At 69.7% G+C, this 112,993-nt stretch carries 112 protein-coding genes and 8 pseudogenes; 72 read left to right on the top strand and 48 right to left on the bottom strand.

The genetic code is table 11. From position 1 onward, the window contains the following. Nucleotides 1-108: 108 nt before the first annotated feature. The gene (locus DMP15_RS29750; RefSeq protein WP_337826950.1) at nt 109-786 is read left to right on the top strand and encodes a hypothetical protein; all 678 of its coding nucleotides are present in this window, start codon (nt 109-111) and stop codon (nt 784-786) included. Between the two features lie 25 nt (nt 787-811). Here the strand turns inward: DMP15_RS29750 and DMP15_RS29745 are convergent, their stop codons facing one another. Continuing rightward, nucleotides 812-1,807: a hypothetical protein gene (locus DMP15_RS29745; protein ID WP_337826949.1), complete on the bottom strand. Its 996-nt coding sequence runs from the start codon at nt 1,805-1,807 to the stop codon at nt 812-814. Nucleotides 1,808-1,976: 169 nt separating this feature from the next. Between DMP15_RS29745 and istA the strand changes: the two genes are divergently transcribed. Both istA and istB read left to right on the top strand, forming a co-directional pair. Continuing rightward, on the top strand, nt 1,977-3,248 hold the full coding sequence (gene istA, locus DMP15_RS29740; RefSeq protein ID WP_210026967.1) for an IS21 family transposase: 1,272 nt from the start codon (nt 1,977-1,979) through the stop codon (nt 3,246-3,248). Next, nucleotides 3,249-4,085 (top strand): IS21-like element helper ATPase IstB, encoded by an 837-nt coding sequence (istB, locus tag DMP15_RS29735; protein ID WP_245350810.1) that lies wholly within the window; start codon nt 3,249-3,251, stop codon nt 4,083-4,085. 236 nt (nt 4,086-4,321) lie between these two features. Here istB and DMP15_RS30490 read toward each other — a convergent pair whose 3' ends face one another. From DMP15_RS30490 to DMP15_RS29705, 7 genes are all read right to left on the bottom strand, one after another. Continuing rightward, nucleotides 4,322-4,537 carry an FDXHR family putative zinc-binding protein gene (locus tag DMP15_RS30490; protein ID WP_443217721.1) on the bottom strand — a complete coding sequence of 72 codons (216 nt, stop codon included), beginning with the start codon at nt 4,535-4,537 and terminating at the stop codon, nt 4,322-4,324. 128 nt (nt 4,538-4,665) lie between these two features. Continuing rightward, nucleotides 4,666-4,884, bottom strand: a complete 219-nt coding sequence (locus DMP15_RS29730; RefSeq protein ID WP_337826948.1) for a hypothetical protein — start codon at nt 4,882-4,884, stop codon at nt 4,666-4,668. Nucleotides 4,885-5,044: 160 nt separating this feature from the next. Further along, entirely contained in the window at nt 5,045-5,380 is a 336-nt protein-coding gene (locus DMP15_RS29725; protein WP_337826947.1) for a hypothetical protein, read from the bottom strand. 104 nt (nt 5,381-5,484) lie between these two features. Further along, on the bottom strand, nt 5,485-6,765 hold the full coding sequence (locus DMP15_RS29720; protein WP_337826946.1) for a glucuronyl esterase domain-containing protein: 1,281 nt from the start codon (nt 6,763-6,765) through the stop codon (nt 5,485-5,487). A gap of 4 nt (nt 6,766-6,769) precedes the next feature. Beyond that, the gene (locus DMP15_RS29715) at nt 6,770-8,284 is read right to left on the bottom strand and encodes an alkaline phosphatase PhoX (RefSeq protein ID WP_337826945.1); all 1,515 of its coding nucleotides are present in this window, start codon (nt 8,282-8,284) and stop codon (nt 6,770-6,772) included. Continuing rightward, nucleotides 8,274-8,642: a hypothetical protein gene (locus DMP15_RS29710; protein ID WP_337826944.1), complete on the bottom strand. Its 369-nt coding sequence runs from the start codon at nt 8,640-8,642 to the stop codon at nt 8,274-8,276. The genes DMP15_RS29715 and DMP15_RS29710 overlap by 11 nt, the downstream gene beginning before the upstream one ends. A gap of 301 nt (nt 8,643-8,943) precedes the next feature. After that, nucleotides 8,944-10,230, bottom strand: coding sequence for a glycoside hydrolase family 140 protein (locus DMP15_RS29705; protein WP_337826943.1), 1,287 nt, complete (start codon nt 10,228-10,230; stop codon nt 8,944-8,946). 1,011 nt (nt 10,231-11,241) lie between these two features. Between DMP15_RS29705 and DMP15_RS29700 the strand changes: the two genes are divergently transcribed. From DMP15_RS29700 to DMP15_RS29675, 6 genes and pseudogenes are all read left to right on the top strand, one after another. Next, the gene (locus DMP15_RS29700) at nt 11,242-11,562 is read left to right on the top strand and encodes a hypothetical protein (protein ID WP_337826895.1); all 321 of its coding nucleotides are present in this window, start codon (nt 11,242-11,244) and stop codon (nt 11,560-11,562) included. 543 nt (nt 11,563-12,105) lie between these two features. Then, nucleotides 12,106-12,246: a hypothetical protein gene (locus DMP15_RS29695; RefSeq protein WP_337826942.1), complete on the top strand. Its 141-nt coding sequence runs from the start codon at nt 12,106-12,108 to the stop codon at nt 12,244-12,246. Between the two features lie 135 nt (nt 12,247-12,381). Next, nucleotides 12,382-12,951 carry a hypothetical protein gene (locus DMP15_RS29690; protein WP_337826941.1) on the top strand — a complete coding sequence of 190 codons (570 nt, stop codon included), beginning with the start codon at nt 12,382-12,384 and terminating at the stop codon, nt 12,949-12,951. Nucleotides 12,952-13,087: 136 nt separating this feature from the next. Further along, nucleotides 13,088-13,351, top strand: a pseudogene (locus DMP15_RS29685) (transposase); the annotation flags it as partial. Between the two features lie 12 nt (nt 13,352-13,363). Then, nucleotides 13,364-14,470 (top strand): transposase, encoded by a 1,107-nt coding sequence (locus DMP15_RS29680; RefSeq protein ID WP_337827002.1) that lies wholly within the window; start codon nt 13,364-13,366, stop codon nt 14,468-14,470. Between the two features lie 337 nt (nt 14,471-14,807). Next, a complete protein-coding gene (locus tag DMP15_RS29675) occupies nt 14,808-15,527 on the top strand; it encodes an SDR family NAD(P)-dependent oxidoreductase (RefSeq protein WP_337826940.1) in 720 nt (239 codons plus the stop codon). A gap of 14 nt (nt 15,528-15,541) precedes the next feature. Here DMP15_RS29675 and DMP15_RS29670 read toward each other — a convergent pair whose 3' ends face one another. The 9 genes from DMP15_RS29670 to DMP15_RS29630 all read right to left on the bottom strand — a co-directional run bounded on the left by DMP15_RS29670 (nt 15,542) and on the right by DMP15_RS29630 (nt 26,030). Continuing rightward, complete coding sequence (locus DMP15_RS29670; RefSeq protein ID WP_337826939.1) at nt 15,542-17,131, bottom strand: HAL/PAL/TAL family ammonia-lyase; 1,590 nt, start codon at nt 17,129-17,131, stop codon at nt 15,542-15,544. Continuing rightward, nucleotides 17,128-18,621 (bottom strand): MFS transporter, encoded by a 1,494-nt coding sequence (locus DMP15_RS29665; RefSeq protein ID WP_337826938.1) that lies wholly within the window; start codon nt 18,619-18,621, stop codon nt 17,128-17,130. The genes DMP15_RS29670 and DMP15_RS29665 overlap by 4 nt, the downstream gene beginning before the upstream one ends. A gap of 33 nt (nt 18,622-18,654) precedes the next feature. Then, nucleotides 18,655-19,845 (bottom strand): 3-deoxy-7-phosphoheptulonate synthase, encoded by a 1,191-nt coding sequence (locus DMP15_RS29660; protein ID WP_337826937.1) that lies wholly within the window; start codon nt 19,843-19,845, stop codon nt 18,655-18,657. Between the two features lie 40 nt (nt 19,846-19,885). Next, on the bottom strand, nt 19,886-21,283 hold the full coding sequence (locus tag DMP15_RS29655; protein WP_337826936.1) for an amidase: 1,398 nt from the start codon (nt 21,281-21,283) through the stop codon (nt 19,886-19,888). After that, complete coding sequence (locus tag DMP15_RS29650) at nt 21,280-22,149, bottom strand: hypothetical protein (protein WP_337826935.1); 870 nt, start codon at nt 22,147-22,149, stop codon at nt 21,280-21,282. Before DMP15_RS29650 ends, DMP15_RS29655 begins: the two co-directional genes overlap by 4 nt. 92 nt (nt 22,150-22,241) lie before the next feature. Continuing rightward, complete coding sequence (locus DMP15_RS29645) at nt 22,242-22,535, bottom strand: acyl carrier protein (RefSeq protein ID WP_337826934.1); 294 nt, start codon at nt 22,533-22,535, stop codon at nt 22,242-22,244. Next, nucleotides 22,532-22,942: a hypothetical protein gene (locus DMP15_RS29640; protein ID WP_337826933.1), complete on the bottom strand. Its 411-nt coding sequence runs from the start codon at nt 22,940-22,942 to the stop codon at nt 22,532-22,534. Before DMP15_RS29640 ends, DMP15_RS29645 begins: the two co-directional genes overlap by 4 nt. 26 nt (nt 22,943-22,968) lie before the next feature. Continuing rightward, the gene (locus DMP15_RS29635) at nt 22,969-24,720 is read right to left on the bottom strand and encodes a prenyltransferase/squalene oxidase repeat-containing protein (protein WP_337826932.1); all 1,752 of its coding nucleotides are present in this window, start codon (nt 24,718-24,720) and stop codon (nt 22,969-22,971) included. After that, nucleotides 24,717-26,030: a phenylacetate--CoA ligase family protein gene (locus DMP15_RS29630; protein ID WP_337826931.1), complete on the bottom strand. Its 1,314-nt coding sequence runs from the start codon at nt 26,028-26,030 to the stop codon at nt 24,717-24,719. The genes DMP15_RS29635 and DMP15_RS29630 overlap by 4 nt, the downstream gene beginning before the upstream one ends. 229 nt (nt 26,031-26,259) lie before the next feature. Between DMP15_RS29630 and asnB the strand changes: the two genes are divergently transcribed. Next, nucleotides 26,260-28,077 carry an asparagine synthase (glutamine-hydrolyzing) gene (gene asnB, locus DMP15_RS29625; RefSeq protein WP_337826930.1) on the top strand — a complete coding sequence of 606 codons (1,818 nt, stop codon included), beginning with the start codon at nt 26,260-26,262 and terminating at the stop codon, nt 28,075-28,077. Nucleotides 28,078-28,087: 10 nt separating this feature from the next. Here asnB and DMP15_RS29620 read toward each other — a convergent pair whose 3' ends face one another. From DMP15_RS29620 to DMP15_RS29590, 7 genes and pseudogenes are all read right to left on the bottom strand, one after another. Continuing rightward, nucleotides 28,088-28,639, bottom strand: coding sequence for a MarR family winged helix-turn-helix transcriptional regulator (locus DMP15_RS29620; protein WP_337826929.1), 552 nt, complete (start codon nt 28,637-28,639; stop codon nt 28,088-28,090). Nucleotides 28,640-28,780: 141 nt separating this feature from the next. Next, nucleotides 28,781-29,098, bottom strand: a pseudogene (locus DMP15_RS29615) (integrase core domain-containing protein); the annotation flags it as partial. Nucleotides 29,099-29,105: 7 nt separating this feature from the next. Continuing rightward, nucleotides 29,106-30,455 carry an IS30 family transposase gene (locus DMP15_RS29610; protein ID WP_443217716.1) on the bottom strand — a complete coding sequence of 450 codons (1,350 nt, stop codon included), beginning with the start codon at nt 30,453-30,455 and terminating at the stop codon, nt 29,106-29,108. Next, nucleotides 30,395-31,228: pseudogene (locus DMP15_RS29605) on the bottom strand (IS3 family transposase); the annotation flags it as partial. The gene DMP15_RS29610 and the pseudogene DMP15_RS29605, both read right to left, overlap by 61 nt. Nucleotides 31,229-31,242: 14 nt before the next feature. Next, nucleotides 31,243-32,313, bottom strand: coding sequence for an IS110 family transposase (locus DMP15_RS29600; RefSeq protein WP_337826782.1), 1,071 nt, complete (start codon nt 32,311-32,313; stop codon nt 31,243-31,245). Between the two features lie 512 nt (nt 32,314-32,825). Continuing rightward, nucleotides 32,826-33,137 (bottom strand): annotated as a pseudogene (locus DMP15_RS29595) (transposase); the annotation flags it as partial. Between the two features lie 60 nt (nt 33,138-33,197). Continuing rightward, the gene (locus DMP15_RS29590; RefSeq protein WP_337826928.1) at nt 33,198-34,511 is read right to left on the bottom strand and encodes a hypothetical protein; all 1,314 of its coding nucleotides are present in this window, start codon (nt 34,509-34,511) and stop codon (nt 33,198-33,200) included. Between the two features lie 942 nt (nt 34,512-35,453). On the opposite strand from DMP15_RS29590, the gene DMP15_RS29585 reads away from it, so the two are divergent. The 5 genes from DMP15_RS29585 (at nt 35,454) to dnaB (DMP15_RS29565) (ending at nt 42,202) form a co-directional block, all read left to right on the top strand. Continuing rightward, nucleotides 35,454-36,653: a nucleoside hydrolase gene (locus DMP15_RS29585; RefSeq protein WP_337826927.1), complete on the top strand. Its 1,200-nt coding sequence runs from the start codon at nt 35,454-35,456 to the stop codon at nt 36,651-36,653. A 38-nt stretch (nt 36,654-36,691) separates the two neighbouring features. Then, complete coding sequence (locus tag DMP15_RS29580; protein ID WP_337826926.1) at nt 36,692-38,107, top strand: hypothetical protein; 1,416 nt, start codon at nt 36,692-36,694, stop codon at nt 38,105-38,107. Nucleotides 38,108-38,320: 213 nt separating this feature from the next. Further along, nucleotides 38,321-38,545 carry a hypothetical protein gene (locus tag DMP15_RS29575; protein ID WP_337826925.1) on the top strand — a complete coding sequence of 75 codons (225 nt, stop codon included), beginning with the start codon at nt 38,321-38,323 and terminating at the stop codon, nt 38,543-38,545. A 1,531-nt stretch (nt 38,546-40,076) separates the two neighbouring features. Continuing rightward, nucleotides 40,077-40,823, top strand: a complete 747-nt coding sequence (locus tag DMP15_RS29570; protein WP_337826924.1) for a hypothetical protein — start codon at nt 40,077-40,079, stop codon at nt 40,821-40,823. Nucleotides 40,824-40,828: 5 nt separating this feature from the next. Further along, a complete protein-coding gene (dnaB, locus tag DMP15_RS29565; protein WP_337827001.1) occupies nt 40,829-42,202 on the top strand; it encodes a replicative DNA helicase in 1,374 nt (457 codons plus the stop codon). 70 nt (nt 42,203-42,272) lie between these two features. On the opposite strand, the gene DMP15_RS29560 is transcribed toward dnaB (DMP15_RS29565), so the two are convergent. From DMP15_RS29560 to DMP15_RS29550, 3 genes are all read right to left on the bottom strand, one after another. Beyond that, the gene (locus DMP15_RS29560) at nt 42,273-43,208 is read right to left on the bottom strand and encodes a ParB/RepB/Spo0J family partition protein (RefSeq protein ID WP_337826923.1); all 936 of its coding nucleotides are present in this window, start codon (nt 43,206-43,208) and stop codon (nt 42,273-42,275) included. Continuing rightward, nucleotides 43,205-43,867: a ParA family protein gene (locus DMP15_RS29555; protein ID WP_208622866.1), complete on the bottom strand. Its 663-nt coding sequence runs from the start codon at nt 43,865-43,867 to the stop codon at nt 43,205-43,207. The genes DMP15_RS29560 and DMP15_RS29555 overlap by 4 nt, the downstream gene beginning before the upstream one ends. A gap of 350 nt (nt 43,868-44,217) precedes the next feature. Continuing rightward, a complete protein-coding gene (locus tag DMP15_RS29550; protein WP_337826922.1) occupies nt 44,218-44,511 on the bottom strand; it encodes a hypothetical protein in 294 nt (97 codons plus the stop codon). 1,725 nt (nt 44,512-46,236) lie between these two features. On the opposite strand from DMP15_RS29550, the gene DMP15_RS29545 reads away from it, so the two are divergent. From DMP15_RS29545 to DMP15_RS29430, 24 genes and pseudogenes are all read left to right on the top strand, one after another. Beyond that, nucleotides 46,237-46,581, top strand: a complete 345-nt coding sequence (locus DMP15_RS29545; RefSeq protein ID WP_337826921.1) for a hypothetical protein — start codon at nt 46,237-46,239, stop codon at nt 46,579-46,581. Continuing rightward, on the top strand, nt 46,578-47,138 hold the full coding sequence (locus DMP15_RS29540) for a DUF6879 family protein (RefSeq protein ID WP_337826920.1): 561 nt from the start codon (nt 46,578-46,580) through the stop codon (nt 47,136-47,138). The genes DMP15_RS29545 and DMP15_RS29540 overlap by 4 nt, the downstream gene beginning before the upstream one ends. A gap of 5 nt (nt 47,139-47,143) precedes the next feature. Continuing rightward, the gene (locus tag DMP15_RS29535; RefSeq protein WP_337826919.1) at nt 47,144-48,013 is read left to right on the top strand and encodes a helix-turn-helix domain-containing protein; all 870 of its coding nucleotides are present in this window, start codon (nt 47,144-47,146) and stop codon (nt 48,011-48,013) included. 206 nt (nt 48,014-48,219) lie between these two features. After that, on the top strand, nt 48,220-48,510 hold the full coding sequence (locus DMP15_RS29530; protein ID WP_337826918.1) for a WhiB family transcriptional regulator: 291 nt from the start codon (nt 48,220-48,222) through the stop codon (nt 48,508-48,510). Further along, complete coding sequence (locus tag DMP15_RS29525; RefSeq protein WP_337826917.1) at nt 48,507-49,538, top strand: hypothetical protein; 1,032 nt, start codon at nt 48,507-48,509, stop codon at nt 49,536-49,538. Before DMP15_RS29530 ends, DMP15_RS29525 begins: the two co-directional genes overlap by 4 nt. A gap of 121 nt (nt 49,539-49,659) precedes the next feature. Next, nucleotides 49,660-49,875, top strand: coding sequence for a hypothetical protein (locus DMP15_RS29520; protein ID WP_337826916.1), 216 nt, complete (start codon nt 49,660-49,662; stop codon nt 49,873-49,875). After that, nucleotides 49,872-50,177, top strand: coding sequence for a hypothetical protein (locus DMP15_RS29515; RefSeq protein ID WP_308820211.1), 306 nt, complete (start codon nt 49,872-49,874; stop codon nt 50,175-50,177). The genes DMP15_RS29520 and DMP15_RS29515 overlap by 4 nt, the downstream gene beginning before the upstream one ends. Then, on the top strand, nt 50,174-50,701 hold the full coding sequence (locus DMP15_RS29510) for a hypothetical protein (protein WP_337826915.1): 528 nt from the start codon (nt 50,174-50,176) through the stop codon (nt 50,699-50,701). Before DMP15_RS29515 ends, DMP15_RS29510 begins: the two co-directional genes overlap by 4 nt. Nucleotides 50,702-50,711: 10 nt before the next feature. Beyond that, nucleotides 50,712-51,158: a hypothetical protein gene (locus DMP15_RS29505; RefSeq protein WP_337826914.1), complete on the top strand. Its 447-nt coding sequence runs from the start codon at nt 50,712-50,714 to the stop codon at nt 51,156-51,158. A gap of 6 nt (nt 51,159-51,164) precedes the next feature. Further along, nucleotides 51,165-52,193 (top strand): hypothetical protein, encoded by a 1,029-nt coding sequence (locus DMP15_RS29500; protein WP_337826913.1) that lies wholly within the window; start codon nt 51,165-51,167, stop codon nt 52,191-52,193. A 111-nt stretch (nt 52,194-52,304) separates the two neighbouring features. Next, nucleotides 52,305-54,521, top strand: a complete 2,217-nt coding sequence (locus tag DMP15_RS29495; RefSeq protein ID WP_337826912.1) for a hypothetical protein — start codon at nt 52,305-52,307, stop codon at nt 54,519-54,521. 236 nt (nt 54,522-54,757) lie between these two features. After that, complete coding sequence (locus DMP15_RS29490) at nt 54,758-55,024, top strand: WhiB family transcriptional regulator (RefSeq protein WP_337827000.1); 267 nt, start codon at nt 54,758-54,760, stop codon at nt 55,022-55,024. Beyond that, nucleotides 55,021-55,521: an SsgA family sporulation/cell division regulator gene (locus DMP15_RS29485; protein ID WP_337826911.1), complete on the top strand. Its 501-nt coding sequence runs from the start codon at nt 55,021-55,023 to the stop codon at nt 55,519-55,521. Before DMP15_RS29490 ends, DMP15_RS29485 begins: the two co-directional genes overlap by 4 nt. A 23-nt stretch (nt 55,522-55,544) precedes the next feature. Continuing rightward, nucleotides 55,545-55,922: an RRQRL motif-containing zinc-binding protein gene (locus tag DMP15_RS29480; protein WP_337826999.1), complete on the top strand. Its 378-nt coding sequence runs from the start codon at nt 55,545-55,547 to the stop codon at nt 55,920-55,922. A 225-nt stretch (nt 55,923-56,147) separates the two neighbouring features. Further along, nucleotides 56,148-56,813 carry a hypothetical protein gene (locus tag DMP15_RS29475; protein ID WP_337826910.1) on the top strand — a complete coding sequence of 222 codons (666 nt, stop codon included), beginning with the start codon at nt 56,148-56,150 and terminating at the stop codon, nt 56,811-56,813. A 125-nt stretch (nt 56,814-56,938) separates the two neighbouring features. Beyond that, the gene (locus DMP15_RS29470; RefSeq protein WP_337826909.1) at nt 56,939-57,097 is read left to right on the top strand and encodes a hypothetical protein; all 159 of its coding nucleotides are present in this window, start codon (nt 56,939-56,941) and stop codon (nt 57,095-57,097) included. Beyond that, nucleotides 57,094-57,237 carry a hypothetical protein gene (locus tag DMP15_RS29465; RefSeq protein WP_337826908.1) on the top strand — a complete coding sequence of 48 codons (144 nt, stop codon included), beginning with the start codon at nt 57,094-57,096 and terminating at the stop codon, nt 57,235-57,237. The genes DMP15_RS29470 and DMP15_RS29465 overlap by 4 nt, the downstream gene beginning before the upstream one ends. 144 nt (nt 57,238-57,381) lie before the next feature. Continuing rightward, nucleotides 57,382-58,020, top strand: a pseudogene (locus DMP15_RS29460) (IS256 family transposase); the annotation flags it as partial. 104 nt (nt 58,021-58,124) lie between these two features. Further along, nucleotides 58,125-59,405: an IS256 family transposase gene (locus DMP15_RS29455; RefSeq protein WP_337826907.1), complete on the top strand. Its 1,281-nt coding sequence runs from the start codon at nt 58,125-58,127 to the stop codon at nt 59,403-59,405. Between the two features lie 30 nt (nt 59,406-59,435). Continuing rightward, a pseudogene (locus DMP15_RS29450) lies at nt 59,436-60,056 on the top strand (IS256 family transposase); the annotation flags it as partial. Between the two features lie 203 nt (nt 60,057-60,259). Next, nucleotides 60,260-61,531, top strand: a complete 1,272-nt coding sequence (locus DMP15_RS29445; RefSeq protein WP_337826906.1) for an ISL3 family transposase — start codon at nt 60,260-60,262, stop codon at nt 61,529-61,531. A 48-nt stretch (nt 61,532-61,579) separates the two neighbouring features. Continuing rightward, nucleotides 61,580-61,813: a hypothetical protein gene (locus tag DMP15_RS29440; RefSeq protein ID WP_337826905.1), complete on the top strand. Its 234-nt coding sequence runs from the start codon at nt 61,580-61,582 to the stop codon at nt 61,811-61,813. After that, nucleotides 61,776-62,171 carry a hypothetical protein gene (locus DMP15_RS29435; protein ID WP_337826904.1) on the top strand — a complete coding sequence of 132 codons (396 nt, stop codon included), beginning with the start codon at nt 61,776-61,778 and terminating at the stop codon, nt 62,169-62,171. Before DMP15_RS29440 ends, DMP15_RS29435 begins: the two co-directional genes overlap by 38 nt. 210 nt (nt 62,172-62,381) lie before the next feature. Then, nucleotides 62,382-62,525, top strand: a complete 144-nt coding sequence (locus DMP15_RS29430) for a hypothetical protein (protein ID WP_337826903.1) — start codon at nt 62,382-62,384, stop codon at nt 62,523-62,525. Nucleotides 62,526-62,589: 64 nt separating this feature from the next. On the opposite strand, the gene DMP15_RS29425 is transcribed toward DMP15_RS29430, so the two are convergent. The 3 genes and pseudogenes from DMP15_RS29425 to DMP15_RS29415 all read right to left on the bottom strand — a co-directional run. Continuing rightward, complete coding sequence (locus DMP15_RS29425) at nt 62,590-63,528, bottom strand: recombinase family protein (protein ID WP_337826902.1); 939 nt, start codon at nt 63,526-63,528, stop codon at nt 62,590-62,592. 197 nt (nt 63,529-63,725) lie between these two features. Beyond that, on the bottom strand, nt 63,726-64,487 hold the full coding sequence (locus DMP15_RS29420; RefSeq protein WP_337826901.1) for a biotin/lipoyl-containing protein: 762 nt from the start codon (nt 64,485-64,487) through the stop codon (nt 63,726-63,728). Further along, a pseudogene (locus DMP15_RS29415) lies at nt 64,484-64,816 on the bottom strand (transketolase C-terminal domain-containing protein); the annotation flags it as partial. The gene DMP15_RS29420 and the pseudogene DMP15_RS29415, both read right to left, overlap by 4 nt. 3 nt (nt 64,817-64,819) lie before the next feature. Here DMP15_RS29415 and fdxA point away from each other — a divergent pair. Together fdxA and DMP15_RS29405 are read left to right on the top strand one after the other, a co-directional pair. Beyond that, nucleotides 64,820-65,134, top strand: coding sequence for a ferredoxin (fdxA, locus tag DMP15_RS29410; RefSeq protein ID WP_337826900.1), 315 nt, complete (start codon nt 64,820-64,822; stop codon nt 65,132-65,134). A 113-nt stretch (nt 65,135-65,247) separates the two neighbouring features. Continuing rightward, nucleotides 65,248-66,066, top strand: a complete 819-nt coding sequence (locus DMP15_RS29405; RefSeq protein WP_253066997.1) for an MBL fold metallo-hydrolase — start codon at nt 65,248-65,250, stop codon at nt 66,064-66,066. A gap of 59 nt (nt 66,067-66,125) precedes the next feature. Here DMP15_RS29405 and DMP15_RS29400 read toward each other — a convergent pair whose 3' ends face one another. The 8 genes from DMP15_RS29400 to DMP15_RS29365 all read right to left on the bottom strand — a co-directional run bounded on the left by DMP15_RS29400 (nt 66,126) and on the right by DMP15_RS29365 (nt 73,833). Further along, nucleotides 66,126-67,214: an ABC transporter ATP-binding protein gene (locus DMP15_RS29400; protein WP_253066996.1), complete on the bottom strand. Its 1,089-nt coding sequence runs from the start codon at nt 67,212-67,214 to the stop codon at nt 66,126-66,128. A 1-nt stretch (nt 67,215) separates the two neighbouring features. After that, nucleotides 67,216-68,013, bottom strand: a complete 798-nt coding sequence (locus DMP15_RS29395) for a carbohydrate ABC transporter permease (protein WP_253066995.1) — start codon at nt 68,011-68,013, stop codon at nt 67,216-67,218. Beyond that, the gene (locus DMP15_RS29390) at nt 68,006-68,923 is read right to left on the bottom strand and encodes a carbohydrate ABC transporter permease (RefSeq protein ID WP_337826899.1); all 918 of its coding nucleotides are present in this window, start codon (nt 68,921-68,923) and stop codon (nt 68,006-68,008) included. Before DMP15_RS29390 ends, DMP15_RS29395 begins: the two co-directional genes overlap by 8 nt. After that, the gene (locus DMP15_RS29385; RefSeq protein ID WP_337826898.1) at nt 68,920-70,239 is read right to left on the bottom strand and encodes an ABC transporter substrate-binding protein; all 1,320 of its coding nucleotides are present in this window, start codon (nt 70,237-70,239) and stop codon (nt 68,920-68,922) included. The genes DMP15_RS29390 and DMP15_RS29385 overlap by 4 nt, the downstream gene beginning before the upstream one ends. 137 nt (nt 70,240-70,376) lie before the next feature. Further along, entirely contained in the window at nt 70,377-70,943 is a 567-nt protein-coding gene (locus tag DMP15_RS29380) for a thioesterase II family protein (protein WP_337826998.1), read from the bottom strand. Between the two features lie 91 nt (nt 70,944-71,034). Then, the gene (locus tag DMP15_RS29375; RefSeq protein ID WP_253066974.1) at nt 71,035-71,982 is read right to left on the bottom strand and encodes a LysR substrate-binding domain-containing protein; all 948 of its coding nucleotides are present in this window, start codon (nt 71,980-71,982) and stop codon (nt 71,035-71,037) included. A gap of 132 nt (nt 71,983-72,114) precedes the next feature. Next, complete coding sequence (locus DMP15_RS29370; protein WP_253066973.1) at nt 72,115-72,579, bottom strand: PaaI family thioesterase; 465 nt, start codon at nt 72,577-72,579, stop codon at nt 72,115-72,117. Between the two features lie 338 nt (nt 72,580-72,917). After that, a protein-coding gene (locus DMP15_RS29365; RefSeq protein WP_376772685.1) for an IS5 family transposase occupies nt 72,918-73,833 on the bottom strand; the annotation gives its coding sequence in 2 pieces (ribosomal slippage) (nt 72,918-73,422 and nt 73,421-73,833; 918 coding nt in all). A gap of 1,002 nt (nt 73,834-74,835) precedes the next feature. On the opposite strand from DMP15_RS29365, the gene DMP15_RS29360 reads away from it, so the two are divergent. After that, entirely contained in the window at nt 74,836-75,366 is a 531-nt protein-coding gene (locus DMP15_RS29360; protein WP_337826897.1) for a hypothetical protein, read from the top strand. Nucleotides 75,367-75,455: 89 nt separating this feature from the next. Here DMP15_RS29360 and DMP15_RS29355 read toward each other — a convergent pair. Next, nucleotides 75,456-75,611 (bottom strand): annotated as a pseudogene (locus DMP15_RS29355) (DUF4158 domain-containing protein); the annotation flags it as partial. Between the two features lie 158 nt (nt 75,612-75,769). Between DMP15_RS29355 and DMP15_RS29350 the strand changes: the two are divergent. Further along, on the top strand, nt 75,770-76,090 hold the full coding sequence (locus DMP15_RS29350; RefSeq protein ID WP_337826895.1) for a hypothetical protein: 321 nt from the start codon (nt 75,770-75,772) through the stop codon (nt 76,088-76,090). A 387-nt stretch (nt 76,091-76,477) separates the two neighbouring features. Continuing rightward, nucleotides 76,478-77,248 carry a hypothetical protein gene (locus DMP15_RS29345; protein WP_337826894.1) on the top strand — a complete coding sequence of 257 codons (771 nt, stop codon included), beginning with the start codon at nt 76,478-76,480 and terminating at the stop codon, nt 77,246-77,248. A gap of 87 nt (nt 77,249-77,335) precedes the next feature. Here the strand turns inward: DMP15_RS29345 and DMP15_RS29340 are convergent, their stop codons facing one another. The 4 genes from DMP15_RS29340 to DMP15_RS29325 all read right to left on the bottom strand — a co-directional run bounded on the left by DMP15_RS29340 (nt 77,336) and on the right by DMP15_RS29325 (nt 81,210). Further along, entirely contained in the window at nt 77,336-78,526 is a 1,191-nt protein-coding gene (locus DMP15_RS29340) for an amidohydrolase family protein (RefSeq protein ID WP_337826893.1), read from the bottom strand. Nucleotides 78,527-78,542: 16 nt separating this feature from the next. Then, nucleotides 78,543-79,541, bottom strand: coding sequence for a hypothetical protein (locus DMP15_RS29335; RefSeq protein ID WP_337826892.1), 999 nt, complete (start codon nt 79,539-79,541; stop codon nt 78,543-78,545). A gap of 129 nt (nt 79,542-79,670) precedes the next feature. Beyond that, nucleotides 79,671-80,180, bottom strand: a complete 510-nt coding sequence (locus DMP15_RS29330) for an ImmA/IrrE family metallo-endopeptidase (protein ID WP_337826891.1) — start codon at nt 80,178-80,180, stop codon at nt 79,671-79,673. 556 nt (nt 80,181-80,736) lie between these two features. After that, nucleotides 80,737-81,210, bottom strand: coding sequence for a hypothetical protein (locus tag DMP15_RS29325; RefSeq protein WP_337826890.1), 474 nt, complete (start codon nt 81,208-81,210; stop codon nt 80,737-80,739). A gap of 754 nt (nt 81,211-81,964) precedes the next feature. On the opposite strand from DMP15_RS29325, the gene DMP15_RS29320 reads away from it, so the two are divergent. The 4 genes from DMP15_RS29320 (at nt 81,965) to dnaB (DMP15_RS29305) (ending at nt 85,906) form a co-directional block, all read left to right on the top strand. After that, a complete protein-coding gene (locus tag DMP15_RS29320; protein ID WP_337826889.1) occupies nt 81,965-82,216 on the top strand; it encodes a hypothetical protein in 252 nt (83 codons plus the stop codon). Between the two features lie 149 nt (nt 82,217-82,365). Beyond that, nucleotides 82,366-82,674 (top strand): hypothetical protein, encoded by a 309-nt coding sequence (locus DMP15_RS29315; protein ID WP_337826888.1) that lies wholly within the window; start codon nt 82,366-82,368, stop codon nt 82,672-82,674. 350 nt (nt 82,675-83,024) lie between these two features. Beyond that, nucleotides 83,025-84,539: a hypothetical protein gene (locus DMP15_RS29310; protein WP_337826887.1), complete on the top strand. Its 1,515-nt coding sequence runs from the start codon at nt 83,025-83,027 to the stop codon at nt 84,537-84,539. Further along, nucleotides 84,536-85,906, top strand: a complete 1,371-nt coding sequence (gene dnaB, locus DMP15_RS29305) for a replicative DNA helicase (protein WP_337826886.1) — start codon at nt 84,536-84,538, stop codon at nt 85,904-85,906. Before DMP15_RS29310 ends, dnaB (DMP15_RS29305) begins: the two co-directional genes overlap by 4 nt. Nucleotides 85,907-86,327: 421 nt before the next feature. On the opposite strand, the gene DMP15_RS29300 is transcribed toward dnaB (DMP15_RS29305), so the two are convergent. From DMP15_RS29300 to DMP15_RS29290, 3 genes are read right to left on the bottom strand one after another with little or no spacing between them, the layout of a single operon-like run. Then, nucleotides 86,328-87,413, bottom strand: coding sequence for a ParB/RepB/Spo0J family partition protein (locus DMP15_RS29300; RefSeq protein ID WP_337826885.1), 1,086 nt, complete (start codon nt 87,411-87,413; stop codon nt 86,328-86,330). Nucleotides 87,414-87,415: 2 nt separating this feature from the next. Further along, on the bottom strand, nt 87,416-88,354 hold the full coding sequence (locus DMP15_RS29295) for a ParA family protein (RefSeq protein WP_337826884.1): 939 nt from the start codon (nt 88,352-88,354) through the stop codon (nt 87,416-87,418). Nucleotides 88,355-88,367: 13 nt separating this feature from the next. Further along, nucleotides 88,368-88,664: a hypothetical protein gene (locus tag DMP15_RS29290; RefSeq protein ID WP_337826883.1), complete on the bottom strand. Its 297-nt coding sequence runs from the start codon at nt 88,662-88,664 to the stop codon at nt 88,368-88,370. A gap of 2,397 nt (nt 88,665-91,061) precedes the next feature. On the opposite strand from DMP15_RS29290, the gene DMP15_RS29285 reads away from it, so the two are divergent. The 16 genes from DMP15_RS29285 to DMP15_RS29210 all read left to right on the top strand — a co-directional run bounded on the left by DMP15_RS29285 (nt 91,062) and on the right by DMP15_RS29210 (nt 102,476). Continuing rightward, nucleotides 91,062-91,409 carry a hypothetical protein gene (locus DMP15_RS29285; protein ID WP_337826882.1) on the top strand — a complete coding sequence of 116 codons (348 nt, stop codon included), beginning with the start codon at nt 91,062-91,064 and terminating at the stop codon, nt 91,407-91,409. After that, a complete protein-coding gene (locus DMP15_RS29280; protein ID WP_337826881.1) occupies nt 91,406-91,966 on the top strand; it encodes a DUF6879 family protein in 561 nt (186 codons plus the stop codon). Before DMP15_RS29285 ends, DMP15_RS29280 begins: the two co-directional genes overlap by 4 nt. Nucleotides 91,967-91,971: 5 nt before the next feature. Beyond that, the gene (locus tag DMP15_RS29275) at nt 91,972-92,844 is read left to right on the top strand and encodes a helix-turn-helix domain-containing protein (RefSeq protein ID WP_337826880.1); all 873 of its coding nucleotides are present in this window, start codon (nt 91,972-91,974) and stop codon (nt 92,842-92,844) included. A gap of 210 nt (nt 92,845-93,054) precedes the next feature. Further along, complete coding sequence (locus tag DMP15_RS29270; protein WP_337826879.1) at nt 93,055-93,351, top strand: WhiB family transcriptional regulator; 297 nt, start codon at nt 93,055-93,057, stop codon at nt 93,349-93,351. Beyond that, a complete protein-coding gene (locus tag DMP15_RS29265) occupies nt 93,348-94,370 on the top strand; it encodes a hypothetical protein (protein ID WP_337826878.1) in 1,023 nt (340 codons plus the stop codon). Before DMP15_RS29270 ends, DMP15_RS29265 begins: the two co-directional genes overlap by 4 nt. Before the next feature lie 116 nt (nt 94,371-94,486). After that, the gene (locus DMP15_RS29260; protein WP_093356753.1) at nt 94,487-94,696 is read left to right on the top strand and encodes a hypothetical protein; all 210 of its coding nucleotides are present in this window, start codon (nt 94,487-94,489) and stop codon (nt 94,694-94,696) included. Then, on the top strand, nt 94,696-95,004 hold the full coding sequence (locus DMP15_RS29255) for a hypothetical protein (protein ID WP_337826877.1): 309 nt from the start codon (nt 94,696-94,698) through the stop codon (nt 95,002-95,004). The genes DMP15_RS29260 and DMP15_RS29255 overlap by 1 nt, the downstream gene beginning before the upstream one ends. After that, nucleotides 95,001-95,525, top strand: coding sequence for a hypothetical protein (locus DMP15_RS29250; protein ID WP_337826876.1), 525 nt, complete (start codon nt 95,001-95,003; stop codon nt 95,523-95,525). Before DMP15_RS29255 ends, DMP15_RS29250 begins: the two co-directional genes overlap by 4 nt. Beyond that, entirely contained in the window at nt 95,522-95,965 is a 444-nt protein-coding gene (locus tag DMP15_RS29245) for a hypothetical protein (protein WP_337826875.1), read from the top strand. The genes DMP15_RS29250 and DMP15_RS29245 overlap by 4 nt, the downstream gene beginning before the upstream one ends. 6 nt (nt 95,966-95,971) lie before the next feature. Beyond that, nucleotides 95,972-97,006, top strand: a complete 1,035-nt coding sequence (locus DMP15_RS29240; protein WP_337826874.1) for a hypothetical protein — start codon at nt 95,972-95,974, stop codon at nt 97,004-97,006. Nucleotides 97,007-97,117: 111 nt separating this feature from the next. Next, entirely contained in the window at nt 97,118-99,334 is a 2,217-nt protein-coding gene (locus DMP15_RS29235; RefSeq protein WP_337826873.1) for a hypothetical protein, read from the top strand. Nucleotides 99,335-99,586: 252 nt separating this feature from the next. Further along, on the top strand, nt 99,587-99,859 hold the full coding sequence (locus DMP15_RS29230) for a WhiB family transcriptional regulator (RefSeq protein ID WP_435827816.1): 273 nt from the start codon (nt 99,587-99,589) through the stop codon (nt 99,857-99,859). Continuing rightward, a complete protein-coding gene (locus tag DMP15_RS29225) occupies nt 99,856-100,374 on the top strand; it encodes an SsgA family sporulation/cell division regulator (RefSeq protein ID WP_337826872.1) in 519 nt (172 codons plus the stop codon). The genes DMP15_RS29230 and DMP15_RS29225 overlap by 4 nt, the downstream gene beginning before the upstream one ends. Next, nucleotides 100,371-100,889, top strand: coding sequence for a hypothetical protein (locus DMP15_RS29220; protein ID WP_337826871.1), 519 nt, complete (start codon nt 100,371-100,373; stop codon nt 100,887-100,889). Before DMP15_RS29225 ends, DMP15_RS29220 begins: the two co-directional genes overlap by 4 nt. Nucleotides 100,890-100,996: 107 nt before the next feature. Then, nucleotides 100,997-101,800, top strand: a complete 804-nt coding sequence (locus tag DMP15_RS29215) for a hypothetical protein (protein ID WP_337826870.1) — start codon at nt 100,997-100,999, stop codon at nt 101,798-101,800. A 283-nt stretch (nt 101,801-102,083) separates the two neighbouring features. Then, a complete protein-coding gene (locus tag DMP15_RS29210) occupies nt 102,084-102,476 on the top strand; it encodes a hypothetical protein (RefSeq protein WP_337826869.1) in 393 nt (130 codons plus the stop codon). A gap of 1 nt (nt 102,477) precedes the next feature. Here the strand turns inward: DMP15_RS29210 and DMP15_RS29205 are convergent, their stop codons facing one another. Next, the gene (locus tag DMP15_RS29205) at nt 102,478-103,800 is read right to left on the bottom strand and encodes an IS256 family transposase (RefSeq protein WP_374225885.1); all 1,323 of its coding nucleotides are present in this window, start codon (nt 103,798-103,800) and stop codon (nt 102,478-102,480) included. A gap of 190 nt (nt 103,801-103,990) precedes the next feature. Next, complete coding sequence (locus tag DMP15_RS29200) at nt 103,991-106,960, bottom strand: N-6 DNA methylase (protein ID WP_337826868.1); 2,970 nt, start codon at nt 106,958-106,960, stop codon at nt 103,991-103,993. Between the two features lie 292 nt (nt 106,961-107,252). Here DMP15_RS29200 and DMP15_RS29195 point away from each other — a divergent pair, with 292 nt between their 5' ends. From DMP15_RS29195 to DMP15_RS29160, 8 genes are all read left to right on the top strand, one after another. Further along, nucleotides 107,253-108,434, top strand: coding sequence for a DNA sulfur modification protein DndB (locus DMP15_RS29195; RefSeq protein WP_179763204.1), 1,182 nt, complete (start codon nt 107,253-107,255; stop codon nt 108,432-108,434). Between the two features lie 64 nt (nt 108,435-108,498). Further along, nucleotides 108,499-108,894, top strand: a complete 396-nt coding sequence (locus DMP15_RS29190; protein WP_337826867.1) for a hypothetical protein — start codon at nt 108,499-108,501, stop codon at nt 108,892-108,894. 469 nt (nt 108,895-109,363) lie between these two features. Further along, nucleotides 109,364-109,783: a hypothetical protein gene (locus DMP15_RS29185; RefSeq protein WP_337826866.1), complete on the top strand. Its 420-nt coding sequence runs from the start codon at nt 109,364-109,366 to the stop codon at nt 109,781-109,783. Between the two features lie 247 nt (nt 109,784-110,030). Continuing rightward, nucleotides 110,031-110,801, top strand: coding sequence for a hypothetical protein (locus DMP15_RS29180; RefSeq protein WP_337826865.1), 771 nt, complete (start codon nt 110,031-110,033; stop codon nt 110,799-110,801). Then, nucleotides 110,710-111,147: a DNA cytosine methyltransferase gene (locus tag DMP15_RS29175; protein WP_337826864.1), complete on the top strand. Its 438-nt coding sequence runs from the start codon at nt 110,710-110,712 to the stop codon at nt 111,145-111,147. The genes DMP15_RS29180 and DMP15_RS29175 overlap by 92 nt, the downstream gene beginning before the upstream one ends. Continuing rightward, nucleotides 111,123-112,223 (top strand): hypothetical protein, encoded by a 1,101-nt coding sequence (locus tag DMP15_RS29170; protein ID WP_337826863.1) that lies wholly within the window; start codon nt 111,123-111,125, stop codon nt 112,221-112,223. Before DMP15_RS29175 ends, DMP15_RS29170 begins: the two co-directional genes overlap by 25 nt. Before the next feature lie 8 nt (nt 112,224-112,231). Continuing rightward, nucleotides 112,232-112,585: a hypothetical protein gene (locus DMP15_RS29165; RefSeq protein ID WP_337826862.1), complete on the top strand. Its 354-nt coding sequence runs from the start codon at nt 112,232-112,234 to the stop codon at nt 112,583-112,585. A gap of 179 nt (nt 112,586-112,764) precedes the next feature. Further along, nucleotides 112,765-112,992 (top strand): hypothetical protein, encoded by a 228-nt coding sequence (locus DMP15_RS29160; RefSeq protein ID WP_337826861.1) that lies wholly within the window; start codon nt 112,765-112,767, stop codon nt 112,990-112,992. Nucleotide 112,993 lies beyond the last annotated feature (1 nt).

The following is a 112,993-nucleotide window of genomic DNA, read 5'->3' as shown; positions in this document are numbered from 1 at the left end:
TGGCGAGCGTGGTAACCGCCACCGGTGCGAGCCAAGAGCTGCCTGATGAGCAGGGGGGCGGAGCTCCATCGCGCGGACTCGTCGGTGCGGGCTGGCACACTCCCCGCCATGCCAGACGAGCAGCTGCCCTCCCGCGTCGTGGATGCTGAGCACCGCGGCTGGATGCTCACCAACGACGGCGGCCTGGGCGGGCCCCTGGTGTATCGGGACGCCAGCGACTACCGGGCGCAGCGGTTCCTGACACCAGGGGAGCTCGCCGAGCAGTGCGGACCGCTGCGGCCGGTGGTGCCCCCAACAGAGACGGACGTGACCGAGCTGCGTCGAGCGTGGACGGCCGCCGGACGGAAAGCCGCGTACACGACGGCAGTCGCCGTGCAGATCGCCTTCGGGCGCCTGCGTGACGGGCACGGAGGCCTCGCGGCCCCACACAGCTACGAGGTGACCCGGCGGCAGCTCGTCGCAGGCCGCCCCGGGTCCTGGGAAGCTGTCCGGCTCTTCGAGCTGCAGCTGTGGGCGAACAAGAACAAGGTGAGCCGCTACGACGCCGCGGCCGCGGACACGATCGCGACAGTGCTCCAGCGCTGGGTGTCCAGCCCGGACCGCTACACCGAGGTCGCCGAGACACTGGCCGCGCTGTTCGCGACCTTCGCCGACGAGCAGGGCGGGTGGCCGGCAGTAGCCGACCAATGGCTCCAGCAAGGCGCCCTGGACCACGAGGGCGTGCTTCTGACCTACAGCCTGCTGTACTCCACCGGCGCCGAGTTCGACCCCGCCATGCTGAGCTGAGCCACTACCTCGAGCCTGTTGACCATCACTGGCCTCCGTCCGTGCTCGCGGGCGAGGAATCCCCGGTGGTCTCGGCGAGCAGCCGGAGTTGCCGCACGGTCTCGACGGACTCCTGGATGTGATCGGCGATCTCGTAGAGCTTCGCCGCGAGGTCGTCCGGTGCGGTGGTGTCGCCGGCCGTACTTTCCGTGGGCTTTTGCGGAACCAACACAGTGGCAGCGTCACGAAAGCCGCCCGGGGTGGTGTCGAGCTCCTCGATGGCGATGACGGCGAGCCGCGCCAGTGAGCCACCCTCGCGGTAGCCGTACTCCTCGAACAGGGCCACGATCGCTGCTTCGAGCCGGGCGCGGGTCGCCCAGTCGTAGTCGTCGCAGTCGTCGCTGCCGCACTCCGGGCAGCCAGCCTCAAGTGCGGGCGGGAGGAGGGCGTACAGGCGGGCCGTGACGATGTCGATGTGCGGCTGGGCTCCGGGGAGAACCCGGAGCGCGTTAATGGGGTCGGGTCCGTCGACGGGCCACGACAGGTCGACGGCCGGGGCCGGGTCGCGTCGGACCACGGTCACCGGCTCGACGTTCGTCACGGCCGAGTCCGGCACCAGTTCGCCGCCGACCCGCCACCCGGTCGTCCCGTTCGTGTTCCGCTCCGCGACCGGATACCCGATGCCGTCTCCGCGGTTCGTTTCGATGATTGCGTACTCCGGGCCGCTGGTCGGGGCCGCCAACGCGATCACGTCCCGGAGCGCGTCCCCGTACTGATGAGAGTTGGCCGGGGTGGCGTCAAGCCATTCCCTGAGCGTGGCGAGCACATCGTGCACGGTCAGATCAGGCCTGGCCGGGTCGGCACTCGCCGCGACGGGGGCGTACCGGACCAGCGCGGCAGCATCGCAGTCGTGCAGCGCGACCGCACCGGTCGGGGTGTCCACATCGAGCGGATACCAGGAGTCGTCGTCCATCTGCCGGTACACCATGCCGGTTTCCGGGAGCACTGCGACGGGGATCGGCTGAGTGGCGTGGCCGGTCATCGGGTCGCTCCACAGGGGTGCGCGTCGCTCTCGTAGCGGCCGCTGTCGCTGTACTGGCCGTGAAAGTCGTGCACGGCCTCGGGGTGGTGCGGGTTCACCTGTCGACGACGCGCTGAGACTGACCCTCTAGCGACGGGTTGGGACTGACCCCTCCATCGAGGCTGGAGGGGTGATCACGTTGGAAGAGTGGGCTGAGGTCCGTCGTCTGCACCGCGCCGAGGGCGTGCCGATCAAGGAGATCGTCCGCCGGCTGGGACTGGCGCGAAATACGGTGCGGGCGGCGTTGCGGGCCGACGCGCCGCCCTCGCGGGAGCGTGGACCGCGCGGGTCGTTGGTGGACAAGGTGGAGCCGCAGGTCCGGGCCCTGCTGGCCGAGTATCCGAGGATGCCGGCGACGGTGATCGCCGAGCGGATCGGCTGGACACACTCGTTGACCATCCTCAAGGACCGGGTGCGTGAGCTGCGGCCGTTGTTCGCCCCTCCCGACCCGGCGGACCGGATCGAGTACGCCCCCGGTGAGCTCGCGCAGTGCGACCTGTGGTTCCCGCCGGTCCCGATCCCGGTCGGTGCCAGCGGGGCGCGGGTCCTGCCGGTGTTGGCGATGACCTGCGGCTTCTCCCGGGTGACGGACGCTGTGATGATCCCGTCCCGCAAGGCCGGCGACATCCTGGCCGGGATGTGGGAGATCATCGCAGGGTGGGGCCGCTGTCCCCGCACGCTGGTCTGGGACCGCGAGGCCGCGATCGGCGGCACCGGGCGACCCGGCGTCGAGGCAGCTGCGTTCGCCGGGACGCTCGGGGTGCGGATCAAGCTCACCCCGGCACGGGACCCGGAGTCGAAGGGACTGGTGGAGCGGCGCAACGGCTACTTCGAGACCTCCTTTCTGCCCGGACGCAGCTTCGTCTCGCCGTTCGACTTCAACGCCCAGATCGAGACTTGGTTGACCGAGGTGGCGGGCGCCCGGCACCTGCGCTCGATTGGGACCACCCCCGCCACGCGGTGGCCGATCGACCGGGCCGCGATGGTCGCCCTGCCGCCGGTGGCGCCGCAGGTCGGGCTGACCGGGCGGGTTCGGCTGGCGCGTGACTACTACGTGCGCGTCGACGGCAACGACTACTCGGTCAACCCGGCCGCGATCGGCCGGTTCGTCGACTGGATCGCCACTCCCGCCCTGGTCGCGGTCACCTGCGCCGGGCAGATCGCGGCCACCCACGAGCGGGTCTGGGCCAGCGGCGCCACGGTGACCGATCCCGAGCACCGGGCCACCGCCCGCGCCCTGCGCACTGCGTTCACCGCCGCCCGTGACCGCGCCCGCCATGACACGCGCTCCCACACCGATGGGCACGTCGTGGCCCTGCGCGCGCTGCCGGATTACGACGCGCTCTACGGCGTGAACTTCGACCCCGCACCCGACCCGACCGCCACCGCTGAAGGGCAGTAGATGACCACCCCGAAGACGACCGCGACGACCAGCACGACAGCAGCCACGGAAGCCACGAAGACCGGTGGCGTGAGCACCGAGCTCGGCTCGAAGCTGGCCTACCTGACTCGCGTGTTGAAGACGCCCACGATCGCCCGCGTCTGGGACGACCTCGCCGCCCAGGCCCGCGACCTGAACTGGTCGCACGAGGAGTACCTGACCGCGGTCCTGGAGCGCCAGGTCGCCGACCGTGAGTCCGCCGGCACCACCATGCGCATCCGCACCGCCCACTTCCCGGCCGTGAAAACGCTGGAGGAGTTCAACCTCGACCATCTGCCCTCTCTGCGCCGAGACCTGCTCGCCCATCTGGCGACCGGCACGTTCGTGGCCAAGGCCGAGAACGTGATCCTGCTCGGACCGCCCGGGATCGGGAAGACCCACCTCGCGATCGGGATCGGGGTCAAAGCCACCCAGTCCGGGCACTCGGTGCTCTTCAACACCGCCGGCAACTGGATCACCCGCCTCGCTGCCGCGCACCAGGCCGGGCAGCTGGAGGCCGAGCTACGCAAGATCCGCCGCTACAAGCTGATCATCATCGACGAGGTCGGCTACATCCCCTTCGACCACGACGCGGCGAACCTGTTCTTCCAGCTCATCGCCTCTCGCTACGAACAGGGCTCGGTCATGGTCACCAGCAACCTGCCCTTCGGACGCTGGGGCGAGGTCTTCGGCGACGAGATCGTCGCCGCCGCGATGATCGACCGCCTCGTCCACCACGCCGAGGTCCTCACCCTCTCCGGCGACTCCTACCGCACACGCGCCCGCCGCGAACTCCTCGCCAAAGACCGCGACAACTAGCACGAACCGGGCACACAGGGGTCAATCCCAAACCGTCGCCAGGGGGTCACTTCTAACCCGCCGTTGACATCACCCGCGGGTCAGAGCTTGTCGCGGTCATGACTGGGTGCCTCCTGGGTGGGGGTGTGTCAGACACGTGGGTCAGCGCCAGCGGTAGCCGGTGGCTTCGTCCAGGCCAGAGCATCCCGACACGTGTTCGGGCGACGCCGGGAGATGCCGCGCCGGGGATTACCGGTTCAGGGGCTAGGGCTGAGAAGGACCCGAACCCATACGTTCTCGCTGGTCAAGACCAGTCCTAGCTCGTCCGGCGGGAGGCAGTGACCTCGAGGGCGGTGGGCGTCCCACAGGTCAGCGTCGTCGAACACGTGCCCGCAGCCGCGGTGTCGTCGACAGCAGTGGGCGCGGTCGGGGCCGGCCCATCGACGGCCGCAGCACGCGATCGGCGTAGCCATGCCTCGTCCGGATCGGTAGGGAGGACCGGTGTCGGTGCAGACAGGCGCAGGGCTCGGGCGGATACTGCTCATGAGGGTCTCCTCGCGCGGTCAGACGGGTCCCTGTGGGCCAGCTCGCGGCGGTGCCCTCATTTGCCCAGCGCCTTCCGCACGGTCGAGCGGTGCACCCCGGCGCGCGTCGCCAGGCGGTACTCCGACCCCTCGGTGGTCGCCAGCATGGCGCCAGTGAGTCGGTACATCGCCGCCCGCTCCGCGTCTCGGGCTTGCTTCCATGCCGTGCCGATCTGCTCCAGCGACTGCTCGCGCAGGGCGCCGCGAGCTTCGAGCCACGGGCCCACCGTCTCCACGACGGGACGGGCCCAGGGGATTGTGCTTGGCCCGGTGCCAGGTGTCCGGATCGACGGCGATGGGTGGTTCGTCGACGGGCATGTGCTCGACCTCCTGAGCCGGCGTTCTACGTCGTGGTTGCAGCGGGGGCGACCGTTTCTGTCCTCTGCTCATGCCTAGTCAGAAGTAGGCGAGCGGGTTGCGCGAGCGGTGTGGGTGCGGTGTCGGCTGCCCGACGCGAGCGTCGTCGACGAGCAGCTCGCCGTCGACGATGAACCGGCCATCGGCGGCCTTGCTGATGCCGGTGATGCGAGCGACGGCCAGCACAGTGCCGGACGAGTCGATGACCTGCGCTTCGTCCTGAGCCAGCGCGGCGCTCGGGTTCAGCTTCCACGCGCCCCGCCCAGCCAGCCAGGCCTCCTGCGGCGACATCCCCTCGAAGGCGCCAACGCGCGATCGACCGAGAGCGTCCCCGACGAACGCGGGCCCCTGCGGGCCCAGCTTGATCTGCAGCATGTCGCACACCTCCAAGGATTCTCCTAACTTCGGTAGAGTATATCGAACTATGAGAAAGTCTAGTCCCGCGGTGGAGTGTCGCGTCCCGCGAGAGCGTCGGGGTGCTACCGCTTGAACAGGTCGCCGGTCAGATAGGTGTCCCAGGCGGCGTCGTCGAGGCCGTGGCCGCCGGAACGCAGGTGATAGCTCATGGCCGGGCCGCGGAAGCCCTCGTCGGTGGTGGGCGGCCAGCTGGAAGAGGGCAATCCGGTGTCGCCGAGGCCGTAAAGCTCGTAGACCGGTGCGGCGCCGAGGTAGGACAGGAACTCGCCCTGGGGATCGGCGTTGCCGTCCTCGGTGGCGCTGCCGACGACGACCCGGCCGGGCGCGATCAAGGCCAGGAGTTCGTGCTGGTCGACCGGCAGCGAGTCCGCGTTGCCCGCGTAGTCGCTGTAGGTGGGTGGGAACCAGTGCGGGAAGGCGTCGGTGATGGCGGCAATGGATTCGCCCGCGTCGTCGCGGCGGGCGAGTTTGGCGCCGGTGGAGCCGGAGTTGTTCGAGACGACCACGGGAAAGCGGGTGTCCTGGGCTCCGGCCCACAGTGCGGCCTTCCCGCCGCGGGAGTGGCCGATGACCGCGATCTTGTCCGGGTCGATGTCGGGATCGTCGTGGAGGTAGTCCATGGCGCGGCTGGCGCCCCAGGCCCACGCGCTGATGGCCCGTCCGGCATCGTCGGGCAGCTCGTCGCCGGAGGGGTAGAAGGCGTCGATGACCCCGGAGCGGTAGCTGCCGGGGTCGTCGGGGGCGACCTCGCCGGCGTCGAGCGCGGCGAAGGCGTAGCCGGCGTCGAGGATCGTGGGGATCGGGGCGTAGCCCGACGAGCCGGGCTGGTCGCCGACCGAGCCGCGGTGGTCGATCAGCAGGAACGTGCCCTTCGGCGTCCCGTTGTCGGGGACGAACAGGCGCAGGGTGAAGCTCGCCGAGCCCTCCGGCCCGGTGACCTCGATGCTGACCTTCTTCCCGCCCTCGGACAGGGGCTGGTCGTCGAAGGTGACCTCGTCGGGCTCCGGTGTGGGCAGGGTGTGGCCGTAGACGTGGTCGGCGAAGGCCTCCAGCAGTTCGGGGCGCCGCTGGCTTTCCCAGTCGTCGACGCTGTCGACGGTGTCGCCGTTGTCGAGCACCAGCGGGTCCGGGACCCGGGTGCCGTCGAGACTCATCGTGGCGCCGCCGCCCCTGGCGCTGCCGTCCTCATCGAGCGGCTTGTCGTCGGCGCGCAGCGCGACCGCTGCCGTCCGCTGCGGCGAGGGATGCTCCGCGGCCGCCGGCACCCCGGCAGCTGCGGCAAGGGTGAGCGCCGCACCCGCGGCCGCCAGCCCGGTCACCGCGGCCCGAATCCGTCGGTGCACGTCGCTACCCACCGTCGGTCGAGGCCCCCGACGACCGACCCGACCCCGAGCGTGGGGCCGAGCTGCGCCGACTCGACTCGGAGCTGCGCGACGAGGACGTCTCGGAGCGGCTGGACGAACCCCGCTTCCGCTTCTCGCCCGTGGCGGTGTCGCCATCGGTGGCGGGCCGGGAACCACTGCCCGATGAGGAAGGGGCGGGGGCGGACTCCTGCCAGGGGCCGGTGATGGCGAACAGGATCCCGGGTTTCTGGATGCCGGCGAAGAGCACCCGACCGTCCGGGGAGAAGGCGGGCCCGGTGAACTCCGAGCCGATCTGGCTGCGCGCGAGCGGGTAGACGGTCCCGTCGCGGGTGACCCCGGCGAGGTGGTTGTCGCTCTCGCCATCGGTGGCCAGGATCAGCCCGCCATAGGGTGCGGCGACAATGTTGTCGGGGGCTTCGACGGTCTCGCCGTCGGCGTCGGTGCCAAAGACCGTGGTCAACCGCAACGTGGCCTTGGCGGGGTCGTGGTGCCAGATCTGGCCGCGGTGGGAGTCGGCGTAGCTGGAGACCAGGTAGGCGCCCCCGTCGGCCCACCAGGCGCCTTCGAGCTTGTGGGCGCGGGTGATGCCCTGCACCGCCCGCAACGGCCCCTTCTCGGCGCCGCGATCGGCGACCGGGGCCCATTCCACCTGGTAGGTCGTGTTGACCTCTGTGGCCTGGGCGAGGTCGTCGACCTGGGCGCCGCGCTCATCGGTGCACACCAGCGCAGCCAGCTCCCCGGCGTCGGCGTCGAGGGCGGCGAGCTCGCCGGGCCGGCCCCGGAAGTCCGAGGGCGGTGTCCACCGGTAGACGGTGCCGAGCGGGTCGGTGGTGTCCTCGGTCAGGTAGACGGCCAGGGTGTCGGGGTCGATGCAGAGCGCTTCGTGGACGAACCGGCCCAGTGCCCGGATTGGGGTCGGGTCCTGGTTCGCGTCGAGGTCGTGCGGGTTGACCTCGAAGACGTAGCCGTGCCGGTCGTCCTCGGTTTCCTCGCACGTCAGCCACGTGCCCCACGGGGTGACCCCGCCCGCGCAGTTGGTGGAGGTCCCGGCCAGCCCGACCCGCTCCCAGATCAGCTCCCCCTCGGGCGTGGTCTTGATAACCGTGCAGCCACCCCCGGCATCGTCGCGATACACCAGGCCCTCCTCGTGGGGGACGGCGCCGTCATCGTCCGGGCCGCCGCGCACCTCGTGGTTGAGCACCACCAGCACGTTGCCGTCGTCGGCGTCGAACGCCGCGGCCCCGTCATGAATCCCCGGGCTCGGCTCCCCGCCCTTCATGCGGGTCGTGCCGGCTTCGGTCACCACCTGATAGGAGAAGTCCTCGGGCAGCGCGAGCAGCCCGTCGGGGTCATCGACCAGCGGCCCGTAGCCGGCGAACCCGGCGGGTTGGGCGCGGGCCCCCGGCGCCGCCAGCAGAGCATCGACCGCGCCGAGCAGACTGACCGCCATCCCCGCCTGCCCGGAGCGGGCCAGGAACGCGCGCCGATCAAGCACCATCGGTGCTCGTGTTCCCTGTTGCGGCGGGCTGCGGCCAGACCCGCCAGCCCTCACCGTCGCCGGTCGCGTTCGGCGCGAACCGGTACCCGGCCTGCTCGAGCAGACGCGCGTAGTCGTGCTCGGCGGCGATCCGCTCGGCGCGCGGTTGCCCGGTGTGGACCAGCAGCATCGGCCCCTCGTCGCCGGGGTGCTCGACGACGAACCCGTCGCTGCCCTCGGTGAACTCGACGAAGCCGCGCCGGCGCAGCAGCTCGCGCAGCTGGGCGGCGTCGCGATCACGCCTCGACCACAACGGCCGGGCGTCGAAGCTGTGGCCGTAGGCCGGGGCCTGCCCGTCGTGGTCGTCTCGGCTGGTCATCGCGTCCTCCACTCGTCGGTCACAGGATCAGTCGTGCTCGGTCGGCGGCCGGTAGTCCTCGGTGGCCAGCGGGTCGAACACACCCGTGCGATCCGCTGCGCTCCACGGGACCTGCTCGCCCGGGCCGGTGTAGGCCAACCACTGCGACCCGTCGGCGAAGCGCGCGGTGACTGCCCACCTGTCCCGCCGATCCCGCGGCGGCCGCGGCGGGCCGGGAACGGCACGTGCCCGTAGTCGTCGGGGTCATCGGAATCGAACTCGACGTCGTCGGCTCCGCCGTCGCCGTCGTGGTGGTTGCTTGTCATGCGGTGTCCTCCACCAGCAGCAGCCAGTCCTCGTCACTGGTCGGCGGGCTGTAAGTCTTGGTGACCTTGGTGGTGTCGAACTCGCCGGTGCGGGGGTTGAACCAGTACGCCTTCGGCTTGCCGGTCACGACGCTGGTGTCGACCGAGAACCCCTCACCGGCGGGGCTGTAGACCAGCAGGTAGGAGCCGTCGGAGGCGACATTGGCCACGACCCGCTCCGCACCCGAACCGGACTCCGAGGTCAGGACCGACTGGTCGGGTTCGCCGCGGGTGAACGGCAGCGACTCCATCAGCTCGCGCAGGTGGCGCATCTGCTCGCCCGCGGGGAACTCCAGCGCCTCGGTCCAGCTCCCGCGCGCGCCGAGCTCGCCGTCGCCGCCGTCGTTGAACTGCCACACCGCGTGGTGGCCGTAGGTGTGTCCGGCCGCCCCGCCCAGCACCGACCAGTAGGCATCGCGGCGCACGTCGAGTGCGGTGGAGAAGCCCTGCTCGGGCTCCCAGCAGTACGGGTGTTCCTCATAGATCGGCTCGCCGTCGAGGAACGGCTTGGCCGGGTCCGCGCCGTAGGTCGACTCAACCAGGTCAGCGCGCACGTCATAGCGCAGACAGTGCCCGCCCTGGATCATGTTGAAATCCAGCCAGTCCGCGTCGGCGAACCACGTCGCCGACGACTGATCGCCGCGCGGGTGATAAGTCTTGATCTGAGTGCCGCCGGCGTCGTCGAGACCTTCGGCCAGCTCGGTCCACAACTGCTCTTCCCCGTCTGCAGGGTGGTCCCCGCCAAGGGTCCAGGTCACGTTGTCGCGGTCCCCGAACCGCTCGCCCAAGAACTCCCCATAGCCACGGGCCGACGACTCGGTAATCGCCGAGCCGGTCTGCTTGTCGCCCCACACCGGGTGGATCGCCAGATACATGTCCCGCGCGGCGGCCGCATCGATCGCGAACTCCACCCGATCCCAGAATTCGTCGTTCTCAGCCGCGGCGTCCACGGTGTCACCGGGGGACTCGGCCCCGGCCTGGGGGAACATCGCCACCGTCTGGACGACGTTGAACCCCTGCTCAGCACGAACGTCGAGATACTCGGTGGTCTCGTCTTCGCTGAGCTTGCCCAGCATCGCCCACGCGGTGTCGGCCAGCCAGAAGAACGGCTCCCCGTCCGCGGCGAGGAACCGACCGTCGACCTGCAGATACGGCGGATCGCTCGCAGAGGACTGGTTGTCGGCCGCACGATGCGCCGCGCGTTCGCTTGTGGGGGTCGCGAGCAGGCTGGCGCTCAGGGCCACCGCAACGGCCGCACAGACCGAGACCGTCGGCCGGGCCAGGCCGAGTCGTCGAGCACACACCTCGATCTCCTGGGGGTCAGGTCTGCCGAGGCGAGCAAGCGCCGGACTCGGTCTGGCTCCCCTCACAGACCGGGTCCAGCACGCGAGACTCGGTGCCGCACTTCCTCATAGGGCGGGACTGTACCCGAGCGTATCAACTTCGGTAAGCAAGATGATACGACCGTGAGCGGTGAGGATGCTCCGACCGCAGATGAGCTGACGGGCGCCTCGCAGGGTGTCTACGCGACGGCGATGGCTCCGTTCGCGCCCTGCCGCTCAATTCGGAACGGGGGGCGGGATAATTAGCAAGGATGATGCTGTGTGGAGTCGTGGAGGTTTAACGTGAACACGTTAAAGCGTCGAGCGAATCGGCGGGGGATTCGCCAGTGGCCCGGTGGCGTCCTTGCAGAGGGAGCGCGCGAAGCACTCGTGGCCTGGTCGGAGCATCACGACGTGCAGGCCAGCGGGTCGAAGCATCCGTGCCTGCACTGGCTTGCTGGACACCGATGCCCCGAAGCGATTCGAAGTCATTACCTCGGGGGAATTGTCGTTGCATGCCCGACGCTGGGCATGTTCGACCATCGGCTTGCCTGGATTCGCAATGGCAGGCCCCTGGTGATTACCGCGGCGAACTACTCCCCCGCCGTCGAGCTGTACGACAGGATCGGTCCCCACGCAGATGGGCTGGGGCTGCGCGTCGACTGCGAGCAGCCGGGTTGGTACGGGCACGGGACGACTCACATCGAGGTCTGGGCCCCATCCCACCAGCTCGGCGCTTGATGATCCCGGCGTCGCCGGTGCTCGGGCCGGCTGAACGGCAGGTGCTGCCGCGGTGGTCTGCCGACCACCTTGCCCCCGACTCCCGTGGTCACCATGGCGAGCAGGTCGCATCCCAGGTCGTCGCACTCGGACTGTCGGAGTCCCGTGCCAAGGTGGTGACCTGCAGGTGAGAGGCCTACAAGGAGGTTCGGGATGGCGGCACCGCTGGAGCTGTTTCCCCGTGCCAGAGTCAACCCCGAAGGGTTCGCCCAAGAGCAGGCCGAGCACTTCACCGGCCGCCGCCTGCGTATTGGCCGGTCCGGGATCGTGCACGAGGTGGCTTGGCGGCCGTGGCTCGGCGAGCTGATCCTGCCCGTGCCCGCCTGCCACCAGGGCTGGTCGGGATTCGCCGCCTCCGGGGACCTCATCGCCACCGACGACCCGGCCACCTGCCGAAAGTGCGCTCACCGAGCCGCACAGCTCCCGCTAGCGGCACCGGCCGCGCAGGCAGCGTTGTTCGAGCTGGAGCGCTGACTCGAGGAGCCTCGTACGACTCTCATAGGGCCGATGGGCCGGGGCGCCAGGACTGGTGCCCCGGCCGGCGGGACAGGAAACGGTCCCGACGGGGTGCACTGATGGAGCAACGCTGGTTCCGATAATCGCGGTGGCGGTCCTGTCCGTCGCCGCGGCCTGGGTGATCGCCACGTTGGTGACAGCCGTCCTGCGGTTGCGGTCCGAGGGCGCCCGCGCCCGCCGAGACCCCGCCTGCCGCTGACAGGTCTCGAATCGGCTCGGGCCCGGCGGCGGCCGCGCTCCCCCCACCAGCGCCGACATCGTCGACGAACCCCTCTTCTCCGGCTCGGCGTATCGGGTCCAGCCTGTCGATCTCGGTGAACCTGCCCTCCGGGATCACCGCGCCAGTGACCCTCGAACCCGACTCCTCTGTCCTCGACATCGTGCGCGAGGAGAGCTGCGCGAGTCATAAACCGAAACAAACTATGACCCCCTCTTGCGGTCGCAGGATATGGGGGTAATAATAGTTGTGTCGTCGCCGGCAGCACCGAGGAGAAGCCCGACATGAGCAACAGCGCCCACGACCTCCCGATCACCCACACCGTTGCCCTGGTCGCGTCTCTCGTGGGCGAGCTCCGGGTTCGATGCCACATCGGCCTCGTGCTGCTCGTCCTCGTGCTCCACGGCTACCCGTGGTCGGTGTAGCTCTGTCCCCGGCCCGCCGCCCGGGAGGGCGGCGGGCCGGCCCCACTGGGGCCGCCTGACCCCCCGCTCGGAGCAGGGCGGCTGCCGCACCACCCCGCCGTTCCTCGGTCACCACCGTTCCCAGGAGAGATATCCATGTCAGCATCCACGCTGGTCACCACGACGACCGCCGGGACCAGGCTGGGCCGCAACCGCGCCCAGATCCAGCGCCTGGTCGACACGAAGCTGCTGCCCGAAGTGGGTAAGCACGGGCGAACGCTGCTGCTCGACAACGACGCACTGCAGGCCCTGGCCCAGCGCCGCCAACTGGCCGACACCCGCAACAAGAACGGCACCGACTCCCCGTACGCCCTGGCCCTGCACCTTGGCCCCCGGGCGGCAGAGGACTATCCGACGCAGAACGAACGCGACTACTCCGGCTGGGACGCCAACGAGGTCAACGAGGACAACCAGTGGACCGGCTGGTGGAACATCGGCGAGACGATCGCCCGGGAAGTCACCGAGGCCCGGCTACCCCTGCTGCCCGCGGTCAGCGGCTTCGTCGTCGACGTCCGCATCGCCACCGGCTACGACCTCCACAAGCCCGGGATGATCCGGTTCCACGTGGCCGACCCCAGCGACGACGACCGGGCCCTGTTCGCCGACACAGTGTTCACCCCCGTGCCCGGGTCGCCGTGGCAGCGACTCTGGGCGCCGAGCACCTGATCCAGACCACACAACCCACCGAGCGCATCGACCAGCGGCGGTGCGAAGGCGAAGGAGTTGCACGACATGACCGACCAACACAGCTCGACACTGAGAGCGTGTTTGAGAAGAGGCGGCGTGTCTCCGTGGTCGGCGACTGGGTCTGGTCCATCGTGGACGGGTGGCTCGGCGTAAGCGGCGGTATCCCTCGGACACCAGTGATGCCCAGTGGGCGTTGATCGAGCCGCTGTTGCCCGCAGCGGGGGCCGGCGGGCGGCCGGAGAAGCATCCACGTCGCGACGTGGTCGACGCGATCCTCTACGTCGTCCGGGCGGGGTGCGCCTGGCGGGCTCTGCCTGTGGACTTCCCGCCCTGGCAGACCGTGTACTGGTACTTCAACCGGTGGGAGCAACAGAAGGTCACCGAGCAGAGGATGGCCGATGCGTGCGGGATCTCCTACGACATCCTCGCCTGGACCGCCGAGTGGTATGTGCGCGAGGAGACGCTGCGCGCGGCGAACCTGGCGATCATCGACCACCAGCAGCGGATGCCCCTGGCCGAGGTGTTCGGCACCGGCACCTTGTCCTCCTCGGATGGGCAACGGTTCCCGGTGCGGGGCAAGACCACGACCGGGCGGGAGATGACCATCCACGGCGGGCAGGTCCTCTCGACCTACACCCACGTCACCGACCAGCACACCACCTACGGCACGAAGATCATCGTCGCGACCAAGCGCGAGGCCCACTACGTGCTCGACGAGATCCTGGGCAACGCCACCGACATCCCGATCACCGAGCACGCCACCGACACCCACGGCGTCACCCTGGTCAACTTCGCCCTGTTCGACCTCCTCGGCCTGCAGCTCTCGCCGCGGATCCGGGACCTGGGCAAGATCACGCTGCACCGGGTCGCCGGGAAGGCCCGCGCCGAGACCGACTACCCGCACGTCGGGCCGCTGCTGACCCGGCGGGTGAACGTCGAGCTGATCGCCGAGCACTGGGACGACCTGCTGCGCCTGGCCGGGTCGCTGAAGTTCGGGCACGCCACCGCGTCGCTGATCGTCGGGAAGCTCTCGGCGTCGTCCCGGCAGAACGCACTGGCCGCCGCGCTCAAGGAGTACGGGGCGCTGCGGCGCACGATCTACGCCGCCCGCTACCTGTCCGACCCCGCCTACCGGCGCAAGATCTCGCGGCAGCTCAACAAGGGCGAGTCCCTGCACGCCCTCAAACGCGACCTGCTCTACGCCCACGAGGGCACCGTCCGAGCCCGACAGCTGCAGGCCCAGACCGAGCAGGCGTGGTGCCTGACCCTGGTCACCAACGCTGTCGTGGCGTGGACGACCGAGTACTACGGCCTGGCCGTGGAGTCGATGCGCGCGGCCGGGCGGCGCGTCGACGATGACGTGCTCGCCCACATCTCCCCGGCACACAGCGAGAACATCAACTTCTTCGGCACGATCGACGTCGACATCGATGGCGAGCTGGCCCAGCTCGACCCCACCGGATACCGGCCACTGCGCGTGCGCGACACCCTGTTCTGAGCGGTCCCAAGCGGGGCACAGCCAGCCGAGCAGCGAGTCCGAAAGGGTTGCCGTAAACCGATCGGCGCGCGGAGCGTATCCATCGCCATCCCGTCCCGTCGGGCGCCAGGGGGCGCCACGCAATAACCGACGCCGGCCTGGCCCTGCGACCGCCCCTGGAGCCACAGCCCGACGGCATTGAGGACCGTTCCGTAGCGAGGTCGGCGATCACGAAGTCGGATTCGACCGGCCGAAGGCGTTGCCCGCTTGATCCACGTTCGTGCCTGTCCACGTTGCCCCGGGATCAGCCTCGGGCTATCTTATTTAGAGCTAAACTCAATCGGAGGGAGATCACAACGTGGCACGGACAGTGATGGTGACCGGCGGCGGCACCGGATTCGGACGGGCCGTCGCCGAGCGGTTCGCACAGGACGGCGACCAGGTGTTTATCACCGGTCGTCGGAGCGCTGTACTGGATGAGGCCTGCGCTGCGCTTGGCGGCGACATTCACGCCCTGCCCTGCGACGGAACCGATCCGGCCGCCGTGGAACACGCGGCCGGGCAGGTTGGAACGGTCGATGTCTTGGTCAACAACGCTGGGGGCAACACGGACTTCGCGATGCCCGACGAGACCGGGCTGAAGGCGACGTTCGACCGCTGGCGGGCGAACCTGGACGCCAACCTCACCAGCGCCGTGCTGATGACCGAGGCGCTGGACGGGAAGCTCGCGAGCGGCGGATCCGTCGTGCACATCGGATCGATCGGCGCCGAGCAGGGCGGCTCCTACGGGGCGGCGAAGGCTGCGCTGGCGTCGTGGAACGTGGGCCTGGCCAAGCAGTTCGGCGAGCGCCGGATCACGACGAACGTCGTGGCACCCGGCTACTTCCCCGGAACTGACTTCTTCGGCGACGGCCTGCCGGGCAAGGTGCACGAACACCTCATCTCGCTCACCGCGCTGGGACGGCACGGAGAGCCTGATGAGATCGCGGGCGCCGTGCACTTCCTCGCCTCCCCGCAGGCACGCTTCATCACCGGGCAGGTGCTCGGGGTCAACGGCGGGGCGCACGCGACGCGCTGATGGTCCGCGCTTTGTCACTCCGCGCCCGGTATCTGGCCGTCGGCGATCATCCGCTGGACGGCGGCGACGTCTCGGTGCAGGGCGCGGTCATGGTCCACGAACCGGCACTCCCGGCGGACCACGGCACGAACTCGCGTGCACGCTGGCGACGACTGTTCCGGCCCTCGCAGGTCGACCGCCTGGCACGCCGTGAGCAGGTGGATCGCCGCGACCTCGGACGCCGGTTCGAGAACGGCGCGCGAGGAGCGCGCGGCCGGCGCGGACATGCTGACCTTGTCCTGGTTGTGCGACTCGGTCGAGCGTGAGAACACCCCTGCCGGCATGCACCCGGCCAGCGCCTCGGCCGTTGCCGCGGACGCCGCGATCTGCATCCCCTTGAAGCCGTGGTGCAGGCCGTCTTCATCGGGGTCGGGGCGGACGAGGTTGGACGGCAGGCCGTTGCTGAACCGCGCGTCGACCATCAGCTCGATCTGGCGGTCCAGCAGGTCCACGACGTTCGCCACCGCGACCTTGAGTGAGTCCATCGCCTGCGCGACATGGCCACCGTAGAAGTTTCCTCCGCTGTACACGTCGGCGGAGTCGGGGTCGAATAGCGGGTTGTCGTTCGCCGAGTTCACCTCGACGGTCAGCCATCGGCGTACCCACTCCGTCGTGTCGTGTAGGACGCCGATCACGTGCGGCGCGCACCGCAGTGAGTACCGGTCCTGGATCGCGCGGTCGAGGTCTACGACGGCCGCGTCCCCGAGCGGTGGGTTCTTCGCGAGGAGCTGCGTGTGATCAAGTGCCAGTCGCGACCCGTCGAGCAGCTCGGTTATCCGCGCCGCGGCCCGGACCTGGCCCGGGTGCGGTTTCTGAGCGTGCAGGAACGCCGCGTGGTGCCCGCGGTTTCCGCGGACGGCCTCGATCGCCGTCGCCGTCGCGATCTCCGCGACCTCGGCGAACCGTTCCGCCTCGGCGAGGGTCAGAACGGCGACGGCCGTCGAGAACGACGTGCCGTTGATCAGCGCGAGCCCGTCCTTCGCCTCCGGCTCGCTGATCGGGATTCCGGCTGCGGCGAGCGCGTCCACGGCCGGTGCGCGGTCCCCGTCGCGGTCGACCTCCCCCTCTCCGAGGAGCGCGGCCGCGACGTGACTCAGCGGGACGAGGTCGCCGCTGGCCCCCACTGAGCCGCGCTGGGGCACGACTGGCAGCACGTCGTGCGCGAGCAGGTCGAGCAGCCGTTCGACGACCGCGGGGTTGATCGCGGACACCCCGCGGGCGAGGCTGTTCGCACGGATCAGCATCGTCGCCCGCACGACGTCCGGCGGGGCGGCCGGTCCGGTCCCGTTCAGGTGGCAGCGGATCAGGTTCTCCTGCAGGCGGGCGGCCCGTCTGGGCGCGATCTGGCGGTTCGCGCTGTCGCCGAACCCCGTCGTCACCCCGTAGATCGGGATGTCGTTCGCGAGCGCGTCTAGCTTCGTGCGTCGCGACCGGTGCATCCGGTCCAGCGCGGTGGCATCCAGCTCGCACCGGGTTCCGGCCCGGCGGGCGGCCCCGACCACGACGTCGAGATCGAGCGGGCCCGCGCCGATCCGCAGAGGCCCGCCCTGCGCCGGTCCCGTCATCGGGTACTGGCTCCGCTCGCCGTTGCGGGGGCTGCTGCACGAACCCGGTCCGCGATCCGACCCACGCGTGCGACCAGCACGGCCGTGACGACAGCGAGTATCGCGAGCACCCAGGATGCGCCGTCGAAAGCGGAGCGGAATTGCTCGAACGTCAGAGGGACGTCCGGCGCCTCCGGATTTGTCCCGAGCACTCCCTGGTAGACCGCACCGATTACGGCGACACCGGACGCCATCCCTGCTTGGGTCAGCGTATTGAACACGCCCGACCCGGCACCGGACTCGTCCGATGGAACCAGCGACAGCACCGTGTCGACCAGTGGTGCCACCACGAGCCCCTGCCCGATGCCGGACACCCCAAGCACCGCAGCTAGGAGCCAAGCCTGCAGCCCGTGCTCGACGCCGGTGACCAGCGGCACGACGACCAGGCTCGCGGTCATCAGCAGCGCACCGGCCACGGAGACCCGGGAGCCGAACCGGGCGACGAGCCCCTTGCTCACCGTCGACCCCAGCACGAAGCCGGCACCGAGTGGCGTGAAGACCAGGCCGGTGGCCAGCGGGCCGAGCTCCAGCCCGGCCTGCAGATGGTAGGTCAGGACCAGGAACAGGCCCGCGTTCCCGGCGAAGAACAGCACCACTAGGAGCATGCACAGGCTGAACCCCGGCCGTGCGAACAGCCGCGGTGGGATGATCGGGTCGAGGTCACGGCGCTCCAGCGCCCGCTGGTGCCGGACGAGCCCGACCAGCACTATGACCGACGCGGTCAGGCAGGCCCACGTCCAGACCGGCCACCCCAGGCTCCCACCGACCGCGAGCGGGACCAGCACTGCGGGCAGCAGCACGGCGGCGAGCAGCGCACCGACCAGGTCGAGCCGTTGCGCGCGTGCTCCACGGCTCTCCGGCACGCTGACCCAAGAGCCCACCAGGGCGACGACGCAGATCGGCACGTTGATCAGGAACACAGACCGCCAGCCCAGCCCGGCGATGTCGCCGGCCATCAGGAGGCCGCCCCCGATCAGCCCGGCGATCACGCCCAGGCCGATGGACGCGCCGTACGCACCGACCGCGCGGCTGCGCTCCGGCCCAGCCGGGTAGTTCGCGTGCAGCATGGAGAGGACCTGCGGCATCATCGCGGCCGCAGCCGCGCCCTGCAGCGCGCGGGCCACAATCAGCAGCGGCGCGTTCGGGGCGACGGCGCACAGGGCCGACGTCACCGCGAACGCGACGACGCCAAGGTTGAAGACCCGCCGGTGCCCGAAGCGGTCCCCGGCGCGGCCGCCGAGCACCATCCCGGCGGCATACACGATGACGTAGCCGTTAACAACGAACTGGAGCTCTTCGAAGGTCGCGCCGAGATCGCGTTGGATGCCAGGCGCTGCCACGTTCACAATGAACATGTCGACCTGCCCGATGAAGGCCACCAATAAGACCGTGGCGAGGCCGAGCGTCGTCATCCGCGGCCGCGACGTGGCCGCCGTGGTCGTTGCGTCCATGAGGGTCCCTACGTCGACGATCTAAATTTAGATCTAAATTGTACGCGTGCGTCTGGCGGCCCGTGCCGCGTGCTCCACGACTGTCGCCGCCTGGGTAGGCCCAAGTCGTGGGTCGCAGGCGCTGCGGTACTCCGGCAGCGGTGATCGTGCGACGAGGTCTTCGTGCGTGGCGACACACTCGGCGACCGGGTCGGGGGTCGTCTCGAGATGCACGCCCGCGAGCAGGCACCCGTGTGTGCTGAGCACCCCGGCTGCGTCGTCGATCTCATCGACCATGTCGCCGACGACCCGGGTCTTCTGCCCTGCGCGGTTCACCAGCGTGTTGCCGTGCATGGGGTCGACCAGCCAGACCACGTCCCGGGCCCGCTCGCCGAGCTCGGCGAGTACCCGATCGAGGTGCTCGCGGACCCGGTCACGCCCCATCCTGGCGATCAGCGTGAGTCGGCCCGTTTCGTGCTGGGGGTCCAGGGCGCGGACGAGCGCCGTGACGTCCCCCGGGGCGACCGACGGGCCGATCTTGACCGCGACCGGGTTGCGCACCGAGCGCAGGAAGTCCACGTGCGCGTGGTCAAGCTGGCGGGTCCGGTCGCCGACCCAGAGCAGGTGCCCGGACGACCCGAGCCGCCCTCCCTCCCGGTCGGGCCGGACCAGGCTCTCCTCGTACTCCAGCAGCAACGCTTCGTGGCTGGACCACACCGGCTCGCCGCCGCCGACGGCGTGCCCGTCGAGCACGTCGAGCACGTCGGCGGAGCGGTCGTAGGCGTCGAGCAGGCGGGCCGGGTCGGCACGGCGGTCCGCCGGGTCTGGTCGCTCACCGTTGACCGCGTCGCCACGGTAGACCGGGACGGATCTGCCGTCGGCGAGCTGTTCGGTCGGAGTGGACCGGGGCTTGGCGTACTGGCCGGCGATCCGCCCGATCCGGACGACCGGTATCCCTCCCGCCGCCACGGACCGGGCTGTCAACGCGTCGAACTGGTCGATCTTGCGCCGCGTGGTGCCGGACGACGCGTCGGCGAACCTCTCCGCGCAGTCACCTGCCTGCACCACGAACGCCTCGCCGCGACCGGCGCGGCTGAGCTCGCCCCGCAGCGTCGCGCAAGCCGCAGGGCGGACGAGTCCGGGCCGGCCGGCGAGCTCGCCGAGCACGGTGCGGAGCAGATCGAGCGAGTACCACTCGGGTTGGTGTGCGGCCATGGCCGCGCGGAGCAGGTGGGTGGATGACATGGTGTTTCCCCTCGACGGCGTGAGAGCCGGATGACGCTGGTCAACTCGGGACGAAATGCAGGTCGGGTCGATGCCTCTCGATCGCGCGGGCGAGTCCGATCAGCGCGTGGTCCGCGCCTGGCCGGCCGACCAGCTGCACGCACAACGGTGCGCCGTCGGACTCCCCCCGGCGCACCGGCAGCGTCAGCGCGGGCAGGCCTGCGAAGCTCGCCACCGGGGTGAAGCCGACCCGGTACGCGTAGTCGTCGTCCCCCCGGCGCGGGATCGTCGAGGTGGTGGATCTCGCCCGGGCGACGCTCGGTGGCGGGTTCGGGTCCAGCGGCATCAGCCAGACGTCGGCGCCGGAAGCCTCGAAGCGGTCGCCGATGCCCGCGCGGTGTCCACGCAGGCTGTCCAGTGCCGTGCGGTACCTGTCGTCACCGACCTCAGACCCGACCTCGAGCGCGGTGTGTGTGGACTCCTTCAGCTCGACGTCGATCCAGTCCCGCCAGATGAGGTAGGCGTCCCATGCCTCGCGGGCGCACAGCTCCCACGCCGGTCCTCGGGCGTCCCACAGATTGCCGAGCTCGACCTCGCGGGTGCGGTAGCCGACCGCGATGAGGAGCTGCTCAGCAGCCCGGGCGGCGGCGGCCATGACGGGCGAGCTGGCGTCGAGCGCCTCCGCGACGACCCCGACGGTGACCGGAGGCGAACCGTTCGGGCCGCTCGGTCCGGCGACCCGGGGTGCGAGTGCGTCGGCTGCGACCGCCAGGTCCTCGGCCGACCGGGCGACCCAGCCCAGCGCGTCCATCGGCGGGCACAGTGGGAACACCCCGTTCAGCGCCGACGTACGGTGGGTGGTGCGCAGCCCGACTGTCCCGGTGTGGCCGGCCGGCCAGCGGACGGATCCGAGCACGTCGGTGCCGAGAGCCAGGTCGCACAGTCCGGCCGCGACGGCCACGCCTGCGCCGGTGCTCGATCCCGCCGGGTCGATGTCGGGGATGTACGGGTTCACGCATCCGGATCCGACGCCGATGTTCAGCTCTGTCGTGACGACCTTGGCCACGACGGCCGCGAGACCGGGGTCCAGTTCGCGCAGGGCGCCAACGGTCTCGCGCGGATGGTGGCGGTGGTGGCGCAGGCCCAGCGTGGTGGGGAACCCGGCCACGTCGACGGTGTCCTTCACCCCGATCCGGAGAGGCGGCGCCTGCAGCGGCAACGGGTGACGGGCGACGACGGCGTTGTAGCGGCGGTCGGCGACGCGAAACCAGGCGTCGTCGACATCGCGCCATCTCTGAGCTGACAGCTCGCCGGAGCGACGGGCCCGGATCCGGTCGGCGAGCGCCATCATGATCTCCGGAGGCGGCGTCGGAGGTGCCGCGTCCGGCCGGAACGCTCCGACCGCGTAGCCGGCCAGCTGGTCGGCCGGTCGCGGCAGGTTCGGAACGGCGGCGCTCACGTAATCACCGGCTCAGCGCGCAGACGCTCATGGGCGAGCTCGCCCCAGGCTTGCCGTGGCACCCGGTCCAGCCTCGTTATGGTGTGCGGAGCGGGTGTGCCGGCCGGCGCGACGGCCGCGAACCGGGTACGCAGCTCCGCCTCCGATGTGTCCGCCGCGCTGTAGTACAGGCAGTAGTGCTCGCCGCGTATAGCGTCGGGGGTCGGCACGGCAACGGCGTCGCACCCCGGAACGGCGCGGCGGACGTACTCCTCGATGTCGGTGAGCAGGCACCGGCGGCCGTTTACCTTCACCATTCCGGCGTTCCGGCCGAGCCGCGCGAACCGGCGGTCGCCATCCGGCCGCACCACGTCGGGCATCGTGATCACCTCGGGCGGGTGGGCCGCCCCGTCCGGCCGGGCCAGGCGCGGTCCGGACACAGCCAATAGACGCTCGTGAGTGCCGTCGAGGTCGGCCTGCACATCCGGTAGAAGCTGCCACGGCTCGTGCGGATCTCCCTCAGCGGTGATCGGGCGGTGGGCGACGGCGCCGGTCTCGGTCGAGCCGAGCAGCTCCACCGCGTGACACTGGGCGGCCACCTCGTGGGCGGCTCGCGGCACGGCGGCTGTGCTGTGTAGCGCCACGACCTCATCGGCGGCGTCCAGGCGGCCGGGGCTGCGCTGCAGCACCGGCCAGGTCGCGGGCAGGCAGACCAGCAGGACGCGGCCCGTCAGCACTGGAGGCGGCGCGAGTGGGTCGGCCCACGCGTCCGTGACCGGCACCCCGAGCAGTGTCGGGAGGATCCGTCCGAACAACGTGCCGTAGAGGTGTCGCGGCGGGGCGAAGCACACGATCCGGTCGACCGGCCCGAGCACGGTCTCGGACACGAGTCGCACCTCGGCGTCGAGTTGCTCACGGGTGCGGTTCCAGCCGCGGGGTCGTCCCGTCGTCCCGGAGGTCTCGAAACGCGTCTCCCCCATCATCGGGGCCCGCCCAGGGCCGCGCGGTCCTCCAGGCGCTCGCGGACGAAGCCGGACATCCGCCCGATGGTGGAGAACCAGTGCCGGACGTCGTCGGAGACGAAGTCGACCTCGAGCCCGAACTCGTTCTCGACCGCGGTGACGGCCTCCAGCGCGGCGAGGCTGTCGTAGCGTCCGCCCAAAGCCTCGGCCAGGTCGTCGTCGGCACCGACCGGATCGAGATCGACCTTGAGCGCGGTGGCGACGACCGACCGGACCCGGCCGATGACGTCCTCGTTCAGGGTGGTGCTCATGTGTGTCCTCCTGTGGCGATGGTGGCGGCTTGGCGCAGCTCCGACCCGCTGCCGAGGTAGACCTCGGACGGGTCAGTGACGCGGAACTCGACTGTGAATAGGGCGGTCCGCTCGTCCCTGTGCAGTGCCTCGGCCAAGGCGTGTGCGAGGCCGTCACGGAACTCCCGGTCGCGGTCGGGCGCGATCCGACAGACGACGGTGGCGTGGTGTAGGCCGTCGCCGCGGGCGAGGGTCTCGATCGGCAGGCCACCGGAGTGGATCGCGGACGGCTCGGCGGTGGCGAACCGGACGATGACGTGTGCCGCGGTAACCCCCCGGTCGGTCAGCCAGCGAGTCAGGCGGACCGCGACTCCGCGGCGTTCGCGCCCGGACAGTGCCGGCGCGGTCTCGATGTCGATGGTCGGCATGGTCGACTCCTTGCGGGCTCCCGGGCTCAGGACAGCGTTAGTGCGGGTGGCGGCGCTCCGCGATCAGTCAGCCAGCGGCCGAGCAGCGCTCCCAGGCAGCGGGCCAGCGGACCGCCGTCGTCCGGGGCCAGCGGACTCCAGCTCGTTCCGTTCGGGCCGCCGACTCGGTCGGCGAACACTCGCAACCGGTCCCGGTCCAGCGGGAGGCCGAACCGCGCGGCCGTAACCACCGCCTCGTAGGTCGAGAGCAGGTCGGGGATGCGGTTGCCGGAGTCGGCGAACCCGCCGCCGCGGACCTCGTGCCGAGCGAGCAACGCGCAGACCGGGCCAGCCCGGTCGTCGCCCAGCAGGTGCAGTGCCCGCTGCGCGTGCAGGCCTGAGCGGAGGCGAGCCGGGCCACCCGGGACGTTGCCGTACCCGGTGTCGTCGTGCGCGGAGCCGTGGCGGCAGGAGCGGACGAAATCGCGCAGCAGCTCGGTGTCGACGATGGCGTCGGGCGCGGACCCGGTCAGGCGCAGGATCTCCAGGGCGGCCACGGTCGAGACCAGGTCGGAGCCGCGTCCCTCCCAGTAGCCGACACCGCCATCGGGGTTCTGCAACTCACCCACCCAGGCGGCAACTTCGGCCAGTGCCTCCAGGTCCGACTCGTGTGCGCCGGCGGCGAGCGCCCACAGCGTGCAGCGGACCTCGCTCCCCCGGCCTGGCATGTACATGACGCCGTCCTCGTTGGGTAGCCGGCAGTCCTCCAGCCAACGACGCAGCTCCGGGGCCTGCGGGTCGTCCGGTTCGGTCAGCACGGCTGCGGCTGTGCTCAGCGCGTCGCCGGCACGGGCCGGCGGGACATAGGTGTAACCGCCCGTGTCGCACGCGAACTCGCCGATCCGGTCGACAACGGTGTCAGCGACGTCCGCCGTCGTCGCGCCGATCGCGCGCAGCGCTCCGACCGCGCAGAACGAGGCCCAGACGTCCTCCTGGTCGTACCCCGGCCAGCGGACGAAGGCACCGCCCTCCGCACGACGGGCGTCGATCCAGGCCGCACAGCCGTCCGGGTCGGTCGGCCCGGCCCCCAGCGCGTGCAGCGCGCCGGTCGCCCGGTAGGTCGCCCACAGGCACGGCGTACCGGCATTCACGTGCAGCCGGAACCCGCCGTCGTCGCCCTGCATGCCGCGCATCCACGCGACGAGGCGGTCGACGTCCCACGGCGCCTTGCCGCCGAGGCCGGCCTCGAGCCAGGCGACCACGCCGTAGTAGCAGGCCCGGACGTCCGGACCCCGGCCCCTGGCCGCGTGCTCGGGGGTCCAGCACAGACCTCCATCGGCGTCCTGTAGGCCGCCCAGCCAGGACTGCAGCGCCTCCGGGTCGGGGACCGGGCCCCCGCACACCCGGACCTGGGTCCTCACCGAGAAATGCGTCGCCCACACGTCGGCGTGCTGCCCGGGCTGCATCCCGTAGGCATGCCCCGTCCAGGTGGCGCCCAGCCACTCCTCGGTCGCGGCCGTGTCGTCGACCGGGGTCCCGAGGTCGCGCAGCGCCTGGGTGCAGTAGAACGTGGCCCACGCGTCGGAGGCCATGCCTCGGCTCCATGCGTACCCGCCGTCGGCGTTCCGCCGCGACCGCAGGTAGCGCGCGGTCGACTCGGGAGCCCGGACGTCGGGGAGCCGGTCCAGCCAGCCAAGTGTGCGCACCGCTGCGTAGGTGCACCATAGATCCGGCTCGCCGGTACCCTGCCCCGGTCCGGCGGGAGCACGCGCGATCCGCAGAGACTTCGGCGCGATCATCGGTCGGCTCCGACGAACCGGACGTTGGAGCGCTTCCAGCTCTTCTGCGACGCACCGCTTTTCGCGGCGGCAGGCAGCGAGTTGAGGAAGACGACGTCGTCCCACTCGAGCCCGAGGTGTTCCTGCGAGTGGCGCCGGATCCGGTCCGCTAGGAGCGGCTCCTGTTCCCGATCGCTGTCGACATCCCGCTCGAGCAAGAGGCGGGCGCAGTCACGCGTCTCGTCGACCTCAACGAGGTAGGTGGTCACCGGGGCGCTGCCGAATACGATCGTCTCGACGTCCCGCACCGCCAGTGCGACACCGCTCACCGTGATCTCCTCGGCGGCCCGGCCGTGCACCTGCACAATCGGCACGGCGCTGCCGCACGGGCACCCGACCTCGAGGTCGACGACGTCGCCGGTGTCCACCCGCAGCAGCGGGCGGGCGTGTAAGCGCAACGGCGTGACGACTAGGTTGCCGGCACCGGAGCCGCGTGCGGGGGTGGTCGAGGTCCCGTCGGAAAGCTCGAAGTACGCAGCGGACGGCAGCAGGTGCAGCCTGCTCCGGGCGCACGTCGCGGCGAGCGTCCCAGTCTCGGTGCTGCCGTAGCTGGCGTCGTGGACCTCGCCACCCCACCACTGCCCGAGCCGGTCCCGGAACGGCTCCGTGCTGACCTCGCCGAGCAGCATCAGCACACGCGTCGACGACCGCAGGTCGGCGAGTTCGCCCCGGCTCTTCGCCAGACGCGTCATGTGCATTGCCACGCCGGGTGCGACGAACACGACCGTGGGGCGGAAGGTGCGCCACATCTCGGCGATCCGGTCCCAGTCGGCGATCCCGGTCGTGAACGGGTAGGCCCGGACGTGCGACACCCCCAGGTACTCGCACACGCCGACGACCAGGTCCCCGACGGGGACCAAGTCCGACGGGAGCAGGATCGCAACCCGGTCGCCGTCCTCGACGACGTCCCGCCACGCTTCCGCGACCGAGACGACGTTCCAGATGACGTCCTCAACCAGGCGGGGGGTAGGAGTCGGACGGCCGGACGTCCCGGTGGTCTCGTAATACTTGTGGCTCGCCCCGAGCTCGACGGTCGTGAAGTCCAGCGGTGCGGCCTTGAGCGCGCCCTTCGTCGTGATTGGGAGGTTCTCGAACTCCCGCATCGAAAAGTCCGGGAGGCCGCGGTACGCCGCGCTGCGGCGCGCCCGGTCCCAGGACGACCTCAACCGAGACTCGTAGTACTCCGGCTCCGGGATCGTATTGCGTGGTGGCGCGTACTCAGCCTGCGCTTCCCTGAGAATCGTCATTCTGCGCTCATCGGCGATCAGCATCCGACACAGCCCCCGATTTGTCTTTCCCGCGGATGCTCGACAAACACATTGAACACCCTAGCGAATGGAATCGACTTCAACGTATAGATCTAAATGATCAACTACAACCTCTATGGCGCACGTCACTTGATCCTGAACTCGAGTTCGTTTTGAGTTCAATTCTCCGTCGCTTGACGCCAGCTCCTTACTCGGGTTCTCTCACTGCCGTGAAACTCGATCGGGAGGCTCTATGTGCGGTATTGCGGGATGGGTCGACCTCGGTCGACCGACCGATCCGTCCGCCGGTGTGATCAACCGGATGCTCGACCCGCTCGCCTGTCGGGGGCCAGACGCCGAGGGTGCGTGGCACGGACGGCACGCGGTCCTCGGGCACCGGCGTCTCGCGATCATCGACCTGGAGGGTGGCGTGCAGCCCATGGCGGACACGCCGGCCGCGCCGCACGTCGTGCTCAGCTACAGCGGCGAGGTGTACAACTTCGACGACCTGCGGCGGGAGCTGACCGCGCGCGGTCATGCCTTCCGCACCCGCTCGGACACCGAGGTCGTGCTTCGGGCCTACCTGGAGTGGTCCGACGCGTTCGTCGAGCGCCTCGACGGGATCTTCGCGTTCGCTCTCTGGGACGACCGCAGGCAGAAGTTGCTCCTCGCTCGCGATCCGCTAGGGGTCAAGCCACTCTCGGTGGCCCGCACGGCGGATGGGATCGTGTTCGGCTCCGAGCCGAAGGCCCTGCTGGCGCACCCAGACGTCGGCCGTAACGTCGACCCGCACGGCCTCGCCGACCTGCTCGGCCTGATGGGTACGCCGACCGTCACGCCCTTCCGCGACATCTGCGAGATCGAGCCGGGAACGATGCAGGTCGTGGGCGCGAACGGTGTCCGGACCCTGCGCTACTGGCAGCTCGAACGTCGTCCACACACCGACGACCTGCCGACCACAGTCGACACGGTGCGGGAGCATCTGGGCCGCGCGGTCCGGCAGCAGACGGTGGCCGACGTGCCCTTGTGCTCGCTGCTCTCGGGTGGGCTCGACTCGAGCCTGATCGCTGCGTTCGCCGACCCCGCCGTCGGCATCGACGCGTTGCGGACGTTCGCCGTGGACTTCGTCGGCGCGGACAAGGACTTCCGGTCCGACGAGTTCCGGCCCGCGCGGGACTCCCCGTACGCCGAGCAGGTGGCGCAGCACCTTGGTACCGACCACCGCACCATCCGCATCGATGCGGACGAGCTGATGTCGTCGGAGGCTCGGCTGGGAGTCCTGGAGGCGAACGACTCCCCATTCACGTTCGGCGACGTGGACACGTCGCTGCTGCTGCTGTTCCGGGAGATCCGACGGCACTCCACGGTCGCGCTGTCCGGCGAGTCGGCGGACGAGATCTTCGGTGGGTACGTCTGGTTCGAGGACCCGGACGTGCGGCGCGACACCTACCCCTGGCTGTCGCGCATGCAGGCCGCTCCACCGGAGTTGCTCACCGAGGAGTTCCGACGGGAGGTGCAGTTCAACGAATATCGCGCTAGTCGACTCCGCGACGCACAATCGGAGGTTCCGCACGCGGACGGAGACGATCCGCATGAACGTCGCATGCGCGAGATGATTCACCTCAACCTAACGAGATGGCTACCAATTCTTCTGGACCGTAAGGATCGACTCAGCATGGCCGCCGGTCTTGAGGTGAGGGTGCCGTTCTGCGACAAGGCACTTGTGGGTTACGTCTATAATGTTCCGTGGTCCTGGAAAGCACTTGACGGCGAGCCGAAGGGACTTCTCCGCCGCGCCGCGGAGGGATTACTCCCGGACAGCGTCGTCCACCGGCGCAAGAGCCCATACCCGACGACTGCGGACAGGCGCTACGAGAAGGACCTCCGGGAGCGCGTCCGTCACCTGCTCGATACCGGTTCGCCCGCACTGGATGTGATCGACCGGGGCGGGCTGGAGGTGATGCTCGACGAGCCGGCCGGGTCGTTCGGATCCCAGCTGCAGCGCAACGGGATGGAGACAGCGGTCAGCCTGGATCTCTGGCTCTCGCGGTACGGCCTGACTCTGCCGTAACAGGTCCTGGTTACTCGAGCCCTACGTGCGTCACTGACTGAGACCCGAATCGCCGGTACAGGTCGTCGAGGGCCTGGGTCAGCAACGCGTCCAGACTCCGGCGTTGGTCCTCGCTCAGCCCCGCAAGGAGGGACTCATCGGTCTCTGCCACCCGACCGACGAGACGCTCGACCAGCCGGTGCCCGTCGTCGAGCAGGGTGACGACGACGGTCCGCGCGCCGGAGGCACGGGTGCGGCGGATGAGGCCGTCGCGCTCGGCGCGGGCCAGCCGCTGCGAGATCGCTCCCGCCGTCACCATGCTCTGCTGGGCAAGCTCACGGGTACTGAGCTCGTATGGCTGACCGGCCCGCCGCAAAGTGCTCAGCAGGTCGAGGGTCGCTAGGTCGGCGCCCTCCTCGGTAACCACCCGCCGTCGTGCGTCACCGAACAGCTTGGCGAGCTGCCAAACCCGGGTGACGACCTGCATACCTCCGACCGGGGTACCGGGGCGCTCCCGCAACCAGGCAGCCGCGATGGCGTCGATTTTGTCGTAGGGGGCAGAGGGATTAGTCGCCGAAGCCATACGCCCAGGCTAAGGCTCGGTTAAGGCAGTCGGGCCGCCCCGCCCGGGCGCCCGCCGTGCGAGGCGCGTTCGCGGATCTTGCAGACCGCGATCGCGCTGAGATGGCTGCCTGAGCCGCTCTGGGTCTGATGGAGACCCGCGCTATGGGATTCCGACCGGCTGTTGGTCGTCCCGGTGGGCAGCGTAGAACGCCTGCTCGTACTCGTGCGGAGGCCGGTCGTCGAGGTAGCCGTGCAGGCGCTGATGGTTGTGCCAGTGCACCCAGCCCAGTGTCGCGAGCTCGACGTCCTCAACGGTCTTCCACGGACCGTCTCGGGTGGGACCGCGGATGAGCTCGGCCTTGTAGTAGCCGTTCACGGTCTCGGCCAGGGCGTTGTCGAACGAGTCCCCGACGCTGCCGATCGACGGGACCGCGCCGATCTCGGCCAGGCGCTCGCCGTAGCGCACCGATGTGAACTGCCTGGGTTCAACCGGTCGTTGCAACACCGGGTTGTTGGAGTGAGCGTAGCTGCTCTTCGAACACTTCGGCGGGGGTCTTCCAGTCGAGGCTCTTGCGGGGCCTGTTGTTGAGCGCGAGGGCGACGGCTTCGAGATCTTCGGCGGACCAGCGCGAGAGATCTGTGCCCTTCGGGAAGTACTGCCGCAGAAGCCCGTTGGTGTTCTCGTTCGTCGGCCGCTGCCAGGGTGAGTGGGGGTCGGCGAAGAACACCTTCGTGCCTGTCTCGAGCGCGAACTGGGCGTGTCCGGAGAGCTCCTTGCCGCGATCCCAGGTGAGCGTCTGGCGGAGCTGTTCGGGCAGCGTCGTCATCGACATGGTCAGGGCGGCGTTCATCGCCGCGGCGCCGTATCCGCCCAGCGCGGGACCGTTCTTGACCGGCGGGGTCTCACCCCAGCCGTTCAGCCGCGGCAAGTGCACCAGCAGGGTCGAGCGGCTCTTGCGTTCTACGATCGTGCCGATGGCGGAGCGACCGGTGCCGATGATCAAGTCGCCTTCCCAATGCCCGGGAACAGCACGGTCCGCCGCCTCTGCGGGGCGCTTCGAGAACACGACATCGGCGGTGACGTGTCCTTGCGGGCGATTCTGCGCGCGAGCCCGCGGCTGCCGCAGCGCACGTCCTGTTCGCAGGCAGGCGACGAGTTCGCGTTTGAGCGCGCCACGGCCCTGGATGAACAGCGACTGGTAGATCGCCTCGTGGCTGATGCGCATGGACTCATCATCCGGGAAATCGACCTTCAAACGGTGCGAGATCTGCTCCGGACTCCACGCGGTCGCCCACCGCCGATCCTGCCGATGCGGCTTGTTCAGCCCCTTCCATGCTGGCGGCTCCGGCCCAACGACGATGCTGCCGTCCGGCCGGCGCACGCCCCCAGCGAGCCGCTCCTGCACGTACTCCCGCAGCTCGTCGTTGCTCGCGAGCTTCGCGGTCTTCGGTCGTTTCGCTGCCTGCTGGGCCTTCCACTGCGCCACCAGCGCTCGGTACTCCGCCTTCCCTCCCCGGGTGGCCGCGTTGCGACGCAGCTCGCGAGAGACGGTCCCCGGGTCACGCCCGATCGCCCGGCCGATCTCGCGCACTCCCGTGTTCTTGGCGTGCAGGATCGCGATCTCCTCACGCTCCTCGAAGGACAAGTAGCGGCCGCTGGGCTCGGCCAGTGAGATCGGAGGCATACCGCCAGCGTGGCGAAACCACCGTGCGCCGACCGGCACAGACACGCCCACCTTCAGCGCCGCCTCGGCTGAGGTGATGCCCGTCGCGATCAACCGCCAGAACTGCCGCTGCACCGCACGCGAGGGCTCGGGCCGCCCAGGCGAACGCATCGGGGGCCGCAACGCCCGATCCGCCCGCCACTGACGTCTAGCCCCTTCGGGCACCTCGCTCGTCTTCGCGATCCAGTCCTTCGTCGCCACTGCCGAACACCTCCATGATCGAGGTGTTGCGACGACCAGTTGAATCCGCCCTGGGCTCCCGCATCGCTGTGACAGCGCAGATCCGGCAGCCGGGCACCGCGCGACCAGCGGGCCATCTCCAGCGCATCGAGCACCATGCTGGTGCGCATGTGCCCGGCGACCCGCCAGCCCACGATCATCCGCGAGAAGGCGTCGACGATGAAGCACACGTAGGCCACGCCGGCCCAGGTCGGCACGTAGGTCAGGTCGGTGACCCACAACCGGTTCGGCGCCTCGGCCCGGAACCGGCGTTCGACCAGGTCCGGGTGCCGGGCCGCGACCGGATCCGCCCGCGTGGTGCGGACCCGCTTCGTCCGGCGTGCGCCCTCAATCCCCACCGTACGCATCAGGCGGGCGACCTGATCACGCCCGACATCCAGGCCGGCGCGCCGCGCCGCCTTCCAGAGCTTGCGCGCCCCGTAGACGCGGTAGTTGTTCTCCCACAACCCGACCAGCAGCGGGGTCAGCTCGGCATCCCGCCTGGCCCGCGCCGAGGCCGGGCGGGTCTTGGACGCGTAGTAGCTGCTCGGGGCCACCTGCAGCACACGGCAGATGAGCTCGACCCCGAGCCGGCGCCCCTCCACGACCTCGTCACGGTGGGCGTCGATGAACTCCACTATCTGCGGTACTGGCGGTCGAGCTCCGCGATGCTCCTATGTCAAGCCGCAACCACAAGATCGTCATGCTCCGATTCGGCAGGCCTTGCCGTCACAGCGTTGTGCGCTGGCTCGTCGGCGCGCAGGGCTGCGAAGACGGCATCGGAGAGCCGTCTGCGGAGCAGCCGCAGCGCCTCGGTGCGGGTCTTGCCCGCTGCGGTGAGTTTCTCGACGTAGACGGCGCCGGGTCCGATGCCGCGTGTCTGGGTCACGGCGATCATGTGGAGGGCGCAGTTCATGGTGCGGTTGCCGCCGCGGTTGAGCCGGACCTTCCCGGCGGTGTTGCCTGACCAGACCGGGATCGGGGCGGTACCGGTGAAGCGGGCGTAGGCGTCCTTGGAGCGGAACCTGCTGGCCCTGGCGGTTTCAGCGAACAGGGTCGCGGCGGACAGCACCCCGCATCCGGGCAGCGCGAGCAGCGTCGGGGCCAGGCGCCGCATCAGCGTGCGCAGTTCGCCTTCGAGTCCGTTGATCTGCACAGTCAGTTCGCGGCAGCGCGCGAGCTGCTCACGGCAGACGCGCACGAGCACTCCGCTGTGTCCGGCCAGGGTCTCGGCGAGGGCGTCCATGACGCAGAATCGGCGCAGCCCACGGCTGGGCACGGCCAGGGTCGGGTCGAGTTCATGCAGGTACCAGCGCAGCCGGCTCTGGATGCGGGTGCGTTCGGCGACAAGGTCTCGGCGGTGATCGACCAGGAGCCGGACCTCGCGGGCCGGCCCGTCGAGCTCAGCGACCGGGAGGTCGTCGTGCCGCAGCGCGGCGAGCGCGACGGCCTCGGCGTCGATGGGGTCAGACTTGCCCGGCTCCCGACCACCACGGCGTGCTCCGGCCATCAGCCGGGTCGGTACGCGTATCACTCGGGCGCCCGCGCCGAGCAGATCCCGCTCCAGACGGCGGGTCAGATGCCTGCAGTCCTCGAGCGCGAAGGCGACCTCACCCCACTTGGCCGACCAGGCCAGCAGCTTCAAGTGCCCGTCCGAGGTCGCGGCCACGGTGAGCTCGCCGAGGCGGCGGCCGACCTCATTGAGGGCGACGACGGTATGGGTGCGCTTGTGTGAGTCGGTTCCGATCATGACCACGAGACTCCGGACTCCTGACGTTCGAGCGTTCGGTCCTCCGCATCGCCCGAGAACGGGCACGCCTCAGTTGGGCCGAGCGCACGCTCCTATCAGGCCACGCGCTCGGGCGATCCGGACGCCTGGCGGGGCCGCACATCGCCGAGAAACCACCCCGTGGTCAACCACTACCGCGGCGGGCGCCGAAGAAAGGAGCGAACCCCGCCAGGCATGATCATCGTGGCACTGAGGCGACGACGGTATGGGTGCGCTTGTGTGAGTCGGTTCCGATCATGACCACGAGACTCCGGACTCCTGACGTTCGAGCGTTCGGTCCTCCGCATCGCCCGAGAACGGGCACGCCTCAGTTGGGCCGAGCGCACGCTCCTATCAGGCCACGCGCTCGGGCGATCCGGACGCCTGGCGGGGCCGCACATCGCCGAGAAACCACCCCGTGGTCAACCACTACCGCGGCGGGCGCCGAAGAAAGGAGCGAACCCCGCCAGGCATGATCATCGTGGCACTGACCCGAAGAAACTCGCAGCCCGCTTGAGCACCTCGTTGGCCCGCCGCAGCTCCCGGACCTCCTGCTCGAGCTCACGCACCCGGGCCGCCTCGTCCGTGGACACGCCGGGCTGGTGGCCGTCGTCGATGTCAGCCTGGCGCACCCACAACCGCACCGACTCCGCGCCGTAACCGAGCTGATCGGCCACCCGCTTCACCACACCGTGATCGTGGCCCAGCTCAGCGCGCAGCGTGCGGACCATCCGCACCGCCGCGGCCTTCTCCTCCTGCGAGTACCGCCGCGTCGTGGGCTTGCCCGCAGTTCGTTCTGACGGCATGACTCCATCCTCGTTTCCAAGGCCAGGAGCCTCCACCGGACCCAGAGCGACTCAGAGCGTTCACAAGCCCAGCCGGGTCACGGCATTGCCCACGAGCGGGGCGTGGTCGCGGTCGTAGGTCTCGATCATGGCGTCGCTGGTGTGGCGGGTCTGGCGGCGTACCGAGCGGTGGTCGGCGCCGTTGCGGCGGGCGGTGGTGACGAACCCGGCGCGCAGTGAGTGGAATCCCATCGGGCCCGGCAGGCCCGCGGCTTCGGCGCGGCGGCGGACCATGGCGTGCAGGGCGTCGCCGGTCATCGGGGTGTCGGTGAGGGTGCCGCCGCGGCGGATCGCCCGCAGCAGCGGTGTGTGCCCCGCCAGCGTGGGTGCCGGGGCCCGGAACGACCGGGCCGCCGGCCCGTGAGTTCCCGCGGCGCCGGCGTCGGCGGGCGTGGAGGTGCGTGCGTCACCAGCGCGGTCGTCGGTGGGGTCGGGGTGCGGGAACAGGTGGCCCAGGTCGGGCCAGGGCGGGGTGGCCAGGACGGCGCGCATCAGGGCCGGGCGGCCGTGCGGGGCGGCGGCGAGCAGCCCCATCCAGCGCAGCACCGCGCACGGCGGGCAGGTCCCGGCCCGGGCGCCGTAGGGCAGCACCACGGTCGCGCCGCGACTGGTCTGGTCGGTCTTGGACCGGGCGATGTGTACGTGCAGCCCGTCGGCGGGGTGGAAGGACACGTCGGCGACGGTGAGGGCGGCGAGCTCGCTGCGGCGCAGCGCTCCGGTGAATCCGATCAGCAGCGCGGCGGCGTCGCGGGCGCCGATCAGCCCGGCCGGCCACGTCCCGAACTCGATGTCCGCGAGCACGGTGCGCAGGTCGTCCAGCAGGAGCGGGCGCATCTGGTGTGTGGCGTGGGCGCGGGTGCGGCGGATCCCGGTGAGCACCGCACCGACGGCCGGGTCGCGGGTCGGGGACGGGTGGCCGGCGTCGTGGTGGGCGGCGGCGATCGCGGCCAGGCGCCGGCCCATCGTGGCCGGGGAGAACACCGCCTGCCCGTCTGCGGTGCGGGTGGCCTCGAGGTCGGCCAGGTAGAGCCGCACGGTGTCCACCGCCGCCGGCAACGCTGGTAGCCCCGCTGCGGCACACCAGCGGGAGAAGTGCGCCCAGTCTCCCGCATAGGCGGCGCGGGTGCGCGGTGCGCGCGCGGCGGTGGCGTGGGCGTCGGCGCGGGCGGCCAGCGCGGCCAGCGACGCGGCCCGGGCGGCCGCGGCCGCGACGCCACCGGGCAGCACCGCGGTGTCGAGCGCGGTGTCGAGCTCGACCCCGGGCTCGGCCGCGGCGCCCGCATCGGGGCCCATGTCGGTGCCCGGGCGGGCATCGGTGGCCTTCTCCACGCTCATCCGGGGCCCCTTCCCTGGACATGGACCTGCGCCCGCGATCGCGGGATAGGTCAGATAACGGGAGATTATCGCGTGTCTCAGCCGCACAGGCGGAAGTGACCAGGTGCGTCGCCCACGACGACCGAATCGAGGCAGACCCGCCCGCGGGAGACGGCCCTGAACAGGGCAGACTCCCCTGAACTTTCTCCCGACTGCCGGATCCTGGGAGGCTGGAGGCATGGCTCCGATCCGTAAGGTCCATGCCGCGTAGGCGCCCCGCCCAGGTACGGGCGAGAAACCAGCGTCAGCCGCGCCCGACTGCGATACGCGGTGTTCCGCTCTCGACCAGCCGGGCGCTCGACCGACTCGACCGACCACGGCTCACCTCGGGCAGCGTCCGCACCGATCTTCTCTCGTGGCGTCGCGTCACCCTCAAGCCACGTTCGACGCTCCAGCGAGAGAACAACGACTGGGTCCAGTTCATCGGCCCGTTCAGCCGAGATGTCCTCGAGCAGGCTCTGCACGCCCTACCTCGGCATCGTCGCGCATCGCTCCGCAGCCAGATCACCCAGCTCGACGCCCGGTTCCTGGACATAACTCTGAACAATCCCACCGTCGACCCGTCACTTCCCTGGTGGTGGCGCCGCACCTGAGCTGCACCGACTGGGAATGGCTCCACCGTGGTCACTGAGGATCGCCCCGGTCGATGACGAGGGGCCGTGGTCGCGGGGGGGGGTTGGCGACCGTGCGGGGCGGCGGCTGTCGAGCCACTGTGACCGTCGAGGTTTCGGCCCGTAGCTGGCCGAGGATCCCGATGATCGGCGTCTGCCGATCATGCGCAGCGGGTACCAGCACCACAGTCTGGCCCCGAACGGTCAGAGACCTGCCCCCGCTAGCCGCGTTGTGAGCCGGGTTCGGCACTACGAAGCCGCTAGAATGAACCTAGATCGGGAGGTGGCACCGATGAGCGGCCCGGAAGACGACCTGTCGGCCGAGCAGGTGCGTGAGCACCGCGAGGCCATGATCGCGCTGGGGCGCCGGCTGCCCCAGACCACGCTCGCCGACACCGCGGCCCAGCTGCAGACCGCCGAGCTCCGCGTTCCCGCGGTGGGGGCGCCGATCATCATCGACACCGACATCGGTGGCGACGCCGATGACGCCCTCGCCCTGGTCGCGGCCGCCCGCCACAGTCGCGAACTCGCCCTGGTGCTCACCGCCGACGAGACCGGCCCCAACCACCGCGCCACCCACCCTGCTGGGCGGGGATACGGGCAGCGGGCCCGATTCGCCCGGCACCTGCTCGACACCATCGGACGCGGCGACGTCGCGGTCGCCGCCGGCGCGACGACCGGACACACCGACTACTTCTGCGTCGCCGACCTCATCCCGGCCACTGTCGCCCCTCCCCCCGGTGGCCGAGATGCCGTGCTGGCCGCGGTCGCCGAGCTCGCCGGCCGTTGCGATGGGCCGATCCGGTGGGTCGGGATGGCGCCCCTGTCGAACCTGGCCGAGGTGTGTGATCACCTCCCCGAGATCGCCGCCCGGTTGCAGGTGACCCAGATGGGCGGGGCGATCCACTACCGGCGCCCGGAACGGGCCGAGCACAACATTCGTCTCGACGTCGACGCCGCCCGCCGGGTGCTGGCCGCGGTCGCCGACGGGCGCCTGGCCAAGCCACGGTTCGTCTTGTCCGACACCACCTTTACCGAGCAGATCGCCGTGCACGCCACCCACCCGCTGCACCGGCGCCTTGCCGGCCGTGCCGAGTCGTGGGCGGTGTTGCTGGAGGGGCACCTGCAGCGCTGGTACCGCGACCACCACGACTCGACGCTGCAGCACGACGCGCTGACCCTGTCCGCCGCGCTCGGGCTGCCGTACGTGCGCAGCGCGACCGCGCGCATCGTGATGGACGACATCGGCCGCTGGAGCATCCCCGACACCAGCGACGCGGGTGGGGCAGCGGGTACGGGGCTGCGGGTCAGCCGCAGCGCGGACTACCCGGCCTTCATGACCTGGCTCGAACACGCCCTCGACCCGGCCACCCCGGCCACCGTCGACCTGAGCGGCACCGGGGCCCGGGCCGGTGCTGGTGTGGTGTCCGGGGCCGGGGCCGGGGCCGGGGCCGGGGCCGGGGCCGTGGCCGGGGTGCGGCGGCCGGCCTGAGCACCCCACGCCCCGGCACACCCGGCGGCCCGGACAGCGTGGCGACGATCGCACACGCCTACGGGCTGCACACCGAGGTCGAGCGCGACGCGATCGCCCGCGCCTACCGGGTGTTTCACACCCACCACGCCCAGTTCGTCACCGCGGTCTCCGCCGAGATGCTGCCCGACCTGCACCGCGACGTCGACGAGCGCGGCGCTCGGATCGTGTTCCTCGGCCGCGACGGGCACCCCTACGCCACCGCCGTGCGGGGCCTGGACCCCGACTTCGCCGAGACCCACACGGTCGAGATCGTGCTGTCCCGCGCCGTGGTCGACGCCGCCCTGACCGACCTCGAACACCGGACCGGCGCCCGCTTCCACGCTGTGGAGGCATTCCGGGTCCGGGACCGGATCGATCCCGCCACCACCCTAGGGGCGTTCCAGGCCCTGTCGGACTACCTCGACGACGCAGGCGTCCCCACCGCTGGCGGGGTGCTCACCTTCGTCGACAACTCGTTCAAGGGCACCATCCAGGAGCTCTACAACGCCGCCTACCCCGACGTGGAGGTCCACGGCCGCTACGCCATCCACGGCACCCACCCCGACGACCCGCACCCCGGCAACAAGACCGGCTACGCCCTGCACCAACCCGCCGACACACGCTGGCGCGGCTACCCCCTGGCCGAGCTCCCCGCCGAACCCGAGCTGACCCTCGGCGCGGCAGAAGCCGTCGCCGCGATCGAACACACCCTGCACGGCCCTGACACCAGCCCCGCCGCCATCGACACCACCGGCCCGGTCCAGGGACCGCAACGCCTCCAGCCGGCGCCGCTGCGGGGATACAACCCCGCACTCGTCACCCCGCCCTACCGCGACGCCCGCGTACGAGAAGCGGTCAAGGTAGCGGCACTACTCGCCGTGCACGACGCCGCCGTGCAAGCCCGGCCCCGCTGGACCGGACCACAGGCCCAGCAGACCCAGCCCGAACGCATGCACGCCATCGCCGCGTTCGCCGAGGACATCCGCGCCTGGATCACCGTGGCCCCCCAGCGCGACCCGGGCCTCACCGAGGTGCTCGATGCGTTCGTCCGGCGCCGCGACCGTGCCCTGCTCTCCCAGATCTATGACCAGCTCGTCGTCGCTGGCCTGGACCCCGCCGAACCGGCGCAGCACTGGATCGCACTGCTCCCCACAACACCGGAGCACTCCCTCCCCGACCACGTCGACGCCGGCAGCGCCCGCCACGACGGGCCGACACCCCATGAGCCGCCCAGCTTCCAGACAGCGATGCAGCACCTCAGGAGCGCCGTCGACGCCGCCCGCCGCGGCATCGCCGCCGATACGCAGGAGCAGACGCGCACACCAGCGACACCCGCCACACGGCCCCCGCGGCGAGACACCGGAACACAGGTCGACCCCTTGCAGAACCGACCTGATCAAGACCGGCCCTCCGGCTACGACAGCGGCTACTGATCCGCAACGAGCGCTCGGCCCGCCAAGCGAAAGTGTCGGTGCACCGTGTCACGCTGCGCCGATGAGCTGGATGCAGCGCCGGTACCACGCAGTGACCTGCACCAACGCTCGGTACGACCCAAGCTGCGTGATCGCCGACCTGACCCGCACCGGGGGGCAGGTTTGCCCGCGCGCCGCCGCAACCATCATGTCCCGACCGCTCACACTGATGTCATGAGCACGGAAACCGACCCCCAGGTCGCGGCCCGCTCGTTATGCGCGGGCCGCCCAGTCCTGTCGCGCCTCCGCCGCCACAACCTCGCCGACGACGTCACGTGGATCCTGCCTACGGACCTGCTACCGGACCTGGATGAACTCGAGGGCGTCCCCGTCGTGCACGCCGACGTACCCGGCCCGTTGCTGGCCCACTGGGTTCGCCGACAAGGCGACGTCCGCTGAACCTCGGAACGTCGACCACCCGCCCGAACCTAAGCCGCCGGACTAGCGGTCGACAGCAAACCGGAATCGGATTCGGCGCGTCGCGTTCCCTCTGACTGCTCTGATCGGGTAGAAATCCCCCATGCCGCAACCGCATCGAGGAGACCGAGTCGCGACTCACGTCCGTCTCCCCCGTCCGATGCGCGAGGCCGCTGAGGCCATCGCCCTTCGTGACGGGATCGCCGTAGGCGACGCCGTCACGAAGGTGTTCGGCGAAGCTCTTGGATTTCCCATACCCGAGTACTGCTTGTCCCCGCGCGAGCGTGCGACGCAGAACGAGTTGGAGCTGCCTCTAGACAAGGCCTCGTAACGAGATCGAGGCGGCCCCCCGGCCAGGGGGCCGCCTCGCTATCGCTCTCGCGTCAGTCGGTCATGCACCCGCCTGACGCCGTAGCCCCGGCGAACCGGGGCCAATCCCCCACCTGCGAAGAAGGGGCGCTTTCGCGTGTCCAGGATACACCCTGGACCGGGCGGCGACCATGACAGACACGGGACGACTTCGTCGTGCCCGACTGCCAGCGGCACCTCAGTGGCGTCTCTGCGACGCCGACCTGTCGTTGCCGGGTACCCGTTTACCGGTCCTACCTCGCACAACTCCCCGCCAACACCTCTCCTCGTCGAGCAGCGAGCGTTGTTCGACGAGGTGGTCTCCTCGGTCATCTCGATGGGCGGGGATGGCGTCGCCATTCCAACCCCCCAGCTGTGCATCAGTTGCCGACGGCGCTCCGGGACTGAGCGGGATACTCCGCTGCGCTCGGTGGTCTGCGGCGGGTGCTGGTTCGCCAGCGGTGGCGAGGCGTCCCCCGCAGAGTTCAACGGATCCGGCTCCTCCGGCGAGCTACAGGAATCCGGGTCCCTGGGTTTAGCTGAGTCCCTGATCCCCCGTACGGCGCTGGATTGGTATCGAGGGCTGCTGTCCTCCTCTTGGTATCAGCAGGTCCGACGTGACGCTGCCAGCCGGCTCCGTGGCCTGCTCGCCGAGCTAGCTCGGCGAGCCGACTGGGACACCCACACCAGCTGGCCGACCTGGGACCGTCTCCAGCGGTCCAGCGGCTGGCGTCGAAGCTCGACTGCTGCCTGGCTCGCCGAGCTGCAGCGCCAGGGCTGGCTGCTACGCGTCGAGGGAGGGTCCACTCCGCAGTATCGACCCATGGCCCTGCAACATCTGAGCGGGAATCGGGCAGCGGTCTACCAGCTGCGTGTTCCAGCTGTGGAGGCCACTGACAGGGCCATCCCGACGCTGCCTCCGGCCGTAGCACCCGGGCCATCCGTGGCTGCTGCAGGGAGCAGACAGGACACAACTTGGACCCCAACCCACTCACCTAATAATCTTTCAAAGACTGAATCTGTGGTTCCTACGCGCGCGAGCACGCGCATCCACAATCCCCAGGTCAAGCCCCCTTCTCCAGGTAGTTACGGCCCTGCCGGGCCGGGCCAGGACGAACAGCAGGGCGGCTACTTCGGGAACCGGGTGCCAGTGACCAGAGCGGAGATGCTGGCTGCCGCCGCCGAGCTGCGATCTGACCCCGCGCTACGGCGACTCACACCCCGCTGGATCCGCGCCATCGTCCGGAGCTGGTGGGAAGCCGGCTGGACCAACAACGACCTGCGCTACGCCCTCGAGTACCGGCCCCGGCAGGACGGCCGCGCCACCCCTGTCCACCGCTGCCCAGCTGGCCAGTTGCGCAGGCCCGACGGCTGGCTACGCCATCGCCTGAGCTGGTGGCGCGACGCACACGGCCCGCTCGTCTCACCCACCGTCGACTCCCGCCGGCGCCGCTCGGCCGCCCTGGTCCGCGGCCACGCCGCCGCCCAACGACTGCCCTACGGCGCCACCGACCTGTCCCCCACCGACCTGCAGATCAGCAGCGACGACCACCGCGCCGCCCGTTCTGCGATCGTCCGTCAGTGGGCCGCCGAGTTCACCGCCCGCCGCAACGCTGTCCGCCCCGCCGCCGAGGTCGCCACAGTCGAAAGCAGCAAGCGCTACTACCGCCGGATCAGCCGCGCGCTCGACGAAGGGCGCAGCCGCCGCACAGCCACTCCCCCGCTGCTCGATCCGGCGGATGGTCACGGGGGCGGGCCCGCCTCAAGCGCCTCGCCGGACACCAGCTCACCGCGCAACCACGAGAGCAACGCCCTCGATGAAGGGCGAACTGCTCACGAGCGCGCGCTCGCCCGGGCACGGGCCGAACGCACCTCCCGGCCTCTCCCACGAGCTCACCGGAGGCTCCGATGACCGCCATGTCCGCGCGTTATGACAAGAGTGGCGACTCCGGCGCACCACCTGACACGTTCGACCGTCAGCCCCCGCAGGACCTCACGGCCGAGCAGTCGGTGCTCGGCGGCATGCTGCTGAGCAAGGACGCGATCGCCGACGTCGTGGAGGTCCTGCAGCCGGAGGACTTCTACCGGCCCGCCCACCAGACCGTCTACGAGACGATCCTGGACCTCTACAGCCGTGGCGAGCCCGCGGACGCGGTGACGGTCTCGGCGGAGCTGCAGCGGCGCGGTGAGCTCGTCCGCCTCGGCGGCGCGCCCTACCTGCACACCCTCATCGCGACCGTGCCCACCGCGGCGAACGCGGCGTACTACGCCGAGATCGTCGGCGAGAAGGCGGTCCTGCGGCGGCTGGTCGAGGCCGGCACCCGGATCGTGCAGCTCGGCTACCACGGTGCCGACGGCGGCGACGTCGACGACGCGGTGGACCGGGCCCAGGCCGCGGTCTACGAGGTCACCGAGCGCACCACCACCGAGGACTACACGGTGCTGGAGGAGCTCCTCCAGCCCACGATGGACGAGATCGACGCGATCGCCTCCCGGGGCGGCCAGTCCACGGGTGTGCCGACCGGATTCGCCGACCTCGACCAGGTCACCAACGGTCTGCACCCGGGCCAGATGGTCGTCGTCGCGGCCCGGCCGGGTCTGGGCAAGTCGACCCTGGGGCTGGACTTCGCCCGCTCCTGCTCCATCAAGAACGGCATGACCAGCGCGTTCTTCTCCCTGGAGATGAGCAAGTCCGAGATCGTCATGCGTCTGCTGTCCGCGGAGGCCCGGATCCGGCTGGCCGACATGCGCGCCGGCCGGATGTCGGACGAGGACTGGACGCGGATGGCGCGGCGGATGTCGGAGATCTCCGAGGCCCCGCTCTACATCGACGACTCGCCGAACCTGACGCTGATGGAGATCCGGGCCAAGGCGCGCCGGATGAAGCAGCGCAACGACCTGAAGCTGATCATCCTGGACTACCTGCAGCTGATGACCTCGGGCCGCAAGGTCGAGTCCCGTCAGCAGGAGGTCTCGGAGTTCTCCCGGCAGATCAAGCTGCTGGCCAAGGAACTCGAGGTCCCTGTGGTGGCGATGAGCCAGCTGAACCGTGGTCCCGAGCAGCGCACCGACAAGCGGCCGATGCTGTCCGACCTGCGTGAGTCCGGCTCGATCGAGCAGGACGCGGACATGGTGGTGCTGCTGCACCGCCCCGACGCGTTCGAGCAGGACGACCCGCGCGCCGGTGAGGCCGACCTGATCCTGGCCAAGCACCGTAACGGCCCGACCACGACGATCACCGTCGCCCACCAGCTGCACTACAGCCGGTTCTCCGACCTCGCCCACGGCTGAGGCTCGGCCGATGGTGATAACCCGGTTATCGCTCCACCGCGTACGGCGCGGCGATAACCGGGTTATCGCCTCAGTGTCGGAGCGCTGTCAGTGCATCGATCAGAGCCTGCAGTCCGTCGTCGTCGAGCTGTCGACGCAGGCGGCGCGCGATCTTGTCGACGTCGACAGCCGCATCCCGATCGGGCTGGTCCGCCGCTGGAGCGGGAGAAGGCGAGTCGTTCGCGGGCTGGTCCGGCGACTCAGTGCCGGAAGGTCGAGCGCGCTCCCCCGCCGTCGACTGACGACGCAACGCCTCCAGCTTCTTCGCCTGTTCTTCCGGCGATGCCGAGGCCACGGTTCGAGCTTCCTTCACCGACATCTCGCCGATGCGGAGTTTCTCCTGCAGGTCAGGGGTGAGCTTGAGCAGCGACAGCCGCTGCGAAACCCAGGCCTGAGTCTTCGCCACCCGCTTCGCCGCCGTGCGCTGCGAGCCATGTCGTTCCACGAGACCTTGAAGCTCGCGGGCCTCCAGCAGCGGGGGAAGGTCTTGACGGTGGATGTTCTCCACCAGCGTGGCCTCCGCCAGCATCGGGTCCGCACCCCCGAGTCGGTCCTCGACCGAGGCGACGAGGTGAGGCAGCTCCGCCAAGCGGGCCCCCGCGAGCCGGCGGTTCCCGATGAGGACCACCCACGCCGCGCTCCCGATCTGATCCGCATCCTCCGGGTAGTGAGCGAGGTAGACATCCCGAGCGACCACCGTCGCTGGCTGCAGCTGCCCGTGCTCCCGGAGGCTGTCGGCGAGCTCCTGAATCGCGGGGTCGTCGTCGTACCCGTAGCGAGGGTTGCGCGGATTGTGGGCCAGGTCGGATAGCGGGATGCGGCGCTGGGACACGCCGGGATCCGGTGTTGCCTGGAGCGAGGCCTGCGCGGCGAAGACGTCGGAGCCGAAGGACACCCGCCCGCGCTTGCGCTTCTTCGTCGACGACCCGACTGCGGAGTCCGCGCCGCTCGCGGCCGCCTCGCTCATCGGGTGCGCCCGTAGCCGAGTTCGAGCGCCAGCCGCAGGATGTCCTGCTGGGCCTCCAAGGCCACACGGCTCTTGGCGTACTGGGTGCAGACGACACCCTCTGCCGCCGCCCGACTGTGGATCTTGTAACGACGAATGACCGAGTTCGCGAGCGGCCAGTTCTTCTTGCGGGCGAAGGTCAGGGTGTCGTCGAGATCGACCCGGCCGTCGCGGGGATCCCAGAGATTCACGACCACGGTGTAGGGGACTCCCAGGGGCTCGATGACCTGGGTGATGGTCGTGTCGGCAGGTACGAAGGTGAGCGGCTCTGTCGTGATCGGGACGATCGCGTCGTCGGCGCTCTTCAGGACCGACCGGAGAATGTGCTCATTCTCCAGGCTGCCGGGGGTGTCTACGAACACGTGCGAGAAGTCGGCGTCTCGCAACCTCTCCAGATCACTGGGGCTGTCGGTCTCGGTGTAGGCGAATGGGATGTCATCGCCGACCCTGCTTGCCCACCAGTCCATCGATCGCTGCGGGTCGGTGCCTACGACCAGGACGGACGGATCGTCACCTCCGAGCACCTGGTCGACGACAGCAGCGAGGTTGACAGTGATCGTGGTCTTGCCGACGCCGCCCTTCTGGCAGCACACAGCATGAACTCTGGCCAAGATGGCCACCTCTCCGTGGACTTCACGGCCCGGAGTTGGGCCGCTACTTCGGATAAGTCAGAGCAGATGATGCCAGCTGTAAGTCCGCGCTCCGCGGTCATCCCCCGGCGTGTGCGGTTCTGAGTCAGGGCCGCGCGATAACCGGGTTATCGCCGTCAGCGCACTGTCGACTTGGGAGCTGGGGCCTATCGATGTTGGCGCTGCCGGACCGGGAGCGCTGCTTGGGGGTCGAGGTCGCCAACGAAGCTTCTCGCCAGCAACGCGCGCCGAGGCCGTGCGAGACGGCGACCGCCCAACGACGCTGCGACGGGGGAGCGGGGACCGATAACCCGGTTATCGCTCACTCAGCGACGGTGGCTTCAGTCGTCGGCCTGGAATACACCCTGCGCGACCAGCCACTTCCGCCAGTAATCGACCCGATCGGGGTCGGCCGCGAACCCTTCGGGCCAGCCGTCGATCGCGACCTGGCGCAGGACATCACGGACTCGGCTGCGCCCAACGCGAGCGCGGGAGGAGACCTTCCGCAGGTGCGGGTCCACGACGGCATTCATCGCGCGCGCGGTGTCGTCCAACGTGAAGTGCACCGGCCGGTAGGCGACCAGGACCTCATGTCCGTGCTCGTCTGGCCTGGCGACCAGCGAACTCTCGCGCATCCCTGCCCTCCTCACCTCGGTCCGGTACCGAGAACTGTACCGATATCAGCGCTCTGACTGAGCACTTTCAGTGAGTGTGTCCTCCGCAGGAGCGGGTCACTACGTGTCCAAACTGCCGGGCGAGGTCCCGGCTGAGGGTGTCCGCGCCGGCGCAGCAGGCGCCGTCACGCCAGCGTCCTTCGGCCGGATACGCCCAGCCGGACCAGCGCATTTCTGACGCTGGCCCCGGCCGTCGGGCCGAATGGACGGCTTTGGTGCGACGGATCGAGGAATCATCAGTTGACGAGGTGGTGTCGCGCACCACCGCGAGGCGTGGTCACCGTGTTCGGGTGCAGCTATCCCGGCCCCGCGCGCCCGGCGTGTCATCGCGGTTGCGTCCTCGGTGGCGAGGGATCCGTTCGAGTCCTTACAGACGGCCTCTGACCAGCTGGAACGGCCTCAGCTGCGGGCTCGTCGCGCGGACCTGATCTCCGAGGGGAAGGCCCACTATCAGTTCCAGACTCAATGTGCGCCTGACCAGCGACTACGTATTCTCCGGTGGCGGCGGGAAAGCGTCGGCAACGACAGCTCAGTCAGCCCCACTGAGAGTGAGCTATGCCCGATATGCGAGTTTGACGCTGTCTGCGGGCGCTAGCGAGTCGGCGACCTGCAGGATATGCGCTGGTCAGCGTCGTGGTGGCGAGCTACTCGAGTGCGTGCCAGGCGTTCGGAGCCGAGTATCGCCCCGTCCGGTGCTCCAGAGCACCGTGTGGCGATCCGGCGCGGCTCGGGGCGCTCAACGGCTCGGAAGTGGTGGGCCTGTGGCCCCGGTCTTATCGATGCGGGGGGCGTCGCAACCTGGGGCGGGGTGACCGAGCACGTGGCTGCCTGACGGCCGGCCTTGCGCGTACGCGTGTGTCGCGTGGGCGTCACTCCGTGCGCCGGGCTAGTTCTCAGAGAAACTCCCGGCTCGAGCGGGACAGCGGTGGTCTTCGTCCACCGACCCTCGGCGACGGTGGCGGGGCGAGCTGTGGGGTGGCGCCGGCCCTGGAGGTCGTGAAGGCCTGGCGCCCACACCCGGAGAACCTTGCGGACCGTGACTCCCAGAGGCGAGCTCGGCGCGGCCCGTTGAGTCCCGCGGCCCGGCCCGGAGCGAGAGGTCCGCGCCCGGATGACCCCCGCGCTCTGGCGGGGCCGGGGCGCGGTGGCAACGAGCGCAGGAAGCACCTGTGCTCGTGCTTAGTGCGCCCCGGGAGTCGAGAGCCGGGGCGTGGGCGCTGTCGCCTGCGTCGTGGGCACCCGGCATCTCTCACTCGCCATAGCCGCGGCATCGGGCCATGCCGAGACCGGCCGGCGTGGGTCCGTCTGGCTAGGGAGCTGGACGAGGTCCGGGGGTAGACCGCCGAGCAACGAGCAGACCGTGCCACGGCGGAATGCAGCCAGGCGCGCTCGTGGTCGACGTCGCCGACGAGCTGGTCCGCGGCGGCGGCGCGTCCCTTGCACGCGCACCGAGTGCCGAGCTGCTCCCCAGGGCGCCGGGAAATTTCCCGGCGGCCTCCTACCGCGGTGGCGGGCCCGGACAACGCGACGTACGCGTGCGCGTGCGAGGCCAGAAATTTCCACGGGCTCCTGAGCTCGACGCCGGGCCCGGGCCCGGTCTGCCCGACACCGTTGCCAGCCCGACTAGTCGCACTTAGTCTTCGAGGTACTAGGATCGCGGCTCAACGGGAAGGCGAACTCATGAGCATGCAGCTGCTCGCCGGGACGATGGAGTGCCGCAACGGCAACTGTCCGACCGCATGGCTGACCGAGCGGGGGGCGGTGATCGTGCAGGGCTACATCGCATCCGCTCGGACGGTGCGGGTGCCGCGCGACATCGTCGAACGCGCCGCGCGCGAACTGCAGATGCACGGCCTGTCCGTCGGTGCCGTGCCGGCGCCGCGGTCCGAGAACATCCGAGCGGCGGGGGAGTGGTTCGTGGTGTCCGGCACCCCGACGACGCTGGTGTGCCCCAAGGGAGAACGCGCCCACGAGGTCCTGGTGAGCGACGTGCTCACGGCCGTCGACGAAGCGACGAGGGAGGCCGTATGACCCCCGAAGACCTGGACGAGCTCTACCGCACCTACGAGCACTCCGCGTTCCGGCTCGAATGCCGCGACGTCTACGCAATCCCTGGCGAGGACCCGGACTTCGACGCCTTCCTCGCCGACAAGCCGTTCCCGGCGCGCACGGTCGACAACGACGACTGGCTGGCCAACGTCCACGCCCAGGTCGGTCGGGCCAAGTACTTCGGCCGGGTCCGGCTGCTCGGCCACCCGGTCACCGACTACACACGGTTCCAGCTGCTCTGCTACCCCCGGGAGAACATCCGCGCCGGCGAGGAAGTCCGCATTCTGGACCGACACTGGCTCAGCACGGGCGACGACGCCTGGACTCGGCAGGACTTCTGGATGTTCGACGAGCGGATCGTGGTGCTGCAGCACTTCGACGACGAAGGGCACTTCCTCGGCGTCTCTCAAGCCAGCGATCCCGCCCCCTACATCGCCATCCGTCGCCGCGCGGTCGAGCTGTCCGTCCCATTCGACGACTACCGGCTGGTCCCGGCCCCACGATCGGGTGCCGAGACCCCTGAGCGCGCTGCGAGCTAACCCCCTTGACCCACGCCGACATCCACCCACAGCACCAGCGCCTGGCGGCGCGCTTGAAGGAGCTCCGCCAGGCCGCTGGGCTCTCGGCCGCGGCCCTGGGTGAGCAGCTCGGCTGGTCGCAGAGCAAGACCTCCAAGATGGAGAACGGCCACTCCGCCCTCGTGCTTGCCGACATCGAGCAGTGGCTCGACACGGTCCACGCCGACGAGGACGTCCGTGCAGAGCTGCGCGCACTCGCCCAGGAGGCGGGGACCCGTGTACGGCCGTGGCGCAACAGCAACCGCCCCGACGGGCCCAGCCAGCAGGACGCCAGGGCTCGGCGTGACGCGACGACCAGCGGGATCGGGGTGTACCAGTCCGAGGTCGTTCCCGGGCTGTTGCAGACCCCGGACTACGCGCGCAGACTGCGCGAGATCCACAGCCTGCTCCCCGCTGCGGAGATCCCCGCCGCGGTGCTGTCGCTGATGAACCGTCAGACAGTCCTGTTCGACGAGTCCAAGCAGTTCGACCTGGTCATGACCGAGACCGCGCTGCGATGGCGTCCCGGTCCAGCCTCAGTGATGCTCGCTCAGCTCGACCGCATCGCCGCGCTGGCCAGCCTCCCCAACGTGCGCATCGGTGTGCTCTCCCGCGAGACGCAGGAGCGTGCCGAGGTCCGACCCCTGCACTCCTTCGTACTCCTGCGCTACGACGACGCACCCACGACCGTCGAGATCGAGACACTCACCGCCGAGCAGGAAGTGACCGACCCAGCCGACGTCACGCTCTACGAGCAGTTCCTCGCCGAGCAGCAGCGGTTCGCAGAGCACGGACCCGCTCTACTCGCCCTGCTCGACCGCCTCCGCGCCGACATCTCCTCGAACACCCCGAGCTAGTCGCAATACGACTAAGGCCCGCGATCAGCAAACTAGCTGGTCGCGGGCCTTTCCTGTGCGCGCAGGGTTAGTCGCATGAACCTCTGACTAGACTCACGACTAGTCACAGACTAGTCTGGAAGTAGAGATGCCCCGGCGGGTGCGACCGCCGAGGCATCTGAGCGGACAACCGGACCGATCCCCCATCACGAGGAAGTCAGGCGCCCATGAAGACCGTACCCAGAAACGTCGACCCTCAGGCGGTGCCCGGCCGTCTGCCGTGTGCCGATACCGACGTGATCGAGCTGTTCTTTCCCGTCGGCACCGCTGGGCCGGCCCTGCAGCAGATCGCCGAGGCCAAGGCCATCTGCCGTCACTGCCCGGTGCTGCAGGCCTGCCGGGCCGAGGCCCTGGCTCGGCCCGGCGCATTCACCCACGGCGTCGTGGGTGGACTCAGCGAGGACGAGCGGAACGCGCTGCTGCGGCGTCGCGCGGCACGACGAGCGGGGATCCGATGAGCGCCCCGACCAGCAACGGCCACCGTCCGACGCCGCCGTCCACCCTCTCGGCCGAGCAGTGGGGGAGCCAGCTCATCCCCTCCGGCACCACGCGTGAGGACGACTCGGTCGAGGAAAGCGTCGCCGACACCGACGAGGTCCGGGCGCTGGCCCTCCAGGTGCACCAGGCTCGAGGCCTCGTCGCCCTCCAGGACGACCCGGCCCTGCACGAAGCACTCTCCGAGCGCGAGCGGCGCGCTGACCGCAAGGTCACCGAGCGAATCCGCAGTGCCCGGCGGGCCGAGCGGCGCCGAACCGCGCTCGCCGAGGTCGCCGGCACCCGACGCGACAGGCAGGAAGCTCGCTGGATCGACAGGGCACGGACCAGCAAGGAACGCCTGCTCAACCCCAACCGGCGCCTCGCCGCGACCTATCGCCGCTACGTCGCACTGTCCTGTGTACCTCCAACCCTCATCGGTTTCGGAGTGGTGTTCATGTCGGCGACCGTGCACGACGGTGTCGTCGGCATGGACGGGCCGTGGGTGGGCTACCTGATCGAGCCGATGGCGTCGGTGCTGCTGGTCGTCAGCCTCCTGATCGGCTTCACCGCAGTACAGAACAGCCGACAGGTCCCCCGAGGCCTCTACGTCCTCGACGGCGGTCTCGCGCTGGCCTCGCTGGTGTTGACGGTCGTCCCGTGGGGTCTGCGCTACGGCTTCGACACGGGGTCGACTCTCGCCCACACACTGCCGTCACTGCTGGTCGTTGCGGCGGTGGTCGTTCAGCATCTGCTGCACTCGGTGTTCCGGCCGATCTTCGCCGAGCTCTACGAGGAGCTGCAGCCCTCACGGCTGACCGACCAGACCGCCGACACCGTCGTGCTCTACGAGCGGACCCGCCGCGCGATCGACACCCAGCAGATCCCAGTCTCGGCTTCCGGAGCACCGTCGCGAGAGGCGATCCGCAAGCAGTTCGGCGTGGGCAAGGTCCGCTCCCAGCTCGCCGGCGACGCCTACGAGCTCGTCCGGCGAACCCTCGACCCGCGGTAGCGCCAACCATGCGCCCGGGCCACCGGCCCGGGGCGCTACCGCCGCAAGTCCTCTCCCCGGCGCCGCACCCCCCCCTCAGGCGCCGGGGAGGGGACCCCTCCGACCTCCAGGAGCGCACCTCATGTCCGACCGGATCACGATCACGCTGGTCGCAGGCTCCGAACGCCACCGGACCAGCGAGCCGATCGACGTCCCCGTCGACGACCCGCACCAGATCTGGGCACACGTGCTCGAGCTCGCCGACCGCATCGGCGGCCTGGCCCGCCATGCCTACCTCGCCGAGATCGCCGTCGCCGAGACCGGCCTGCCGCTCTATGACCTGCGGTGCCTGGGATGAGCGGGCACCGCAGAAGCAACGCGGCGGCCGCGGCCGGCGAGTTGCCGCCCACGCTGCGCCGCTCCCGCCCGGACCGGCGTCGCGCCGCGCTCGCCACCCGATTCGCCAAGACCACCACCGACGTCGAGCGAGCCGTGTGCGCCTTCGACTACTTCCGAGGTGCCGCCAGCCGGCGCCACCCCCGGCCTGACGCTGCCGCCGAGCTCGTCGCCGCCGTGATTGGCCAGCTCATCGAAGCGGGCGACCACCTGCTGCGCATGCAGGCACGAGAGCCCCTCAGCCCGAGGAAGGACACCGCATGAGCGAGCACGACGCCGACCTCGACACCGCGGCACCCGACTCGGGCCAACAGGAGACCCCGGCTCTGCCCAGCCCCCGTCCCACCGTGGCCATCACGGCCGCGACCCCGGACGGCGAGCCGGAGGTCGAGGTCGACCGACCGCGTGCCGGGTGGCCAACCGTGCCCGATCGGCGCCAGGGAGCCCTGCACGCGGTCACCACCGCGGCGGCCGAGCTGCGTTTCGTGCACGAGCAGCCGGCCAGCCTGGAGCAGAGCCTCGCCCTGGCCCGTCAGGGCGCCTGGACGACCACCCGGACCGGCCCGCTGCGCCGCGCCGCGGTCGTCCATGTCTGGTGCATCCAGGTGCCTGTCCTGGTCATCGGCGCCCTGATCGCCTGGGCCGCGCGCACCCCGGGCCGTCTCTGGACGGTCGCGCTCCTGGTGCTGACCGTCGCGACCGCGCTCGACCAGATCCCGGTTGTCCGCCTGCTCGTACCCGAGTTCCTGACCTGGCCCTACTGGCCGCCCTTCTGCTGGTTCAACTGAGGAGTCCGACATGAACGCTGCTGCCTTCGCCGGCACCGGCAGCATCGCCGCCTTGGCCCTGCTGTTCGGCCTCTGGCTCTACTACCACGACGACATGCGCAAGACCACGATCCTGCTCTTCCTCGTTGCCGGGACCGGACTCGGCGGCCTCATCGGCGCGCTCATCGCCCAGGCCTACGGCGTAGCGGCCAACGCCACACCCCTGGCGACCCGCCTGCTCGGCTTCGGTGGCGCGGTCATCCTCGGCGGGATCGCCATCGTGATGACCCTCGAGGTCGTGATCAAGGGGATCTTCCCGAAGACGGCCAGGCCCAACCGCATCCATCCCTGGCTCGCGCTCGCGGCGCCGACCATCGGTCTCGCCAGCGGGGTGCCGATCCTCTACGGCCTCTACCGCCTGGTCGCCACCGGCATGGGCAACGCCGGATCCATCGCCCAGCAGTGGTTCGTGGGGTGATCGACGATGGAAACGCTCGTGCTGGTCGCGCTCATCACCTGGGGACTCGCCCGCTACGCAGGCACCGAGCTCATCGCCACCGCCCGCGGCACCGAACCACCGCGCCTGCGCGACCGCCAGCGCCGCGCCGAACGCGCCCACGAGCGCCGGATGGCCCGGGAAAGCCGCCGCACCGGCCCCAGTGTCGGCGACGCACTGGCCCAACGCATCGCCGATCGCATCGCCCATCCCCGCGGCCCTCGCCCGCCCGGGCCCGCCCGGGCAGCGATGGGGGAGTGGTGGTCCGACGCCTGGGGCTACGCCACCGAGCGACGCCGTGAACGCCACCAGCGCCACGCCGACGGCGACCTGCTGCGACAGCGCCTGGCCCGCAACCTCCGCCAGCGATTCGGCGGCACCACCGACCCGCGCTGGCGACCGCGGCCGACCACCGCCCAACGCCCACCCCGCCGCACGGACAACGCCGACCCGGTCGTCATCGACGCCGAGCCGACCCCAGCCCCGCCCACCGACCACACCGAACCCGCACCGGTCGAGGAGACCCCGACCGACGGCCCCCCGGAGGACCCCGAGAAGCCCAACCAGCACGAACCCGACCACACCCAGCAGCCCGAAGCCATCCACCCCGAGCCCGACACCGAGCCCGAGCCGCGGCCCGCGGCTGAACACCAGCCGACCGCCACGATCTACCCCATCCGGAAGGACATCCCGATGACCGGCGCCAACCCGAACCTGACCAGCGGCGAGACCCTCGATCCCGGCAGTGCCAACCACTTCTGCGAGCAGATGCAGAACGTCGGTCAGCGACTCCTGACCGAGCTCGATCAGTCCGTCGCTTCCCTGACGCAGGCAGGCGTCAGCGGCGAACCCATCCGCCTGCTCGAGCAGATGCGCGAGAACGCCCAGCTGTTCACCAGCTCCGCCGGTGAGGCCAAGACCCACTTCGGCCGGCACCTCAACACCCAGGACCAGGTGCTCAGCGACGACACCCTCGCCGGAACCGTCAACGGCACCTACATCGGCACTCGCTCCTAGTCCGACAGCCCCGCCCCCAGGACCGACCCCCGGTCGCTGGGCACCCGCGTCGCGGCGGAGCGGTGGCACTCCGACAAGCACTCCAGCACCACAACGACGAAGGGACTTGCGATGCCCAGGCAGCAGAGCGTCGCCGGCACCAACCTCACCCCAGAGGTCCTGGCCCGCGCCCTGCAGCGCCTGGTAGACGAGGACACCAGCCCGGCCACCCCCTCCACCGAGCTCGCCGTGCGCCAGCCCACCACCGTGCTGCACAAGGAGACGCCCCGGCGGTCGGCGATCAGCGATCACCACGATCACATCCGAGCCGAGAACGCCGCCCGCCGTGCCCCCTACCTGGCGACCTCCGCCACGGCCGCCGCCGGCTACCTCGGCTGGGGGCTGACCGAGCTCGTCGGCCTCGCCGCCGGCCCCGGCGCCGAGCTGGCCACGACCACCGGCATCGGTCTCACCTCCCTCGGAGCGATCGCCGGTGCCCGCGCCCTGCTCCACAACCGCATCCCGGCCTTCTGGCGCCGGCAGTCCTGGGCCGCAGGCGCAGGCACCGCGGCCTGGATCACCGCCGCCTCTGCCGTCGGCCCCGCCAACTGGACGATGACGGCGCTGCTCGCCGGAGGCGCTGCCGCGACCTGGGCCAGCTGGATGAAGCAGCACAGCATCCCCGACGTCGACCCCAACGCTCCCCAGCTGCCCGAGGCGAGCGACGAGACCACCAGCGGTGACTACGGCGACACGCTGGCCCAGCGCTGGTCCGAGAGCGTCAGCCGCCGCGGCAAGGCACTGCCCGGATCCATGCTCACCGACCGCGTCGACCTCAGCCGCGCCATCCGCTGGACCGTGCGCACCCCGGCCGGTGACGCCTCTTTCGACGACGTGTTCAGCCGCCGCCCCCGCATCGCTGGCGCACTCGGCGTCTCGGCGAAGAACTTGATCATCGAACCGCACGAGGATAACGAGGGCTGGGCCTACCTGACCGTCATCGTGCGCGACTTGCTCTCCGGCGGCATCCCCTACCTCGGCCCGCGCTATGACAACGGCGTCATCCCCCTCGGCCCGTTCGCAGACGGCGAGGGCGACATGCAGTTCTACGCCGTCGAGGACATCGGCGTGCGCAACGGCCTGGTCACCGGTGAGCCAGGATCGGGAAAGTCAGCCTGCCTCGAGGCGATCGGGCTCGGTATCAAGCAGAGCGGTGTCTGGCACCTGCTGTTTGGCGACGGCGACCCCGACGGTGGGTCCAGCCCCGTACTCAACGACATCAGCGACTGGGCCGAGGCCGGGCCCCGCCAGGTGCTCGCCCAGCTCGAAGCCATCGAGGCCGCCCTGGAGATCCGCAGCCTGCTCAAGTCCACCCTCACCGAGGGCCCCGACGGCCCGGTCCGGATCACCGACCCCTCGCAGCAAAGCCCCCTGCGCAAGCTGCTGCCCAGCACCACCATCCCTGGCCTGATGTGGATCATCGACGAGTTGCAGCGGCTCAGCAGCGACGACTGGCTCAAAGCGCAGGACTTCATCCCGCGCCTCGAACGTGTCGTGCGGATCGGCCGCAAGTACGGCGTCGCCGTGGTCGTCGGGACCCAGTCCCTGCTCGCCGGCGACTACGGCAACAGCACCGTGCTGCGTGGCTACCTGATGGCCCGCAACCTGTTCGCCTTCCGCAACATGAACCGCAGCGAGAACGCGGTGGTCGGCGGGATGGCCGTCACCCCAGGGTCTCTGCCTCCTGGAGGTGGCTACTGCTTCGCCATCGCCGGTGGCCGCCTGTCGATGGGCCGCGTCGCCTGGGCTCCCGACCTGGGGGAGTGGGCCACAGCTCTCCCGTCATGCGCGCTCGACGAGGACACCGCCCTGGCCATGCGCGACTTCCAGCCCGCGATCGAGCAGAGCCCGAGCGCCCGCTTTGCTGCGCAGGTCGAGAAGCTCCATGCCTGGCGGCGCCGCAAGGAGTCCGGCGAGCCCGGCGACGCCCCTCACACCACCGAAAGCGACGCTGCTGAGGCCGCTCTGCCGGCGTTCATGCAAGGACTGCAGATCCCGTCCGCGCTCAGCGCGCAGAACGTCGTCGCGTTGCACCCACGTCCGACCAGCTCTCCGGCTCACGACGGCGCCCAGACCGCCCCGGACATCGAAGGACTCCCCACCAGCCAGCAGGAGGTTCTACACGCGCTCCAGGCCGGGCATCACCGCACCGGCGAGATCGTCGCCGCGACCGATCTCAAGGCCCCCGCCGTATCCAAGGCGCTCGGCGCGCTCGCCGACATGGGGCTCGCCCGCAAGATCGCCCACGGACAGTGGGAACCAGCCGAGGCCGAAAGCCAGACCGGATGAACGGCAACTCCACTAGCTAACAAGTACCGTACCCGGTACTGTACTTGCTATAAGAGATCGTCTGTACATGAGGCGGCCCGAGCGCTCACCTTCCACAGATCCCGCCCGGGCCGCTCCGACCTCATCGATCGGAGAACGAAGTGTCCCAGCCGACCACCCGCAGCGCCGGGAGCGCCACGGCCTCGCCGCAGCATCCCGGCCCCTCCTGCGTCCCTCAGGACCTCGACCTCGACCACCTGCTGGCACTCCTCAGCGAGCCTCCGCCCGTCGAACTGGACTGGAGTGAGCTCGGACTGTGCGCTCAGACCGACCCCGAGGCCTTCTTTCCCGAGAAGGGCGGCTCCACCCGGGAGGCCAAGCGCATCTGCTCCGGCTGCGAGGTCCGAGCCGAGTGCCTGGAGTACGCGCTGGCCAACGACGAGCGCTTCGGTATCTGGGGTGGCCTGTCCGAGCGGGAGCGGCGGCACCTCCGTCGCGAGCGGCAGACGGAGGGAACCCGATGACCATCCAGCCCACCCGCGGCGGATTCGGCCTTGACGAGGTGCGCACCCAGATCACCGGGCGCATCTACCAGCTCAAGCTCGCCCCCGTACTCGCCATGCGTGCGCTGCCGGTCTACGTCGAGATGACCTATCGCCGCAGCCAGCCCTTCGAGCTGGAGGTGAGTTTCCGAACCTGCGGCGAGACCGCCAGCGTCACTTGGTGCATCGGCCGTGAGCTGCTCTCCGCCGGCCTCACCACGGCCTCGTCCGAGGTGGACGACACCGATCAGCGCCTCGCCCGCGACGTCCAGATCGGCACCCATGCTCTTCCCGGGGGCGACTGGACCCTCATCACCCTCAGCTCGCCCAGCGGAACAGCCGAGATCGGCCTCCCCACCTACGAGCTCATCGACTTCATCGACCGCACCGAGGACGTCGTGATCCCCGGCGCGGAAGGACCACTCGTCGCCGAGGCCGACCTCGCCGCACTGTTCGACGACCAAGGTCCGCTCTGGTGAGCACACCGGCCGAGCGCGGGGTCATGACCGAGCGATGGGGTTGGCAGCCGACTGCATGGCTGCAAGACGGTCTCCCGACCTGGCGCTGGCGGGCAGCCCCCGCTGGACTCATGACCCGCCGCCAGATGCGCGCCGCCGACCTCGCCCCGTGCGGAGCCGATCCTGTCGCGCAGGTCGTGTGCCGCCGCGGCCGCCGATGGGCACTGCTGTGGGACGTCGCCGACCTCGGCCCCAAACGGATCCCGTCGACGGCGCAGCTCGCCGCCCTGGACCGCGCGCTCGCAGCTCGCCGCCGCTGCCCGACCTGCAGCCGCGACGTCGGCTACTGCATCCCACGCTCGCTCGGCAGCTGCCTCGACTGCCACGCCCCGCTCACCGCCGCCGTACACGCCGCGGCCTGAACTGCACAGGAGATCCTCGCCATGAGCCCTCACACGGGCCATCGTGCCCTCCCTCCGCGCCGCCACCCAGCCTGTCCCGGCCGGGCCCACTACCGCCTCGCCGCACACGCCGCCGAGGCTGCCGCACGCCTCGGCGGAACCCCCACACCTTGCAACCAGTGCGGTGGCCACCACCTGACGCGAACCACCTGACCAGCACCCGCCCGCCTCACCAGGAGCGAACCGATGATCAGCCCCACGACCACCCCGCCCACAACCGGCCCAGATCACCTGGCCAGCGCCCGGCTGGCCGGGATCGAGATCGCCTCGATCACCGCCCCTTCCGACCTCGCCGCGTTGCACCGCAACCTGCTCCACCGCGGATCCGCGGCCGAGGGCGACGACCAAGACCGCCACATCGACGCGGCCCTCACCGTATACATGACGCACTCGTCCTGGACCTACCGAACGCGCCACCCACAGGCCCTCCACACCGCCCACCAGGTCCTCCACGCTCTGGCCGACTACCTCACCGCGACCGGACGCGCCGAATCGATGCAGGCGCAACAACGCGCCCGCGGGTGGAGCGACCAGATGCAGATGCTCGAACGCGAGCCGATCCACCGCTCGACCTCGTTCAGGCGATCCGGCTCCCCCCCCCGGCCCGACCCGGGCATGAGCATCCACATCATCGTCAGCAACGCCGGGTCGGGGCTACCGGACATGGCGCCTGAACGCCTTGTCGGCGGCTTGATGCTTATCGTCGGCATCTGGATGGCATACGAGGTTCTCGACTCTGCCCTGCATTGGGAAATGGAGCAGTTCGCGATTGCCCAGTCTCGCCGCGGCGCTGCGCTACAGAACACAGACTGTCGGAGGAACGTGGTAGATCCCACCGAGCTGCGCAGCTAATACGTCGTCGGCGCCCGGCACCGGACAGGAGCTACCCGCAAATGATGAATCGATCCGCACAGAGCGACCTGCCCACAACTCAGCTGATACCGCGCGAGAACACACCTGCGACTGCGCACGTCGAGATGTTGGCGCAGATACTCGACCCGATCGCGTTCGAACCGCTCCCGCAGAGCCCCACCCTCGGCCAGGTGTGGGACCAGATCTGTCGGCAGGGCACAGCGCGCAAGCACGCCGAACGTGCACTGCACGCCGGATACCGGCCCACCGAGGACCAGGGGTGACCATCGTGGACGCCGTCGAGGCCGACGAGCGGCTCACCGCACTGGTCAGCGCACACCGCGCCGAGCAAGCGGCTTACCGAAGCGCCCTCGCTGCCGAGAACCCCGCCCAGGCAGCCGCTTACACGGCTCTTCGATCTTGACCGGGCAACCTGAGGGGGACTGTAAGAACATCGGTGTAACTCCGATCAAGGAGTGTGGACCCGATGACAGACCTGGCAGACGAGCCGGTGGTTGACCTCGACGCGGTAACCGACGGCCCGGCCGAGGGTGCAGGCCCAGCCGGGCTGGACCCTGTCGATGAGCAGCTGATCGCCCAGCTCGCCGGCCGGGCACGGGCGAACGGGCTGGAGCTGACCGGGGAGAATGGTCTGCTCGCGCAGCTGACCAAGCGGGTCCTGGAATCCGCTCTGGAAGGTGAGATCACCGATCACCTCGGCTACGAGTCCCACGACCCGGCCGGCCGTGACGGCGGGAACTCTCGCAACGGTCACCGGTCGAAGACCGTGCTGACCGAGGCCGGGCCGGTCGAGCTCGATGTGCCCCGGGACCGGGACGGCTCGTTCACCCCGAAGATCGTCGCCAAGCGGCAGCGCCGCATGTCCGGGGTCGACGAGCTCGTGCTGTCGCTGTCGGCGAAGGGCCTGACCACCGGGGAGGTCCAGGCTCACCTGGCCGAGGTCTACGGCGCCCAGGTGTCCCGGCAGACGATCTCGACGATCACCGACAAGGTCATCGAGGCGATGGTCGAGTGGCAGAACCGGCCACTCGACCCGGTCTACCCGGTGATCTTCATCGACGCGATCCACGTCAAGATCCGCGACGGGAAGGTCGCGAACCGGCCCATCTATGTCGCGCTCGCGGTGACCTGTGAGGGCCGCCGGGAGATCCTCGGGCTCTGGGCCGGGGACCCCAGCAGCGGGAGCAATGCTTGAAACCTGTGGATGACCGGAGGGGTCGTACCCTCCCGGTGATCTTGAGGCTCTCAAGCAAGACCGGCGGGCCAACGCCGGTCGGAAGGGTACGACCCGTGCTCACCGTAGTTCCTGGAGCTGCCGACGCTGATGAACCCAGCCGGGACGGCGGCTCGTTGATCGACGAACTCGTCCGCGAGGGCGCTCGCCGGATGCTCGCTGAAGCCCTGCAGGCCGAGGTCGATGACTACATCGCCCGCTTCACCGACCAGCGCGATGAGCGCGGCCGACGGCTGGTGGTGCGCAACGGCGCCCACCAGCCCCGCGAGGTCCTCACCAGCGCCGGCGCGGTCGAAGTGGTCGTGCCGCGGGTCAACGACCGCCGCACCGACCCCGACACCGGGGAACGGGCGCGGTTCTCCTCGGCGGTCCTGCCGCCCTGGTGCCGCAAGACCCCGAAGATCACCGAAGTCCTGCCGTTGCTCTACCTGCACGGCCTGTCCTCCGGGGACTTCGTGCCCGCGCTCGGTCAGTTCCTCGGCTCGACCGCCGGGCTGTCCGGACCGGTGATCACCAAGCTGACCGAGACCTGGAAGGCCGAGCAACGCACCTTCGCCGCCCGCGACCTGTCGAGCGTGGACTACGTCTACCTGTGGGCCGACGGCATCCACGTCAACATCAGGTTGGAGGAGCACAAGCTGTGCCTGCTCGTGCTCATCGGCGTCCGCGCCGACGGCCGCAAGGAACTCGTCGCCCTCGCCGACGGCTACCGGGAATCGACCGAGTCCTGGGCGGACCTGCTCCGCGACTGCGCCCGTCGCGGCATGCGGGCCCCGGTCCTCGCGGTCGGTGACGGCGCGCTCGGGTTCTGGGGCGCGCTGCGCGAGGTGTTCCCCACCACCCGGGAACAGCGCTGCTGGTTCCACAAGATCGCCAACGTGCTCGGCGCGCTCCCGAAGTCCGCCCATCCCGGCGCGAAGAAGGCGCTGGCCGAGATCTGGAACGCCGAAGACCGCCGCCACGCCCTCGACGCCGTCGCCGCGTTCGACGCCGCCTACGGGGCGAAGTTCCCCAAGGCCGTCGCGAAGATCACCAACGACGTCGAGGAGCTGCTCGCGGTCTACGACTTCCCCGCCGAGCACTGGATTCACCTGCGCACGACCAATCCGATCGAGTCGACCTTCGCCACGGTCCGACACCGAACGAAGATCACCCGAGGGCCGGGCTCCCGAGCGGCCGGGCTGGCGATGGCGTTCAAGCTCATCGAGGCCGCTCAGGACCGCTGGCGCTGCGTCAACGGCCCGCACCTGGTCGCGCTCGTCCGGGCCGGCGCCGCGTTCGTCAACGGCAAGCTCGTTGAGCGACCCGACGACCACCACCAACCAGAAGCCGCTTAAAGATCTTCATCCACAGGTCTTGACGATTGCTCCAGCAGCGGCGGCGAGGGCGCGAAGTACTGGCTGCACGTACTCACCGAGATCCGTAACCGCGGCGTCGGTGACGTGCTCATGGTTGTCTGTGACGGCCTGGCGGGGCTGCCGGATGCGATCGGCGCGGTCTGGCCCGCCACTATCACCCAGACCTGCGTGGTGCACCTGCTGCGCAACAGCTTCCGCTACGCCGGCCGCCAGCACTACGACGCGATCGCCAAGGCCCTGCGACCGGTCTACACCGCACCCACCGAGGCTGCGGCGACCGAGCGGTTCCTGGAGTTCTGCGAGGCCTGGGGTGAGCGGTATCCGGCGATCGTGCGGCTCTGGGAGAACGCCTGGGCCGAGTTCGTGCCGTTCCTGGGGTTCGACGTCGAGATCCGCAAGATCATCTGCACGACGAACGCGATCGAGAGCGTGAACGCCCGGATCCGGCGGGCGGTCAAGGCCCGCGGGCACTTCCCGAACGAGGCCGCCGCGCTCAAGTGCGTCTACATGGCGATCATGAGTCTCGACCCCACCGGCACCGGGCAGCACCGGTGGTCGATCCGCTGGAAGCCCGCCCTGAACGCCTTCGACATCGCCTTCGACGGACGCCTGTCCGCCGGACGCACGTAACCCGACCAACCTCAGTTACACCGGAAACTTGACAGTCCCACCTGAGGTTGGACCCGTGCGGCGCGCCTGAACGAAGGCGGCCCGCAGCTCCTTGATCCTCGCTGTGTCTTGGAGCAGCGAAGGGAGAGCCGCGGGCCGTGGTTGACCGTAGCGATGATGCGTCGTGCTTGTTGGGACTCGAGGGTCTGGCGGTGGAGCGTGTCGTGCGCACCGTGCTCGGGGTCAAGATCGTGCAGCTGGTCACCGACGACCCGGACGCGGCCCGGTGCCCGTCGTGCGCGACGGTGTCGACGTCGGGCAAGGACTGGGTCCTGACCCGGCCGCGGGACCTGCCGTGCGGGGGCGAGTTCGCGGTGGTGCAGTGGCGCAAGCGGCGCTGGCGCTGCCGCACCGTCGGGTGTCCGCGGGGGTCGTTCACCGAGCAGGTCGCCCAGGTGCCGGCCGGGATGCGCACGACGACCCGGCTGCGCACGGCGCTCGCGGTGGCGGTCGAGGACGGCCGGGATCAGTCCGAGGTCGCCGCGGCGCACGGGGTGTCGTGGCCGACGGTGCAGCGCGCGGTGGTCGCCCTGGGCGCGATCGAACTCGTCGAGCCGGAGCCCACGACGGTGCTGGGGATGGACGAGACCCGGTTCGGGCGCCCACGATGGCTGCCCGAGGGCCACCATGACGACGGCCGGGTCCGGTGGCGGCGCACCGATCCGTGGGAGACCGGCTTCGTCGACATCACCGGCGATCAGTCCCTGTTGGGGCAGGTCGACGGCCGGACCAGCGCCGCAGTCCAGGCCTGGCTCGCCGCCCGCACGCCGGAGTTCCGGGCCGCCGTGGAGGTGGTGGTGATCGACCCACACGCCGGCTACGCCGCCGCCGTCCGCCAGGCGCTGCCCGACGCCGCGATCGCGGTGGACCACTTCCACCTGATCATGCTCGCGAACAAGGCCGTCACCGCGGTGCGCCAGCGCGTCACCCGGGACCTGCTGGGTCGACGCGGGCGCAAGATCGACCCGGCGTGGGCCAACCGCAGGTTGCTGCTGCGCGGCCGTGAGCGGCTCTCGCAAGCGGCGTTGGCACGGATGTGGAACGGCTGCGTCGATCACGACCCGTCGGGACAGATCCTCTCGGCGTGGATCGCGAAGGAGGAACTGCGCGCGCTGTGCGCAGTCGCCGCTCGCGGCGGGCACCGCCACGACATCCGCGACCGCCTCTGGCGGTTCTACCGGTGGTGCGCCGACGCCGACATCGCCGAGCTGACCACGCTGGCCGAGACGATCGAGACCTGGTGGCCGGCCATCGAGGTGTTCCTCACGACCGGCCTCACCAACGCCCGCACCGAGGGCACGAACCGGTTGATCAAGCAGGTCAAACGCGCCGCCTGCGGCTTCCGGAACCGGGACAATTACCGGCGCCGAGTACGGTTGCACTGCACCCGGCACACCCGCCGATTGTCAGCGAGGAAACCGACGGTGCCCGCCTAAGATCGAAGAGCCGCTTACACACAACGACTCGGGCAGATCGCTCAAGCCGTGCGGACAACCGGACGCGCCGACCTCGCCACCGCACTCGCCGAGGAGACAAACGCCGGCGCGGTGCTGCTGACGCTGCTCACCGCAGCCGACGAGGTCTCACGAGACCAACTTCCCGCAGCCCTGACCCGTTTCCAGGCCAGCAACGACGCCGTCGACACCCGCCTGAACGGCTCCACGAAAGGAGAGCGCGCCAATGTCTTCGAGCGACACTCCCACCCGCACGCCAGCTGAGGGCGACGACCGTGGCAAGAACAACGACGGCGGCAACGAGGACACCGCCGCCGCCAGAGTGCGCTACACCTTGAGCGAGGGCCGGACGCCACGCCGGGCGGACGTCCGCGGGCTACTCGCCGAGCACGACCAGCTCCATGACGACCTGGCCCTCACCGAGGCGACCTCCACACAGCGGGCCGGGCAGCTCACCGAACGCACCGCCGACCGGGACCGCCTCGCCGAACGGCTGGCGCAGCTGACCAGGAACCTCCCGCCCTGCCCAGCTACGACACCGGTCTACGGCTCCGACTGCACCGCCGGGCTCGCCGGGCACACCGGACTCCACCGCACTATCGGCGGTTGGACCTGGGCCTGACGGCTGACGGTCTCGCCGTCCCGACCACCGGTAACGTCCCATGACGCGATACGACGAAGGCTCGTCCCCGGATACCGGGGACGAGCCTCGTCAATACAAAGCCCCGGTCGCGTGACCGCCGAGGGGTCAGAGGCTTCCGGGGCTCTTCACAGACCATGCTACACGACTCGGCACAACCCGACACCAGGATTGCAGCAGCGAGAGGCGATGATGAGCGAACCTGACCGCTGGATCGAGGACTGGCTGTCAAGACCCCGGTTCGCCGTCTACCTCGCCGACGCCGACGGCGACCCCACGCTCGCCCTCGCCCGCTACGGGGTGCCGTTAAGGAGCATGTCGCCAGGGGCGAAGTAGCTCGGGGAGAGGCGTCGCATCTGCTTGTCGCGGGCGCGGAAGTGCAGCGGGCTGGCGCAGGCGGCTACAGCGACACGTACTCGCGGAGCTTGCCGCGCACGTGCGGGCGCTGGTCGCCGAGGCTGATGCCTAGGGTCGGGAGTTGGCGGGCGATCTGCAGGTCGGTCAGGGGCGGGCCGACGGGCACGTCGGCGTATCCGCGGTCGTCGTCGTCCCACGCTGAGAGGTCGCCGGTGACGGCGCGGACGCGGGCCACGACACCGTCGACGACGTAGACCATCGCCTTGAGCCGCGCCCGGCGGGCGGGCGCGATGGGAAACCACTTGCGGTCGGCCTCGAGCTGGGCTTTCTCGCCGGCGCCGGTTTCGCCGTAGCGCCGATTGGTGTGGTCGATCTTCGAGCGGCCGTTGCGGTAGATGATCAGCGCACAGTCGCCGCCGTCTCCGTAAGCGTGCAGGGCCCGGTAGAGGGTGCTGCGCCCGACCCGGAAGGTGTCGGCGATCTGGTCGACGGTGTGCCGGCCGGAGTCGTACATCTGCTGGGCGGTGTCGAGCTGGCGCTGCGACAGCGCCGCGGGCCGCCCGCCGACGCGGCCGCGGGCCCGGGCGGCGGCCAGCCCGTCCATCGTGCCTTCGACGATCATCTCCCGGTCGTACTCGGCCAGCGCGGCCAGGAAGTGGAACACCAGCCGCCCGCCCGGGGTGGCGGTGTCGATGCCCTGCTCGAGCACCACGAAGTCGACCTCCTTGTCTCCGAAACCGCGGACGAGGTCGAGCAGGTGCTGCTGGGAGCGCCCGATCCGCTTGAGCCGGGTGACCACCACCTGGTCGCCGGGTACCAGCCGGTCGAGCATTGTGTCGAGCTTGGGGCGGGAGGCGAGCTTGCCGGAGACCTTCTCGATGAACACGTTCTCCGGCGCGACCCCGGCCGCGGCGAGCGCGTCGATCTGATGGTCGGTGCTCTGCTCGCGGGTGGAGACCCGCGCGTACCCGTACCTCGTCACGGCGAGAGTCTCCTTAACCCCGTGCGGAGCGGTTCCGGGATGATGATTCCGGTACCGGGATCAGAGACTCATCGTAGCTGGGCCTTCAGCCGCGGCTACATGGGTGCCGGAAACGATCGTTTACTGGATCCATCGAACCGTCTTCGCTTGCCGCTCGAAGCGGTCCGCGAGTTGAGCTTTGGCCGGTCGGCCGCGTCCTACTGCCCGACGGTCTTCTCGACTCGCCGGAGTCGGAGCGCCACTGCGAGGGTCGCATGCAGCTGAGCTCGGGCAAGGTGCGCTGTGACGTCGCTCTGGTGGCTGGGACTGCCCGAGCCGAGCCGGACTGCCTGGGCTTCGTGCCAGGCTGGGTCGGACCAGTTGTCCGTCGGGTCGGTTCCGGTAAGGCGTCCCGCCGGCAGCTGTGCTGCCTGCTCTACGTCCTGTCGGGTGATCAGCCCGTCCGGGCCGGTACCAGGGACGGTGGTGAGGTCAAGTCCCGAGCTGTGGGCCAGGTTCCGCACGGCGGGAGACTGCACTGCCGGCCGGGCAGACGGAGGCGCAAGCTCGTCCTCCGGCGGCGATATCGCGGAGCCTGGCAGGCTTTCGGAACCGGCGGCCGGTCGACGGCGGCGTCGCGAGGGCGCCGTTCCCTGGACGCCATAGCCGATCAAAACGGGACCTGAGTGCCCGGATGCCTGAGAGCCTGGGGTGTCCGTCTCGGTTCCCGGCAGGTCGGCGTCGTCGGTGAAGGAGACCATCGGCGCGCCGACTGCGATCGTGTCGCCCTCGCGGCTGTGTAGCTCGCTGACGACGCCGCCGTATGGCGAGGGCACCTCGACGGTCGCCTTCGCTGTCTCGACCTCAGCCAGCGGCGTGTCGACGGCGACGTTGTCGCCTGCGCTGACCAGCCATCGGACCAGCTCCGCTTCGGTGAGCCCCTCACCCAGATCGGGCAGGGCGAAGACATTGGTGCTCATGCCGCGGTCGATCCCTCGGGGCGGTTCCACTGCAAGGAGTCCACGGCGTCCAGGATCCGGTCGGGATCGGGCTGGAAACGCTGCTCCAGCTTCGGCGGCGGGTAGGGGATGTCGAATCCGGTGACCCGTCGGATCGGAGCCTCGAGCTGGTGGAAGCAACGCTCGGTGACCCGGGCGACGATCTCCGAGGCGACTGAGGCGAATCCCGGTGCCTCGGCGACGACGACCGCGCGCCCAGTCTGACGCACCTCGGCGCAGACGGTCTGGTCGTCGAACGGCACGATCGATCGCAGGTCCACGACACCGACGTCACGGCCCTCGGTGGCAGCTATGTGATCGCCGAGCCCTGCATCGACGTCACCGACAAGTCCTGCATCGAGGAGTGCCCGGTCGACTGCATCTACGAAGGGGGCCGGATGCGCTACATCCATCCCGACGAGTGCGTGGACTGCGGCGCCTGCGAGCCCGTCTGTCCGGTCGAGGCGATCTACTACGAGGAGGACCTCCCGCACTCGTTCGCGGCCTACGGCACCGCGAACGCCGAGTTCTTCGCCGGGGTCGGCTCGCCCGGTGGCGCGGCGAAGACCGGCCCGATCGACCGAGACGCGCCGCTCGTCCGCGGGCTGCCCGGTCGCTCCACCGACTGACGCCTACCACACCGAGTACCCGCTGACGGCTCGGCGATTGCTCGACGTGATCGCGACCATTGGATCGGGAAAGTCCGCATGACATCGCGGTGTCGCCAGGGAGGATTCCACCCGTGAACGTGACTGTGCTCGGATGCCGGGCGGCCATGCCCGCCGACGGGCAGGCCAGCTCGGCCTACCTCGTCTCGACCGACTCGACCCAGATCCTGCTCGACTGCGGGCCGGGTGCGGTGACCGCGCTCACCGCGTCGACCACGCCCGCCGCGCTTGACGGGATCGTGATCAGCCATCTGCACACCGACCACTGCTACGACGTGCTCCCGCTCGGCAAGGCGGTGCTGATGACGCGGCACCTCGATGCCGAGTCGTTTCCGACCCTGCCCGTGACCAGCACGCCGCCCGACCGACCCATTCCGCTCTACGTGCCCGTCGGTGGTCGGGAGGCGCTCGGCAGGCTCGCCGGCGTCTTCCCGATCCCCACCCGGCCTGAGCTCGACCTGGCGTTCCACGGCGCGCTGGAGATCCGGGAGTACGAACCGGGCGACGACCTCGTGATCGGCGACTGCCGGGTGCAGCTGCGTCCCTTGCAGCACACCATGTCCAACTGCGGGATGCGCGTGACCGGCCCCGACGGCTCGAGCATGGTCTACAGCGGGGACACCTGCGACGTGGAGCGGCTCACCGAGCTCGCCCGCGGGACCGACCTGCTGCTCTGCGAGTCGACCCTGGAGCTGCCGGATGACGTCTCCGACGGTCACATGAGTGCCACCCGCGCGGGTCGGGTCGCTAGGGACGCAGGCGTGGGGGAGCTCGTCCTCACGCACTTCGTCACCGCGGACCCCGACTGGCTCAAGGCCCGCGGCGCCGAGGCGTCCGAGTCCTTCACCGGGCCGGTGCACCTGGCGGCTCCGGGGCGTGTGTTCCCGGTCTGACCGGCAGTACCGACCGAACGGGGGACGGTGGGGTCTCGGGCCACCACCGTCCCCCGTCCTCATGCGTCGAGGCGGACACCCGTGTCGGGGTCGAACCGGTGCAGGTCCCCGGCCTGCACGAGGACGTGCACGTGGTCGCCCACCGCGCGCGGCGTGGCGATGGGCTCGGTGAACGACCACCGGCCGTTGCGTGCTCCGCGGCAGTGGACGAGGCGCTCGTGCCCGGCGAACTCGACGATGTCGACGGTCCCGTCCAGGACTAGACCCCCGGTCGACGTCCCCGAGCCGCCGCTGTGGACCACGCCGTCCGCCGGACGCCATCCCCACCGCGTCCCCTCGTGCTCGAGCACGTTCATCGCCGGACTACCGACGAAGGTCGCGACGAACTCGTCGGCCGGGCGGCGGTAGACCTCGTCGGGGGCGGCGGCCTGCACGACCCTCCCGCCTCGCATGACGATCAGGTGCGTGGCGATCGAGAGCGCCTCGGACTGGTCGTGGGTGACCATCACGACGGTCGCGCCGAGCTCGCGGTGCAGTCGGGCGAGCTCCGCGCGCGCCTGGGCACGGAGCTGGGCGTCGAGGCTGGAGAGCGGTTCGTCGAGCAGCAGGACCCGGCGCCTGCGCACGATCGCCCTGGCCAGCGCGACCCGCTGGCGTTGCCCACCGGACAGCTGGGCGGGCTTGCGGCCGAGGAACTCCGACAGGCCGAGCTGCCCGGCGACGTCGCCGACGCGGCGGTCGATCTCGGCCCGGCCGGGTCCCGCGCCGCGCGAGTGCCGCGCCTCCAGCCGCATGCCGAACCCGATGTTCGCCGCGACCGTCAGGTGGGGGTAGAGCGCGTAGTCCTGAAAGACCATTGACAGCCCGCGGGCCCCCGGAGCGGCGTCGGTGACGTCGACGCCGCCGACGTGCACGCGCCCCTCGGTGGGGGCCAGCAGCCCGGCGACGATCGAGAGCATCGTCGACTTCCCACAGCCGGACGGTCCGACGATCACCGACAGCGAGCCGTCGGGGACGGCCAGGTGCTCGACGTCGAGGGCGAGCGCGCCGGTCGAGGGGATCGTCCCGTAGCGGTGCCGGATCCCCCGCAGCTCGATGCCCGCGGCCCCCGCCGTGGGCAGGTCCGTCAGCTCCTTCTCCAGGGTCACGTCAACGCCTTCCGGCTTGGAGGAACGCAGCGGTGATCCGCCGCGAGAAGATCGCGTACACCGCCAGCACGGGGGCACACGCCAGGACGGAGGCGGCCAGCAGCGGGCCGGGGTTGCCGCCTTCCTGGTTGTTGAACAGCGCGAGCCCCTGCTGGATCGTCGTGTTCGTGGGGCTGGGGGCGATCAGCGCGGGCCAGAGGTACTCGTTCCAGGTCGTGACGAACACGAGGATGCCGACGGCACCGAGGCCGGGGCGGAGCTGGGGGAGCACGAGGTGCCAGAGCGTCTCGGCGGGCCGCGCGCCGTCGATCGCCGCGGCTCCGAGCAGGTTCTTCGGGATCGACCGGGTGTGCTCCCACATGAGGAGCACCGCCAGCCCGCACGAGGCAAGCTGGGGCACGATCAGCCCGACGTAGGAATCGCGCCACCCCAGACCCGTCGCGATCAGGAACTGGGGGATGACCATGGCCTGCAGGGGCACCACCAGCGAGACGGTGACCGCGCCCAGCACCCAGCGCAGGCTGCGAGCGCCCAGGCTGAGCATGGCGTAGGCGGCGAGCACCGCGACCAGCAGCTGCAACGCGGTCACACCCAGGGCCGTCACGAACGAGTTGAGCAGCAGCCGCCCGATCGGGAAGAGGGTCACCGCGTCGACGTAGTTCGCCACCGACACCGGGGACGGCCCGATCTCGAAGATCGCGTTCTGCGGCCGGAACGAGGTCAGCAGGGCCCAGACCAGCGGGAAGGACACGGCCAGCCCGGTGACGAGCAATGTGGTGTGCCAACGCAGCTCACGCACGGGAGCGCCTCCGGTTCCACAGGGCCGCGGCGCCGAAGAGCAGGGCCAGGGCGAGCGTGATCGCGACCGCGAGGGCGGACGCGGACCCGGCGTCGAAGAAGTCGAAGCCCTCGGTGTAGAGCCGGTAGTAGATGTTGTCGGTGGCGCCGTCGGGGCCGCCGCGGGTGAGCGCCGCGACGTTGGTGAAGACCCACTGACCGGCCACGATCACACAGAGCGCGGACAGCAGCGCTATCGTGCGCAGCAGCTGGGGGAGCACGATGAACCGCGTGGTCTCCCACTCGGTGGCACCGTCGATGCGGGCGGCGTCGATGGCCCGGCGGTCGACCCCCGCGAGCGCGGCCGAGAACAGCAGCATGTTCAGCGCCACGATCTTGCCCGCCGTGACCAGCACGATCACCGGCAGTGCGGTGCGCGGGTCGCCGAGCCAGTTCGGCGCGGGCAGGCCGACACCGCTCAGCACCGTGTTGACCAGGCCCTGCTGGGGGCTGAGCAGGAACTGCCACGAGATCGCCGTGGCGACCGGGGCCAGCACCACCGGGGAGAACAGCAGGGCCCGGTAGCCGTCGGCGGCCCGGCCGGGCCTGCGCCACAGCAGGATCGCCAGCGTCATCGGGATCACCGTGGCGAACGGCAGCATCCCCAGCACGTAGTACCCGGTGCGGACCAGCGCGTTCGTCGTCTCCGGCCTGCCGAACACCGCGACGAAGTTGTCGACGCCGACGAACTCGGGGTTCGGCGAGATCAGGTTCCAGTCGAGGAGGGACAGCACGCCCGTCCAGAGCAGCGGGCCGTAGACCCACACCCCGAGCGCCAGGACGAGCGGGACCAGATAGAGCCACGGGCGGCCCCGCGGGCCGGGTTGCGCTGCCCGGGCCCGCGGGGCCGCCCTGTCGAGGGTGGACGTCACCGCGTCGACAGGGAGCGGATCTTGTCGGCCGCCGCCTTCAGCGTGGTGGTGGGGTCGGCGCCGCGGAGCACGATCGGCTCCACCGCCTCGTCCTGCAGGACGACGACGGCGCGGTTGGCCTGGCCACCGGGGAAGACCTGGTAGGGCGCGACGGTGTCGAGCTGGGACAGGGCGGGGAGCAGCCGCGGGTTCTGCGCGAAGTAGTCCTTCAGGTAGGCGGGGTCGTTCGCCAGCGCCGGACGCAGCGGCAGGTAGCCGATCTTCTTGGCGTAAGTGGTGTAGGCATGGGGGGTCGTCATGAACTTCACGAACTTCCAGGCCGCCTGCTGCCGGGCCTTGTCGTCGCCCAGCACGGCGAGACCGGCGCCGGAGTACGTGGGCTTGGCGGTCTTGCCGTCGATCGTCGGGAACGCGGCGGTGCGCAGCTCGAACTTGCCGGTGGAGGCCTTCTCGAATGAGGCCAGCGCGCCGGTGCTGGCCAGCAGCATGCCGAGCCGTCCGGAGCCGAACAGCGTGATGGCGTCGGCGGTGGAGATGGCGGGCTGGGCCCCCGACGTCGTAAGGGCCTGGACCTGGGTCAGCGCGTTCACGGCCTCGGGCCCGTCGACGGTCACCTGGCCGTCCGGGCTCACCAGGGAGCCGCCTGCGGTGTTGATCAGCGACTGGGTCAGGTAGTCGGACTTGCCGACGTCCGCCGCCGCGATGTAGGTGCCCGCGGCACCGCTGCGCGCGATGGCCTGGGCCGCGGCGCCGATCTCAGCCATCGAGGTGGGCGGGGTGTCCGGGTTCAGGCCCGCGGCGCGGAACAGGTCCGCGTTGTAGTAGAGGGTGGGGACGGACATGGTGAACGGCATGGCCTTGACCACGCCCTCGTTCGCCACGGCCTCGAGAAGGTTCGGCGCGATCGGGGTGGGGCCGCCGACGTGGTCGGCCCACTCCGCGCCCGCGAGCTCCTGCACCGGAGCGATCGGCAGGTCGGCGTAGGCCTCGGCCATCTTGCTCCAGCCGATCTGCGCGACGTCCGGCGGGCTGCCCGCCGCGGTGTCCGCCTTGAGCTTGGTGAGGACGTCCGCGACCGCCACCGGCTGCGTCTTCACGGTGATGCCGGGGTTCTGGGCCTGGAACTCGTCGATCAGCGCCTGCATGGCCTGCCCGCCGAGGTCGGGGGTGCCGACGCTGTAGCCCAGGAACGTCAGCTCCACCGGCGTGGTGGGCGAGGCCGTGCCTGCGTCGGTGGAACTGCCACCGCAGGCGGCGACGGTCGCCAGCCCGAGTGCGGCGAGGAGCGCTCCGGCACTCCGTGCGATCCGGTTCATGGTCCATCCTCTGTTCGGGGAGGCGGGAGTCCGCCCGGCGTCATCCTTCGATCACCGGGCACCGGTGACCAGGAACGACGAGCCTCTTCCGATCGGCCCATCGACATCGCCACTCATGCCGCCACCCATGCCGCCGCTCACGCGGCCGCGAGCTCCGCGGCGACGGCGGCGCCGAGCGCGCCGACCTGCCCGGCGAGGTAGAAGTGCCCGCCCGGATAGGTCGTCAGGGTGAACCGGCCGTCCGTCTGTGCCCGCCAGGCCCGTGCCTCGTCGACCCGGACCTTGGGGTCACGGTCCCCGACGTGCACGTGCAGCGGGATGGTCAGCGGCGGCTCACCGCCCGACCAGCGGTAGGACTCCGCGGCGCGGTAGTCGGCGCGCAGGGCGGGCAGCACCATCCGGCGGATCTCGGCGGACTCGAGCAACGCCCGGTCGGTCCCGCCCAGCTCGGCGATCTCGGCGAGGAGGGCGTCGTCCCCACGCAGGTGCACGCGGTCGGTCCGCATGCACGACGGCGCGGTGCGACCGCTGACGAACAGCGCTGTCGGAGCCCGCCCCTCGCGGCGGAGCCGGTGGGTGACCTCGAAGGCCACCGAGGCGCCCATGCTGTGGCCGAACAGCGCGAAAGGCCGATCGGCGACCCCGAGCACGGCCTCGAGCGCGGCGTCGGCGAGCGCGTCTCCGGGGCGGAAGTGTGGTGCGATCGCCAGTGATCGTCACCCACCCCGTTCGGGCCGACGGCGCGCCAGAGCCATGGGCTCTCGGCCGATAGTTTCGACAGTGGAATCGGTGAGCTCAGGCTCCGACAGCGCGTACGGCGGCGGCGGGCCTGCGCCCCGGCTGGCCGAACGGAGCGCTCGCCTTCAGGCAGCGGACGAACTCCTCGACCAGCGGGTTGTCCACGTCGTACCGCCACACGGCGTACAGCTCAAGCGCCGGTACCGGATCGACGAGCGCCACGGTGACGGGCCGGATGCCGACGGCCGAGGCGCAGACGGCCGCCGCCCGGGACGCAGAGCAGAACCCGACCACGTTCCGCATCGACACCACGATCGACGTCGCGACCGGGTCCTCGACCTGGTCGACGACGTCGAGCGTGAAGCCCGCGGCGCCGGCGGTGTGGGTGATCAGGTCGTACATCGCGGGGCTGCGTTCGCGGCGGAAGAGCAGACACTGTTGGCCCTGCAGCTCGGCGAAGCTCACCTGGCCGAGCGACGCCCACGGGTGGCGGTCACCGACGAGGGCGACCAGCGGGGTGCGCAGCAGGCGCTGGTGTCCCCAGTCCCCGTCGGGCGGGGGTCCGTACACCATCGCGACGTCGATGTCCCCCGCCTGCAGGGCGCGCAGCTGAGGCCCGGTCCACATCTCCCGGGGGGCCACCACCACATCCGGCAGCTCGCTACGCAACCGGGCGAGCACGCGTGGCAGGACACCTTGCGCCGCAGGGAGATTGCATCCGACTCGCACCGTGCCCGCGCGGCCCTCCGCCGCATGGCGGGTGGTCTCCTTGGCCCGGTCCACTCGGCTGAGCACGGCCTGGGCCTCGACCACGAAGGCTTCGCCCGCGGGAGTCAGGTGCACCTCGTGCGACGATCGGGCGACGAGCTGGGTGCCGAGGCTCTGTTCGAGCCTCTGAATCTGCTGACTCAGTGACGGTTGGGCCATGTGCAGACGTTGGGCGGCACGGCCGAAATGAAGCTCCTCGGCCAATGTGAGGAAGGAGTGCAAATGTCGCAGTTCCATGGAAGGGGTCTCCTCGCCTAGAGGATCCGACCGTAAGCGAGGAGGTGCAACGGTGTGTGAACGTTGACGGAACTCGACCCGGGGTGGCGGCCGATCGACCCTGTGACCTCTCTCGCACCTCCCTCAGTGAACTCAACCCTGAGGCACCGGAAACACCAGGAACGAGGCTCCTCCGTGAGCCACCAGCCTGCCGTCCGCGGTCATGACCCGGGCGTCGGCGGTCGCCGTTCTGCTGCCGCAGTGCACCACGTGGGCCTCGCAGCACACCTCGGGATCGTCGACCCGGAGCTTGCCGACCAGGGCGATCGAGAGTCCGGCCGCCGTGTACGTCGTTCGGGGCGGGAGCGCCGCATGGACCGCGCTGGCCATCGCCGCCTCCATCAGGGTCGCCAGGACGCCGCCCGCGACGGAGTAGTGGGCATCGGCGGCGCGGGTCGACGGCTGCATCGTCCAGACCGCGCGGCCTGCCCCGATCGCCTCGAGGGTGATCCCGAGCGAATGGCCCACCCCGATTCCGGCCGTCAAGCCGTACTCGACGAGGGCGCGATACTGCTCGGCGCGTTCTGCCTCGTGGGCCCGTTCGTCGACATTGGTCATGGGCACTCCCCTTCCGAGTCCGGACGCTGCGAGACGGTACGCATCGCAGCAAAGCGACGACGGGCGCGAAAGGCAGGGCTGATCGCCCGATCGCGGACGAAGGTCGCGACCCAGGTGCCGGGCGTCGTGCGCGGCCAAGTTGCCGGCGAACGCCATGAGCGGCCCTCGACCGGGAGGCCGCCGAGTACGTGCCGTTGTGGGTGGACAAGGGATGATGGCGGACCTGAGTCCCCGATACCTCGACCGGCACCGGTCAGGGTGGCGGCACCGCGGCCCGGTAGAGCCAGGCGCCGTCGGGGTCCGGGTAGTCCTCGACCCGGTGGTAGACGGCCTGTCGGCTAGGGCGTGTCTCCTAAAGCGCGGAGCCAGGTGACGATCGCCTTCAGGACGGCGCCGCCGCGGAAGGTCAGCGCGAGCTTGTCGTAACGGGTGGCCAGCCCGCGCCACTGCTTGACGTGGCAGAACCCGCGTTCGACGACGTTGCGATTGCGGTAATCGGCGCGGTCGAACGCGGGCGGGCGGCCGCCGCGTGCCCCTCGCCGTTTGCGGTGTCCTTGCTGGTCGGCGGGCTCGGGAATGACGGCGACGATCCGCCGCTCGCGTAGATGGCGGCGGATCGCGCGCGAGGAGTAGGCCTTGTCAGCGCGCAGTCGTTCCGGCCGTGTTCGGGGACGTCCCGGGCCCGCTCGCGCGATGCTCAGATGCGCCATCAGGTGCGGGAACATCGGCGAGTCCCCGCCTTGGCCCGGTCCGAGCAGGACCACCAGCGGCCGGCCGTGACCATCGACGAGCTGGTGGATCTTCGTCGACAGCCCGCCGCGAGACCGACCCAAGGCGTGATCGCCGGGCTCGGCGAGCAGATTCGTGTAATTCGATCCTGCCCCCTGTGTCGCGGGCCAGGGTCGCGGCGTGTTGGTGGGCGCGGAGGATCGTGGAGTCCACACTGACCGCCCAGTCCACGATCCCGGCGGTGTCGGCGTCGGTCAGCAGAGCCGCGAGAACGTGGTCCCAGGTGCCATCGCCGGAGTAGCGGCGGTGCCGCTTCCACAACGTCTGCCACGGCCCGAACTCGGACGGGACATCCCGCCAGGCCAGGCCGCACCGGTATCGGTAGATGATGCCCTCGAGTACTCGACGGTTGTCTCGAAACGGGCGCCCGCGACGACCCTCCGACGAGGGCAGGAGCGGGGCCAGCCGGGCCCACTGAACGTCGGTCAGGACCGCAGTGCGCGACACCGCTACAGCATCGCGCACCCCGACCCACCTATTTCGGAGACACGCCCTAGTTCGGCCGTCCGACCAGTACAGGCTCGGCAGGGGAATCGACATGTACCCGTAGTGAGCGGTCACACCCTCGGCGGGTCCGTCGAGGAGGCGGACGTCGACTGCCATGATCGTTAGCGTCCTCCGGGTATGCCGCGGCGGCAATGGGCCGTCCGGACCAGCGGGCCGCTCCGGGGTTGTCTCCAGCGTCAGGTGGCGGGTCGTCGCGTCGGTGACCGGCTGCCCCGATGCGATCGGGTCGTCGGGCTCAATGTGGCGGCAGACCCACGTGTCGAGCTCGAAGAGCCTCTCGGCGATGTTCTCAGAACGCACGCCGAAGATGGGGCCCGCCGCACTCATCAGATCGGCGGCGAGCCGAGGGCTGTCGGAGTCGACGAGACGGGCGATGGCTGCGTCGTCCATGCCTTGAGCCAGTTCGTGACGGCTCGCTGCTGCGAGTACCTGTCGCGCATGATCAATGAGTTGGAGCGCGTCGCGCACAAGCGTTCCAGGTTCGTGGCGGCTGGGGTGACCGTTGGGCACCATGGCTCGGGCGAAATCTGAGGTTCGCCTCGCTGCCTCCGCGAGTTCGAGCTCCGCCACCACGAGAGCTCGAGCTGCCGGGGCCGCTGCATGCAGATGGACGATCAGGTTCTCGGGCACTGTTCGACGCTAGGGCAGATTCGAGGCTCCGAACGGGGTCAATGACGTCCTGTGGACAACTGCGAGGCGGGCACTGGCGTGCCTCGGACCGGCCTTCGGCCGGGCTGTTCTTCCAGGTGGGCCGCTTACTCCGCCCGGTCTCACGGGAAAGGGTGCTGCGCATCGGCTGCGCCGACGGCCTGCGGCCGCTCTTGCCCGCGAGCCTCGCCGGGCGGAGTCGGGCGGAGTCGGGCGACAGGGGCGGGCGCTTCGCACCGCGCCCCGCTACCGGCCCACCGGCTACTGCCAGCTTCTCGGGCCGGTTCCTTCCGGAGCAGAGGAGCCGTCGCCATGCCGTCCCCGACCCGCAACCACGAGGAGAACCCCAACGCCACTGACAACGACCGGCCGCAGTTCGGACGCGTCGGCACCGAGCCGCCGGTCGTCCAGCCCTGCCCGACCTGCGGCCACATTGCCGAGCAGGACCCGGAGCCGACCGTTTCCGTCGGCCCGCTGGTTCGGGACCTGATCCCGAGCAGCGACGCCGTGCGGACGGCGTTTCGCACGCTGGCTCTGCTGATGGAGGTGCTCGACGGTCGTCGTCCGTGGCGGCAGGTCGCGCATCTCGCGGTGCCGGAGGTCGGCCGCTATCTGCGGGCTGCCCCGGTGGATCCGCGGCTGGCTGCGGGTGCGGCGAAGGTGGTCAGCTTCCACCCGTCGCAGCCGCACCGGTGCCGGATCGAGACCGCGAGCTCACTGCAGGTAGGACACCTTCGACCCGTCCCGGTTCCGCCGGGTCGACGTACGCACGAACACGCCACCAGATCTTACACGGTCCGTAGCAGCTCAACGGCCCTATCTCGGGTTAAGTCGTGTTACTAGGGCTTTCGAACGACCGGACCAGGTCTCACCCCGCTGACCTGCACCAACGCCCGTGATCATGCACCAGATCACACGTTAGCTGCGGAACCCCGGCCGGACGGGAACCGTCCCGCCCGGATGAAGTACTTCAACAGCAACGCGAATCCCAGCCGCGTCGCACCGAACTTGTTGCGTAGCAACGCCGACTCGTCGGGCAACAGCGTGAAGTGCTCCACCAGCTCGTCGAGCTCCAGCACTCGCGCCATCCCGCGCCTCCCGCCCAGCGGCCTGAACAGCCGGAACGCAAGCTAGCGCTTGATCCACACCCGGCTACTTTGCCCCTGGTGACATGCTCCTTAACGGCACCCCGAGTCCCGTGCCAAGGTGGTGACCTGCAGGTGAGAGGCCTACAAGGAGGTTCGGGATGGCGGCACCGCTGGAGCTGTTTCCCCGTGCCAGAGTCAACCCCGAAGGGTTCGCCCAAGAGCAGGCCGAGCACTTCACCGGCCGCCGCCTGCGTATTGGCCGGTCCGGGATCGTGCACGAGGTGGCTTGGCGGCCGTGGCTCGGCGAGCTGATCCTGCCCGTGCCCGCCTGCCACCAGGGCTGGTCGGGATTCGCCGCCTCCGGGGACCTCATCGCCACCGACGACCCGGCCACCTGCCGAAAGTGCGCTCACCGAGCCGCACAGCTCCCGCTAGCGGCACCGGCCGCGCAGGCAGCGTTGTTCGAGCTGGAGCGCTGACTCGAGGAGCCTCGTACGACTCTCATAGGGCCGATGGGCCGGGGCGCCAGGACTGTGCCGCGGCCAGCGGGGCAGGAGGCGGCCCCGGTGCGCCCGTTCCGACATCGTGCGCGGATGCTGCGACGCTGGTTCCGATGGTCGCGGTGGCGGTTCTGGTTGTCGCCGTGGCCTGGGGGATCACCACGTTGGCGACAGCTCTCATGCGGCCGCGTTCCGAGGCCGACCGCGACCGCCGCGACCCGGTCCGCCGCTGATAGGGCTCGGAGCGGCTCGACCGCGCAAGCCGGGCCGCGCGCTCGATCCGTAACAGCGCTGTTCGAGCCGGAGCGGCTGACCGAAGCTCCGCCCCAGGAGTGTCCGAATCAGCGTCAGTGAAATGCTGACGCCATGGCGACCCCGCCCCGGATCACCGATGCCGAGCGCGATGCTGCGATCACACGCATCGTCGAACGACACGACCGCATCGACGATCCGCGCAGGTCAGAGCTGGGCAGCGACCCACGTGACGTCGTCACCTTCGTCCTCAACCGAGGCACTGCCGGCGTCCCACGATGGATCCAGGCCGCAGACCACCACGACGCCGTGGTGCTGTCGAGCTGGTGCTGGTGGGAGGAGCGGCGCCGGGAACGGCGCCTGCTCCGCCAAGGAATCACGCTCGGGCTATCGGCCACCGAGCTGGGAGCCCCGCTCGGGATCCGGTCTCGGCAGGGAGTCCGCGATCGTCTGGACCGTCTCGACGCCCTACTGGCCAACAACCGGCCCGATGAGCAGCTCGGGCGAGAAGCCCGCCGCGGTGCTCGCCAGCGCGACGCTGGCCAGTCCTGGCTCGATCACCATCGCGGCGAGGTCCGGCCGGTGCTCCTCGCGCTTGTCGGGCACGCCCGATGGTTGTTGCGCGAGACCGAAGGCGCTGAACAGACCACGCCCGACGACAACCACGCTGACACAGCGGCCGACGACATCCGAGACTGGGCGGACGAACTCGCTGTCGACTACCAGGACGACGTCCTCACACCGGCCACGTTTGCGCTGGCCGGTCTACTGGCAGCCGAGCTGCGAGCGCATCCGTCGACGCTGGCCCTGGACCATCGCCACCGCCTCCGCACGACCCTGGCCCGGGTTGAGAAACTCCGGGCGGCGCTGGCCGCGGCGAGATGACCCTTACGAGCCGGGCCGTGTTGGTGATCCCCCGGTCCAAGACCAATCAGAGCGGTCAGCAGGGACGAGACCGGCCCGCACACAACCTCAGTCGAGCTCGTCCTGGGAGTACTCGGCGCCCTGGACGACGACCCGGTGCGGACGATGTAGCGCGCCGAGGTCGTCGAGCGGATTGCCGGTGACGATGAGCAGGTCCGCGGCCAGCCCCGCCCTGAGGTCTCCTGTCTCGTCGCCGAGCCCCAGGGTCTGCGCTGCCCCGGTGGTGACCATGTCGATGATGCTGCTGCGCGTGAAGCCGAGTTCTTCGTAGAGCTCCATGCTCAGCGTCAGCTGATCGAACGCTGTGCCAGGAACTCCGGAGTCCGTCCCGACCAGGATCGTCACATCGTTCTCGGCCATCCAGGTCAGCTGGCCACCGTACTGGTAATCGGGCGTCGTGACGTGTTTAGCAATCTCTCGCCACACGGCGGGGGTCGTGTCGCCGGCGGCCGATCCCTGCTGGGCCATCTGCCGGACCGCCCAGTCGTTCTGGTCCCGCTTTCCGGGCCCGGACCGCCACCCACAGTGCTCGATCGTGTGAACTCCGGCCTCGATGCACCGGACGATCGGTTCTGTTCCGTGCGCGTGGGCTGCGACTGTGAGGCCGTAGTGCGCCGCGTGGTCGACAGCGACTCGGAGGAGCTCCGTGGAGTACTGCGCGTCGAAGGGCGTGGGCCCCTCCGATGTCACGTAGCCTCCGCCCGCCATGATCTTGATGAGGTCGGCGGTCTCGGCTGCGCGATCAATGGCGTCGCGGATTTCCGTGGCTGTATCGGCGATCCCGCCGAGATACCAGCAGTGTCCGCCGGAAATCGTGAGCGGAGAACCTGCGGACAGGATCCGCGGGCGTACGCCGTCCACATCTGCGGTCGCGTCCCGGAATCGGGCGACGTAGCCCCGGGCGTCGCCGAGATCCCGCACGGTCGTGCAGCCCGCCCGCAGGCATGCGCGGGCGTTGCCTCGGATCACCGCCCGTACCTCGTCCGGCGCGCCGGAGCACAGAGTGGCGAACGACGACGTGCTGCAGTCACCGGCCAGGTGCACGTGGCTGTTGATCAGACCGGGCGTGATGCTGTAGCCGGCGAACCGCGAGACCGACGCCTCGGGGGCGGCGGCGATGAGCTCTGCAGCCTTCCCTACGGCCTCGATGCGGCCACGTGAGACGAGCACCGCATCCCGACCGTCGGGCAGTATCTGCCCGGCCGAGATGAGCCGGTCCCCCACATAGATTGTTGCCACTACTCCCGGTCCTCTGTTAGTCCGTATGCTTGACGTGCTGTTCCGATATCACCTGCGGAACACGCCGTCTACGTAGCCACCTGGATACTTCCATGAGCGGCCCGGCCTGCCCGGTTCGTGCACGTTCCGGGAGATCGTCAGGCATCTGCCGAAGCTCGTTCACCGCAATTGCCACATTAGCTCGTTGGTCGCTGTTGTACCCCGCATAGACGTTGTACATACGCGTGTACCCGTCGCTACAACGCGCCTCGCGCAGCTCGCAGGACAGCCGCGACGGCCAGCGTCGCCGCCCCTCCTCCGCGGTATCGCTGCTGCCGGCCGGGGTGTCAGGTCTGACGAGCTCCGGGTAGACAGCTCGGACCACCGAGTCCAGGGAGCCTAGCCGTACGTAGCCCAGCAGCTGCCCGGCACGATGGAGCGCGCGGCGGATATCATCAACGGCGGCCGGGTAAATGACGGCAAGGAGCATAGCCAGCACTGCTGTGCGGATCAGGAGTAACCCTCCTGACCAGAAGTTGATGGAGATGTGCGCCCCGACTAGCGCTTGCCAGTAGTACGTGATACGAGCGCCTAGCAGGATGAGGTAGCAGCTGCAGCCAACAGTGAGCGAGACAGCCACGACAAGAAAATCCCATGCCCGCTCCCGGTACAAGGGGAGGATGTCGCGACTGGACCACACGATCTGCGTGAGGCAGGCGTAAACGAGGTAGGCGCTTACAGTAAGGAAGAACACTAGCACGGGCGGGTGCTGGATGTTCGCATTTGTGAACTGCAAGCTGAACGGCGGCTTCACGAAGAGTGGCGTGATGAGGATTGCAGCCACTGTGACAAGTAGTGCGACCGCTTCAGCGTAGCGCCGTTGACGTGGGCGGTATTCGGCAATTTTGCGGAGATAGAAGAACTGCATCGACGCGAAAGCGCCCACTAGAACGAGATTGCGTATGCAGCCTGCTGTGTTGGGGCCGACTGCAGCGTCGACCCATCCGGAGAAGCCCCTCCCGTCCAGGAGCACCATCAATCCGAGACCGGCACTGAAGAGTACTCCTGCCCAGGGATCGAGCGACGCGGGTGATCGAACCGCATGCGTAAGAGTCCATACGAAGGCCACACCGCATGCGATGGTCAAGAGAGTCGGCACCGAGCTTCACACGCCCCGGCCGCCGAAAGCGCTTCCGAGCGCTTCGCCTGTACGTCCCAGGTCAGCCCAGCTGGCCCGGATAGGCAGCTTTGACCAGTCCGAGAGTATGGCTCCCAACGTCTCAGCCTCCCATTCGGCGTGCTGGTCATAGTGAGAACCGCTCGGTGGAGCGTCTCGATCGACGAGAAGGGAACCGCACAGCATCGGAGTGCCGGTTCCACTTGCGTCGAGATGCCCGAGGAAGATGTGGGCGATTTCGTGGTAGATCGTGTAGTTCTGACGCTCGACCGACAGATCAGTCAGGTACGTGATGAGGTATTTGTCGGGAAACGGTATGACGCAGCCGAACGATCTGACAGTCGGAAGACTTCTGCCCGCTAGGTCGATCGGGACGCCGAGCTGGCCCGATAAGCCACGACACAGCTCGGCCGGTGGAGGAGTCCGGCGATACCCCAGGTTGCGCAGCAACTTTCTGGCCTGGCTACGGAGCTGGCGCTCGTTCACAGAGTTCGTCACCGTCCGTCCTGGCATCCTTTGCTCCAAGATCCTACTGGGCGGAGTCAATTTCGCGAGACCGAGGGGCCACCCCGGTCGCCACATCGACCAGCAGTTGCAGGGCTGCTACCCGGTCGAATTCACGCACGTGCGCCCTGCACAGTCGAAATGCGGAGATACCCATGTGTTCTAACTGCGTCAGTAGAAGCTGCGTCTCAGTTTCATATCGCGGCTGCGCCAGGTCGAAATAGTTGGCCGGTGCACCCAGGTGCTGCAGGACAGCGTTCAGCTGTCGGGTAGACAGCGCGCCATCTTCGACTGCGGAATTCAGATGCGACGCCAGCACCTGTTCGGCTTCGTTCAGTGACGTACCGAGCCGAAGCCTCTCTCTGAGGTGGTCGTCTAAAGGCTGCCAGAAGGGGGGTGTTTCTGCTTCGACGGGTACTCGAACCAGGCTGAAGAGGCGCGTGACTCGGACAGATAACCCGTCGGAGGCACCGCCCAGGGTGCCGGCTGGAGGACAGCTCATTAGTTGGTTTCGGTGCGGGAGGGTTCGAGCGGAGCGAACGAAGACCGGTTATGCATTGGCGCCACCCGCCGGGGAGGAGCCAGCCCCCGTCGAGCCGGAACCCTGCTCGTACACCATCTGTGTGATGAAGTCAGCTACTGCATGGCGCTGAGCCGGGTCGAGCCCGGCAACCCGCGCGGCGATATCGGTTACCTGCGCTTCACGCAGGGCCCGACGAAGTCGGAGTTCGGCGATGACGTCGCGGACCGCGTCCGGGTCACCATGCAGGAAGCCGACGCGGACCGCGAAGAATCGAGCGAGACCGTCGATGACTCGCATGGTGGGGTTGATCTTGATACCGCGCCGCAGTTCGGAAAGGTGAGAGGCCGACAGCTCATAGCCGTGTTCGCGTAGCCAAGCGATCACCTCCTGCCCGGTGTACTCCGAGCGCCCGCCACCTTCAGGGGTGACCTTCGCGAACAAGTAGTTGATCCGCTCGGCCAGTGAGTCGAGTGCTGGACTATCTGCCTGAGCCTCGGACATGGACGTGCCTCTCTCTTCTTCTGACCTTCCTGGCCATCGTAGCCGCTGACACCGTCGCCGCTAGGAGGGTGTCATCGCCGGGGGGTAGGTGGGTGATGCCGCACAGCGAATCTTGCATCCTCCTAGTTTCGCTGATATGCATGACGAGTGACGGATCGTCCATCTAGCCTACTGCAGTTGCGCCTCGACGCCATTGCCGCAGGTCTGAGAGCCACCAGGGCTGCCGCTCGATCCGTGGGTGCGCGGCGCCGGCCCTGCGCCGCGGTCGCCACGTTGGTATCGCGTCATGGTCTCACCTGATGGTGTGTTCGCTAGCATGAAGGTGGCGTCTGTACAGGGGCGAGGCGATAGTACGCAGCGGAGCGACCTAGTTTCGCTCCTCGCCATACCAAGCCGGAAAGTCGCAGGAGAGGTGAGTCGTGCCGAAGCGGTTGACCGAGGACTGGCCGAACGGCCTCTCCCAGAAGACGGGGCGGTAGCGATGCCCAAGGCGAAGGCCCGTACGGGCCCGCAGTGGCGCGCGACGGGCCTCGGCACGGAAGCCGCTGGATCGGCGAGTCCTCCCGAGCCTGCAGGCCCCGCGCCGTCATCGCGCCTACGCCCCTCGTCTCGGCGCGACCCCTCGATCGACCGACCCGAGTCGACATCCGGGTCCTCGTGCCCAGAGCAAGGCGCTGCGGGGTCGGTGCGGTCGTCGGGACGTCGATGCTCTGTCCGTACCGCACCCGACACTGAGCACAGGAGGCTGGTCACCGTGCACCAGGTGCTGCCCGCTGTCGAGAGCATCCCCGCCCCGAGCGGCCCTCTCGACAGCGCTGGGCCGGAGAGCGACCCCGACCCCAACTGGATCCGGGGCGACCTGATCAAAGCGGCACAAGCGCTTCTGGCCGCCGCTCAGACCGTCGGTAGCCCCGAGACAGCCACCGCTGCGCAGCAGCACACCCCCGCGCGGCACGTGCGGAGCGCGCTCGTCGTCGTGCAGTCGGTCATCGAGCACCTTGAGTAGCGGCCCAAGTCTGCCCCAGAGACAGCGCCTTGCCCCGTCGATGAGCAGGCGGTGGCGAGTGCGAGAGGACGAATCGAATGAAAATCCGACCTGGTGGCATCGGCGCGTCGGAGAGGTCTGTAACAGGTACGGCTGACAGGATGCCGCGCATGAGCGAGCGGAGGCCGCGCGGCCGCAACGGGGCCGCGAAGCGCTACAAGGGTCCGCGAGAGCTGGTCGGGACGCGTGTCCCGCCGGAGATCAACGACCGGATCGACGACGAGCGTGAAGCCCTCGGGCTGACGCGCACCGACTACATCTTCGCGGCGATCCTGATGGCGCTCGAGGACCCGAAGAAGGTGCGGGCCACGGCTGCCACGCTCACCGACATGCTCCCCAACCGGCGAACCAGCACCGAGGACGACCAGCTGCGTCTCGCCGACGAGCCACCCCAGGAGGCACTCAGACGGTCTGCTTGACCTCGGTCGCCGCCCGCAGCGGCGTCCCGACAATCGAACATCCGGGCTGAGTGCACACCCCTGAAACGCGCTAGGGCCCGTCCCTCCGGCCAAGAGGAACGGGCCCAACGTAACGGGGTTCGGAGCGCCAACTCCTACACCCAGCCCCTCCCAGAAGGGAGGCGCAACGCTTGCCTGCGCGCTCTCATAGTAGCGCGCGTCCCGAAGTTCGCACAGCACCATCGCGCTGTGCGTCACGTGAGTCGAACCCCAACACGGGATCTCGACTCCTCGTGCAGCCCGTTCTGCCACTACCGGCAGGGCTGCCGGCGTCCTGGCCGACCCACCCGGGGGCGATCGAACTCCCCCAGATGTGCGTCAGCTGCCGACGTCGGTCGGGAATCGCGCGTAACACCCCGCTCCGCTCGATCGTCTGCGCGCCGTGCTGGTTCGCCGGCGGCGGCGACATCTCCCCCTCCGAGCTCACCGACACTCCCGAGGCCGACGCCGCGGCCGCCGACGAGCTACTCGCCGGTGTCGCGACCCTGCTCCCCCGCACCGCGCTGGACTGGTTCCGCGCCCTGCTCGCCTCGGCCTGGTACCAGCAGGTCCGCCGCGACGCCGCCGAACGGCTGCGCGGCCTGCTCACCGAACTCGCCCGCCGCGCCGACTGGGACGACCACACCAGCTGGCCCACCTGGGACCGCCTGCAGCACGCCAGCGGATGGCGACGCAGCAGCACCGCCCGCTGGCTCGCCGAACTCCAGCACCACGGCTGGCTGCTGCGCACCGAGGGCGGCACCACCCCGCAGTTCCGCCCGCTGGCCCTGCAGCACCTCACCGGCAACCGGGCCGCGGTCTACCAGCTCCGCGTGCCCGCCTCAGAGGCCGCCGAGCAGGACGTCCCGACCAAGCCGGACCCGCGCGAGCAGAGCACCGAACACGCCGCCGCACAGACCACTACAGACACAACTTGGACCCCAACCCACACACCTAAAGATCTTCCTAAGACTTCTACAGGGGTTCCTACACGCGCGAGGGCGTGCGTCCACAGTTCGCAGGTCAGCCCACCTTTCCGAGACGGATACGGCCCTGACGGGCCGGGCCAGGAGGAGAAGCAGGGCGGCCACTTCGATCGTCGGGTCCCGGTCACCGGCGCCGAGATGCTCGCCGCGGCCGCCGAGCTGCGCACCGACCCCGCACTGCGCCGCCTGACCCCGCGCTGGATCCGCTCCATCACCCGCACCTGGTGGCAGGCCGGCTGGACCAACAACGACCTGCGCTACGCCCTCGCACACCGGCCCCGCCACGACGGCCCCGCCGAACCCGCGCACCGCTGCCCCGCCCACCAGCTGCGCCGCCCCGACGGCTGGCTGCGCCACCGCCTGAGCTGGTGGCGCGACACTAACGGCCCGCTCGTCTCGCCCACCGTCGACGCCCGCCAGCGCCGCTCCGCCGCCCTAGCCCGCGGCCACGCCGCCGCCCAGCGGCTCCCCTACGGCGCCACCGAGCTGTCCCCCACCGACCTGCCCGCCACCACCACCGAGCGCACCACCGCCGAATCCCAGCTCGTGCGCCGCTGGGCCCGCGAGTTCCACGCCCGCCGCAACGCACCCCGCCCCGACGCCGAGGTCGCCACCCCGCAGAGCCGCACCAGCCACCTGCACCAGATCAACAAGACGCTCGATGAGGGGCGGCGGACCCGCCCCACCGCCCAGAGCACGTCAGCGGCCGAGCAGCCCGCGCCCACCACGCCCGCCCCGGCCCAACCGCACGAACCGACCACCGGCAGCGCGCACGAGCGGGCCCTCGCCCGCGCCCGCGCCGACCGCGCCCACGGACCACGCCGCACCCCCCGCCCCTTCCGCGCCCGGAGGTTCCGATGACCGCCCAGCCCATCGACACCACTCCCCCGGCCACCCACACCCACGACCGCCGCCAGCCACCGCAGGACCTCACGGCCGAGCAGTCGGTGCTGGGCGGCATGCTGCTGAGCAAGGACGCGATCGCCGACGTCGTCGAGGTGCTGCGGCCCGAGGACTTCTACCGGCCCGCGCACCAGACGGTCTACGAGACGATCCTGGACCTCTACGGCCGGGGCGAGCCGGCCGACGCGGTGACGGTGTCGGCGGAGCTGCAGCGGCGCGGTGAGCTGGTGCGCCTCGGTGGTGCGCCGTACCTGCACACCCTGATCGCGACCGTGCCGACGGCGGCCAACGCCGCGTACTACGCCGAGATCGTCGGGGAGAAGGCGATCCTGCGGCGGCTGGTCGAGGCCGGCACCCGGATCGTGCAGCTCGGCTACCACGGCAACGAGGGCGGCGAGGTCGACGAGGTCGTGGACCGCGCCCAGGCCGCGGTCTACGAGGTCACCGAACGCACCACCACCGAGGACTACACCGTCCTCGAGGAACTCCTCCAGCCCACCATGGACGAAATCGACGCCATCGCCGCCCGCGGCGGCCTCGCCACCGGAGTCCCCACCGGATACACCGACTTCGACACCATCACCAACGGCCTACACCCCGGCCAAATGATCATCGTCGCCGCACGCCCCGGCTACGGGAAATCCACGATCGGCCTCGACATCGCCCGCTCCTGCTCCATCAAACACCGCATGACCAGCGCATTCTTCTCCCTGGAGATGAGCAAGTCCGAGATCGTGATGCGCCTGCTGTCGGCGGAGGCGCGGATCCGGCTGGCCGACATGCGGGCGGGCCGGATGTCCGACGAGGACTGGACCCGGATGGCGCGGCGGATGTCGGAGATCTCCGAGGCACCGCTCTACATCGACGACTCGCCGAACCTGACGCTGATGGAGATCCGGGCCAAGGCGCGCCGGCTCAAGCAGCGCAACGACCTCAAGCTGATCATCCTGGACTACCTGCAGCTGATGACCTCGGGCCGCAAGGTCGAGTCCCGCCAGCAGGAGGTCTCGGAGTTCTCCCGGCAGATCAAGCTGCTGGCCAAGGAACTCGAGGTGCCGGTGGTCGCGATGAGCCAGCTGAACCGTGGTCCCGAGCAGCGCACGGACAAGCGCCCGATGCTGTCCGACCTGCGTGAGTCCGGCTCGATCGAGCAGGACGCGGACATGGTGGTCCTGCTGCACCGCCCGGACGCGTTCGAGAACGACGACCCCCGCGCCGGCGAGGCGGACCTGATCCTGGCCAAGCACCGGAACGGACCCACCACGACGATCACCGTCGCGCACCAGCTGCACTACAGCCGCTTCTCCGACCTCGCCCACGCCTGACTATTGCCGCCATCGCTAGCTCGGCCATCGGCCCGCTGGGTGTAAACCGGGTATACAAGCGCCCGGTCAGCACCCCGCACTCGGGCAGGCACAAGCTCCGGTGCCGGGCTGTATACCCGGTTTACATCCTCCGCATCCGGGTGCGCAGCGACGGTGACCATTTGTTGAGGCGTAGGCCGCCCGGCGAGGCGGATGCGAACCTGCTCCTTGCCAAGCACCGGAATGGCCCAAGCACGACGATCACCGTCGCGCTCCAGCTGTACTACAGCCGCTTCTCCGACCTCGCGCGCGCTAGACATCGCCGTCGCCGCTGCTGGGCGCAGCCCGCGGCGACCTGGATGTAAACCGGGTATACGAACCCCGGGCCAGCGTTCCCATACGCGGGCGGGTACAAGCTCCGGCGCGGCGCTGTATACCCGGTTTACATCCTCCGCAGAGTCATCAGTGCTGACTCAACCTGTCGTGCCACCTCCTGGAGCACCGTCGCCGCCTGCGTATCCACGCCTGCCGCGGCCTCCGAGCGACGGATCTCTTCGAGCACCGTGCTGACGCTGCCAACAAGGGGCGCCACCAGCTCCCGGTCTGCCATCGGCTGCGTCGCGGTCGAGATGCCCGAACCTGATTGTTCCTGGGACTCTTGCTTGGGCTTCGACGAGTTGCTTGCTGCCCCCGTGGGCGCCGTCGCTTCGGGATCTGAGTGCGAAACGTCATGATCCTGGTCGGTGTCTGCTACCGCCTGATCGGCTGGTCCGGAGGGATCGTCGTCCGACGACGTTTCGGTGGGCAGTGGCTCTGCTTGGGCCTCGAGCACCGCCGCTGACCACGGCGGGCCACTGCGGTACACCGTCGCCTGCTCCTCGGGACTGAGCGCGTAGAGAGCCCGAGCGGTCTTGAAGTTCACGTTCCCCTGACGCAACTGCTCCTGCAGCTCGGGAATGAGCTTGAGCAGGCCGACACGCTGCTGCACGTACGTGAACGACTTCCCGATCGCGGCACCCACGGATCGCAACGTCTGGCCGTCCCGATCGAGCTGCCGCTGCAAGAACTCGGCCTCCTTGAGCAGGGGCAGGTCGCTACGCTGCAGGTTCTCGATCAGAACACGGCTCTCGATCTCCTCGGGCGTAGCCACTCCCTCAGGAGCCCGGACATCGAGCATCTCGAGGCCGGCCAGTCGGGCAGCGGCCAGACGGCGATTCCCGATGTAGACCACCCACGGTGCCTCGGAGAGCCGGTCAGCCGTGTCGGGGAACGCCTCCAGGAAGTCATCGCGTGCGATGACCTGGGCTTGCTGCAGCTGACCGTGCTGACGCATGGTCGCCGCCAGATCCTCGAGGCCCGTGTCGTGTTCGGGGCCGCGAGGGTTCAGCGGGTTGGGTTGCAGCTGGTCGAGTGGCAGCTTGCTCGGCGGGGTTGCGAGCCGGGTCCGCAGCGCGTCGCGGGCCCGTTCGGCGCCTGTGCCGGCGGGACGCCCCCGTTCCATGGCGCCGAAGTCCTTCTTCTTGGCCACGTCTACTTCCCCTCCGCTGTCGAGCTCGTTACCGCGCTGGGTGTGACGGTTTCCAGAGCTGGCAGCCCTTTCAGCTCGGCTGCAGAGGCCAGGCCTGCCGCGACGTCGAGGTGCAGCGCGATCCGACGGTAGGCATCGGCGATTGGCGCGGCCGGCTGGTAGTCGGTCAAGGTCTGGCCACTGAGCCAGGCTTCTTCCACCGCCGCTGCGAGTGGCAAGTGCGCCAAGATCGGCAGTGCCGGGACCTCACCGTCGCTGACGCCGTACTCCTCCAGTTCCTGCATCTTGTAGCGCGCGATCCCTGACAAGGGGCGGCGATACACCCCAGGGACCAGCCCATGCAGGTCGCGTCGGGGGATCTGTAGCTCCTCCTCGATGACTGCGACCTGCTCGATGAGAAGGCGGAGAGCCCGCAAGGAGGTGTTGCTGGGCTGGACCGGAACTAGCAGACCGTCCGCTGCAACAAGCGCTGTGTCGGTGAGTACATCGAGGGAAGGCGGGCAGTCGATCAGCACGTGATCGTAAGAGCCCTCGAGCTGGCGCAGGACACGAGTTAGGCGGTGCTCGGGGGAGCGGGCGGCATGCAGCTTGCGTACGACCAGGAACATCGAGACGCAGTGCGGCAACACGTCTAGGCATCCACCGGCAGCAGACTGCGAGTGTCGAACCACGAGATCGCTGGTCGGGCCCGTGAACTCTCCGATCAAGGCCGCGGCCAGGTTCGGCTGCGTGGAGTCCGCCTCCTCTAGGCCCAGCGCCTCAGTAGTCAGATGCCCCTGTGGATCGAGGTCCACCAGCAGCGTTCGGCGACCCCGTTCCGAGAGCGCACCACCGGTGCCGGCAGTCAGGCCGGTCTTCCCGACGCCGCCCTTCTGATTCAGGATCGCTGTGATGCGCGGCAGCGTGACGGCCGCGTGTGCGGGAGCTGTCTTGGGGTTCACGACAGAATCGACCTCACTGCGTGTCGTCGGTGAAGATGCCGTTGGTGATGAGCCAGGCCTGCCAGTGGGCGACTCGCTCCGGATCGGGCTCGAAGTCCGGCGGCCAGCCGTCGGTGACGATCTGGCGAAGCACTTCCCGAACCCGACTGCGCCCGACCCTGGACCGGGAGTTGATCTTCCGCAGATGCGGGTCGATGACCGCGTGCATCGCCTGTGCTGTCTGGCCAAGCGTGAACTGCACGGGCCGGTAAGCGACCAACACCTGCTGGCCATGCTCATTGGACCGCGCGACCAGCGAACTCTCGCGCATACAACTCCGCGTCCTAGTACTCGGGTCAGTTCCCAGAACTGTACCGGGAACGAGAGTCATGACGGTGCAGGGCACGCGGCCGCTTAGCTCCTTCTGCGGCAGCCTCTACATCGCAGGCCAGCGACGACCGACCACCGAAGCCCGGGGCCTGACGGGACGTATACCGGGTATACACCCGGACCTCTTCCGACCCTCGGTTCGGTGGCGCGCTGAGGCGCCAGGCGTGGCGCTAGAAGGCACCGCGACCAGCAGCTTCAACGGCGCGCGGCTTCATTGAGGGAGTAGGTCGGGTCTCACCGAGACCGGAGGCAATGGCTGCTAACCGGCCACCGGCCGGGGATCGAGCCTCGCTGGCTCAGGACCGGACTGGTGCCGAGAGCAGGGGAGTACGCAGGAACTGACACCCCCGTGTATACCGGGTTTACAGCGTCGCGCACGGCGCTCCGCGCTCGCCGCGAATGCGATAGGAGATCGAAAGTGCCGCGACCAGCGCAGATGCCTCGTAGATCGAGCGGCGCACTCGCCTCATGGCCCGAACTGCCCAGGTGAAGGTGGCCCCAGCCGGTTGAAACCGCGCTGACCAGCAGGTTTATCTCGGCCACGTTGGAGACGAGCGCGCCCGTGATGGAGCTCGATCGGCCTTTCCCCAGCGGTCTCCCTCTGCTCGAGCGAGGCTTGAGCACCTGCATCACGGGCTCGTCCGCAATCTGCCCGAGGAACGGACTGCGTAACCGCGCCGTCGGTGATGATCGCCCCTGGTCGGACTAGGTCAGCATGTGCGGCTCTGGGGGAGTGGGTGCCCTCGCCGTCCAGTCTCCGGGCAAGCATGCCCGCGTTGGGATCGACGCGGCGCTCCCGCGAGCAGGGCCTTCCGTCCCGCGGCGGGGACGGACGTGCCAGCGGCGACCCGAACTCAGTTCCTCATAAGGGCAGCGGCGCAGACATGCCAGCTCGTGCTCCGAGACAGCCCCCCGCTGAAGTGCCCCTCTGGTCGAGCCCCGTGCTGGCCGCGGTGCGTTGTTAGTGGCCGGATCGGATAGTCACCGTCGTCGCGTGTCAAAGCAGACTTGGGTCGGGCCCAGCCTGACCGGGCTTGACCAGGCCGCCGGGGATGTAAACCGGGTATACACCGCCAGCTCATCAGGCGGGCCTAGAGCGGGCCGAGCCGCAGACCATCGAGCCGGATCTCGGGCGCGCTACACGCCGCAGTAGCCGGCGGCTGGCGGAATACCGAGGTGTCGTACGGACTCAGATCGCTCGTACGCGAACGGCATGTTGCTCGGCTCGCGCGCGTACGCGTGCGTCGCGTGAGGCGTGGGCATGCAACCGGCAACCCAGGGAAATTTCGAAGGACGGCGCGTCGCCCCGCATTCCGGCGACCCTGCTCCACGCTCGGCTGCCGGGAGCAGGCCCCTTCTGCCTCTCACTCAGATAGCCGGAGGAGTCCCCAGCAACTGCTCTCCGGACTGCCTGGGCTGTGCGATCGTCGGTCTCGTGCACATGACGCAGTGGTCCGACGACGACCAGCGCTGGCACTGGCGTGCGCTCGACCAGGACGACGTCTGGCACTCCGGTGCGGCGCTCTCCCGGAAGCAGGCCGAGGCTGAGGCTCGGATGGCCGCGCAGGCGCGGGCGGGCGAGCCAGATCGTCGAGCCTCTGCACCCTGGCGAACACACCGATGGTCGCGCCGCGAACAGCGGATGGTGGCGAACGTGCGGCCGCGATTCCCGCGGCTGGCGAGGCCGCCCGAGGACTAGGCACCAGCTGGCGTCTGGACCTCGCACGGGACGACGGCCACCTGTCGCTTCTTCGACGGGCTGGCCCGGGGACTTCAGTACGCCGGCGCTGCCCGCGCGAATGCGACGCCACTCGCTCCCAGGTGCGCCACTGCGACGTCAATGGCCGGGTCCTTCACCGCCCCAGGTGGGTAGCTCGTTCGGCTCCTGTTCGCCGCTCCGCGACCTCACGTGGGGCGGCACTGGTGGGAGGTAGACCTCCCGGCCGGCCCCCAGTGAGCACGACAGTGCGGGGCGAACGCTCCACTGCGCGCTCAGCCAAACTGGCGAAACCTCCGCCCGCAGCGGAAATTTCCTGGTCGCGGCCATGTCGGTCATGGTCGCTGTACACGCGATGCACGCGTGCGCGCGCGAGGCGGGAAATTTCCGGGTCTCCTGGAGCCAGCGTCCTGCCCCGACGGCGCGGCCGAGCGGCCGACGTGGGGCGGAGAGGGGAGCGCGTTCGCGACTCGCCGTGGAGCCCGGGCGGATGCGGGCGCTTCCGGAGAGCAAGCGTTCACAGCGCAGCTGGCTTCAGCGCCCATTGCCCAGCCCGACTAGTCGCGCTTAGTCTGCGAAGCGCTAGGATCGCGGCTTGATGGAAGGCGGAACCTCATGAGCATGACGCTGCTCGCCGGGACGATGGAGTGTCGCAACGGCAACTGTCCGACGGCGTGGCTGACCGAGCACGGCACGGTGATCGTGCAGGGCTACGTCATGGATCCCCGGATCGTGCGGGTCCCCCGCGACCTGATCGAGCGCGCTGCGCGCGAGCTCGAGATGCACGACGCGCGGGCCGCTGCTGCAGTACCTGCGCCCCGGTCGATCGCGCTGCGCGCGTGCGGGGACTGGGTCGAGGTCTCCGGCACACCCACCACGCTGGTGTGCCCCGACGGCGAGCGGGCTCACGAGATTCCAGCCCAGGCCGTGTTAGCGACGGCAAGCGAGTCGACGAGGGAGGCCGTATGACCCCCGAGGACCTCAACGAGCTGTACCTGACCTATCAGGAGTCGGCGTTCCGGCTCGAATGCCGCGACGTCTACGCCATCCCGGGGGAGGACCCCGACTTCGACGCCTTCCTCGCGGGCAAGGCCTTCCCCGCCCGCACCGTCGATGACGACGACTGGCTGGCCAACGTCCGCGCTCAGGTCGGCCGCGGGAAGTACTTCGGCCGCGTGCGCCTGCTCGGACACCCGGTCACCGACTACACGCGATTCCAGCTGCTCTGCTACCCGCGGGAGAACCTCCCGGCCGGCGAAGAGGTCCGGATCCTGGACCGGCTCTGGCTGCCCACCGGCAGCGACGACTGGACCCACCAGGACTTCTGGATGTTCGACGAGCGCATCGTCGTGCTGCAGCACTTCGACGACGAGGGCCACTTCCTCGGCGTCTCGGAGGCCGGCGACCCGGCCCCCTACATCGCCATCCGGCGCCGGGCCGTGGAGCTGTCGGTGCCTTTCGACCAGTACCGCCTCGTCCCAACCCCACGGTCGGGCACCGAGACCCCCGAACGAGCTGCGAGCTAACACTCTTGACCGACGCCGAGATCCACTCTCAGCACCAGCGCCTGGCGGCGCGCTTGAAGGAGCTCCGCCAGGCCGCTGGGCTGTCGGCTGCCTCCCTCGGAGAGCCCTTCGGCTGGTCGCAGAGCAAGACCTCCAAGATGGAGAATGGCAACACCGCGCTGGTCATTGCCGACATCGAGCAGTGGCTCGACAGAGTCCAGGCCGACGACGACGCCCGCGCCGAAGTACTCGCCCTGGCCCGGGAGATCGGCACCCGGGTGCGTCCGTGGCGGAACGCCGGTCGCTCGGACGCCGGCACCCAGCAGGACGAGCGAGCCCGCCGCGACACCGAGACCAGCGGAATCGGGATCTTCCAGTCCGAGGTCGTACCCGGACTCCTCCAGACCCCCGACTACGCCCGCCGGCTACGCGAGGTGCACACCCTCATGCCAGCCGAGCAAATCCCGGCAGCAGTGCTGTCCCTGATGAACCGTCAAACCGTGCTCTTCGACGAGACCAAGCAGTTCGACCTGGTCATCACCGAGACGGCACTGCGCTGGCGCCCAGGACCGGTCTCGGTCACCCTGGCCCAGCTGGACCGCATCGCCTCCTTCTCCGGACTCCCCAATGTCCGTATCGGGGTCCTTTCGCGCGAGACCCAGGAGCGCACCGAAGCACGACCGCTGCACTCGTTCGTCGTCCTGCGCTACGCCGACGCCCCCTCGACCGTCGAGATCGAGACCCTCACCGCCGAACAGCACGTCACCGAGCCTGACGACGTCGAGCTCTACGAGCAGTTCCTGGCCGAACAGCAGAACCTGGCCGAGCACGGAGCCGACCTGCAAGCCCTGCTCGACCGGATCCGACAGGAGCTCAGGCAGCACCCCGAGCACGCCTAGTCTCGACGCCGATTAACGGCCCGCCACCAGTGAATCCGCTGGTCGCGGGCCTTTTTCGTGCTCACGCAAAGATGATCACTACTCTAAGACTAGACCTAGCGTTACTCGCCGACTAATCTGGAGTGCAGAGAGGCCCCGGTGGCGGCAACCACCGAGGCCTCAGAGCGGACAACCAAAACCGATCCCCTTGCACGAGGAAGTCAGGCGCCCATGAAGACCGTACCCACGACGTTCGGTGCGCCGGACGTCGACCGCACACCGACGTTGCCCTGCACCGCCCCCGACGTGGTCGAGCTGTTCTTCCCGGTCGGCACCAGCGGACCGGCCCTGTTGCAGACCGCCGATGCCAAGGCGATCTGCCGTGGCTGCCCGATCCTCGAGTCCTGCCGCGCCGCTGCCCTGGACCGGCCCGACCTCTACCCCCACGGCGTCCTCGGCGGACTCAGCGAGGACGAGCGCCGAGCGATCCTCCGACGTGCCGGTCAGCGTCGGGAGCCGACCCGATGAGCGCCCCGGTAACGAACGGGCACCGCGCCCACGAGCCGGTCACCTGGTCGACCAGCCTCGACCCCGTCGAACCGGGGGCCAGGCCCGAGCCGTCCCTCGACGTAGTCGAGTCGACACCGGCCGACCAGGTCCAGGCTCTCGCCCGTGAGGTCGAGGAAGCCCGCGGCTTGGTGGAGCTGCAGGACGATCCCGCGCTGCAGAACGCACTGTCCCGCCGCGAGCGTCAGCTCGAACGCCGCGTCAGCGAGCAGATCCGGCGTGCCCGCCGGAAGGAACGCCGCAGCACCGCGCTCGCCGAGGTCGCCGGTACTCGCCGCGAGCGGCAGGAGTCCCGCTGGGTCGAGCGGGCCCGAGCCAGCAAGGATCGTCTGCTCGACCCGAACCGACGCCTGGCCGCGACCTACCGGCGCTACCTCGGGCTGTCCGCCATTCCGCCGACACTGATCGCCTTCGGTGTCGTGTTCATGTCCGCTACCACCCACGACGGAGTCGTCGGCGTCGACGGGCCCTGGTGGGGCTACGTCCTCGAACCGATGGCCTCGCTCCTGCTGGTCGTCAGCCTGATCATCGGGTTCACCGCGGTCCAGAACAACCGCCCGATTCCGCGCGGGCTCTACATCCTCGACGCCGGGCTGGCCCTGGCCTCGCTGTTCCTCGTCGTCGTGCCCTGGGGCCTGCGCTACGGGTTCGACCTCGGCTCCACCTTCGCTCACGTCCTGCCATCCCTGCTGGTCGTGGCCGCCGTGGTGGTCCAGCACCTGCTGCACTCGGTGTTCCGACCCATCTTTGCCGAGCTCTACGAGGAGCTGCAGCCCTCCCGGCTCAGCGACCAGACCTCCGACACTGTCGTGCTCTACGAGCGCACGAGGCGTGCCATCGCTGCCGACGAGATTCCACTCTCGGCCGCGGGGTCCCCGTCGCGGGAGGCCATCCGCAAGAAGTTCGGTGTCGGCAAGGTCCGCTCACAGCTGGCCGGCGACGCCTACGAGCTGGTCCAGCGGTCCATCGACCCGCGGTAACCCCCTCCGGGATGCGGCCAACGTCCCCGAGGAACTACCGCTGCTGATCCTCCCCTCGGCGTCGTCCCTCCGGCGCCGAGGGGAGGGGCCCGCCCGAGCACACAGGAGCGCACACCATGTCCGATCTGATCACCATCACGCTGGTCACCGGTACCGAGCGCCACGAGTCCACCGAGCCGGTCGAAGCCGCCACCGAGGATCCCCACCAGGTCTGGGCCCAGGTCCTGGACTACGCCGCCCGAGTCGGGCTCGACAGCCACTCGTATCTCGCCGAGATCGCCCTCGCCGAGACCGGCCTTCCGATCTACGAGCTGAGGTGCCTGTGATGGCCGGCCGCCGCCGCAGCGCCGCAGCCGCCGACGGGGCCGAGCTGGCACCGACGACGCGCCGCTCCCGACCCGACCGGCGTCGAGCCGCACTCGCCACTCGCTACGCCATCGCCACCACCGATACCGAGCGTCTCCAGTGCGCGTTCGACTACTTCCGGGGCGCTGCCAGCCGACGCCAGCCTCGCCCCGAGCGCGCCGCCGAGCTCATCACCGACGTCACCAACCGGCTGATCGAGGCCGGCGACCAGCTGCTGCGCATGCAGGCCCAAGAACCCACCCGCCCGAGGAGGAAGGACGCCGCATGAGCAACGCCGTCACCGTCGACCCCGCTCCTCCCGAGCCCGACGCCACCACCGTCGAGCCGGAGGGGGCCGAGGTCGCAGAGACCACACAGACCACCGCCGCCCCGAGCGCCCCCAGGCAGGAGCGTGCCGGTTGGACCGAGCTTCCCAGCCGCCGCGCGGAGGTCCTGCACACTGCGGTGAGCGCCATGCGCGAGCTGCGCTTCGTCGAGGAGCGTCCGGCGAGCCTGTGGGACAGCCTCAGCCTCGCCAAGCGCGGCGCCTGGACCACCAGCCAAGACGGCGCACTGCGTCACCTCGCTGTCGTGCACTTCTGGATCCTGCAGGCCCCCGTCATCACCGCCGGTGCACTACTGGTCTGGGCCGGCCGCACCCCGGGGCGCCTCTGGACCGTGCTGCCGCTGCTGATGACCCTCGCGACCGCCATCCATCAGATCCCGGCCGTCGGCCTGCTCATCCCGGACTTCCTGACCTGGCCGTACTGGCCGCCCCTGAGCTGGTTCAACCGAGGAGACACACCATGAACGCTGCCTACACCGGCACCGGCATCATCGCCGCGCTCGCCCTGATGTTCGGACTCTGGCTCTACTACCACAAGAACATGGCCAAGGTGCAGATCCTGCTCTTCTGGCTCGCCGGCATCGGGATCGGTGGTCTGGTCGGCGTCCTCATCAATCGCGCCTTCGACGTGGCCTCTAACGCGACCTCCCTGGCGACCCGGCTGCTCGGTTTCGGTGGCGCGGTCATCCTCGCCGGACTCGCCGTCCTGCTCACCGTCGAAGTCGTGGTCAAGGGAATCCTTCCCAAGACCGCGAAGCCGAACCGAGCCCACCCGTGGCTGGCCCTCGTGGCGCCGACGATCGGCCTCGCCAGCGGCGTCCCGTTCCTGGCCGGGCTCTACAACCTGATCGCCACGGGAATGGGCAACGCCGGAGCCGTCGCTCAGCAGTGGTTCGTGGGGTGATCGGCGATGGAGACCATCCTGCTGATCTCGCTCATCACGTGGGGACTGACCCGCTACGCCGGCACCGAGCTCATCGCTACCGCACGCGGCACCGAACCTCCACGCCTGCGCGACCGCCAGCGCCGCGCCGAACGTGCACACGAACGCCGGATGGCCCGCGAGAACCGCCGCACGGGCCCCACCGTCGGCGATGCCATCGCCCAGCGCATCGCTGAGCGCATCGCCCATCCCCGCGGCCCCCGCGCGGCCGGACCGGCCCGCAAGGCAATGGGGGAGTGGTGGAACGACGCATGGGGCTACGCCACCGAGCGCCGCCACCAGCGCCACCAGCGCCACGCCGACGGAGACCTGCTCCGCCAGCGCCTCGCCCGCAAGCTGCGTGACCGCTTCGGCCATACCCGCGACAACCAGTGGCGCCCGCGCCCGCGGACCCAGGAATCCGGCCGCTGGAGCGAACCGAGCGAGCCCGTGGTCATCGACGTCGAGCCGACCACCGACCAGCCCGAACACACCGAACCCACACCGGCCTCGCCCGACGACGGACCGGCCACGCCGAACGCGCCGGTCGAAGAGGAGGAAGAGGACCAGACACCTCCCGAGGACCCCCCACAGAAGCCCGACCACGAATCCGCGCCTCCCACATCAGACACGAATCCGAACCCCGCGACGGACCACCAGCCGACAGCCACGGTCCACCCCATCCGAAAGGACACCCCGATGACCGGCGCCAACCCGAACCTGACCAGCGGTGAAACCCTCGACCCCGGCAGCGCCCACCACTTCTGCACCCAGATGCAGAACGTCGGCCAGCGCCTGCTCAACGAGATCGAGCAGTCGATCGCGTCGCTGAGCCAGGCCGGTGTGAGCGGTGAGCCGATCCGGCTCCTCGAGCAGATGCGCGAGAACGCCAGCCTGTTCGCCACCTCAGCCGGCGAGGCGAGTAGCCACTTCGCCCGCCACCTCAACACCCAGGACCAGGTGCTCAACGACGACACCCTCGCCGGGACCGTCAACGGCACCTACATGGGCACCCGCTCCTAACCCCGACAGCCCCGCCCCCGGGACCGGCACCGCCGGTCGCTGGGCACCCGCGTCGCGGCGGAGCGGTGGCACTCCCACAAGCACCCAGAACGGCCAGAAGGGACCCGCGCGATGGCCCGGCAACAGAGCGACGCGACCGGAGAGAACCTCTCTCCTGAGACCCTCGTGCGCGCTCTTCAGCGGCTGGCCGAGGAGAACGCAGCCCCTGCTGCAGCGTCCACGCAGGTAGCTACCCGCCCCGCCACCGCACTGCGCAAGGAAACCCCACGCGAAGCCGCCCTCAGCTCCCACCACGACCACATCCGCGCCGAAAGCGCCGCCCGCCGCACTCCGTACCTGGCCACCGCCGCCACCGCCGGAGCGGGCTACCTCGGGTGGGGACTGACCGAGCTCGTGGGACTCGCCACCGGACCAGCGGGCGAGCTGGCCGCAACGACCGGCATCGGTCTGGCCTCCGCCGGTCTGCTCGCCAGCGCCCGTGCCCTCCTACACAGCCGCATCCCGGCCTTCTGGCGCCGCCAGTCCTGGGCCGGAGCCGCCGGGGCCACGGCCTGGATCACCACTGCCTCCGCCATCGGCCCGGCCAACTGGACCATGACCGCCCTGCTCGCCGGCGGCGCCGCCGCCACCTGGGCCGCCTGGATGAAGGAGCACGCCATCCCCGACGTCGACGCCAGCACCCCACAGCTGCCCGCGGCCGACGAGACCGCAGACAGCGACTACGGCGACACCCTCGCCCAGCGATGGGCCGAGAACGTCAGCCCCCGGGGCAAGCCCCTACCCGGCTCGATGCTCACCGACCGCGTCGAGCTGGCCCGGGCCGTGCGCTGGACCGTTCGCACCCCGGCCGGGGACCTGTCGTTCGACGAGATCCTCGGACGCCGCGGCCGAATCGCCGGAGCACTGCATGTCTCGGCGAAAAACGTGATGCTCGAACCCCACGACGACAACGAAGGCTGGGCCTACCTGACCGTCACCGTCCGCGACCTGCTGTCCGGGGGAATCCCGTACCAGGGTCCGCGCTACGACGACGGCGTCATCCCGCTCGGTCCGTTCGCCGATGGCGAGGGGGAGATGGCCTTCTACGCGGCAGAGGACATCGGTGTCCGCAACGGCCTGGTCACCGGCGAACCCGGGTCCGGCAAGTCGGCATGCCTCGAGGCGATCGGACTCGGCCTCAAGCACAGCGCTGCGTGGCACCTGTTCTTCGGCGACGGAGACCCCGACGGCGGTTCCAGCCCCGTACTCAACGACATCAGCGACTGGTCCGAGGCCGGCCCGCAAGGCGTGCTGGCCCAGCTCGAGGCGATCGAAGCTGCGTTGAAGATCCGCAGCCTCCTCAAGTCCACCCTGACCGAGGGCCCCGACGGCACCCCGGTACCGATCAGCGACCCCGACCAGCAGAGCCCCCTGCGCAAGCTGCTGCCCAGCCCGGCAGTGCCCGGCCTGATGTGGATCATCGACGAGCTGCAGCGGCTCAGCACCGACCCCGCGCTCATCGCCCAGGACTTCATCCCACGACTCGAACGCGTGGTCCGCATCGGCCGCAAGTACGGCGTCGCGGTCGTCGTGGGGACGCAGTCGCTGCTCGCGGGTGACTACGGCAACTCCACCGTGCTGCGCAGCTATCTCGCCGCGCGCAACCTGCTGGCCTTCCGGAACCAGAACCGCAGCGAGAACTCGACGATCGGCGGCATGGCCGTGGCGCCGGCCTCGCTGCCGGCAGGCGGGGGCTACTGCTTCGCCATCGCGGCCGGTCGACTCTCCATGGGACGCGTCGCCTGGGCCAAGGACCTGGGGGAATGGTCCCGCGAACTTCCGCAGACCCCGCTCGACGAGCACACCGCGCTGGCCGTGCTCGACCACCAGCCCGAGGCGGAACAGAGTCCGGCCGCCCGCTACGCCGCCCAAGTCGAGAAGCTGCAGACCTGGCGACGTCAGAAGGAGCGCGGCGAGCCCACCGACACCCGAGACACGACCACGGCGCCCACGGTGCTGCCCGGATTCATGCAGGGGTTGGACATCCCCAAGGCTCTCGGAGCCGAGAACGTCGTGCCCCTGCGCCCGCGCTCCACCGACACAGCCCTACCGAACGGAGCCGGCGAGCCAGCGACCGCGCCGGACATCGAGGCACTTCCGAACAGTCAGCAAGCCGTGTTCCACGCCCTGCAATCTGGCCACCGCCGCACCGGCGAGATCGTCACAGCCACCGGACTCAAGGCCCCCGCCGTGTCCAAGGCTCTCGCTGCGCTCGCCGACCTCGAACTCGCCCGCAAGATCGCCCACGGCCAGTGGGAGCCCACCGAGGAGGCCGCCCAGACCGGCTGACAGCCGAAACCAACTCTAGCTAAATAGCTCCGTACCGAGTACCGTACCGACTACAGATGTTGCCCGAACATGAGACGGCCCGGGCGCTCACCTTCCACAGATCCCGCCCGGGCCGCTCCGACCGCATGATCGGAGTACCAAGTGTCCCAGCAACTCGCCGACGTCCGGCACGACGGTCACCCAGCGATCACCATTCTCCTGGCGCGACGAGAGCCGAACCTGCTCGTTCCCGGCGACCTCAACGAGTCGCTGATCGCGACCCTGGAGGAGATCGCCAGTCCTCGTGAGGCACGAAACGAGGAATGGCGGGACCGAGGCACCTGCGCCGAGGTCGACCCGGAGCTCTTCTTTCCCGAGAAGGGCGGATCGGCGCGCGAGGCCAAGAAGGTCTGCGCATCCTGCGAGGTCCGAGCCGAGTGTCTCGAATACGCGCTCGCCGCCGACGAGCGATACGGAATCTGGGGCGGTCTCGCCGAGCGAGAGCGACGGCCACTGCGGCGCGATCGAACGGTGGTTACGCGATGACCAGCGCCGAGCCCACCAGCAGCCCCCGCAAGGCAGACGTCACCGCACGGCTCGACGCCAACCTGCTGAGCATGCACCTCTCCGACGGCGTCCAGTCCGTCCCACTGCGGGCCCAGCTGGACTACCACCAGGACCGCGCCTTCGAGATCGCCGCGACCTTCGAGGGTGCGCAGACGCCCGCGGTGACCTGGACGATCGGCCGAGACCAGCTCGCTCTCGGACTGACTAGCAGCACCGTCGAAACGACTGACGACCTTCAGCACGATGCCGCCGACATCGCGATCCACACCTACGCGCTGCCTGGCGGGTGCTGGACACTGATCACTCTCGCACCCCCCACGGAAGCCGCGGTCGAGATCGGTATCTCGACCCACGACCTGATCCAGTTCGTCGCCGACACCGAAGATGTCGTCGCGATGGGAGCCGAACGTGCTCCGGTCACGGAGGCAGACCACCGAAAGCTGCTTGACTCGCCCGACACCTACGGCGACACCACCAACGGGGTCGCGACGTGATCCGCGCGGGCCTCGGCCTTGCCGGCACTGGATGGTTGCTCTACCAGTGGGGCGCCACTCAGATCGGCGGCTGGACGCTGGTGACCGGCCTCGCGCTCGTGGCCCTGGCCTTCAAGCTGCGGACCTGGGTCCGCTACAAGACGGTCACCGTCAAGACCGAAGGAGGGCACGGGCCGCGCTACACGGCCGAGCACGAGATCGGACACCGCAAGACCGCCCAGCACTACGGGGTGCCGGTCGGAGAGACCTGGATCGCCAAGGACGGATCGGGAAACACGAAGGTCTACCTCCCGCGCGACGCAGACCCGAACCTGGCGGGTGCGATCGCCGACGGCGGCCGCCAAGCCGAAGGCGTAGGCCGCGACCACTACGGCTGCCGCAGCGACCAACGCACCGTCCGAGCCGCGATCCGACGCGGAGGCGACCGCAAGACCATCGAGCGAATGGCGGCCGACGCGCTCCGCGGCGGGCTCGGCCGCGACGTCGACCGCCTGATGAACCGCGGTCGGCTGTGAACGACGTGACGACCAGCGCCCGACGTGATCCGCCGCGGCACCACCAGCTGATCACTTAGTCCGCCTCAGCCCTTACCTCGATGCGTCTACCGCGAGGGAGCAACCCCATGACCACAGCGACACCGCAGCCCGACGTGCGGACAGGCGAGCTCGACATCGCCGCCGTCGAGAGACCCAACGATCTGGCGGCCATCCACCTTCGGTTGTGTCAGGCCGCGGCCGCGGCCGGAGCCGATAGCATGGCCGGAAAGTCGTTGGCAAAGGCCGCCGCCGTTGCCTCGACCCTGCACTTCACCTGGACAACCGGGTCCTCCCAGGACCGCGATCCGCTGGCTCTCGACACAGTCCACGCCTGTCTGCGTTCGCTCTTCACCGCCGACCTCACGAACCTGGGGTACGGCGACACCGATCTGCCCTACCAGTGGATCAGGCAGCTTCGGATGGTCCAGCACCAGCGATCAGTCACGGCGCTATCAGCGCGGAGCGGCGACCGTAGCCCAGATACCTACCAGCACGAAAAGGCATCCATGTCTACAGACGCAGACTCGCATTCCACTCACATCGAAGACCCGGCCGAGCCTTACCTTTCCGAGAGCCCGGCTGCCCTCCCGCTCATACAGCGGCCGGAGACGAACTGGCTCTGTGCACTCCTGGCCACCGTTCTGACACTGGGGATGAGCGTCCACGTCGTCATCGGCAACGCCGGGTCGGGGCTGCCGGACATGGCGCCTGAGCGCCTTGCCGGTGGCCTGCTGCTTATCGTCGGCCTCTGGGGGGCATACGAGGTCCTCGACGCTGCCCTGCAATGGGGATTCGAGCAGTTCGAGATTGCTCGATCTCGCCCCGGCGCTGCGCCACAGAACACAGACTGTCGGGGGAAGCTGGTAGATCCCACCGAAACGCGCAGCTAATACGTGATCGGCGCCCGGTCTCGGACAGGAGATGCCCGCAAATGATGAATCGATCCGCACAGAGCGACCTGCCCACAACCCAGCTGGCACCGCGCGAGAACACGCCTGCGACTGAGCACGTCGAGACGTTGGCGCGGATCCTCGACCCAATCGCGTTCGAACCGCTCCCGCAGGACCCAAACCTCGGCCAGGTGTGGGAGCAGATCTGTCGGCAGGGCAGCGCGCGCAAGCACGCCGAACGTGCACTGCGCGCCGGGTACCGCCCGCTCACCGAGGACCAGGGATGACCGTCGTGAACGCCGTAGCGGCCGACGAGAGGCCCGCCGAGCTGATCAACGCGCACCGCGCCGAGCAAGCGGCTTACCGCAGCGCCCTCGCTGCCGAGAACGCCGCGCAGGCAGCCGCTTGCACACAACGACTCGGGCAGATCGCTCAAGCCGTGCGGACAACCGGACGCGCCGACCTCGCCACCGCACTCGCCGAGGAGACAAACGCCGGCGCGGTGCTGCTGACGCTGCTCACCGCAGCCGACGAGGTCTCACGAGACCAACTTCCCGCAGCCCTGACCCGTTTCCAGGCCAGCAACGACGCCGTCGACACCCGCCTGAACGGCTCCACGAAAGGAGAGCGCGCCAATGGGGACTGTCAATCTAACGGTGTAACTGGTTGCTGTTGATCTACTTGCGGCCGGCGGACAGTCGTCCGTCGAAGGCGATGTCGAAGGCGTTGAGGGCGGGCTTCCAGCGGATCGCCCACCGTCGTCGACCGGTGCCGGTTGGGTCGAGGCTCATGATCGCCATGTAGACGCACTTGAGTGCGGCGGCCTCGTTCGGGAAGTGTCCGCGGGCCTTGACCGCCCGGCGGATCCGGGCGTTCACGCTCTCGATGGCGTTGGTGGTGCATACGATCTTGCGGATCTCGGCGTCGAAGTGGAGGAACGGCACGAACTCGGGCCAGGCGTTCTCCCAGAGCCGGACGATCGCCGGGTAGCGCTCGCCCCAGGTCTCGGCGAACTCGAGGAACCGCTCGGTGGCCGCGGCCTCGGTGGGTGCGGTGTAGATCGGGCGCAGTGCCTTGGCGATCGCGTCGTAGTGCTGGCGGCCGGCGTAGCGGAAGCTGTTGCGCAGCAGGTGGACCACGCAGGTCTGGGTGACCGTGGCCGGCCAGGTCGCGGTGACGGCGTCGGGTAGCCCGGTCAGGCCGTCGCAGACGAGCATGAGCACGTCGGCGACGCCGCGGTTCTTGATCTCGGTGAGCACGTGCAGCCAGTACTTCGCGCCCTCGCCGCCCGCGCTGGCCTCGCCGGCCCAGAGCCCGAGGATGTCGCGGTGCCCGTCGGCGGTGACCGCGAGCGCGACGTAGATCGGGCGGTTGGCGACCTTCCCGTCCCGGATCTTGACGTTGATCGCGTCGATGAAGACCACCGGATAGACCGGGTCGAGGGGCCGGTTCTGCCACTCGGCCATGCCCTCGACCACCTTGTCGGTGATCGTGGAGATCGTCTGCCGCGAGACATCGGCGCCATAGACCTCGGCCAGGTGAGCCTGCACCTCGCCGGTAGTCAGTCCCTTAGCGCTCAACGAGATCACCAGCTCGTCGACACCCGAGAGGCGCCGCTGGCGCTTGGCCACGATCTTCGGCTCGAACGAACCCTCCCGGTCACGCGGGACCTCGATCTCCACCGGACCGACCTCGGTCAACACCGTCTTCGACCGGTGCCCGTTGCGGGAGTTCCCGCCGTCGCGTCCAGCCGCGTCGTGGCGGTCATAGCCCAGGTGATCGGTGACCTCGCCCTCGAGCGCGGACTCCACCAGACGCTTGGTCAGCTGCGCGAGCAGCCCACCCTCGCCGCTCAGCTCCAGTCCGCCAGCGCGGGCTCGACCGGCCAGACGAGCGATCAGCTGCTCGTCCACCGCGTCCAGCCCACCCGCACCGGTGGGCTCGTCGATCCCGGCATCGTCCAGGTCCACGACCTGCTCCTCGGGCGTCACATCAGCCATCGGATGCTTCCTCCTTGATCGGAGTTACACCGTTGTTTTTACAGTCCCCGCCAATGTCGGCCCGGTCGATCCTCCGACGCTACATCCCGCGTTCGGTGCCTGACCGCAGCGGATCGGTCGACGGGCGAGTCCCAGGCGAGTGCTGGAGGGGCCGTGGTAGGGAGTCGGGCCAGCGGCGCGACGCTTCTCCTTATCCGGTCGGTCCGAGCAACGCGGCGATTTCGCCGTCGATGCTGGCTGCAACTCCGTCGTCCTCCAGGGCGCGGCGCACGGCCCGTCGTTGGGTCTGGAACGAGGTGTTAGGCACCTCGACCGCTGCGGCCACGGTCTCGGCGCTGGCTGCGAGGTCGGCGATGCGTTGGTGGTGGTTGTTGTCGGCGTCGTAGAGCGGGAACGGGATCTGGAAGACGTATTTGTCGAAGTCGCGGGGGTTGTGTTCACCGCGGCCCTGCAGCGGCCGGACGAGTTCGAGCAGGGCAGGGCTGTTGAGGATGGCGGTGAGATATCGGGCCTCGTCAATGCTGGAGGTCGCGGCCCAGTACAGCTTGTGGTCGATCACGGCGCTTGGGTCCGACACTCGGGCGGCGGCCAGGTACATGCCGCCCTTGGTGTAGACCACGCGGTGCTCCCCTGCCGGGAATTGTGCGCGCAGCTTGCGCCTGTAATCGAGCTGATCGAGCAGCGAGAGCTTGTCGGTGCTGCGGTATGTGTTCCAGGTGTTCTCCGCAGCGCGCCACCAGTCGGCGAAGCCGGGGTAGAGGTCGATCGTGTCGTCGCTGCCTTGCAGTAGCTGCCTGCCGTCCCAGGGGATGACGCCGAGGAAGGGCTCCTGCTCGCGGAAGGGAAGGATCGTGTCGCCGAGGTGGATCGGGCGCACGAACTGCTTCTCCACTGCTCCGGACAGGGCGGGGAGGTCCTTCCACGGCTTCTTCTCGTTGCTGCTGCGGCGCGAGCCGACCATCCGCCGGCCGGCACCGGCCCCGAACGGGCCGGTGCTCTTCGGTTCCACCAGCACCAGGAATCGTGGCACCAGGATCGCTCCCTGGGTGAACCGTGCAGCGTAGGGCGAGCGTTCGCCGCTTGCGGCTGTGGTCGCGGCGGCTCGGGTCAGCGCGGGGCGTGCGATGGGCAGCGGGGCGTTGCGCCGGGAGATGCGTCCAGCCCAGTTCTCTGTGCCGGGGGCGGTGCTGCCGTGTTCGGTGGTGCGGTGTCCGCGGATGACCGAGGCGGGGACGGGGAAGAAGGCGGGCTTGACCGCGTGTAGGTCCCAGGCGGTGTCGAGGGCGGCGTTGACGTTCGCTGCGCCCCCACCGGTCCCGCCGGGGCTCCAGCGGCCGCTGCGGAATCCCGCGTACTGGTTGCGGGTCAGCACCGCGAGGGGCATGACGAAGGCGAACCGGCCTGCGTTGCGCAGGTAGAGCTCGGTGGCGCGGGCGACGAACAGCGCCGACAGGTCCTGGTTGGTGGCGACCGCTGCCCCGGCCCAGAAGCCGCGTGCGGTGCTCATCTCGCGGAACTCGGACTTCATCTGTGGGGGCATGTAGCGGTAGGCCAGCCAGGGCGGGTTACCGACCATGACGTCGACGCGGTTTGCGCTGTCGGCCAGTGAAAGCGGGCGGGCGAGGTTGCGGATGTAGTAGCCCCAGATGTGGTCGCGCCCGGTGTCGTGGAGCTCGCACATCTTGGCGAAGGTCGCGGTGAGCATGGGCTGGTCGTCGTCGTGCACGGCGAACAGCCGGAACGTCGCCTTCAACGACGGGACGGGGCTCCCAGGAGCGCGGGCGGCGGCCCGATCAGCGAGCTCGGCGACGAGGCGGTCGAAACGACCGGCGTCGTGCAGGAGCCGATGGGGGAACAGCAGGTCGTCGTCGAACAGCTGCCCGCCGTCGGTGGGCACCGATAGAGCGTCGGTGTTCATCAGGGTGTTCTGCTGCCCCCACTGCATCGAGTCGCCCAGGTAGACCGGCACGGAGAACGCCGGCCGGTCGTCGTGGGCGAGGCGCTCGGGCCCGATCGCGAGCAGGTAGGTGATCCGGGCCAGGGTGACCGCGACCGGGTGCACGTCCATGCCGAGCACCTTGCTCGTCACCCCGGTCAGCATCTCCCCGATGCCCATTCCTGCGGCTTCGCCCGCGGCGATGTAGCGGCGTACGGCATGGAACAGGAAGGTGCCGGATCCACAGCTGGGGTCCAGGACGCGCTCGGTGAGCGCGTCGGTGACGGTCTCCTCGACGACGATCTCGGCCAACCAGTCCGGGGTGTAGTACTCGCCGAGGCTGTGGCGCTGCTCGGCATCGATCACCGACTCGTAGAGCACCTTCATCACGTCGGTCTCGACGTGTGCCCAGGCAAACCGGGCCAGGCGCCGGGCCAGGCCCCGCACGAACGGCTCCCCACCGGCCACCTCGGCCGGCCAGTCGAAGAAGTCCGACTCGATGACCCCGCCGATCTCGTGCGAGGCGAACAAGCGCCCCGACAGCAGGGTGACCGGGGTGATGGACTGGTCGGTGGGATCCAGGCCGACCACGGCGTGCCCGATGATCTCGGCCATCGCGACGAGGAGGGTGTGTTCGACGAACAGGTCGTCCTCGCCGCGGAAGTTGGTGCCCAGCGCGGTGGTGAGCAGCTTGGTCCACAGCTTGCGCTTGAGGACGAGGCCGGGATCGTCGCGGTGGCGCTCGTACAGAGCGCGCAGCTCGGCGAACTCGAGGGCGTGCGCGGCGGAGCCGGCGCCGAGGCGCTGTTCGATCTCCCGTGCGGTCGGAGTGATCTTCTCCCCGGTCGCAAGCACTCCTTCCAGCCAGACGAACAGGGTGTCGGGCTCGAAGTTGCGCACGTCGGTGTGCAGGCTCGACACCAGCTCCAAGGACTCGCCGACGAGGTGGTAGAGGTGCCACTCCGCGCCGTCAGCGAGGACTCCGACGTAGCGCTGCCCGGTCTGCTCGCGCCGAGAGGACACGTAACCGGCCAGCTGGACGACCGCGTCTTCGCGGACGTTGCCGGTGCGCAGGTCCCGCTTGACCTCGAAGACGCAGAACCCGACCTCGACATCGATCCGGCGCCGCTGACCCGCCGGGGACTCGAGCACGATCTCCTGCAGGTCCTGATCATCGAGCTGCAGAGGTGCCTGCGTGAGAAGCATGTGCAGGTCGGACTGCACGTTCGCCTCGGTCCTGCCCGGCCTCCGATCAGCCAGACGCCGAACCAGAGACGGGAGATCGATAGCCAGCGGAGACGACACCCGCCACACCCTAGAAGACGACCCCGCCCGGCCACGGCACCGGAACCTGGCTCACCCACCCGCGACGCCTGGAGGAACTGCACGTCCACCTACTCAACTACACGTTACTGATGATAAGCGCACGAATCTTGTGGCAACTGCACGTATACCGACGTAGTCTCCTGGTTCAGGCGCACCCTGCGCCTCGATCCCAACCACCGAGAGGTGCGTCATGACCGTGCAGCAGTCCACCGCCGCCGACCAGACCATCCAGGCTTCGACCGGGCAGAGCGCTGAGCTGGAACACGACACCGAGATGACTCACCCGCTGACCATCATCAACGTCGCGGAAGTCGACGACGCCGGCAGCGCGCAGATCGAGACGCAGATGACCGCAGGATTCCTGGTCGACCTGTACCGGAGCGGGCTGCTCACACTGACCGGGAACATTCGCCCCGCCCACCAGCAGGACCGGCTCACCGGCAAGACCCGCAGCAAGGTCAACAAGTGGACCAGCGAGTTGCTGGACAACAACGCGATCATCGGCAACATCTCGATCCGGCTCAACCCCGACAGCTCCCACTTCGAGCTGTGGCACGACGACGAGACCGGCCACATCAACATGACGATCGAGGAGGGGGTGCTCGACTGCGCGGTCGACTCCCTCTCACGGATCAAGGCGATCCTCGCCGCCGCCAGCAACCAACTGGGCAGCTTCGATCTCGACACCCGCTTCCAGGTCCGGATCTGGCTGCTCAACGATGAGCAGGCCGCGAAGGTCGCGACGATCTACAACACCCGCGGGGACAAGGTCAACGACTCCACTGCCAAGTACGCATACAGCGAGACCCGCGAGCAGGAACTCGCACGCAAGTTGGTCAACGGCAGCCGACACCTCGGACAAGACAACATCGAGGTCCTGTCGAACTCGGTATCGGCGAGCTCGAACAAGCTCACCGCCTTCAACACCGTCAGCAAGGCCCTGGAAGCATCGTGGAAGGGCGGCCCTGTCAGCGAGGCCGACGTTGAGGGGCAGGCCAGCTGGCTGATCGCCGCCTGGGAGTCACTGGTCGCCGCGCGGCCGGAGTACGGACGGCTGTCCACCCCGAAGCGACGCGAACAGCGCGCCACCAACATCGCCTCGACCGCGGTCGTGATCTATGGGCTGATCGGTGCCATGTCGACGATGTACATCAACCGCGTCGACCCCGAGACCGCCTTCGCCCACCTCGCCGACACCGACGACGAGCTGGACCTGTTCAGCTGGGACAACCCCCGCTGGACCGACGCCGGCGTCGTGACCCCAACCGGTACCGGCGACCGGCGCACCACCCGCAACAGCTTCCCCACTCGCCAGGCCGCCAGCCGCATCCTGCACGAGGTCATGAATCTCGACCGCAGCGCCACGACCTGACCCGCGCCCACACCCAAGGTCCGTCCGCCGGGTTGCCCGCCACCACCGCCACACGGCGACGCACTTGTCTTCGAGCGACACTCCCACCCGCACGCCAGCTGAGGGCGACGACCGTGGCAAGAACAACGACGGCGGCAACGAGGACACCGCCGCAGCCAGGGTGCGCTACGCCTTGAGCGAGGGCCGGACGCCGCGCCGGGCGGATGTTCGCGGGCTGCTCGCCGAGCACGACCAGCTCCATGACGACATGGCCCTCGTCGAGGCGACCTCCACACAGCGGGCCGGCCAGCTCACCGAACGCACCGCCGACCGGGACCGCCTCGCCGAACGGCTGGCGCAGCTGACCAGGAACCTCCCGCCCTGCCCAGCTACGACACCGGTCTACGGCTCCGACTGCACCGTCGGGCTCGCCGGGCACACCGGACTCCACCGCACTATCGGCGGTTGGGCCTGGGCCTGACGGCTGACGGTCTCGCCGTCCCGACCACCGGTAACGTCCCATGACGCGATACGACGAAGGCTCGTCCCCGGATATCGGGGACGAGCCTCGTCAATACAAAGCCCCGGTCGCGTGACCGCCGAGGGGTCAGAGGCTTCCGGGGCTCTTCACAGACCATGCTACACGACTCGGCACAACCCGACACCAGGATTGCAGCAGCGAGAGGCGATGATGAGCGACCCTGACCGCTGGATCGAGGACTGGCTGTCAAGGCCCCGGTTCGCCGTCTACCTCGCCGACGCCCGACGGCGACCCCACGCTCGCCCTCGCCCGCTACGGATGGAACGCCCGGGCAGCTGCTGCGTTCCACCACGACCTCGGCCACCTGGAGGTCGCGCTCCGCAATGCCTACGACCGCGCGCTCAGCTCCCGCGATCGAGCGGGTGACCCGCATTGGGTGCACGCCCCAGAACGACACTTCCCGAGGCAGATGAGGAAGGGGCGCCGCGGCCCCTACGATGCGAACCACACGACCCGCAAGAAGATCACCGAGGCCGTCTCCGCGGCCGCCGAGCACTCCGGCACCGATCAGCCGGCCCCGGGCAAGGTCATCGCCGAGCTGAACCTCGGCTTCTGGCGGTACCTCACCGTCAACCGCCACGACCAGCTGTGGCGCACGCACCTACACCGTACGTTCCCCCAGGGAACGAAACGGATCGACGTCCGCGACCGCGTCGACCAACTCCACTCGCTCCGCAACCGGGTCGCCCACCACGAGCCGCTGCTGCAGTTGCCCCTTGCGGTTCGACACCGCGACCTCCTCGCGGTCGCCGGCCTCCTGTCGCCGAGACTGCGCGACCACATCGCCGACCACTCCCCGGTCCCCGCCGTGCTCGCCGACCGGCCCTAGCTCGCTCCTCGTGGAGCAGGAGGAACGGTGCGTGAGCCCGCACCTCGAGCTCCGCTACCGTGAGACCGAGCCGACACGGCCGAACACGGGCGCTCCAGGTGACCCGGGCTGCCGGCCGGTCGGCGGGGTCGGTGGCTGTTTGCCGACGTCCTCGGCACGTCCGGGGGTGGACCCTGCGGGGTTCGGCCACCGACCCCACCCTCGCCGCGCCGCAGCCCACATCCGACCGTCGCTTCCGGAGACGCCCGTGCCGACCACCAACCGCATCGACGTCGACGGCCGCCCGCACATCAACCGTGCCGAGATCGCCGACCGCACCGGCATCAGCGCCAAGACCCAGCGCAACCTCTACGTCGAGCGCGCTACGAACGGCCACCCCGAGGCACACCTGCAGGGCCGCGAGGCCTTCTTCGACGAGCACCGCGTCATCGAGTGGTACACCGCCTGGGCCGAGCACAAGCAGGCCAACCGACGGCTGGCCCAGGACGACGCGGGCGACGCGGACGAGCTGCTCGACGTCCCCGCCGCCACCCGGTTCCTCGGCTACGCCAGCCAGTCCACGATCCGGGGCTACCTCGCCCGCAACGACGGCTACTTCCCCGAAGCCGACGACTGCGAGGATCTGCCTTCCGGGCGCGTCCGGCGCCCGCTGGAAGCGCAGCACGCTGCGCGCGTTCGCAGCACGTGCGGCCCGCCCTGGGGACGCGGTAACCGGTCGGTCCCGGCGCTCACGCCACCGCGCACACCCGTCGTAGCGCACCCCTTCTCACCAGGGAAAATGCGCAAATCTGTATTGCCAACCATCCATAAACGCTGTAAAGTAGGACATGTTGGGAGGGACGGCAAAACCCGCCCGACACCGCAGCCGAAACACCTGGAAATGGGGGACACCCATGCGCTTGATCAACCGTGTCCGCGCGTCGGACATGTTCAGCTGGACCGACCTGTTCTGCGGCGCCGGAGGGTCGTCGTCAGGCATCGAGAGCGTGCCGGGCAACACCGTGATTACAGCTTGTAATCACTGGGCCTTAGCGATCGAGACGCACAACCACAACATGCCGCACGTCGACCACGACGTCGCCGACATCGCCGAGATCGACCCCGCCCGGTACCCGTCCACCGACGGGCTGTGGGCCTCGCCGTCATGCACGTTCTGGTCACAGGCGCGCGGCGAGCGCCAGGACTTCGCCGAGACGACCGAGCCGACCCTGTTCGACCTCGCGACCACCGAGGACATCGAGGACGAGCCCCCGCTGGCCGACGAGGCACGCGAGCGGTCCCGCGCACTGATGCACGACGTGCCCCGCTTCGCCGAGCACCACCGCTACAAGCGAGCGTCGTGGAGAACGTGCTGCCGCTGCTGAAGTGGGCGCACTTCCCGAAGTGGATCGCCCGGATGAGGGCGCAGGGCTACCGCCACGAGGTCCTCACCCTCAACAGCGCGTTCGCCCACCAGCTCGGCGCACCCGCCCCGCAGCTGCGCGACCGGGTCTATGTGGTCTTCTGGCAGGAGCGCTACCGGCGCCCGGACTTCGAGCGCTGGACCCGGCCCCGCGCCTGGTGCCCGACCTGCGGCGAGGTCGTGACCGCGATGCGGGCCCCGAAGAACCCGAGCAAGCCGCACGGCGCCTACGGCCAGCAGTACGTGTTCCGCTGCCCGCACGTGTCCTGCCGTAACGACATCGTCCAGCCCTACGTGCTCCCGGCCGCCGCCGCGATCGACCTGGCCAACCCCGGCCAGCGCATCGGCGACCGCGCACGCCCGCTCAAGCCGAAGACCTACGCGCGCATCGAGGCAGGCCTGCGCCGCCACGCCGGAGCCATCGTGCTGGAGGCCGCCGGAAACACCTTCGAGCGCCGCCCCGGCGTGCGGACCTGGCCGGTCGAGGACCCGCTGCGCACCATGCACACCACCCCGTCCAAGGCGATCGCACACGCCCCCCTGATGCGCGCCCACGGCACCGCTGGACTGCAGCGAATCGCCGAGCGTCAGGCCGCGACCGCGCTCGACGGTCTGGTCATCCCGGTCGAAGGACGCGAGGGCAAGGTCGCGCAGCCGACCAGCCGGCCGATGCGCGTGCAGACCGCGCGCAACGAGAACGGGCTGCTCGTGCCCTGCGGCGGCACCTGGAACACCGAGGCCCGCCCGACCGACGAGCCGATGCGGACCCGCACCACCCGCGACACCGAGGCCGTGGTGGTCGTCCCGCTGCGCAACAACAACCGCGCCAAGACCGTGCACGACCCGCTCGACACCTTCGCCGCGAACGGCAACCACCACGGCCTGGCCATGCTGATGCGCAACAACACCGGCGGCGCCGAGATGTGCACCCCGATCGACGAGCCCGCGCGCACGCTGACCACCGCCGGACACCATCGCTGGTCTCCTGGGACCCCGACGTCCTCTACGCCTACGACACCGGATCCCTGCGCGGCGTGAACCGGCCGATGCCCACCCAGACCGCCGTCGAAGGCGACGCGGTGATGCAGACCGACATCCGAGTCGAGGACTGCCGATTCCGGATGCTGATGGCCGACGAGGTCAAGCTCGGCATGGCCTTCGCGCCCGGATACGTCCTGCTGGGGACCAGCTCGCGCCGACAACGTGAAGATGTGCGGCAACGCGGTCACCCCGCCGGTCCCCGCGACATCATCGCCTGCGTCGTCGAGGCCGTGACCGGCACGAGCAATCAACGAACCAGCGCCCCGATAGGCAGGGGCTACGCGCCTGAGCCTCGACGTCGCCCGTCGGACCGACGGGCGACGCCGAGGAGGTCAGCCAACGGCCACGAGTTCAGGTGATGGCCGGTGGCTCGCCCCGAAGGGCGACGCCCGAAGGCGCCCGGCATGAGGCCACCGGCCATCCGCGTCACGGCCCGCGAACCGAGGGCCCGAAGGCGCCCCGAAGCGCCGCGACGCCCACCGAGCCTAGACCGAACCCCGACCGGGCCCACGTTCCATCACCAACACACGAGGACACGATGACCGGCACCCGACAGACCTACGTTGACCGCCTCGCCACTGGCGACTTCCTCTTTGAACTCTCGATTCGTCGCATGACGGGCGAGTGGGATGCGCCTGTCGCGACGCAGCCGATCGTCGCCGTGGAGCTGTGCGACGACGTTGACCCGTACTACCGGCTCACCCTCGCCGACGGGACCGTCGCCGATGACGTGCGCGGCGACATGCGGGTCGACGTCCTCGCCTGAG

This window comes from Pseudonocardia sp. UM4_GMWB1, from assembly GCF_017312155.1.
Lineage (GTDB): Bacteria > Actinomycetota > Actinomycetes > Mycobacteriales > Pseudonocardiaceae > Pseudonocardia > Pseudonocardia alni.
Note: the sequence above shows the minus strand (reverse complement) of the source record. Positions and strands in the feature narration are given on the sequence as shown.

What these genes read in the sequence shown, in the direction of transcription:
- DMP15_RS29280 (WP_337826881.1), top strand. Translation starts at nt 91,406, where the DNA reads ATGACCCCCGAGGACCTCAACGAGCTGTACCTGACCTATCAGGAGTCG.
- DMP15_RS29375 (WP_253066974.1), bottom strand. Translation starts at nt 71,982, where the DNA reads ATGGAACTGCGACATTTGCACTCCTTCCTCACATTGGCCGAGGAGCTT.
- DMP15_RS29165 (WP_337826862.1), top strand. Translation starts at nt 112,232, where the DNA reads ATGCCCACCCAGACCGCCGTCGAAGGCGACGCGGTGATGCAGACCGAC.
- DMP15_RS29670 (WP_337826939.1), bottom strand. Translation starts at nt 17,131, where the DNA reads ATGACGGGACCGGCGCAGGGCGGGCCTCTGCGGATCGGCGCGGGCCCG.
- DMP15_RS29260 (WP_093356753.1), top strand. Translation starts at nt 94,487, where the DNA reads ATGTCCGATCTGATCACCATCACGCTGGTCACCGGTACCGAGCGCCAC.
- DMP15_RS29215 (WP_337826870.1), top strand. Translation starts at nt 100,997, where the DNA reads ATGACCACAGCGACACCGCAGCCCGACGTGCGGACAGGCGAGCTCGAC.
- DMP15_RS29310 (WP_337826887.1), top strand. Translation starts at nt 83,025, where the DNA reads ATGTGCGTCAGCTGCCGACGTCGGTCGGGAATCGCGCGTAACACCCCG.
- DMP15_RS29175 (WP_337826864.1), top strand. Translation starts at nt 110,710, where the DNA reads ATGTTCAGCTGGACCGACCTGTTCTGCGGCGCCGGAGGGTCGTCGTCA.
- DMP15_RS29690 (WP_337826941.1), top strand. Translation starts at nt 12,382, where the DNA reads ATGTCAGCATCCACGCTGGTCACCACGACGACCGCCGGGACCAGGCTG.
- DMP15_RS29240 (WP_337826874.1), top strand. Translation starts at nt 95,972, where the DNA reads ATGGAGACCATCCTGCTGATCTCGCTCATCACGTGGGGACTGACCCGC.
- DMP15_RS29585 (WP_337826927.1), top strand. Translation starts at nt 35,454, where the DNA reads ATGAGCGGCCCGGAAGACGACCTGTCGGCCGAGCAGGTGCGTGAGCAC.
- DMP15_RS29470 (WP_337826909.1), top strand. Translation starts at nt 56,939, where the DNA reads ATGTTGGCGCAGATACTCGACCCGATCGCGTTCGAACCGCTCCCGCAG.
- DMP15_RS29575 (WP_337826925.1), top strand. Translation starts at nt 38,321, where the DNA reads ATGAGCACGGAAACCGACCCCCAGGTCGCGGCCCGCTCGTTATGCGCG.
- DMP15_RS29325 (WP_337826890.1), bottom strand. Translation starts at nt 81,210, where the DNA reads ATGTCCGAGGCTCAGGCAGATAGTCCAGCACTCGACTCACTGGCCGAG.
- DMP15_RS29525 (WP_337826917.1), top strand. Translation starts at nt 48,507, where the DNA reads ATGAGCGCCCCGACCAGCAACGGCCACCGTCCGACGCCGCCGTCCACC.
- istB (WP_245350810.1), top strand. Translation starts at nt 3,249, where the DNA reads ATGACCACCCCGAAGACGACCGCGACGACCAGCACGACAGCAGCCACG.
- DMP15_RS29645 (WP_337826934.1), bottom strand. Translation starts at nt 22,535, where the DNA reads ATGAGCACCACCCTGAACGAGGACGTCATCGGCCGGGTCCGGTCGGTC.
- DMP15_RS29285 (WP_337826882.1), top strand. Translation starts at nt 91,062, where the DNA reads ATGACGCTGCTCGCCGGGACGATGGAGTGTCGCAACGGCAACTGTCCG.
- DMP15_RS29195 (WP_179763204.1), top strand. Translation starts at nt 107,253, where the DNA reads ATGACCGTGCAGCAGTCCACCGCCGCCGACCAGACCATCCAGGCTTCG.
- DMP15_RS29495 (WP_337826912.1), top strand. Translation starts at nt 52,305, where the DNA reads ATGCCCAGGCAGCAGAGCGTCGCCGGCACCAACCTCACCCCAGAGGTC.
- DMP15_RS29700 (WP_337826895.1), top strand. Translation starts at nt 11,242, where the DNA reads ATGGCGGCACCGCTGGAGCTGTTTCCCCGTGCCAGAGTCAACCCCGAA.
- DMP15_RS29515 (WP_308820211.1), top strand. Translation starts at nt 49,872, where the DNA reads ATGAGCGGGCACCGCAGAAGCAACGCGGCGGCCGCGGCCGGCGAGTTG.
- DMP15_RS29345 (WP_337826894.1), top strand. Translation starts at nt 76,478, where the DNA reads ATGGCGACCCCGCCCCGGATCACCGATGCCGAGCGCGATGCTGCGATC.
- DMP15_RS29620 (WP_337826929.1), bottom strand. Translation starts at nt 28,639, where the DNA reads ATGGCTTCGGCGACTAATCCCTCTGCCCCCTACGACAAAATCGACGCC.
- DMP15_RS29560 (WP_337826923.1), bottom strand. Translation starts at nt 43,208, where the DNA reads ATGAGCGAGGCGGCCGCGAGCGGCGCGGACTCCGCAGTCGGGTCGTCG.
- DMP15_RS29350 (WP_337826895.1), top strand. Translation starts at nt 75,770, where the DNA reads ATGGCGGCACCGCTGGAGCTGTTTCCCCGTGCCAGAGTCAACCCCGAA.
- DMP15_RS29500 (WP_337826913.1), top strand. Translation starts at nt 51,165, where the DNA reads ATGGAAACGCTCGTGCTGGTCGCGCTCATCACCTGGGGACTCGCCCGC.
- asnB (WP_337826930.1), top strand. Translation starts at nt 26,260, where the DNA reads ATGTGCGGTATTGCGGGATGGGTCGACCTCGGTCGACCGACCGATCCG.
- DMP15_RS29430 (WP_337826903.1), top strand. Translation starts at nt 62,382, where the DNA reads ATGAGCGAACCTGACCGCTGGATCGAGGACTGGCTGTCAAGACCCCGG.
- DMP15_RS29255 (WP_337826877.1), top strand. Translation starts at nt 94,696, where the DNA reads ATGGCCGGCCGCCGCCGCAGCGCCGCAGCCGCCGACGGGGCCGAGCTG.
- DMP15_RS29680 (WP_337827002.1), top strand. Translation starts at nt 13,364, where the DNA reads ATGGCCGATGCGTGCGGGATCTCCTACGACATCCTCGCCTGGACCGCC.
- DMP15_RS29270 (WP_337826879.1), top strand. Translation starts at nt 93,055, where the DNA reads ATGAAGACCGTACCCACGACGTTCGGTGCGCCGGACGTCGACCGCACA.
- DMP15_RS29420 (WP_337826901.1), bottom strand. Translation starts at nt 64,487, where the DNA reads ATGAGCACCAATGTCTTCGCCCTGCCCGATCTGGGTGAGGGGCTCACC.
- DMP15_RS29530 (WP_337826918.1), top strand. Translation starts at nt 48,220, where the DNA reads ATGAAGACCGTACCCAGAAACGTCGACCCTCAGGCGGTGCCCGGCCGT.
- DMP15_RS29550 (WP_337826922.1), bottom strand. Translation starts at nt 44,511, where the DNA reads ATGCGCGAGAGTTCGCTGGTCGCCAGGCCAGACGAGCACGGACATGAG.
- DMP15_RS29600 (WP_337826782.1), bottom strand. Translation starts at nt 32,313, where the DNA reads ATGATCGGAACCGACTCACACAAGCGCACCCATACCGTCGTCGCCCTC.
- DMP15_RS29640 (WP_337826933.1), bottom strand. Translation starts at nt 22,942, where the DNA reads ATGCCGACCATCGACATCGAGACCGCGCCGGCACTGTCCGGGCGCGAA.
- DMP15_RS29160 (WP_337826861.1), top strand. Translation starts at nt 112,765, where the DNA reads ATGACCGGCACCCGACAGACCTACGTTGACCGCCTCGCCACTGGCGAC.
- DMP15_RS29385 (WP_337826898.1), bottom strand. Translation starts at nt 70,239, where the DNA reads ATGAACCGGATCGCACGGAGTGCCGGAGCGCTCCTCGCCGCACTCGGG.
- DMP15_RS29660 (WP_337826937.1), bottom strand. Translation starts at nt 19,845, where the DNA reads ATGTCATCCACCCACCTGCTCCGCGCGGCCATGGCCGCACACCAACCC.
- DMP15_RS29315 (WP_337826888.1), top strand. Translation starts at nt 82,366, where the DNA reads ATGAGCGAGCGGAGGCCGCGCGGCCGCAACGGGGCCGCGAAGCGCTAC.
- DMP15_RS29750 (WP_337826950.1), top strand. Translation starts at nt 109, where the DNA reads ATGCCAGACGAGCAGCTGCCCTCCCGCGTCGTGGATGCTGAGCACCGC.
- DMP15_RS29435 (WP_337826904.1), top strand. Translation starts at nt 61,776, where the DNA reads ATGTCTTCGAGCGACACTCCCACCCGCACGCCAGCTGAGGGCGACGAC.
- DMP15_RS29540 (WP_337826920.1), top strand. Translation starts at nt 46,578, where the DNA reads ATGACCCCCGAAGACCTGGACGAGCTCTACCGCACCTACGAGCACTCC.
- DMP15_RS29475 (WP_337826910.1), top strand. Translation starts at nt 56,148, where the DNA reads ATGATCAGCCCCACGACCACCCCGCCCACAACCGGCCCAGATCACCTG.
- dnaB (WP_337827001.1), top strand. Translation starts at nt 40,829, where the DNA reads ATGTCCGCGCGTTATGACAAGAGTGGCGACTCCGGCGCACCACCTGAC.
- DMP15_RS29545 (WP_337826921.1), top strand. Translation starts at nt 46,237, where the DNA reads ATGCAGCTGCTCGCCGGGACGATGGAGTGCCGCAACGGCAACTGTCCG.
- DMP15_RS29570 (WP_337826924.1), top strand. Translation starts at nt 40,077, where the DNA reads ATGCTGGCTGCCGCCGCCGAGCTGCGATCTGACCCCGCGCTACGGCGA.
- DMP15_RS29205 (WP_374225885.1), bottom strand. Translation starts at nt 103,800, where the DNA reads ATGGCTGATGTGACGCCCGAGGAGCAGGTCGTGGACCTGGACGATGCC.
- DMP15_RS29250 (WP_337826876.1), top strand. Translation starts at nt 95,001, where the DNA reads ATGAGCAACGCCGTCACCGTCGACCCCGCTCCTCCCGAGCCCGACGCC.
- DMP15_RS29635 (WP_337826932.1), bottom strand. Translation starts at nt 24,720, where the DNA reads ATGATCGCGCCGAAGTCTCTGCGGATCGCGCGTGCTCCCGCCGGACCG.
- dnaB (WP_337826886.1), top strand. Translation starts at nt 84,536, where the DNA reads ATGACCGCCCAGCCCATCGACACCACTCCCCCGGCCACCCACACCCAC.
- DMP15_RS29665 (WP_337826938.1), bottom strand. Translation starts at nt 18,621, where the DNA reads ATGGACGCAACGACCACGGCGGCCACGTCGCGGCCGCGGATGACGACG.
- DMP15_RS29335 (WP_337826892.1), bottom strand. Translation starts at nt 79,541, where the DNA reads ATGGTGCTCCTGGACGGGAGGGGCTTCTCCGGATGGGTCGACGCTGCA.
- DMP15_RS29185 (WP_337826866.1), top strand. Translation starts at nt 109,364, where the DNA reads ATGAGGAAGGGGCGCCGCGGCCCCTACGATGCGAACCACACGACCCGC.
- DMP15_RS29505 (WP_337826914.1), top strand. Translation starts at nt 50,712, where the DNA reads ATGAACGCTGCTGCCTTCGCCGGCACCGGCAGCATCGCCGCCTTGGCC.
- DMP15_RS29265 (WP_337826878.1), top strand. Translation starts at nt 93,348, where the DNA reads ATGAGCGCCCCGGTAACGAACGGGCACCGCGCCCACGAGCCGGTCACC.
- DMP15_RS29715 (WP_337826945.1), bottom strand. Translation starts at nt 8,284, where the DNA reads ATGGTGCTTGATCGGCGCGCGTTCCTGGCCCGCTCCGGGCAGGCGGGG.
- DMP15_RS29710 (WP_337826944.1), bottom strand. Translation starts at nt 8,642, where the DNA reads ATGACCAGCCGAGACGACCACGACGGGCAGGCCCCGGCCTACGGCCAC.
- DMP15_RS29510 (WP_337826915.1), top strand. Translation starts at nt 50,174, where the DNA reads ATGAGCGAGCACGACGCCGACCTCGACACCGCGGCACCCGACTCGGGC.
- DMP15_RS29370 (WP_253066973.1), bottom strand. Translation starts at nt 72,579, where the DNA reads ATGACCAATGTCGACGAACGGGCCCACGAGGCAGAACGCGCCGAGCAG.
- DMP15_RS29225 (WP_337826872.1), top strand. Translation starts at nt 99,856, where the DNA reads ATGACCAGCGCCGAGCCCACCAGCAGCCCCCGCAAGGCAGACGTCACC.
- DMP15_RS29725 (WP_337826947.1), bottom strand. Translation starts at nt 5,380, where the DNA reads ATGCTGCAGATCAAGCTGGGCCCGCAGGGGCCCGCGTTCGTCGGGGAC.
- DMP15_RS29630 (WP_337826931.1), bottom strand. Translation starts at nt 26,030, where the DNA reads ATGCTGATCGCCGATGAGCGCAGAATGACGATTCTCAGGGAAGCGCAG.
- DMP15_RS29245 (WP_337826875.1), top strand. Translation starts at nt 95,522, where the DNA reads ATGAACGCTGCCTACACCGGCACCGGCATCATCGCCGCGCTCGCCCTG.
- DMP15_RS29520 (WP_337826916.1), top strand. Translation starts at nt 49,660, where the DNA reads ATGTCCGACCGGATCACGATCACGCTGGTCGCAGGCTCCGAACGCCAC.
- DMP15_RS29610 (WP_443217716.1), bottom strand. Translation starts at nt 30,455, where the DNA reads ATGCGTTCGCCTGGGCGGCCCGAGCCCTCGCGTGCGGTGCAGCGGCAG.
- DMP15_RS29695 (WP_337826942.1), top strand. Translation starts at nt 12,106, where the DNA reads ATGAGCAACAGCGCCCACGACCTCCCGATCACCCACACCGTTGCCCTG.
- DMP15_RS29360 (WP_337826897.1), top strand. Translation starts at nt 74,836, where the DNA reads ATGCCGTCCCCGACCCGCAACCACGAGGAGAACCCCAACGCCACTGAC.
- DMP15_RS30490 (WP_443217721.1), bottom strand. Translation starts at nt 4,537, where the DNA reads ATGGCTACGCCGATCGCGTGCTGCGGCCGTCGATGGGCCGGCCCCGAC.
- DMP15_RS29485 (WP_337826911.1), top strand. Translation starts at nt 55,021, where the DNA reads ATGACCATCCAGCCCACCCGCGGCGGATTCGGCCTTGACGAGGTGCGC.
- DMP15_RS29235 (WP_337826873.1), top strand. Translation starts at nt 97,118, where the DNA reads ATGGCCCGGCAACAGAGCGACGCGACCGGAGAGAACCTCTCTCCTGAG.
- DMP15_RS29480 (WP_337826999.1), top strand. Translation starts at nt 55,545, where the DNA reads ATGACCGAGCGATGGGGTTGGCAGCCGACTGCATGGCTGCAAGACGGT.
- DMP15_RS29210 (WP_337826869.1), top strand. Translation starts at nt 102,084, where the DNA reads ATGACCGTCGTGAACGCCGTAGCGGCCGACGAGAGGCCCGCCGAGCTG.
- DMP15_RS29745 (WP_337826949.1), bottom strand. Translation starts at nt 1,807, where the DNA reads ATGACCGGCCACGCCACTCAGCCGATCCCCGTCGCAGTGCTCCCGGAA.
- DMP15_RS29590 (WP_337826928.1), bottom strand. Translation starts at nt 34,511, where the DNA reads ATGAGCGTGGAGAAGGCCACCGATGCCCGCCCGGGCACCGACATGGGC.
- DMP15_RS29290 (WP_337826883.1), bottom strand. Translation starts at nt 88,664, where the DNA reads ATGCGCGAGAGTTCGCTGGTCGCGCGGTCCAATGAGCATGGCCAGCAG.